Genomic DNA, 115343 nt, shown 5'->3' on the forward strand with positions numbered 1-115343 from the left:
CAACGTCAACCCGGGCAGGCTGAAAGCACCCACGGTGATGTTGGCTGGTGTGGTGGCGGCCGGGATGTTCAACGACGGCAACGTCAACCCGGGCAGGCTGAAGGCACCCACGGTGATGTTGGCTGGTGTGGTGGCGGCCGGGATGGTCAGCGACGGCAGCGTTATCGCCGGCAGACTGAAGGCGGGAACCGATATCCCCGGTATTTGCAGCGGCGGCAGAGTCAGATCAGGTGTCGTAATACTGAACTGCAGGCTGCCCTGCCCCACGCCCCGGTAGAAGACGCCATTGTTCATGTCACCCGTGTTGAACAGCCCATTATTCATGTGGCCAATATTGAAGACACCAGTGTTGATATTTCCGGCGTTGAGGAAACCCGTGTTAGCATTTCCCGTGTTGAACGTGCCGGTGTTGGACGACCCCGGATTGAAGTCGCCCATGTTATAACTGCCGGTGTTCAGGCTGCCTGTGTTCGCGTTGCCGACGTCCAACATACCGGTGTTAAACGAGCCCGCATTGAAGAAGCCCGTGTTCCCGTGTCCAGAATTCCAGCCACCGGTGTTGAAATTACCCGAGTTTCCGATGCCAAAGTTTCCATTGCCGGAGTTGAAGAAGCCGACGTTTCCGCTGCCCGAGTTGAACAATCCGAAATTCCCGGTGCCCGAGTTGAGCCCGCCGATTCCGATCTGGTTGTTGCCGGTAAGACCGATGCCGATGTTGTTGTTGCCAGTGTTGCCAAAGCCGAAGTTGCCCAAGCCGGTGTTGGCAAACCCGGTGTTGAGATTGCCAAGGTTTCCCACGCCGACATTGTTGCTGCCGAGGTTCCCGAAGCCGATGTTGTTATTACCCAGGCTTGCTGAGCCGATATTGGAGTTACCGAAATTTCCGGACCCGAAATTGTAGTTGCCAAGGTTGGCGTTGCCGATGTTGGCAAGGCCGTTGTTGGCGTTGCCGACGTTGCCACCGCCGACGTTGGCTATGCCCAGGTTGATGGCGGTGGGTCCGCCCGCAAGCGCCGGTATGCCTGCGGCTGCGGTCATGGCGGCCGCAGGCGCGCCGCTGGCCAACCAAGCCGGCAAGCCAGCCAGGTTCTGCAGCGGTTTACTGAACGGGGACAGCGCCGAGGCGATCGCCGATGCCCCGGCATGGTAGGCAGACATCGCCGACACATCGGCAGCCCACATTTGCTCGTACGTGGCTTCAATGGCAGCGATCGCCGGAGCGTTCTGTCCAAACAGGTTCGACATCACCAGCGACACCAGGTCGGCACGGTTGGCCGCCACCAGCATCGGCTGCACCACCGCCGTCTTGACCGCTTCAAACTCGGCTATCATCGCCGCAGCCTGAGCGGCCGTCTGCTCGGCCTGGACCGCCGCCGCGGCGAGCCACGCCGCATAGGGGGCTGCCGCTGCCGCCATCGCCGACGACGACGCGCCCTGCCACGCCCCGCCCACGAGTCCGGATGTCACTGAGCCGAAAGAGGCTGCGGCCGAGGCCAATTCCATGGCCAACCCGTCCCAGGCCGTCGCGGCCGCCGCCATCGGTTCCGGCCCTGCCCCGGCGAATATCAGCGCTGAATTGATCTCCGGCGGCAGCACAGAAAAATTCATCGTCCAACCTTCCCTGCATGCCCCGCGTGATCAGCGGTAAACCGTGGCCGGTGAGTGGCTCTTGGCCCACAAGCTAGACGCTGAACCGTCGTGGCCACATAAATATCGCGCACAAATGTCCACGACTCATAGGTTTCGTAAATTTGATTTACAAAGGGCGCTCTCGGGTCATGCGGACCGCAAGCGGCGGCCGAACGCAGGGGCTATGGCAGCACGGTGTGCATCAACATCACGTTGTATGCCGACCACAAAGACAGGTTAAAGTAGACATCTTTGCCCGTCGACCAGGGATGCATCATCGGCGCGTAGATGCCGCCGGGCATCTGCCATGACGACACCAGCATTTGCTCTGCGCTCCACGGTCCTTGCGGAGCCGGCGCGGTCCTTGCCACCACGTCGTTCATACCGTTGGTGTAGAGCGCCAGGTATTGCTTGAGGTAGGTGTTGTATTGGACGGACATTTCGCCCACCGGGCCCGGAATAACGGGTGTTGCCGCGTCCGGCTTGTTTGGAACCCAGGAGTTCGAGTCGCCGTTCCAGTACTGGTACTTGGTGAGGTCGGGCACAAAGCGCTGCGGAACTCGTGCCAGATATGCCGAACCGCCTCGCCCGGGCGGGGTCCCGAACGAGTAGAGGTAACCGTCGTTGGACTTGAGGTACGCCCCCATCTGGAAGTTCTCATTTCCCGGAACGAACCTGGCTTTTCCGCCGCTGTCCGGTCCGGACGCGCGGATGGTGCCCGGGAAGACCCCCCAGGTCTGACCATTGTCCTTGGACACCGCGATGCCCGAGTAGTTCGTCGTCCATTCCCCATCACGGCCCCAATTCCTGATGGACATGAAGTTGACGTATTGGGTTTTGCCGACGGCGATGCCCGCGGTCGGAATGATCCCCGTCTCGTCGCGCGCCCATTTGATGCTGTTGATGAGCTGTTTGGAGAAGCCCGGTTGGCGTACCGGTGAGCCGGAATATCTGTTGGAAGCGTCACCGGATGTCACATGAACTCCGTTGCCCAGGTCGCGGTCTTGGCTGCGGAACAGCGTGTTGTATCGCCATTGATGGCCATCGACAGCGCAGTAGCCGAATGTGTCGCCGAAGATCATGAGCACCTGACGGTTGGCGGGATCGCCGTTATCCCAAGGAATTCCGAGGTCGGTCCCGGAGATGCCGAAGCGTTCCAGGGTCTTGTTGGGGCTGTCCGGTCCGGTCACCCACTCGGCGAGGGATGTGGTAGCCCCGGCGAGCGTGGCACCAGGATCCGGCGCCGCCGCCGGAGCAGGGTCGGGTGCTGGAGCTGGGGCTGGGTTCGGAGTTAGCTGAGTGGCATTCGGGGGTTGTGGGCCCGTGGCTGGCGGATTGGGTGCCGGACTGGGCCCAGGATTGGCCCTGGGGACTAGCGCTTGCTGTTGTAGCGGCGCGGCATTTCTAGCACCCGGGTTGAGCAATGCGGATATCAGTGGACCCAGCTTGGGTAGCGGTGCACGCTCGTTGGCACCGCGAGGCTTGCGTCCGGTCGGTATCGGACCGTGTCCAGGTCGTACCGGGCCGAGCGCCGTGGCCCCGGGGTCGGTCACAATGGCGCTCGGTGGCGGCGGAGCGTTCGCGGCGTCTCCGCTGCACGGCGCCGCCATCGCTGGTGGCGCCAGGCCTATTGGAACCATGAGTCCAACAGCGGCCGCCCACGCCAGCGATACCGACACGATTCGAGGAATCGGCGACATGTCACACCTTCCCGGGCTGGACGTTGCAATTGACGTCCGCAGTTCGCTGATGTGACGATAGTGATCTCTGGGACTCTTGTGATCAGTGATCCACTGATAGGTATGCCTCCGTGACCGTGTCGCAACCCATCTGTTCATCTCCGACCTGCGCTGCTGCACTCGGACTCGGCACGGGTACATCCAAGGCCCATCGGGGCCGCGGATACCACGACCACCGGTGCCGAACATCGACGATCCGATCAATTTGCGTCCACTGTCGCCCGGACAGGTCAAGAAGGTGTGGCTCTGGCAATCGCTACCCGGTCCCTGGATCGGGTCCGCACGGAATACCGTGTACCTGACCGGATTTGAGTTCCTCGAGCCTTAGCACGGACCGCTCGGAATACCACGGGTAGGCGTGGTTTCCTGCGTGGGCATGATCTGTGGATCAGGAACCCGATACGGGATTCCACGGTTTATCGTGCCCAGCGCCGCGTTGGGCACGCACTGCGGCACCGTTGATAGCGCGTGCAGCCCGGGATAATCCAGGTTGGGCCATGATGAGTTGGGCGGGACAGCGAAGTTGAACGTTGACGTCATGTCGCCGGTCACACTGTGAACCGCCCCGGTGAGTCCGGAGACTCTCTGATCTGAGACCTCAGCCGGCGGCTGGTCTCTGGCGTTGAGCGTAGTAGGCAGCCTCGAGTTCGACCGGCGGGACGTCGCCGCAGTACTGGTAGAGGCGGCGATGGTTGAACCAGTCGACCCAGCGCGCGGTGGCCAACTCGACATCCTCGATGGACCGCCAGGGCTTGCCGGGTTTGATCAGCTCGGTCTTGTATAGGCCGTTGATCGTCTCGGCTAGTGCATTGTCATAGGAGCTTCCGACCGCTCCGACCGACGGTTGGATGCCTGCCTCGGCGAGCCGCTCGCTGAACCGGATCGATGTGTACTGAGATCCCCTATCCGTATGGTGGATAACGTCTTTCAGGTCGAGTACGCCTTCTTGTTGGCGGGTCCAGATGGCTTGCTCGATCGCGTCGAGGACCATGGAGGTGGCCATCGTGGAAGCGACCCGCCAGCCCAGGATCCTGCGAGCGTAGGCGTCGGTGACAAAGGCCACGTAGGCGAACCCTGCCCAGGTCGACACATAGGTGAGGTCTGCTACCCACAGCCGGTTAGGTGCTGGTGGTCCGAAGCGGCGCTGGACGAGATCGGCGGGACGGGCTGTGGCCGGATCAGCGATCGTGGTCCTGCGGGCTTTGCCGCGGGTGGTCCCGGACAGGCCGAGTTTGGTCATCAGCCGTTCGACGGTGCATCTGGCCACCTCGATGCCCTCACGGTTCAGGGTTAGCCACACTTTGCGGGCACCGTAAACACCGTAGTTGGCGGCGTGGACGCGGCTGATGTGCTCCTTGAGTTCGCCATCGCGCAGCTCGCGGCGGCTGGGCTCCCGGTTGATGTGGTCGTAGTAGGTCGATGGGGTGATCGGCACACCCAGCTCGGTCAGCTGTGTGCAGATCGACTCGACACCCCACCGCAAACCATCGGGGCCCTCGCGGTGGCCCTGATGATCGGCGATGAACCGGGTAATTAGCGTGCTGGCCGGTCGAGCTCGGCCGCGAAGAAAGCCGACGCGGTCTTTAAAATCGCGTTCGCCCTTCGCAATTCGGCGTTGTCCCGCCGCAAGCGCTTCAGCTCAGCGGATTCTTCGGTCGTGGTCCCGGGCCGTGCGCCGGCATCGACCTGCGCCTGGCGTACCCACTTACGCACCGTCTCCGCGCAGCCAACACCAAGTAGACGGGCGACCTCACTGATCGCTGCCCACTCCGAATCGTGCTGACCGCGGATCTCTGCGACCATCCGCACCGCCCGCTCACGCAGCTCCGGCGGGTACCTCCTCGATGAACCACCTGACATGACCCCATCCTTTCCAAGAACTGGAGTCTCCGGACATGCCGGGGCGGTTCACTGCGCCGCCAAGCCGTGAGGTTGGGAACTGGCACCCCGAACCGAGTTTCGAGCAATCTCAGCTGTGAGGTGTGGTCAAACGTGTCGTGAACCATCTGCGGGCCACGGCTGTACGGCGAAATGACGAAGCAGGGAACGCGAAAGCCCAAACCGATCGGCCCGCGTATTCCGCCGGAGCCCGGCACCTGATCGATGTCAGGCACCGTGACATATTCGCCGGGAGTCCCGGCCGGCGCGGTAGCAGGAACAACGTGGTCGAAAAAGCCGCCGTTTTCGTCGTAGCTGACGATCAGCGCCGTCTTTTCCCACACCGCAGGATTGGCAAGCAATATTCTTAAGATGTTGACGATTGCGAAAGCCCCGGCCGCGGCTGGAACCGCAGGATGTTCGGATTCGAGAACATTGGGAATCACCCAGGAGACCCGCGGCAGTCTATTGGCTAAGACGTCGGCCGCGAAGCTCGCGGGATAGCTTGGTGCCACGCCAAAGCGGACAAGATCTGACCTGGGATCGGCTGACTGTTTGAAAGACGTCACAAGCGAGCCGTAAGTAAGAACCGAGGAGATGGGCCCGAGTGTCTTGTTGCGATACACCTTCCAGCTGACGCCGGCATCGCTAAGGTTCTGCGGCATGATGCGCCAACCGAATCTCCGCACCGGTTGGAAAGTGGGACTCTGCAGCTCCGGCCCACCATTTTGGCCGTCGGGGTCGATGGTGGCGCTCAGCCAATAAAGGCGGTTGGGCAGGGTGGGACCCAATACCGAGCAAAAGTAGCGGTCGCAGACGGTGAACGCGTCGGCCAACAGATAGTGGATCGGAATGTCTTGGCGCGTGTAGTAGCCCATCACCGTGGGAGTGTGGGCCGCCGAGCGAGTCTTGGCCTGCGCTGGTAGCCAGTTGTCGTTGACGCCACCATTCCACGACTCATGCATCGCCACCCAGCTATGGTCAGGGTCGTTGACACACGCGCCGTCGAGGAACGGGCCTCGGGTGGTGTCGAAGCGGTAGGGCATCGTAACGCCGGTGGCGTCAAGAGCCTGCGTCATCGGGTTCCAACCCTTTTGTTGGAAGAGCGGCGATACCGTGTTGAATCCATCGGTGCCGGAGAGTGTTCCGAAGTAGTGATCGAATGAGCGGTTCTCCTGCATAAAGAACACAAAGTGTTCGATGTCGGTCAAATGGCCGGAGCAGGGCCCCGCGCCGTAGGCCTTTTCAATCACCGGACCGGCGAAAGACATCAACGCGCCGGCGCCGCCCGCAGCGACCTTAGCTAGGAATTCTCGCCGCGAAACTCCGCCGATGTGGCTTTGGCTCACCGCTGTGTTCCCCTGTCGAACCTCCAGCCGCATTTCAGCTCAAGGTAGAGGACTCCGACGAACGATCACGACGCGCCAACCGGCGTGTCGCGCGCGAACTTGCGGATTTCGGCCGCAAACTTGAACCGCTATGCGGTGTCTTGGGTGTCGCCGCACCGGGTGCTTACGGCCATGGCGCCCAATGTTGCTAGCATGCTGGCTGCTGCCCGTTGCCAGGTGAATATTTCGGCGCGGCGGCGCGCGCAGCGGCGCCGGTGGCGTTCGGGCCGGCTGACGATTGTGCGGACTGCGTGTGCGATGGCCTCTGGGCGGTTGTCGGCGCAGGCGCCGCTGTCTGCGGTGATGATCTCGGTCAGCGCCGAGGTGCGGGACACCACGGCCGGTGTGCCACACGCCAGCGATTCGAGTGCGGCTAGCCCAAATGTCTCGTGTGGCCCAGGTGCCAATGCGACATCGGCCGATGCCAGCAGGCCAGCGACGGCATGCCGATCCGAGATGAAACCGGTGAAGTCGATCGGCAACCCGGTTGCCTTGCGTTCCAGCCTGGCGCGCAGCGGACCCTCGCCAGCGATGACCAGTCGAGCGTCGACGCCGGCGTCACACAATGCGGCGAGTGCGTCGATGCTGCGGTCAGCGTGCTTTTCCACCGACAGCCGGCCGCAGTGGACCAGCAGGATCTGCGTCGGGGTGGCCCAGTGCTGCCGAACCCGGGCACAGCGCCGCCGCGGGTGGAAGGTCTTCAGGTCTACGCCCAGTGGGACGGTGACGGTATTTGTCGCTCCGATGCGGTCGAATTCTTCGCGCGCGAACCCGGTAGTACACACGACAGTGTCGTAGTTGGCGGCGGTTCGCGCGTTGGCGAAGTCTGCGAACTTCTGCGCGGCTCGACGCGGAAGCAATTGGCCCGCAAAGCGATCAAGACGCTCGTGGGAGATCATCACCGTCGTAACGCCGTGTTCGCGGCCCCACCGGCCCAGTGACCTCAGGGTGAGCCGGTCGGAGACCTCCAGGGCGTCTGGTCGCAGTGTTTCCAATACAGTCCGCACGGCTCCTGGCATAACCGCGCGATAACCACCGGTATATGGAATATGCTTGGCGGGCAAGGTAATTCGAACAACACCCGTGCGTAGGAGGTGTCGTTCGGTGCGCGCCCCCGGGACGATCAAAAACACCTCGTGTCCGCTGGCGCAGTATTCCGCGCCCAGCCGGTCCACCGCGGTGCGGAGTCCGCCCGAGCGAGGTCCATAGAAGTTGGCGACCTGAACAACACGCATACCGTGAGCAGAACCGGCCGTCGTGTGCGGTCAACGACATAGCATCGACGGTTCCCTGAACGGACCATGAACTCCTGCGGAGCGGGCACCTGCCTGCGCTCCGCGCCAGCCGACAGACACAACCAGAACTTGTGAGCGCACAAGGTCAAACCCGCTACTGGAAATTCGAGCAACGGCGGAGCATGGGAGTTGACCGATCGAGGGGAGAACAGGACAACGATTGCCATGCTGGAGACCGCTGGATTATGGGGCAAGCGCGCCGACATGATTGTGCGTGGATGCTTGCCTTATAACGCTGAGCCACCGCCGGCCGTGTTGGCTGGCAGCGACATCACCCCGATCAATGCGTTCTACGTCCGCAATCACGGCCCGGTCCCCGACATCGCGCCGCAGCATTGGCGGCTGACGGTCGGCGGGCTGGTGGACAACCCGCTTACCGTGACCTATGAACGGCTGACCACCGAGTTCGACCAACACTGTGTGGTGGCGACGCTGGCGTGCGCCGGCAATCGGCGTGCGGAGCTGTTACGGGTGCGACAGATCCCAGGTAAGGAACCCTGGGCGCACGGTGCGATCTCGACCGCTCAGTGGTGTGGTGTCCGTCTGGCAGACATCCTGCAGGCCGCCGATGTGCATATCGACGAGGGGCTACACGTGGCCTTCGATGCTCCGGATGTAGCTGAGGAGGCTCGCCCCATCCAGCCCTATGGCAGCTCGATCCCGCTGAGCAAAGCGCTGTCGCCGGAAGTTCTGCTGGCCTGGCAGATGAACTCCGAACCGCTGCCGCGTGCCCACGGTGGTCCGGTTCGCGTGGTGGTACCCGGATTCATCGGGGCCCGCAGCGTCAAGTGGGTCACCGCCATCACCGTGCAGCCGGGTGCTTCGCAGAATTACTTTCAGGCTCTGGATTACCGCATCCTTCCGGCGGATGCGGACGCCGACATCGTCGGGCCGGGCGAAGGGATTTCGCTTTCGTCGCTGGCGCTCAACTGCGACATCCTCGACCCCACCGATGGCGACGACGTACCGGCAGGGGCGCTGACCATTCGTGGCTATGGGATGGCCGGCGATGGCCGCAGTGTCGAACGAGTTGATGTCTCTGTCGACGACGGGCTCACCTGGCAGCAGGCCGACCTACACGCCGCGCCCAGCCAGTGGTCATGGCGGCCGTGGTCGCTGACGGTCGACGTGGAGCCGGGGCCGTTGGGTATCACCGCACGTGCCTGGGACGATACCGGGGCGCTGCAGCCCGAATCGGCTGTGTCCCTGTGGAATCCGCGCGGATACGGCAACAACGCTTGGGCCCGCGTCGCATTGCGCGTGAGTTAGCCGGGTACTCGGTCATCAACCGGTTGCGGGGCCCTCCGAAGACCACTGGAAAGCACTGCCGATCTGATGGTTAGGGTGGTTGAATTAGCCGACTCGGTCGGCGGTGACGCCCCGAGGTCAGGTGAGGCGAAGGTGATGCCAGTTGACGGAACTAGCCGGCGACACGATACCCGACCGGTGGCTCTGCTGAGGCCGACGCGGTGACCGCCATTGGACGACTTATCCATCGCTACGCGATATGGATCGTCGGCGTCTGGGCGCTCGCGGCCATCATCGGGAATAACTTTGCCCCGCCACTCGAGCAGGTCATCACCGCCGAGGATCAGCCGTTCTCGCCGGCTGGCACCGCCACTTCGCGTGCCGTGGAACGGTCAGCGGCGGCCTTCTCCCAAGCGCCCGGCGACAACATCGGATATCTCGTGCTGGAGCGAAACGGAGTCCTCAACGACCAGGACCGGGCTTACTACGATGCGCTGGTCGTGGCCCTACGCCGTGATTCCCGCCACGTCATCGAGGTGGTGGACTGGTGGGGAACCCCGGCCATCGCGGAGGTCGCCCGCAGCGACGACCATCACGCGGTGACAGCTGCCCTGCGCTTTGGGGGCATGGTCGGAACGTCGCAAGCCGGGGAGTCGATAACCGCCGCGCGCAGCATCGTTACCCAACTGCATCCCCCCGACGGTTTGCACGTATTCGTCACCGGTCCTGGCGCCACCATCGTGGACGAGTTCGCGGCAATCGACAGACAGACCCAGCTCATTACGGCAACGACAATCGTGGTGTTACTGATCCTCTTGTTGATCGTCTACCGATCCGCGATCACCGCGACGGTGCCGTTGTTGTCGGTCGTCGTTTCCCTAGCCGTGGCCAAGCCGATCGTTTCCGTCCTTGTCGACCGCGATTTCATCGGGATATCCCTGTTTTCCCTCGGACTTAGCGTTGCGGTGGTTGTCGGCGCGGGAACCGGCTTCGCGATGTTCCTGATCGGGCGTTACCACGAACGACGAAGGCAACATATTGCCCCGGCGGCGGCGCTGGCAGACGCGTACCGCGGGGTGGCGCCGGCGATCGCGGGTGCGACGTTCATCGTGGTCACATCGCTGGGCGCTGTGGGATGGCTGAGCCTGGCACGGATCGGTATGTTCGCAACAACCGGAATCCTTTGCTCGATTGGCGTTCTCGCAGTGGGCCTGGCCGCACTGACGTTGACGCCAGCTCTCGTCGCGCTGGCCAGCCGTGCCAACCTCCTCAAACCGCCACAACACAAGCGCATACAGCGCCAATTTCGGCGACTCGGCACACATGTGGCGCGCTGGCCGGCGCCGATATTGGTAGCCAGCGGTGTGTTCGTACTCATCATGATGATCGCGCTGCCTAGGGTGCCGATCGGCTGGGACGAAGCCGCGGCAACCCCGTCCGCGGCGGAATCCAATCGCGGTTACCGGGCGGCCGATCGCCACTTTGCCCCGAACCAACTGCTGCCCACCCAGGTGATGATCGAGACCGACCACGACATCCGCAATCCCGCCGGTCTGACCGCGATCGAACGAATCACTGCCGCGATCATGGCTATTGGCGGTGTGCGCATGGTGCAGTCGGCTAGTCATCCCAACGGAATGGTGTCCAAGCAGGCTGCCTTGACAGCATCGGCGGGGAATCTCGGTGATCAGCTCGACGAATTTTCCGATCAGCTCACATCCAGGCAGGCAACGTTCACCAATCTCGAAGCTGCGGTCCGCGACGTGGTGTCAGCCCTCGATCTGGTTCAGGCTGGCATACGACAGGATGGCTATGGACTTGGCCAGGTCAGTCTGGCCGTCCGGCTGATGCAACAGGCGATAACCAAACTTCAGGGCAGCGCCGGTGACGTCTTCGACATATTCGACCCGTTGCGTCGTTTCGTCGCGGCGATACCCGAGTGCTGGGCCAACCCCGTGTGTTCGGTCGCCCAAGAGGTGGTGCAGTGGGCAAACATCGTCACCGAGAGCTGTGCGAAGCTGGCCGATGCGGCAGGGCAGCTCGCGCGGGGGATCGCTGATGTCGCCTCGGCGACATCGGGTGTGTCCGGGCTACCGAATGCCCTGGACAGCATTGGAGGTCAGCTGGCGCAGGTACGAGAATCGGCCGCAGGCGTTCAAGAGTTACTTAACAATGTCGGCGCAGCACCATTGCGAGAGCTTCCCGACTATTTACGCGAACTTGCCGCCGTCTCCCAGAGTGCGCCGGGCGTGGATCTCTACGCCGCTCGGCGAATTCTGACCGACCCGAATATGCGCGCGGTCTTGGACTATTTTGTCTCACCAAACGGCCATGCAACGCGTTTACTTGTCTACGGCGACGGGAGCGAGTGGGGTGACGATGGCGCCCAACGCGCTCGCGCGATCGTGACTGCGGTGGCCGAGGAAACCGACGAGGGCACGCTGCGACCCACCGCTGTTGAGCTGACCGGCGTTGGACCGGCTACCCGTGACCTGCAGGATCTGGTGGGCAGTGACCTGACCTTGCTGGCGGTCATCACACTCGCCGTTATCTTCGCGATAGCCGCACTGCTGCTGCGCAGTCCGCTTGCCGGGCTTGTGGTCGTCGGCACAATCGCGACATCGTATATCTGTGCGCTTGGCGCCAGCGTAGTGATTTGGAAACACATACTTGGCGATAACTTGCACTGGTCGGTATTGCCGATTGCGTTTGTTTTGCTGATATCGGTGGGTTCGGCCTACAACCTGCTCTTCGCGCTGCGCATCCGCGAAGAAAGTCCTGCCGGGCCACGAACCAGTGTCATCCGAGCGTTCGCGGCGACCGGAATGGTAGTCACGGCCGCTGGAATCGTGTTTGGCACAACGATGTTCGCGCTGGCCGCGAGTACCTCGCTGAGCGTGGCACAGATCGGCGTTACCGTCGGCATGGGGTTATTGCTGGACGCCCTTGTGATACGAGGCTTTGTCCTGCCGGCCCTGATGGTTTTGCTGGGCCGCTGGCTGTGGTGGCCGCGCCGATCGGTTAGCAACCGGCAGGTACCCGAGCCGTCGCCGGCCTAAATTGAACCGATTCACGCGTGCATACGTATCCGAGAGTGTGACGAGCCGAAGCGCAGCAGCCAGCTAGGAGCTTCGCTGTCGGCCGAAGGCTGGGTTGATGCCTGGGCCACCGCAACCCGCTGCATTTGCGCACCGGACAGCACCTTGGCTGTGCACCAGGGCGACGACCCGTGCGCGACCGGTCGCCGAGATGGGATACCCGAGCCCGATCCCTGGCCGGTTCGGCCAGGCACTCCGGACCCTCCTGGTGTGGGAATGTGTCCAGAGGGCATTATTGGTCCGTGAGCGCATTCAACATCTGTCGATTCGTTGGTGCCCCAATGGTCACGACGTGGGCACTGCTGTTCGCGCCCGTACCCGCCGCGTCTGCCGACCCACCCGACCCGACGGTATCGGCTGGCGCGTGTCCCGATGTTGAGGTGGTTTTCGCCCGCGGGACCGGCGAGCCACCCGGCGTGGGTGGGATCGGAGAGGACTTCGTCGACGCGCTGCGTTCCAAGATTGGCGAGAAGTCTATGGGCGTTTATGGGGTCGACTACCCGGCGACCACGGATTTCCCGACAGCGATGGCCGGTATTTACGACGCGGGCACCCATGTCGAACAGACGGCGGCGAACTGTTCCCAAAGCAAGCTGGTGCTCGGCGGATTTTCCCAAGGTGCGGCCGTGATGGGCTTTGTTACCGCGGCGGCGATTCCGGATGGGGCGCCGTTGGACGCGCCCAGGCCGATGCCGCCCGAAGTCGCCGACCACGTGGCCGCCGTCACACTCTTCGGAATGCCCTCGGTTGCGTTCATGCACTCGATCGGCGCGCCGCCGATCGTCATCGGTCCGCTATATGCAGAAAAGACCATCCAGCTGTGCGCCCCGGGCGACCCCGTCTGTTCTAGCGGAGGCAATTGGGCGGCGCATAACGGGTACGCCGACGACGGCATGGTCGAGCAGGCCGCAGTTTTTGCCGCCGGTCGGCTCGGTTAAGGCAGTGTCAGCCACTCGCCACTCAGCCCGACACCGATCGGACGTCGTGACCGGCGGGACCGAGAACTGCTCGATCCGCAACAACGCCGCGACGTGGATTGTGTCCCATGGTGAGCTGTGACTTGGAGTGCGGGTGGTGAGCTGCAGGCCCGGTGTCGACCGAAACGGGGCGACGTCCGCGACTTCCTGTACAACCTGATGCTCTGGGATTTGGGCTGCGGATGCGCGGCGGGGGTTCGCTCTGGTGTCGTCGGTGTTCCGCCGCGCTACGTCAAGCCATGCTGGCCATCCCGGCCGAGTACCAGCCCACCGGCGCCGCCGGCACCCGCCGTGCCCCCGGCTTTTCCGGCATTGCCGCCGTTGCCGCCGTTGCCGATCACCACGGCGTTGCCGCCGGCCCCACCCTTGCCGCTGGTGGCGCCATCCCCGCCGGCGCCACCGTCACCGCCGTTGCCGTACAGCCCGGCCTTGCCGCCGGCGCCGCCGTTCCCGCCGGCGCCGGTATCGCTGGCGCCGCCGGCGCCGCCGGCGCCGCCGAAGCCGCTGCGAAGGCCGGTGATTTGGCCGGCCCCACCGGTGCCGCCATCACCGCCAGTGCCATTGAGGCTGTAGCCCCCGTTGCCGCCGGCCCCGCCGGAGCCGTAGAACAATCCCGAGCTGCCGCCGGCGCCGCCGGCACCGGCCTTGCCTGACAGGCTGGAGCCGCCGCTGCCGCCCGCACCGCCCGAGGCATTGAGGGTGAGAGAGCCGGCGTCGCCGCCGGCCCCACCACCACCGCCGGCCACGCCCCCATGGCCGCCCGCCCCGCCGGTGCCGCCGGCCCCGTACAGCCCGCCGGACCCGCCGGCCCCGCCGGCCCCGCCAGCGCCGGCGGAGCCGCCCGTGCCGCCGGCGCCACCGGTTCCCCCGTGGGCGTACAGCCCGCCGGCTCCGCCGGCCCCGCCGGCGCCGCCGATGGTGGTACCGGTCCCGCCGGCGCCGCCGGCGCCGCCGTTGGTGAACAGCCCGCCGGTGCCGCCGGCCCCACCGGCGCCGCCGGTGCTAGCGCCGGTGGTGGTGGCGCCGCCGCCGCTCCCACCGGTTCCGGCGGGGCCGATGAGCAATCCGGCGTTCCCGCCCGCCCCGCCGGCTCCGCCGGTGGTGTTTCCGGCCCCGCCGGCACCACCGATACCGCCGGAGCCGATCAAGAAGGCGGATCCGCCGGCGCCGCCGGCGCCACCGGCACCCGCCGTTCCGACACCCCCGGCACCGCCGGTGCCGCCGGTGCCAAACAGGATCCCGCCGGCCCCGCCGTTGCCGCCGCCCTCGCCGTTGGTGCCGGCCGCGCCGGCCCCGCCGTTGCCGCCGTTGCCGAACAACCAGCCACCGGCGCCGCCGTCGTCGCCGGTTCCCGGCGTCCCGTTGTCGCCGTTGCCGATCAGTGGGCGCCCGGTCAATGCCTCGGTGGGTTCGTTGATGAAATCGAGAATGTCCTGCTGCAGGTTGTGCCATGGCGAGGTGCTCTCGGGAGCGTTGTATCCGTCCGCGCCCAGCAGCAACCCGCCGAAGCCGCCGAAGCCGGACTTGCCGGCGAGCGCGCCGATGCCGCCGTTGCCGCCGTTGCCGATCAGCACGGCGTCGCCACCGGCCCCGCCGACACCACCGGTGCCGCCGCCCTCGCCGCCGTTGCCGCCGTTGCCGCCGTTGCCGATCAATCCGGGCGTGCCGCCCGCCCCGCCGGCCCCGCCGGCGGCGGTGCCAGCGGGCCCCCCGGAGCCGCCGGCCCCGCCGGAGCCACCGGAGCCGTTGAGCATGCCGGCGTTGCCGCCGGCCCCACCCTGCCCGCCGGCGGCGAAGCCGAACCCGCCGGTGCCACCGGCGCCACCGGAGCCGAAGAGCAGGCCGGCGTTACCGCCGGCCCCGCCGGCGCCGCCCTTACCACCGCCGAAGACATCGCCGCCGGCTCCACCGGTCCCGCCGGTGCCACCGGCGGCGCCCAGGGAAAGCGTGCCGGCGTTGCCGCCGTTACCGGCCGCGCCGCCGGTGATCAGTCCCGACCCGCCCGTCCCACCGTCCCCGCCGGCGCCGAACAGGCCGCCGGCCCCACCGGCCCCGCCGGCCCCACCGGTGCCGAGCGTTCCGTGATCACCGAATCCGCCCACCCCGCCCATGCCGCCGGCACCAAACAACCCGCCGGCCCCACCGGCGCCGCCCGCCCCGCCCGTGTGGCCTTGCCCGCCGGCGCCACCGACTCCGCCGTTGCTAAACAGCCCGCCGGCGCCACCGGCGCCGCCCGCCCCACCGGCAGTGCTGAAGCTGAACCCGCCGGCACCGCCGACCCCGGCGGCGCCGGCGAGCATACCGGCGTTGCCGCCGGTTCCGCCGGCACCGCCGATGCCGCCGACAAGAGCTGTCGCAGCCCCGCCGGCGCCACCGGCGCCGCCGGCCCCAAACAGCATGGCGGACCCGCCAGCGCCACCGGCCCCGCCGATCCCGTTGTTGGCGGTGGCGGTTCCGCCGGCACCGCCGGCCCCGCCGTTGCCGAACAGCCCGGCGGCCCCACCAGGGCCACCAGCCCCGCCGTTGGCGCCCTTTGCACCGGATCCGCCGGCCCCGCCGTTGCCGATCAACCAGCCGGCATCCCCGCCGTTGGCCCCGGTGCCGGGAGCACCGTTAGCCCCGTTAGCGATCAGCGGACGGCCGGTAGCGGCCAGGACGGGCGCGTTGATCGAGTTGAGCAGCGGCGTCACGGCGGCGGCCTCGGCGGCCGCATAGGCGCCCCCCCCGGTGGTCAGCGCCTGCACGAACCGACCATGAAACGCCGCCGCCTCGGCGCTCGCCGCCTGATAGGCCCGGCCGTGCGCGCCGAACAACGCAGCGATTGCCGCCGAGATCTCATCGGCACCGGCGGCCAGCAGGCTCGTCGTGTTGGCCGCCGCGGCCGCATTGGCCCCAGCGATCGTCGAGCCGAGATTGGCTAGATCCGTCGCCGCCGCCGCGATAGTCTCCGGCACCGCGATCACAAACGACATCTGAAAACCTCCCACGACCGCTGACCACCAGGTAATGCCGACGACCCGGGAAGCCTCGGCGCCGGGTGAATCGGCGTAAGTCAGCGTATGGGCGGGAGGGCAACCCAGCCGGTGTTTCCGCACGACTCATACCCGCTGTCAAATCACCTGACAATCACTCGGTGGTCACACGCTGCGTGCTTCACATTGGTAGCTTGGGCACGTCGGTAACCGTCACAGCTGTCACACGGGTCCCTGTGGGGTTGGTCGGCCACCGGCGACAACGTTTCCTGCGTGCCTTGATCTGTCGCCGTTGGGCAGGCATCGCCGCGTATTGACGGATTCGTCATCGAACTCCCGGCCAAGACCACTTAGGTCTGATGGCCTGGTTCTCGTCCTCAAGCCGCGTTAGCACCACTTCGGGACGCCACGCCGTTCAGCCCGTTCTCCTCGAATAGCAGCCTGCCGGTGCCAGCGGCGTCTGGGCACCCCAGGCTTTCGCGCCGCTGTCACCCGTTGCGAAGGCCCCCGCAATGGCACGGTTACCGACATGTGATGCCGAGGGGCTGCGCCGGGGCTAGATTCGCGTGCAATGCGTGCTTAAACTTTTTGGCGGGGTTGGGGATTTCTGAACCGATCAGTCCCGGGTGGGCGGCTATGGAGCGACTAAGCGGACTCGATGCTTTCTTCCTCTATATGGAGACACCGTCGCAGCCGCTGAACGTGTGCTGCGTCTTGGAGCTGGACACCTCGACGATGCCGGGCGGCTACACGTACGGCCGGTTTCATGCCGCGTTGGAGAAGTATGTCAAGGCGGCGCCCGAATTTCGGATGAAGCTCGCCGATACCCAGCTGAACCTGGATCACCCCGTGTGGGTGGACGACGACAATTTTCAGATCCGGCACCACCTGCGCCGGGTCGCTATGCCCGCGCCCGGAGGGCGTCGCGAGCTGGCCGAGATCTGTGGGTACATCGCCGGATTGCCGCTGGACCGTGACCGCCCGCTGTGGGAGATGTGGGTCATCGAAGGCGGTGCCCGTAGCGACACCGTGGCGGTGATGCTCAAGGTCCACCACGCCGTGGTCGACGGTGTCGCCGGTGCGAACCTGCTGTCCCACCTGTGCAGCCTGCAGCCCGATGCGCCGGCACCGCAACCTGTCCGGGGCACCGGTGGCGGCAATGTGTTGCAGATAGCTGCGAGTGGGCTGGTGGGGTTCGCGTCGCGGCCAGTGCGGCTGGCGACGGTGGTACCGGCGACAGTGCTCACGTTGGTGCGCACGTTGCTGCGTGCCCGTGAGGGCCGTACCATGGCCGCCCCGTTTTCGGCCCCACCGACTCCGTTCAACGGCCCCCTCGGTCGGCTGCGCAACATCGCGTATACACAGCTCGACATGCGCGACGTCAAGCGTGTCAAGGACCGGTTTGGGGTGACCATCAACGATGTGGTGGTGGCGTTGTGTGCCGGAGCGCTACGGCGCTTCCTACTCGAGCACGGCGTGCTGCCCGAGGCCCCGTTGGTGGCCACCGTGCCGGTTTCGGTACACGACAAGTCGGACCGACCCGGGCGCAACCAGGCCACCTGGATGTTCTGTCGGGTACCGAGCCAGATCAGCGACCCCGCCCAGCGCATCCGCACCATCGCCGCCGGAAACACCGTCGCTAAAGACCACGCCGCGGCCATTGGCCCCACCCTGCTGCACGACTGGATTCAGTTCGGCGGCTCGACGATGTTCGGAGCGGCCATGCGGATCTTGCCGCACATTTCGATAACGCATAGCCCCGCCTACAATCTGATCCTGTCGAATGTGCCCGGACCCCAGGCCCAGTTGTACTTTCTGGGTTGCCGAATGGACTCGATGTTTCCCCTCGGCCCCCTCCTTGGCAACGCGGGCCTCAACATCACCGTCATGTCCCTCAACGGGGAACTGGGTGTCGGCATTGTCTCCTGCCCCGACCTGCTGCCGGACCTGTGGGGCGTGGCAGACGGGTTTCCCGAGGCGCTCAAAGAGCTGCTGGAGTGCAGTGATGACCAGCCGGAAGGCAGCAACCACCAGGACTCCTGAGTCGTATGTTCAGAACCGGTAGTCGGTGCCGGTGCCCAGAACTTCGATGGCTGCGTTGATGTTCGGGATCACTGTGGCGCCGTATCGGCTGACGATCTGCCCAAGCGCGCGAGCAAGGTGCGGACCCACGGCCTCGGCGATGAGGGCGTCCTCGGCGATGACGATGCCGTTCACCATGTGGGCAGCGAGCAGCCGGCCGTCGTGGGCGACCTCGTAACGCCAGTCACCGATCTGGATTCGCTCGGGATTAGACCGAAAAAAGCCACGTCGTACGGGGGTATGAATCACTCCCGGAAGTCCGGCGAACACTTTGACCACCAACGCGACACCGCCAGGACCGACGAGCGCGGCCGCGACGGCGCGGCTCACTCGCTCGGTATCGAAATCAGACATCAGCTGTCCATCGGCAGGACGAATGACGGTGTGATCGTTTCCCCGCTGCCGGTGCGGCGCACGGCGGTTCCCGCGGTGTAGAACTCCACCGTGTGCACTCCCCACGCGTAGTTCGAGATGGCGAAGTGCACGCCCACCACGCCGGTTGCGCCGTCTCGCTCGGCCTCGCTCTGCATGCGTGACATTGCCAGCTCACGCGCTTGGTAGTTGCCTTGCGTCCACTGTGGCATCTCCATGTTGCGGCCGATCTGGCGAAGCGTTTGCATGAATCCCTGCACGGCGATGTGGAATACGCAATTGCCCATCACGAACGCCACCGGCGCAAACCCCGATCGCAGCAGCGTCACCATGTCCTGGCCGGATAGATGACTGGAGAATGCTTGGCCGTTGGGACGCCGAAATGCTCCGGGCTTGGCGGTGTATCGCACTGCGGTACCGACCGCCATGAACTCAAGGTGTTCCCCGCCCTCCCCATGGTGGCGCCAGTTGAGCCGGACACCGACGATCCCGTCCGCTTTGAGGGCATCGGCTTCGGCCTGCATGCGCGCCATCGCATTCCAGCGCGCCCGGTATGTCGCCTCGGTGAGGACACCCAGTTCCTGTTGCTGCCTCATGCCGCTGAATTGGAAGCCGACGTGATAGACCGAGACACCCATGACCAGGCAATCCCCTGTAACCGTAGAGACTTGTTTGTAGGGATTTGATCTTGATAGGAGCCGGGCGCCGTGGCGGGTCTGGTGGGCAGGGCTGCTGCTCCTGCCCGTGCCGCTGTGCGGGAAGGGGCCGTAGAGGCTCCGGGGTCAAGGGCGGGCCGTAGGCCCGTCGCGTAGCGATCGCGGTAGCGACCCTTGAGGCCGGAGGGGCGGCCCCGTAGCCTGCCGCGGCGCTCGGCGGGCAGGACAGCGGCGGCGAAGCCGTCTCCTTCTGGGTTCATGCCGCCCGTTTCTGGGCGTGCTGTTCACCGGCTGGTTGCTCACTCCGTTGTTGACCACAGGCGCGTTCGTAGTCGACGGGGCTGAGCATGCCGTTCGTGGAATGCCGACGTTCAACGTTATACTCGTCGATCCAGGCGGCGACCGCGTGACGTGCCTCTTCACGTGTGTGGAAGTGGTTGTTGCGCAACAATTCCCATTCCAGAGTCGAGTTGAACGATTCCGCGGCCGCGTTGTCGAGAGCCGACCCGGTACGCCCCATCGATTGGGTGACGCGAGCGGATCGGCAAGCGCTGGCGAACAGTTCGCCGGTGTATTCACCGCCCTGGTCGGTGTGGAAAATGACCCCGGCCACCGACCCGCCGCGCACCGCAATGGCCATACACAGCGCCGCCCGCGCCAGCGCGGCGTCATGGTGCACCCCCATGGCGAACCCGGGCACCCGCCGCGAATGCAGGTCAATTACTGAGGCGAGGTGCAGTTTGCCCTCATCGGTGGGGATTTCGGTCAGATCGCCCACCCAGGCGAGGTTGGGGTGGTCGCGCGGGGAAAAGTCTCGGCCCAGCAGATCGGGGGCCTTACGCGCGGATTTGTCCGGTTTCGTGGTGCCGTGCCGGCGGCGTTTGCGCCGCGCTACCAGACCCTGCTCGCGCATCAGCGCCGCGACGGTGTTCACCGACACCCGCCACCCCATATCCCGTAGGTCAGCGGTAATCCGCGGTGATCCGTAGGTCCGCTTGTGCTTGGCGAACAGATACCCGATGGTGGCCGCCAACGCTTTTCGCCGTGCACGCCGTGGTGAACCATCGCTATGGCACCACTTGTAAAACCATGCCTGCGACACGCCCAGCGCGCGGCACGACACCGCGTGCGGGATACCGTGTTCTACCCTCTGAGTGGCGATTACAGCGGCCAGGCCTACCGATGCATCGCTTCCTTGACCCAGAGGGCGACCGAGCGCTTGAGAACATCGCGCTCCATCGCCAGCTCCGCATTCTCCGCACGCAACCGCTTGAGTTCCTCGCGTTCGCTCTCGCAAAGCCGCCCGTCACCACCGTCTCGGGCGCGCTCATCCTGCCTGACCCAGCTACCCAGGGTGCCGTCACTGATCCCGAGCTCACGAGCAACCTGCGCGATCGGTTTGCCGGTCTCCCGAACGATCCGGACGGCGCCTTCCTTGAACTGGGCATCGAACTTCCGCCGTGCCTCCATCGCCTAACCTCCTCATGGCGATGTCTCCACGATAAGAGGGGAAGCCCAGACCAGCTCGATGGGCTCAAACCCGGCCCCGTGCAGCAATGCGAACTCGTTGATCGACAAGTCGGACGTGAATGACTTCTCAGCGTGCGACAGCCGTTCGCTGGCTACTGGATCGAGCGAGCTTGATTGCATCGTTGTGCGTCCTTCCTGTGGTGTGTGTCAGCGTACGACGCGCAAACCATGCAGCGTCTGCCATCAGCGTCCCCAGGGCATCGGCGGCGTCTTGACGCCGGCAACGCTGTTGTCTGGCAGTCGCGCCGGGGAGTCGACGCTACCGGTCGGCACCGCGCCGGCCGCGCATGAGTGAGGTGGCAGCGCGTAACGCGCCGCGTAGTGCGTAGACGGCAGTCACCGCCGCCAACAGGATCAACAGGACAAAGGTCGGCAACCAGTTGGCCCGGCCGTGATTGACATTCCACCAGATGATCGTGAACAACAGCACGCAGACAAGTAGCACGATGTCTCGCCAATTGCCCCGGTAGGACATCGCCGCCTTGCGCAGTGCGTGACTCTTATCGGCTGCATCGATCAGGTCGTCAATGCGGGCATCGATTGTGCGCTGTAGGTTGGCGCGCCTTTTGGTGGCATCCGCCGGGAGCCGATCGAGCAGGTCCATATCCTGCCTGATCAGCGCTCGAAAGTCGGGGCCTTTGAATTGCCCGGCCGCAATGGCAAGCATGGCGCCACCAAAAATGGGCGCACTGTTCAGTGCGATTTGTCCCAGCCCCGGCACATCCACTCCTTCTTCGGCTGATCATCAATGTCGGCCCGTTGAGGATCGCCGAACTTCGGCTGGGGATCAACCGCCACACCGCGGACATCCCAACCACCGTCCATCAGTGCGGCCCGAGGGGACAGGCGGCGTTCTTAGCCGTCGGGGGCAGCGGGTCTGTGAACAGCGTGTGATGGTGAGTTTCGTCGGTGGTGGCGTGGTCGATGATCCAGCCCAGTGCCGAACCCGAGCCGAGCAGGCAAATGCTCGGCCCCAATTCGTGCGGCGCGCCGCCGCGGATCTTGATGGGGGCGTGCGCAGGCCGTCGGGTAGCGGGTGGGCGCCACCAGCGGGTAGCACGAACGAAACCCTTGATGCCCCAAACCGTTTAAGCGTCACTGCAGGGTACAGGTACCGAGCGGGACCCGCTGCCCGGCCTAGTTGCTTATCGGAGGTGGTTGCGGCTGGAAGGGTTCATACCACCACCAATCGGCACGCTCGCCGGTGGGCCCAGGCCACGGCGCCACCGCCGGCGGCGGCTTCGTCGACGCCCGCGCCAACGATCCCGCGCTCAAAGGTCGGCCCGCGCTGTCGGCGACCGTGAGATCGTCTGCCGGTCCGGTAATGGTGATCAGGCCCCGATGGTGTGCCCGATGATGATACGGGCACACCAACACCAGGTTGGCCAACTCGGTGGCCCCACCGTCCTGCCAATGTCGGATGTGATGGGCGTGCAAACCCCGGGTGGCCCCACAACCGGGAACCACACACGTGCGGTCGCGATGCTCAAGCGCCCGACGCAACCGACGATTGATCTGACGAGTCGCACGACCGCAGCCAATGACCTGACCGTCACGTTCAAACCAAGCCTCAAAGGTGGCATCACAGAGCAGATATCGGCGTTCCGACTCACTGAGCAGCGGACCCACATGCAGGCCAGCGGCACGCTCCTTGACGTCTAGATGCACCACCACGGTAGTGTGCTGCCCATGCGGCCGACGAGCCACCTCGGCGTCCCAGCCGGCCTCAACCAGACGCAGAAACGCCTCAACATTGCCCGGCAACGGGGGCCGCTGATCCGACACACCGTCGCTGTTGTCGTGATCACGCTTGTACTCGGCGATCAACGCATCCAGATGAGACTGCAACGCCGCATCAAACTTCGCCGCCTCCACGTGCGGAAGCCTAATCCGCCAACAACTGAACTGCTCATCGCTGCTCTTAGAGATCGACGGCCGCGGATCCGGCCGAAAATCCGGTTCGGGTTCGGGTCGCGGTTCCAACTTGAGCGCGGTCCGCAACTGATTCACCGTGGCAACCCCGGCCAACTCCGCATAATGCGCATCCGAACCCTCACCCGCCCGCCCCGCGATCACCCCAACCTGATCCAACGACAACCGCCCCTCCCGCATACCCCGGGCGCAGCGCGGAAACTCCGGCAACCGCCGCGCCACCGTGGCGATCGTGTGCGCATTTGCCGACGAGCAGCCCATCTTCCAGGCCACCAACCCCGCCACCGACCGCGCCCCCGTCACACCCCACAACCCGTCGCGATCCAGCTCAGCCACGATCTCCACAATGCGCCCATCAATCGCATTGCGCTGACCGGCCAACTCCGCCAACTCCTCAAACAACACCTCCACACGCTCGGCAGGACTGACTACCGCTGCGCCAGACGTCGCGGTCGAAGACATGAGTTCATCATCGCAGCAGGGTCTGACAACTCCGGCCAACCCCAATCCACGCCCGGGGCCGTGCCGTCATCACCCCGCAAAGAGATGCTCGGCTCCGCCGGTACGGGCACCCCACGATCCAACACCGCCTGCTCAGCCGCCGACCACTCAACAACCACAACCGTCAATGCAGCCAACCCGGCCCCACCACGGCCCCAACTACGGCGCTCGATCCAGCGTGATCCAACAACACCAAAACCACACGATCCGCACCGCACTCGCCCCCCGAAACGGTCCTCACGATGCCCACGATGGCCACTGAACTACCCCAGGCTTTGTTCCTAGTCGGTGCGAGGGCCGGGGTTGGCTGGCTCGCGGGGTGTGAGGTGCCGGTGAGGGCGGCCTCGTACTCGGCCTGGACTCTGGTAGCCGAGGGCTTCGTGCAGGCATTCCTGGTTGTACCAGCCAGCCATTCGGCGGTTGCCAGTTTGACGTCGTCGATGCACCGCCAGGGTCTGCCGCGGTTGATCAACTCGGACTTGGAGGCGACGTTGACCGCGAGGGCGTTGTCATAACAGTCGCCACGAGACCCGACCGAAGGGGCGATCCCGAGCTCAGCCAGTCGGTCGGTATAGGTCAGCGATAGTTACTGCGATCCGGGGTCGGAATGATGCACCAACTCAGAAAGATCTGAATTCGATTGCCAAACAGCATGATTGAATACTTGTACGGGCAGATCTTCGGTGCGCATCGTCGCCGAGACGGCCCAAACGACGATCTTTCGGGTGCACACGTCGGTGACGAACGCGGTGTAGCAGAACCCCTGCCAGGTCCGCACGAAGGTGATGTCGGCGACCCACAACCGGTTGGGCTTACTGCCTTGAATTGCCGGTTTACCAGATCAGCCGGCCGTGGTCGGCTACGTCGGTGACGGTGGTGAACACGGCCGTTGCACGCCGCACAGCCCGGCCTTGCGCATCAACGGGCGGGTTTGTTCTCTGCCGAGGTGTCAACCCTTGCGTTTCATGGCCTGGTGCATCTTGTTAATCCCGTAGACCGAGTAGTTGTCGCGGTGCGCCGTGCGCAGGCGAACTTGAGACTATGACTGTGTTTTCCGGCCAGTCGGGATGCGCCTGGCATGGCCGGCGGTAGGAGATCCAATCGTGCATTGTTTTCGTGCAGCCATCCAATACCCCCCTGGGTACTATGGCGGTGCCACTTCAACGAGATAGAGGGTGCATGTGATTGGTGATCAAGACAGCATCGCCGCGGTTCTCAACAGGTTACGCCGTGCTCAGGGACAGCTTGCCGGGGTGATTTCGATGATCGAGCAGGGCCGCGACTGCCGGGACGTGGTCACCCAGCTCGCCGCGGTATCGCGCGCACTCGACCGCGCCGGATTCAAGATCGTTGCGGCAGGGTTGAAGGAATGCGTGTCCGGGGCCACGGCCAGCGGCGCGGCACCGCTGAGTGCAGCTGAGCTAGAAAAGCTGTTCCTGGCGCTCGCTTGAATGGGCCCGAAGCCATCAATAACCAAGGCCGCCGTCCGTGTATACCCATAGGGGTATATTGGACGCCATGTCGGACCAGCCACGTCATCACCAGGTCCTCGACGACCTGCTGCCCCAACACCGCGCTCTACGTCACCAGATTCCCCAGGTGTACCAGCGATTTGTAGCCCTGGGCGACGCCGCGCTTACCGACGGCGCTCTCAGCCGCAAGGTCAAGGAGCTTGTGGCGCTGGCGATCGCGGTTGTGCAGGGGTGCGATGGCTGCGTCGCATCACACGCCCAAGCCGCGGTACGGGCCGGCGCTACAGCGCAAGAAGCCGCTGAGGCCATCGGGGTCACCATCTTGATGCACGGTGGACCGGCCACCATCCACGGTGCTCGTGCCTACGCGGCATTTTGCGAATTCGCTGACACAACGCCGTCCTAGTCGTCGCGGCCACCGAGCGGACCGCGCTGACCCGGGCTGAAACGTTCCGAGGCGGACTGGCGAAACGCATGGTAGGTCACGCGGAAATGCGGGGCGTGTTGGCGCGATGGCGATAGCCTTTGCCGAGGGTTCAATGGTGACCGGGCGCCCGCCGGGTTTCCATGAGGCGGGAGGTCCCTGATGTCCTATCTCGTCGTGGTGCCGGAGTTGGTCGCAGCGGCGGCAACAGATTTGGCGAACATCGGTTCGTCGATTAGTGCAGCCAACGCGGCCGCGGCGGCACCGACCACGGCACTGGTCGCAGCCGGCGGCGACGAGGTATCGGCGGCCATAGCCGCGTTGTTCGGAGCGCATGCTCGGGCATATCAAGCGTTGAGTGCCCAGGCGGCGATGTTTCATGAACAGTTTGTCCGGGCCCTCGCCGCCGGCGGTAACTCCTACGCCGTCGCTGAGGCGGCAACCGCGCAATCGGTTCAGCAAGATCTGCTCAACCTGATCAATGCGCCCACCCAGGCGCTGTTGGGGCGTCCGCTGATCGGCAACGGCGCCAACGGGCTGCCGGGTACGGGCCAGAACGGCGGCGACGGCGGGATTCTGTACGGCAACGGCGGCAACGGTGGGTCCGGCGGGGTCAACCAGGCCGGTGGCAATGGCGGGAATGCTGGGCTGTGGGGCAATGGCGGATCCGGCGGAGCCGGCGGGAACGCCACCACTGCCGGCCGCAACGGCTTCAACGGGGGCGCCGGGGGAAGCGGCGGTTTGCTGTGGGGCAATGGCGGTGCCGGCGGGGCCGGTGGGAACGGCGGTCCGGCTCCGCTCGTGGGCGGGGTGGGCACCACCGGTGGCGCCGGCGGGAACGGCGGCGGCGCCGGGTTGTTCTACGGTTTCGGCGGCGCCGGTGGGAACGGCGGGATGGGCGGGGTGGCACCGAGCACCGGCCCCTCGATGGGCATCCTCCCGGCCGGCGGTGTCGGCGGGCCTGGTGGCTCCGGCGGGGCGAGCGCGCTTGCCTTCGGCTCCGGCGGCGTCGGCGGTGCCGGTGGCTTGGGCGGGCCGACCGATGGCACCGTCCAGGGGGTGGGCGGCTTCGGCGGTCAGGGCGGCAACGGCGGGCAGAGCGGCTTGTTGTTTGGCAACGCGGGAGCCGGCGGGGCAGGCGCTGCCGGCGGAGCCGGCACCGGCGACACCGAGAGCTTCGGCGGCCACGGCGGGGCCGGCGGTGATGGCGGCGCTGTTGGCTTGATCGGTAACGGTGGGGGCGGCGGTAACGGCGGGGCCGGCGGCACCGGATCTCCCGGCGCTGTGGTGGGTGGTAACGGCGGCGTCGGTGGTCTGGGTGGCGCCGGCAGTCCCGGGGGTCTGTTGTACGGCACCGGGGGGGCCGGCGGCAATGGCGGACCGGGTGGTGACGGTGGTACTGGCGCGACGGTGGGCTTTGCCGGCTCCGGCGGTTTCGGCGGTGCGGGGGGCATCGCCCAGCTGTTTGGCACGGGTGGCATGGGTGGTAGCGGCGGTGGTATAGGCGCTGGCACCACGACCGTGGTGCCGCCCGACGTCGCCCCGGTGGGTGGCACAGGCGGCAATGGCGGTCGCGCCGGGCTGCTGTTGGGTGTGGGTGGCATGGGCGGTAATGGCGGTGCCACCAGCGTCGGCGGGACGCTCTACGCCGCCGGTGGAAACGGCGGCGACGGCGGGTTGGTGTGGGGCAACGGTGGCACCGGCGGGAGCGGTGGCGCCGGCGGGGCGGGCAGCGTCGGCAACGGCGGTGCGGGTGGCAACGCGGCACTGCTGTTCGGCAACGGCGGGGCGGGCGGGGCCGGCGGCGCCGGCGGCATCGGTGCCGGCGGAGCCGGCGGCTTCGGCGCGGTTCTGTTTGGCAACGGCGGGGCTGGCGGGAGCGGTGCCCCCGGTGGCATCGGCGCCGGTGGCAATGGCGGAAACGCGCTGCTGGTCGGCAACGGCGGCAACGGTGGGGCAGGTACCGGTGGGGCTGCTGGCGGTGCCGGTGGCTCGGGCGGGTTGCTATTCGGCCAAAATGGGATGCCCGGGCCGTGAGCGCCCCAACCCAGGCCAACCCCCTATGGGCAATCTGCACATCAATTGGCCAGGTCGACAGCAGACCGCACACATCTACGAGATTGGTTCCCGATCCGTGGGTGGGGCCGGGAAAAGCGGCTGTAAGAGTTGGCTAGGTTCAGTAGGGTGGCGGCGTGCATGAGGTGGCTGCTCGTGAGCAACGTTCGGACGGGCCGATGAGGCTGGATGCGCAGGGCCGACTGCAGCGTTACGAGGAGGCGTTCGCTGACTACGATGCACCGTTTGCGTTCGTAGATCTCGACGCGATGTGGGGCAATGCCGATCAACTGCTTGCGCGCGCCGGCGACAAGCCGATCCGGGTGGCGTCGAAGTCGCTGCGTTGCCGACCACTGCAACGCGAAATCCTTGATGCCAGTGAGCGATTCGACGGGCTATTGACGTTCACGCTTACCGAGACGCTGTGGCTTGCCGGCCAAGGTTTCTCGAACCTGTTGTTGGCCTACCCGCCGACCGACCGGGCGGCATTGCGTGCGCTTGGCGAGCTGACGGCCAAGGACGCGGACGGGGCGCCGATCGTGATGGTGGACAGCGTGGAGCACCTTGACCTGATCGAGCGCACGACCGACAAGCCGGTACGGCTGTGTCTGGATTTCGATGCCGGCTATTGGCGCGCCGGCGGGCGGATAAAAATTGGTTCCAAGCGCTCGCCGCTGCACACCCCGGAGCAGGCTCGCGCACTCGCGGTGGAGATCGCGCGGCGGCCGACGCTAACGTTGGCGGCGTTGATGTGCTACGAGGCCCACATTGCGGGCCTCGGTGACAACGTCGCCGGCAAGCGGGTGCACAACGCGATCATCCGTCGGATGCAGCGCATGTCGTTCGAAGAGCTGCGCGAGCGTCGTGCCCGGGCCGTCGAGCTGGTGCGCGAGGTCGCCGACATCAAGATCGTCAACGCCGGTGGCACCGGCGACTTGCAGCTGGTTGCGCAGGAGCCGTTGATTACCGAAGCGACCGCCGGCTCGGGTTTTTACGCGCCGACACTGTTCGACTCGTATTCGACGTTCACGCTGCAGCCCGCGGCGATGTTCGCGCTGCCGGTATGCCGTCGTCCCGGTGCAAAGACCGTGACCGCGCTCGGGGGTGGCTATTTAGCCAGCGGGGTCGGGGCGAAGGACCGCATGCCGACTCCCTACCTGCCGGTCGGGCTGAAGCTCAATGCGCTGGAGGGAACGGGCGAAGTTCAGACACCGCTATCCGGTGATGCAGCCCGACGGCTGAAGCTTGGCGACAAGGTCTACTTCCGCCACACCAAGGCCGGTGAGCTGTGTGAGCGGTTCGACCATCTGCATCTAGTCCGTGGCGCTGAAGTAGTCGACACCGTCCCCACCTACCGGGGTGAAGGGCGCACCTTCCTCTAATGCTGAAATGGACGAGGCCCACCCGGCTCACCCGGCAGATGCGGGGCGGCCCGGTGGCCCAATTCAAGGCGCGCGAAGAGGAGCTGCCATGACACCGATCACCGCCCTGCCGACCGAGTTGGCGGCCATGCGCGAGGTAGTCGAGACGCTCGCACCCATTGAGCGTGCCGCGGGCGAGCCGGGTGAGCACAAGGCGGCCGAGTGGATCGTCGAGCGCCTGCGCACGGCGGGTGCGCGGGACGCGCGCATCGAGGAGGAGCAGTACCTCGACGGCTACCCGAGGCTGCACCTCAAGCTGTCGGTGATCGGGGTGGCGGCCGGCGTCGCGGGCCTGCTCAGCAGACGTTTGCGCATCCCCGCCGCGCTGGCCGGGGTGGGTGCGGGGCTGGCAATCGCCGACGATTGCGCCAACGGGCCGCGCATTGTGCGCAAACGAACGGAGACGCCCCGGACGACATGGAACGCGGTAGCCGAGGCCGGTGATCCTGCTGGTCAGCTAACAGTTGTTGTGTGCGCTCACCACGACGCCGCGCACAGCGGCAAGTTTTTCGAGGCTCATATTGAGGAGGTAATGGTCGAGCTGTTTCCCGGGATTGTGGAGCGCATCGACACGCAGCTGCCGAACTGGTGGGGGCCGATCCTCGCGCCCGCACTCGCCGGTGTCGGCGCCCTGCGCGGCAGCCGGCCGATGATGATCGCCGGAACGGTGGGTAGCGCCCTGGCCGCCGCTTTGTTCGCCGACATCGCGCGCAGTCCGGTCGTCCCCGGTGCCAACGACAATCTCTCCGCGGTTGCACTGCTGGTCGCGCTGGCCGAGCGGCTGCGCGAGCGGCCGGTGAAGGGCGTGCGAGTATTGCTCGTGTCCCTGGGGGCCGAGGAAACGTTGCAGGGCGGGATCTACGGGTTCCTGGCGCGACACAAACCCGAGCTGGACCGCGACCGCACATACTTCCTGAACTTCGACACCATCGGCTCACCCGAGCTCATCATGCTCGAGGGCGAGGGCCCGACGGTCATGGAGGACTACTTCTATCGGCCATTCCGGGATCTGGTCATCCGGGCGGCCGAGCGCGCCGACGCGCCGCTGCGGCGCGGCATCCGGTCGCGCAACAGTACCGACGCGGTGTTGATGAGCCGCGCTGGCTACCCGACCGCGTGCTTTGTGTCGATCAACCGGCACAAGTCGGTGGCCAATTACCACCTGATGTCCGATACACCTGAGAATCTCTGCTATGAGACGGTGTCCCACGCCGTCACCGTCGCCGAATCCGTGATCAGGGAGCTGGCCCGATGAGCCCGATATGGAGTAATTGGCCTGGTGAGCAAGTCTGCGCGCCGTCGGCGATCGTACGGCCGACCTCGGAGGCTGAGCTGGCCGACGTGATCGCGCAGGCGGCGAAAAGAGGCGAGCGGGTACGCGCGGTTGGCAGCGGGCATTCGTTTACCGACATCGCCTGCACGGACGGGGTCATGATCGACATGACCGGCCTGCAGCGGGTCCTCGACGTGGACCAGCCGACTGGCCTGGTGACGGTCGAGGGGGGCGCAAAGCTACGCGCGCTGGGACCCCAATTGGCGCAACGACGGCTCGGCCTGGAGAACCAGGGTGACGTGGATCCCCAATCCATCACCGGCGCGACCGCGACCGCGACGCACGGAACCGGGGTGCGTTTCCAGAATCTGTCGGCGCGGATCGTTTCGCTGCGGCTGGTCACCGCGGGCGGGGAAGTGCTCAGTCTGTCCGAAGGTGACGATTACCTGGCGGCACGGGTTTCCCTCGGCGCGCTAGGAGTGATCTCACAGGTCACCCTGCAGACGGTTCCGCTATTCACGTTGCATCGCCATGATCAGCGACGCTCGCTGGCGCAGACGCTGGAGCGCCTCGACGAGTTCGTGGACGGTAATGACCATTTCGAGTTTTTCGTATTCCCTTACGCAGATAAGGCGTTGACGCGCACCATGCATCGCAGTGACGAGCAGCCCAAACCCACGCCCGGGTGGCAGCGCATGGTCGGCGAGAACTTCGAGAACGGGGGATTGAGCCTGATCTGCCAGACCGGCCGTCGTTTTCCTAGCGTGGCGCCGCGACTGAACCGCCTGATGACGAACATGATGTCGTCCTCCACCGTGCAAGACCGCGCCTACAAGGTCTTTGCGACCCAACGCAAGGTCAGGTTCACCGAGATGGAGTACGCGATCCCGCGTGAAAACGGGCACGAGGCGCTCCAGCGTGTCATCGACCTTGTGCGCCGTCGCAGCTTGCCGATCATGTTTCCGATTGAGGTGCGATTCTCCGCCCCCGACGATTCCTTCCTGTCGACCGCATATGGGCGCGACACTTGCTACATCGCGGTTCATCAATACGCCGGTATGGAGTTCGAAAGCTACTTCCGCGCCGTCGAGGAGATCATGGACGACTACGCCGGTCGGCCACACTGGGGTAAACGTCACTATCAGACCGCCGCCACGCTTCGTGAGCGCTATCCGCAGTGGGATCGGTTCGCCGCGGTTCGCGATCGCCTCGATCCGGACCGGGTGTTTCTCAACGACTACACCCGGCGCGTTCTCGGTCCCTGACAACGAATCAACGAACCCTCGTGGTGTTCGGCCGATATCGACACGGTCACAACCGCGTACCGATATCAGCGGTGGTATGGCGTAACGGGCACGATGCACAAATTATGGCAGTATGCGCGTTGGGAGCCACCGTCGCGAACCAAGCGTGCGCGTTCACGGATTCGTCCGCCTGAGTTGGCGGATATCGGTTGGGTTCAACAGGAGGTAGCCAACCCATGACGGCGAATCGAGGGCCCGCTGCAATCTCGAGCGGCTCGAATTCTGGCCGCGTTCTCGACACCGCCCGGGGTATCCTCATCGCTCTTCGGCGGTGCCCCGCAGAGACCGCGTTCGACGAGTTGCACAACGCCGCTCAACGGCACAGATTGCCGGTCTTCGAAATAGCTTGGGCACTAGTGCATTTGGCGGTCGAGGGAAGCACGCCATGCCGGAGCTTCGTCGATGCCCAGTCGGCGGCTCGGCGGGAGTGGGGTCAGCTTTTTGCGCATGCGGCGGCGTAATGCCAGCTTGGCGGTGGTGTGGGGAAGCACCGCCGCCAGCTAAACGGATCGGCTTCGAATCCAGGAGCCCAATCAGCGAGTCCAGTCCGGCGAGTCCGCGGCGGCGCGCAACGCGGCGATTATGCGCTGCTCTTTTTCCAGAAATCGTGCGGTGGGCGCCGGCACCGAGATCGCGATCACGTTGTCGCCCAGGGCACGTCGTGCGATCGCAGCCGCGGATATCCCTGGGGTGTGCTCGTTGCGGTCGAAAGCGATACCGGTGCGCCGGATCTCGGCGATCTCGCGCCGTAGACCTTCGGCCACCATGGGATCCAGACGGCAGAGCGCGGCCTCGGCGTCGGCGTCGTCGAGAGCAGCCAGCGCCGCTTTTCCATTCGCGGTTCCGTTCAACGGGAAGCGGAGCCCGACGGCTGAGACCGCACGCAGCCGGTAAGACGATTCGATCTGGTCGACAAACCACATTCGCTGGCCGCGCAGTACCGACAGGTCGACCGTTTCGCCGTCGGTCGCGCGGGCAACTCGCTCGACGGTCGGCCGGAACGCCGCGGCTATGTGGGCTCCGGTGACACTTCCGAATCCCAGCAAACGCTCGCCCAGTGCGAAGCGGCCGTGCGAATCGACACTGACCAGCCCCACCTCGACCAGGCCGACCAGCAAGCGTCGAGTCGTCGATTTGGCCAGCCCCAGCCGCTCCCAGAGATCGACTAGGCGCAGGTGTCCCGGTTCGGCAGCTATTTCGTCCAGCGCGGCGACGGCGCGACGGAGCACCTGGATGCCTTCGTCGCGATTCGTTGTCGACTTTCCTTCCGTAGGCGGCACAACTGCAATATAGTGAACCGAAATACGGATCACAATGATTCGAAATACGGACCAGGAGTTTTGCGATGAGGGCGCTACCGGCCGGGCGGCACTTCTTCCGGGGCAGTGACGGGTACGAGGCGGCCCGCCGCGGCACCGTGTGGCATCGGCGCGTACCGGATCGCTACCCTGAGGTGATCGTTCAGGCTGTCAGTGCTGACGACATTGTCAGCGCCATCCGCTACGCCACGGTCAATGGCCATAAGGTGAGCGTCGTGTCCGGTGGGCACAGTTTTGCCGCCAGCCATCTGCGCGATGGCGCTGTGCTGCTCGACGTGAGCCGGATAGACCACGCCTCCATCGACGCCGATAAGGGCCGCGCGGTCGTCGGTCCAGGGAAGGGCGGCAGCGTGCTCATGGCCGAACTGGAGGCGCAGGGCCTGTTCTTCCCGGGTGGCCACTGCAGGGGAGTCTGTCTCGGAGGTTATCTGCTGCAGGGCGGATACGGCTGGAACAGCCGGATCTACGGCCCGGCGTGCGAGAGCGTGATTGGCCTGGACGTCATCACCGCCGACGGCGCGCAGATCCATTGCGACGCAGACAATCACGCCGATCTGTACTGGGCCGCCCGCGGCGCCGGTCCGGGCTTCTTTGGCGTCGTCACCTCGTTTTACCTGAAGCTGTATCCGAGGCCGGCCGCCTGTGGCACCAGCGTCTATGTCTACCCGTTCGACCTTGCCGACGAGGTCTTTACCTGGGCCCGCGCGGTCAGCGCCGAAGTCGACCCTCGGGTCGAGCTGCAAGCCCTTGCCTCCCGCGGTGAACCGAGCATGGGCATCGACGTCCCCGTCATCTCCCTTGCCTCGCCCGCGTTCGCTGACTCGCCCGAAGAGGCCGAACAGGCCCTCGCCCTGTTCGGCACCTGCCCGGTTGTCGAGCAGGCACTGGTCAAAGTCCCTTATATGCCAACCGATTTGCCTGCCTGGTATGACGTCGCGATGACCCACTACCTGTCAGACCATCACTACGCGGTGGACAATATGTGGACGTCGGCGTCCGCTGAGGACCTGCTGCCGGGTATCCGCTCAATCCTGGACACGCTGCCCCCGCATCCGGCGCACTTCCTCTGGCTGAACTGGGGTCCATGCCCTCCCCGTCAAGACATGGCCTATAGCATCGAAGCCGACATCTACTTGGCGCTCTACGGCTCCTGGAAGGATCCGGCCGACGAGGCGAAGTACGCCGACTGGGCGCGGTCCCACATGGCCGCGATGTCGCATCTGGCGGTCGGCATCCAGCTCGCCGACGAGAACCTCGGTGCGCGTCCGGCGCGCTTCGCCAGCGACGCGGCCATGGCCAAGCTCGACCGGGTGCGCGCCGAATACGACCCCGACGGTTTGTTCAACAGTTGGATGGGACGAATCTGATGGCCAGCGATCTGTACCTGGGCTACCGCAACGACGACGCGGACACGCCGTTCGGCAAGTTCTTCAAACCCGAGATGGCCCCGCTGCCACAGCATGTCGTGGTGGCGTTGCAGCATGGCCCCCAGGCCGGGATGGCGTTGTTGGCGTTCGACGACGTGGCCAGTGTCGCCAACAACGGATACCAGCAGACCGAGAACGGCTACGGGATTCTCGACGACGGCAGCATGCAGGTATCCGTGCGCACCGACATGCCCGGGGTCACTCCCGCGATGTGGGCATGGTGGTTCGGCTGGCACGGCAGCGACACCCGCCGCTACAAGCTGTGGCACCCGCGGGCCCATCTATCGGCGCGGTGGAAGGACGGCGACCAGGACAGCGGGGCCGGCCGTCGGGGCGCGCAGCGTTACGTCGGCCGCTGGTCGATGATCAGCGAGTACATCGGCTCGACGAAACTGGGTGCCGCAATACAATTCGTCGAGCCGGCGGCCATGGGTCTGCCCGACGACAGCGACGATGCGGTGTCGATCTGTGCGCGGTTGGGCTCTGCTGACGCCCCGGTGGATGCGGGCTGGTTCGTCCATCAGGTCCGATCGACGCCGGGCGGGTCCGAGATGCGGTCACGGTTTTGGATGGGCGGAGGGCACATCGCGGTGCGCAAGGCACCCGAGGTCGCGTCCAAGGCGGTGCGTCCCATCGCGTCGAAGCTAATCGGCGTCTCGGAATCGACCGCGCGTAATCTGCTGGTGCACTGCGCGCAGGAGATGAACCACCTGGCGGGGTTCTTGGCGGACCTGTGGGAAAGCTTCGGTGACGAGTGAGGTTTCAGCTTTGCTCGGCAAACGCTGGCGCCACGTATTTTTCGACCAGCCGGCGTTCGGCTTCGTCGTTCTCAGCTGGCCAATACATCAGTGAGAGCACCACGCGTACCACCCATTTCGCGCCTTGCGGATCACCGCCGGCTATGCCGGTGAGCTCGGTAGCAAAGTCCGCAAGCAACGGTGACTCGGTGAGCCAGGCCAATTCACCGGCGCCACCGTGGATCGAGCCGAACATGAGCTTGCCCAGCGGGTCGGATCGGATTCGCTGAAGCGATAACAGGATCGCCGCGACGACTCGCTCCCGCCCCCGCAGAGTTTCGACATCCGAGCGCACGCCGTCGGCGATCCGGGCCGCGGCCCGGGTCAGAACGACATTCCGGATCTGGGCCTTGCCGCCGGCAAGGCGGTAGATGGTCGCTCGGGAGCAGTGGACCTCGCGGGCTAATTTGTCGATGTCGAGTGCGTTGAGCCCGTGGCGCGTAATGAGGTCGGTTGCGGCGGCGTAGATCCGTTCGGCAGCGATCGTGCGGCGGTTGCCGCCCACGATCCAATCGTTACCCGGCACTGGTCAGGCGCATTTCCATCGAGAGGCGAAGAGCGATTCTTCTCATAGTGAGACACAAACCTTACTTATTCTCATCGTAGTTGCAGGTCCGCCTCCCGCGGTGAGACGTTCGCCGAAAGGCTCCCCGGGCGCAGTTCTCGACTTGCAGCGACGCGTTGACCAGGCGGTATCCGCCGATCACGCTGAACTAATGACAATTGCCAAGGATGCCAACACGTTCTTTGGTGCCGAATCCGTGCAGGACCCCTACCCGCTGTATGAGCGCATGCGCGCCGCAGGCTCGGTCCACCGGATCGCTAACTCGGACTTCTATGCCGTGTGCGGTTGGGACGCTGTCAATGAGGCCATCGGTCGTCCGGAGGACTTCTCCTCGAATTTGACCGCCACGATGACCTATACGGCCGAGGGCACCGTTAAACCGTTCGAGATGGACCCACTCGGCGGACCCACACACGTGTTGGCCACCGCCGACGATCCTGCCCACGCCGTGCACCGCAAGCTCGTGCTGCGTCACTTGGCGGCCAAGCGGATCCGCGTTATGGAGCAGTTCACCGTACAGGCTGCCGACCGGCTGTGGGTCGACGGCATGCAGGATGGGTGCATCGAATGGATGGGCGCCATGGCCAATCGCCTACCGATGATGGTCGTAGCTGAGCTCATCGGCCTGCCCGACCCCGACATCGCCCAGCTGGTGAAGTGGGGATACGCGGCCACTCAGCTACTCGAAGGGTTGGTCGAAAACGATCAGCTCGTCGCCGCGGGTGTGGCGTTGATGGAGCTCAGCGGTTACATCTTCGAGCAGTTTGACCGTGCCGCGGCCGATCCGCGGGACAATCTGCTCGGTGAGCTTGCCACCGCCTGCGCATCGGGGGAGCTGGACACTCTCACCGCCCAGGTCATGATGGTCACCTTGTTCGCCGCCGGCGGCGAGTCCACGGCGGCGCTGCTGGGCAGCGCGGTATGGATACTGGCGACACGTCCCGATATCCAGCAACAGGTGCGCGCGAACCCCGAGCTGCTGGGAGCGTTTATCGAAGAGACGCTGCGTTACGAGCCGCCATTTCGCGGCCACTACCGCCACGTGCGAAACGCCACCACCTTGGACGGCACGGAACTGCCCGCGGATTCGCACCTGCTGCTGTTGTGGGGCGCGGCCAACCGCGATCCAGCCCAGTTCGAGGCACCCGGCGAGTTCCGTCTTGACCGTGCAGGAGGCAAAGGCCACATCAGTTTCGGAAAAGGGGCCCACTTCTGTGTCGGCGCTGCACTGGCACGCTTGGAGGCTCGAATCGTCTTGCGTCTGCTGCTCGATCGCACCTCGGTAATTGAGGCAGCCGATGTCGGCGGGTGGTTGCCCAGTATCCTGGTGCGCCGCATCGAGCGGCTAGAGCTAGCTGTACAATAGGCGATCGACGAATCCTATTGCAGCACAACGGATATCAGCAACAGCAGGTGCCAACCGCGGCGATCGGATGCGTGAGAATAGTGAAAGTGGTTGTCGCGGTCAGGATTTCTGCGATCAACCCTACCCGCATGACGCCGGCGGGTGGCCCCCGCCGGCCACGATAAATGCTTCGACCGCCGTGGCCCGCTCGTAACCTTCGACCTCCACCCGCCACTCGTAGATTCCTGGTTCCAAGGGAATTCCCGCAGGAATGTTGAGGGTGAGCGGCATGCGAACCGAGGTGCCGTGGATTGCGCCAGGAGCGCGGCCCGCCTCGGCGGCGGCTTCAAAGAGGATCCGCTGCGGCCCGTGTGGTCCCGGCACGACCACCGGATCGCCGTCGGCGGTGAGCAACTGGCATTTCAGCTGGTGCTGCTTATTGGTCTCATCCCAGTCGATGTCAAGGAACAGTACCAAAGCGAATGGGGGGGTCGGTGTTTGGCATTGCCGCCAGCCCAGCCCGAGCGCATGGACCTTCCCGGACTGGGCATCAGCCTGCGCCGCGTCCGACAGGAACAGACTGACCCTCATGTCGCCGCCGCTGCGATCGAACTCCCGGGTTCCGATTCCACCCCTGTCCTTCCCCAATGTGCAACTAGCCGAAGGTCGGTCAATACCGCACCCACTTAGACTGACTCCATCCCGTCGGCAGGATAATACGTGGCGACCGGTAGATCTATGTTGTGCTATCTGGGCGGTGGCAGCTGGCGCGGACCGTCGGGGGAACGCAGTTCATGCGGACCCTCCCGTTGGGTCAGCTCCCCGGTCGACCCAACTGATAGGCTCGCCAGGTCTCGCGGAGGCACCTGCGCTAACGGCGGGTGATCATCGTTGGTAGCCAGCCGGCTACGGCGCGCAGAGTCCGACGATGCGATCGGGTTGCTTTCGGCAGGGGCAGCCGGGGAGTGGGATTCCAGCGGGGGCTGGTCGTTGGGGTCGGAACCTTCGGCATTGACCGTCACCTTGTGGGTGCGCTTGAACGAAAACGCGATCTCCTCGACCTCTTCGAACACCTGACGCGCGGTGCGCAACGGCGCAGTGGTGTTGTCGAGCATTCGTGCGACAAACGGCGGCACCAGTGGGCGAATCCACCGAGCCGCAGCCTTGGTGGCGTCTGGGATCGACGGGATCACTGGGGTTGCACGCTTCTCGCGTGGTTCAACCGCACCCTCCGGTTGGACCTGCGCCGGCAGGTTTTTCGCGATAGCGGGGCGGTGATGGGCTGCCCCAGCAGGCAATTGGGCGACCGTCCGGCTGGCAGCTTCGGTTTCGGCGGCGATGGGCAGATACACCTCGTCCTCCACTGGCTGCAAGGTTCGCTCCGACGAAGCGCGCACTGGACCTTCGAGCGCTTCGACGACTCGGCGGCGTTGCTGTTCGCGGTCGATTTCGGCCTGGGCCTCGATGGCGAGGCGGGTCTGGGTGAGTTGGTGCTCGGCCCACATGATTTCGGCGGCCCGGCGAACCTCCGCCCGCTTGATCGCGATCGCGGTGTCCGCCTCCAACTCGGCGCGCTCCCGTTCCGCTCGCGCGGCCGCGTGGCGATCGTGCGTTGTGTCACCGCGCCATAGCCGGAGAATCAGCGGCAACAGGTACAGCAGCGCGAAGAAAGCGATCGCCAGCATTCGCGCCGTCAAGGCGCCGGCGCTGGCCAATCTCAGATCGTTCATGGCGACCCAGCGCGAGCCCAAACCACGACCCGCATCCGCGACCACGGCCTGGCGCACCTCGGCAAGAGCCTGCTCGTCGTGTGCCATTTTGGCGTCCAAGGCAGGTGCTTGGCGATCACGAGCCGCCAGCGCGTTGTCCAGCTCACGCTGCGCGTCGGCGAGAAGCTGGTTCGCCGTTCGTGTTTCGGGCCCTCGGCCGGGAACGCCGGTGATCCGGGTCTGCGGGCAGGCCGGAGTTGGGTGGTATTCGCAGCGTGCGACGACCAGCGCATCGTCCAGTCGTCCGCGCGCCCGCTCGACCGCGCTGTCCAGCGCAGTGCGCGCATTGCGGGCCTGTTGCAGGGAGGCCGACGCTTGCACGGCCGCCGGCGTCGCGTCGGCGCTGTGCATAGCTTGTTCATCGAGACGGCGGTCGATGGCACCGGAAAACATGACCAGCGCAGCGAGTTCGCCGACGACGAAACCGACGGCGACCGCGACGGACGCGCGTCCCGTAACGCCGGCCCGACCGCGAGCTGGGCCACTGGCCGTACCGCGGGTCACCGCGCCGACCAGCAGGCCGAGCACCAGGGCGAGCGAGGCAGCCCCGATGGGGGACGAGATCGGCCCCTGGGCCGCCTCGCTCACCGCGAGGCTCGCGAGGAGTCCGGCCAGCGCGGCGCCCACGGCCACAATCACGCCGGCCACGGCGTGCGTGGACCGCTCGTGACGCTCGCCGAGTTCGCGCCAGTGTCCGCCGCCGAGCCAGGTAAGCAGCCCCTCGATTCCGGACACGGCCGAGCGCTGCTCAGCATATTCGTGGGCGCACATGAGACTGAAAACACCTCCTGCTGGTCAAGCCTGGCAGGCCCCCGCCCGACACACCGAATCGAAGCGGCCGCTTGTGGTGTTGTTCACAACTGCGCGAGAGATGACGCAGATCACGTCGCGGCTGCCCAGCCGAATCCTCAGCGAGTTCAATGTCAAAATTACCGCGGCGCGAGCGGATCAGCGGCCATTATGGCAGGTGACGTGAGACGGTATACACCTATGCAAAATCACGACTACGTTACCTACGAAGAGTTCGGCCGCAGATTCTTCGAGGTAGCAGTTACCCCGGACCGCGTCGCCGCCGCGTTTGCCGACATTGCGGGCAGCGAGTTCGCAATGGAACCGATCTCCCAGGGCCCCGGCGGGATCGCCAAGGTTAGCGCGAACGTCAAGATCCGAGAGCCCCGGGTGACGCGAAAGCTGGGTGACCTGATCACGTTTGTCATCCATATCCCGCTGTCGATCGATCTCCTTCTTGACCTGCGCCTCGACAAGCAGCGGTTTATGGTCGCCGGCGACATCGCGCTGCGCGCCACCGCACGCGCCGCCGAGCCGCTGCTACTGATTGTCGACGTCGCCAAACCGCGGCCCTCTGATATCACGGTCAACGTGTCGTCGAAGTCGATCCGCGGTGAGGTGTTGCGCATCCTCGCAGGCGTTGACGGTGAGATTCGGCGATTTATCGCCCAGTACGTCTCTGCCGAGATCGACTCGCCCAAATCCCAAGCCGCTCAAGTCATCAATGTGGCCGAACAATTGGACTCCACCTGGAGCGGCCCGTAGCCAGCTCTGGATGCAGTCTGGCTGCCGGCCACCGAAAGCTCACCAACAGCTCATCGGTGAGGTCGTCGCAGCGCGCACCGCCTCGGCCAAGGTGGCTGCCCTGCGATCGGTGAAGATGTCCTCGAGCAGCATCGGCTGACCGTCGGGGCCGGTGAGCGGCACCCGCCAGTTCGGGTACTCGTCGGTGGTGCCAGGCTGGTTTTGCGTCCGGCGGTCGCCGACCGCATCGGTCAACGCCACTGCCAACAGCCGCGAGGGCGTTCGGCCCAGGTAGCGGTAGAGAGCCAGGACGGCCTCCTCCGAGTCGGGCTCGGCACCGTCCGCCAGCAGTCCGACCCGGCGCAGCTCGGCCATCCAGGCTGCCCGGTCGGCCCGGGCGGATTCGAGTTCCGCCTCCACGGGGTTGGTTAACAACCCAAGGGACTCGCGCAGCCGTACCTGGTCGCCGGCCAGGTAGCCGGCGGTCGGCGGCAGATCATGGGTGGTCACCGACGACAAGCAGTACTCCCGCCAGCGTTCGGCCGGCAATGGTGTTCCAGCCGGCCCGCAATCTCGATCCTGCTCAAACCAGAGAATTGAGGTGCCCAGCAGGCCCCGCAATAGTAGATAGTCGCGTACCCACGGCTCGACGGTGCCGAGATCCTCACCGACGACAACCGCCCCGGCCCGGTGGGCTTCCAGGGCGACGATGCCGATCATCGCGTCGTGGTCGTAGCGCACATAGGTGCCTTGGGTGGGCGGTGCGCCGTCGGGGATCCACCACAACCGGAACAGCCCGATGATGTGGTCGATGCGTACCGCACCGGCGTGCCGCAACGCGGCCTGGATCAGCGCGCGAAACGGTCGGTACTCCTGCTCAGCGAGCCGGTCCGGCCGCCACGGTGGCTGCGACCAGTCCTGGCCGAGTTGGTTGAACTCATCCGGCGGCGCACCTGCGGTCACACCTTGGGCCAGCACGTCCTGCAGAGCCCAGGCGTCGGCCCCGTTGGGGTGCACGCCAACGGCGAGGTCTGCCATGATGCCCAGCGACATGCCGGCCCGGAGCGCCTGCGACTGCGCACTGGCGAGCTGCTCGTCCAGCTGCCACTGCAGCCAGCGGTGGAAATCGACGGCATCGGCGTGTTTGTCGACGAAATCGGCGACACCTGAGGCATCGGGATGCCGCAGCGATTTCGGCCATCGATGCCAATCATCGCCGTACGTCTCGGCCAGCGCGCACCAGGTGGCGAAGTCGTCGAGGGCGCGGCCCTCGCGGGTACGGAAGGCGGCGTAGGCCAGCTCGCGACCCGCCGACCGCGGCACCCGGTGCACGAGCTTGAGTGCTGCGCGTTTGGCCGCCCAGGCGCTGTCGCGGTCAATGGTGTCGAGCTGGTCGGCGTGCTGTTGCACGTTGGTGCGCAACCGTTGCACCCGGCCACGCTTGGGCAGATCGACGAGTTCCGGAATGGCCTCCACCCGAAGGTAGAGAGGGTTGACGAAGCGTCGCGATGTCGGCAGGTAGGGCGATGGTTCGATTGGCTTCGAGCGCCCAGCGGGCCCGGGAAGCGTAGCCGCATGCAGGGGATTGACCAGCACATAGCCGGCACCGTGCGCAGACGCCGACCACAGCGCGAGATTCGCCAAATCGGTGAGATCCCCGATGCCCCATGACTGCCGGGACCGCACGCTGTAGAGCTGGACGGCCAGGCCCCAGGCACGACGGCCTGCCAGCTTGTCCGGCAGCCCCAACCAATCCGGCGTCACGACAACAGCGGCGCTGGCCTGCGAGTCGCCCGAACGCAGATTCACCCGGTGGTAGCCGAGGGGCAGGTCGGCGGGCAACACGAAGCTGGCCTCGCCGATCCAGCGTCCGTCAAGATCGAATGGCGGGGTGAAATTGTCGACCTGCACCACCTCGGCACGTGTCGTGCCGTCCTCGAGCTGCAACCACACGTCGGCCGGAGCGCCATCGGTCACATGCACCCTGAACTGCGTCTGCTCTCCGGCGCGCATGACGATGGTCGCCGGCAATGGACGCGCCCAGTAGGACCGCAGCTGCGCGGCCAGGGCGTCATTGCGTTGCTGTTCGGTCTGGGCGGGAACGCCGAGGGCGGCAAGAGCAGCCACCAATGTAGCCTCGGAGACCAGCACCTGCCGGCCAGTCCAGTCCGTGTACTCGGTGGCAATGCCGAATCGTCGGGCAAGTTCGACCAGCGAAGGCGCGAGCTCGGTCATGTCGCCCATCTTGCGTCCGGCACCCGTGTGCGGGCGAGCGCAGGAATCTGAGCCTTCCGTCAGCACAGCACGGTTGGCTACCGAACACCACTACGTTGCAGGTCAACGAGGTAGACTGCCGAGCGGACAGTTCCACAGGCGGACTCGGTCATTCGCCGCTACCATGCCCAGTGAAGACACGACGAATCCTTGGGGGATCCGCGCAGTGGCAAATACCCAGGTCAATGTCCAGGTGTTCTGAGCAGACCGGAAGGTGATCTAGCGTGGCTGAAGAGAGCCGCGGGCAGCGGGGGTCGGGGTATGGCCTTGGGTTGTCCACGCGGACCCAGGTAACCGGTTATCAGTTCCTGGCGCGTCGAACCGCAATGGCGTTGACACGCTGGCGTGTGCGTATGGAGATTGAGCCGGGTCGGCGGCAGACGTTGGCGGTGGTGGCGTCGGTGTCGGCGGCGTTGGTGATCTGTCTGGGGGCGCTGTTGTGGTCGTTCATCAGCCCGTCCGGCCAGTTGAATGAGTCGCCGATCATCGCAGACCGCGATTCCGGTGCGCTCTATGTCCGTGTCGGTGACAGGTTGTACCCGGCGCTGAATTTGGCATCGGCACGGCTGATCACCGGGCGGCCGGACAACCCGCACCTGGTTCGGTCAAGCCAGATTGCCACCATGCCGCGCGGTCCGCTGGTGGGTATCCCGGGTGCGCCGTCATCGTTCTCGCCAAAGAGTCCACCCGCGTCGTCTTGGCTGGTCTGCGACACGGTAGCGACCTCGTCAAGCATCGGGTCGCTGCAAGGCGTGACGGTGACGGTCATCGACGGGACCCCGGACCTTACCGGTCACCGGCAGATTTTGAGTGGATCGGACGCGGTAGTGCTGCGCTACGGCGGAGATGCGTGGGTCATCCGGGAGGGGCGCCGGTCACGAATCGAGCCGACGAATCGAGCGGTGTTGTTGCCGCTGGGGTTGACGCCGGAGCAGGTTAGCCAGGCGCGTCCGATGAGCCGGGCATTGTTCGACGCTTTGCCGGTCGGGCCCGAACTGTTGGTGCCGGAAGTGCCGAATGCGGGTGGTCCTGCGACGTTCCCGGGCGCTCCCGGACCGATCGGGACGGTAATCGTCACACCGCAAATCAGTGGACCACAACAGTATTCGTTGGTCCTGGGCGATGGAGTGCAAACGCTCCCGCCGTTGGTGGCCCAGATCCTGCAGAACGCCGATAGTGCGGGCAACACCAAGCCGTTGACCGTGGAACCCTCAACGCTGGCCAAGATGCCGGTGGTGAATCGGTTGGATCTCTCTGCGTATCCGGACAATCCCCTGGAAGTGGTGGACATTCGCGAGCATCCGTCGACCTGTTGGTGGTGGGAGCGGACGGCCGGTGAAAACCGGGCCCGTGTGCGGGTCGTGTCCGGGCCTACCATTCCGGTCGCGGCGACCGAGATGAACAAGGTGGTGTCGTTGGTGAAGGCCGACACGAGTGGCCGGCAAGCCGATCAGGTCTACTTCGGCCCCGACCATGCGAACTTCGTGGCCGTCACCGGCAACAACCCGGGGGCCCAAACGTCCGAATCGCTATGGTGGGTGACCGATGCGGGCGCGCGGTTCGGGGTGGAGGACAGCAAAGAAGCGCGTGACGCGTTGGGGTTGACCCTGACGCCGAGCCTGGCGCCGTGGGTGGCGCTGCGGCTGCTGCCACAGGGCCCCACGCTGTCACGAGCGGACGCCTTGGTGGAGCACGACACGCTCCCAATGGACATGACCCCGGCAGAGTTGGTGGTACCGAAATGAAGCGTGGTTTTGCCCGCCCGACACCGGAAAAGCCTCCGGTCATCAAGCCCGAGAATATTGTCTTACCGACACCGCTGAGCATTCCGCCGCCGGAGGGCAAGCCCTGGTGGCTGATTGTGGTTGGCGTCGTGGTGGTGGGCCTGCTGGGCGGCATGGTCGCCATGGTTTTCGCCAGCGGATCACACGTGTTCGGCGGCATCGGCTCGATCTTCCCGCTCTTCATGATGGTCGGGATCATGATGATGATGTTCCGCGGCATGGGCGGCGGCCAACAGCAAATGAGCCGGCCGAAATTGGACGCGATGCGCGCTCAGTTCATGTTGATGCTGGACATGCTGCGCGAGACGGCCCAAGAGTCGGCCGACAGCATGGACGCCAACTATCGGTGGTTCCACCCGGCGCCCAACACGTTGGCGGCCGCCGTGGGGTCACCCCGGATGTGGGAGCGCAAGCCCGACGGTAAGGACCTGAACTTCGGGGTTGTCCGCGTCGGCGTGGGAATGACGCGTCCCGAAGTGACCTGGGGTGAGCCGCAGAATATGCCGACCGACATCGAGCTGGAGCCGGTGACAGGTAAGGCGCTGCAGGAATTCGGGCGCTACCAAAGCGTCGTGTACAACCTGCCGAAAATGGTTTCGCTGCTGGTCGAACCCTGGTATGCGCTGGTCGGGGAACGCGAGCAGGTTCTGGGTTTGATGCGGGCGATCATCTGCCAGCTGGCGTTCTCCCACGGGCCTGACCATGTCCAGATGATCGTTGTCAGTTCCGATCTAGACCAATGGGACTGGGTGAAGTGGCTACCGCATTTCGGTGACTCGCGGCGGCACGACGCGGCGGGTAATGCGCGGATGGTCTACACCTCGGTTCGTGAGTTTGCCGCGGAGCAAGCCGAATTATTCGCGGGCCGTGGTTCTTTCACGCCTCGACACGCGAGTTCGTCGGCGCAGACCCCGACCCCGCACACCGTGATCATCGCCGACGTCGACGATCCGCAATGGGAGTACGTGATCAGCGCCGAGGGTGTCGACGGGGTGACGTTCTTCGACCTGACCGGCTCTTCGATGTGGACTGACATCCCGGAGCGGAAGCTGCAGTTCGACAAGACCGGCGTGATCGAGGCGCTGCCCCGCGACCGCGACACCTGGATGGTGATCGACGACAAGGCTTGGTTCTTCGCTCTCACCGACCAAGTCAGCATCGCCGAGGCAGAAGAGTTCGCGCAGAAGCTGGCGCAGTGGCGGCTGGCTGAGGCCTATGAAGAGATCGGCCAGCGGGTTGCCCACATTGGTGCCCGAGACATCTTGTCCTACTACGGGATTGACGATCCTGGCAACATCGACTTCGACTCGCTGTGGGCTAGCCGGACCGACACCATGGGACGGTCGCGATTGCGGGCGCCGTTCGGTAATCGCTCCGACAACGGCGAGCTGCTGTTCTTGGATATGAAATCGCTCGACGAAGGCGGCGACGGCCCGCACGGGGTCATGTCCGGGACGACCGGTTCCGGTAAGTCGACGTTGGTGCGAACCGTGATCGAATCGCTGATGCTCAGCCATCCGCCGGAGGAGTTGCAGTTCGTTTTGGCAGACCTCAAAGGTGGCTCGGCGGTCAAGCCGTTCGCGGGAGTGCCACACGTGTCGCGGATCATCACCGACCTCGAAGAAGACCAGGCGCTCATGGAGCGCTTTCTGGATGCGCTGTGGGGCGAGATCGCCCGCCGCAAAGCAATATGCGACAGCGCCGGTGTCGACGACGCCAAAGAGTACAACTCGGTGCGAGCCAGGATGCGTGCGCGCGGTCAGGACATGGCGCCGCTGCCGATGCTCGTGGTGGTCATCGACGAGTTCTACGAATGGTTCCGCATCATGCCGACGGCGGTCGACGTCCTCGACTCGATCGGCCGGCAGGGCCGCGCCTACTGGATTCACCTGATGATGGCGTCTCAGACCATCGAGAGCCGAGCCGAAAAGCTCATGGAGAACATGGGTTACCGCTTGGTGCTGAAAGCGCGTACCGCGGGAGCGGCGCAGGCGGCCGGGGTGCCCAACGCGGTGAATCTGCCCGCACAGGCCGGTCTGGGCTACTTCCGCAAGAGCCTCGAGGACATCATCCGATTCCAGGCGGAATTCCTGTGGCGGGACTACTTCCAACCCGGCGTCAGCATCGACGGCGAGGAAGCGCCTGCCTTAGTACACAGCATCGACTACATTCGCCCGCAATTGTTTACCAACTCGTTCACACCGCTGGAAGTTAGCGTGGGGGGTCCCGATATCGAGCCGGTAGTTGCCCAGCCCAACGGTGAGGTGCTCGAGTCGGACGACATTGAAGGCGGCGAGGACGAGGACGAAGAGGGGGTGCGCACCCCGAAGGTTGGGACGGTGATCATTGATCAGCTGCGCAAGATCAAGTTCGAGCCGTACCGGCTCTGGCAACCGCCACTAACCCAACCCGTCGCCATCGACGACTTGGTCAACCGGTTCCTCGGCCGCCCGTGGCACAAGGAGTACGGTTCGGCGTGCAATCTCGTGTTCCCGATCGGGATAATCGATCGCCCCTATAAGCATGACCAGCCACCGTGGACGGTTGACACCTCCGGGCCCGGTGCCAACGTGCTAATCCTGGGCGCCGGCGGTTCGGGCAAGACCACTGCGCTGCAGACACTCATCTGCTCAGCGGCACTGACTCACACCCCGCAGCAGGTTCAGTTCTACTGCCTGGCCTACAGCAGCACCGCGTTGACCACGGTCTCCCGCATCCCCCACGTGGGCGAGGTTGCCGGTCCCACCGATCCCTACGGTGTGCGCCGGACGGTGGCCGAGTTGCTGGCGCTGGTGCGCGAGCGCAAACGCAGCTTCCTGGAATGCGGAATCGCGTCGATGGAGATGTTCCGGCGCCGCAAGTTCGGCGGAGAGGCCGGGCCGGTACCCGACGACGGCTTCGGTGACGTCTACCTGGTGATCGATAACTACCGGGCCCTGGCCGAAGAAAACGAGGTGCTGATCGAGCAGGTGAACGTGATCATCAACCAGGGCCCCTCGTTCGGGGTGCACGTGGTGGTCACTGCCGACCGCGAATCGGAGCTGCGGCCGCCGGTGCGCAGCGGCTTCGGATCCCGTATCGAGCTGCGCTTGGCGGCGGTTGAGGACGCCAAGCTGGTGCGTTCTCGATTCGCCAAGGACGTTCCGGTCAAGCCGGGGCGCGGCATGGTTGCGGTCAACTACGTCCGCCTGGATAGCGACCCGCAGGCCGGCCTGCACACCCTGGTGGCTCGACCGGCGTTGGGCAGCACACCCGACAATGTCTTCGAGTGCGACAGCGTGGTCGCGGCGGTGAGCCGGCTCACCAGCGCCCAGGCTCCACCGGTGCGCCGGTTGCCGGCGCGGTTCGGCGTGGAACAGGTGCGGGAGCTGGCCTCGCGGGACACCCGCCAAGGCGTTGGCGCTGGCGGAATCGCCTGGGCGATATCGGAATTGGATCTGGCGCCGGTTTATCTGAATTTCGCCGAGAATTCGCACCTGATGGTGACTGGTCGACGCGAATGTGGCCGCACCACCACGCTGGCCACCATCATGTCCGAAATCGGGCGGCTCTACGCGCCGGGCGCCAGCAGCGCACCGCCTCCCGCCCCCGGGCGGCCCTCTGCGCAGGTATGGCTGGTCGACCCGCGCCGTCAGCTGCTGACCGCGCTCGGTTCGGACTATGTGGAGCGGTTCGCCTACAACCTCGACGGGGTGGTGGCGATGATGGGTGAACTTGCGGCGGCGTTGGCCGGTCGTGAGCCGCCACCGGGCCTGTCCGCCGAAGAGTTGTTGTCGCGGTCGTGGTGGAGCGGCCCAGAAATCTTCCTGATCGTCGACGACATCCAGCAGCTGCCGCCGGGCTTCGATTCACCGTTGCACAAGGCTGTTCCGTTTGTGAACAGGGCCGCCGATGTCGGCTTGCATGTGATCGTCACGCGCACCTTCGGTGGCTGGTCGTCAGCCGGCAGCGACCCGATGTTGCGGGCCCTGCATCAGGCCAATGCGCCACTGCTGGTGATGGACGCCGATCCCGACGAGGGCTTCATTCGCGGCAAGATGAAGGGCGGCCCGCTGCCCCGCGGTCGAGGCCTGTTGATGGCAGAAGACACCGGTGTGTTCGTCCAAGTGGCAGCCACCGAGGTGCGTCGGTAGTTCGGCCAAACCGATCAGCTCCAGCGCAGCGGCAAGTTCTTAAGCGCGAAGGACTTGGACGGGAACCGTATTTCGGGCGCGTAGTCCGGCGCGAGCTCGAAGTCGGGAATTTGATTCAGCCACTCGCCGACCAGCAGGGTGAGCTCTAGACGGGCTAGATGCGAACCCAGGCAACGGTGTGGACCGCCGCCAAATCCCCAGTGTCGGTGCACCTTTCCATCCATCACCAACTCGTCAGTGGACATCGCGTCGCTGCCGTCGCGGTTGACTGCGGCCATGCATAACCGCACTGGTGACCCCGCAGGCAGTGTCATGCCGCCGACGGTGACGAGCTCGGTGGTAACTCGCGGCGCCACCGGCGCCGATGGCTCCAGCCGGACGATCTCTTCGATGAAAACCCTGATCTGCTTGGGATTGTCGCGCAGCATGGCGCGCAGCTGTGGTCTGCGGGCGAGCTCGAGCAGCGAAAAGCCTACCGCTGCCGTCACGGTGTCCAGTCCCGCCAGTATCAGGAGGTGGCTCAAGCCCAAAACCTCGATCTCGCTCAACGGGTCCTCGCCGATCTGCACTTGCGACAAGACGTCCGGCCCTGGGTTTCGCCGGCGTTCGGCGACCATGGCCGTGAGATACTCGAGCAGCTCGCGCGCCGCAGCGACATCGGCTTCGGTCGGGTGAGGTCGATCCGACATGGCGATGACGGCGTCTTTCCAGCCGATCAGACGGTCACGGTCTTCGAGCGGCAGGCCGTACAGGACGAGAAACAACTGAAACGGAAACAGATTCGCGAGATCGGCCATCGCCTCGCACTCGCCCCGGCCTGCGATGGCGTCGATCATAGCGACAGTGTGACGGCGCAGCGACGGTAGCGCCTTGCTCAAAGCGGCCGGGCTGAAGTATGGCTGCAGGATCCTGCGGTATCGGGTGTGCTCGGGCGGGTCGAACGCGAGCGGAACCACCGGCAGCGGATTTCCCGGAGGTTGCAGCGCTTTCCGCGACGAGAAAACCTTCGGATTCCGCAGCGCCGCGAGCACATCTTCGCGGCGCGTCAGGTAGTACCAGCCGTTCATGAACACCACGGGCCCCGCGTCGCGGAGGGTCTTCCAGCCGACACCCCGGTCAACGGCCATCGGTAACGTCGAATATTCGAGCCGCGGTAGATAAAACGAGCCGGCGTGGTCCTCGCCGGGGGTGGTCATGCGCTCAAGTCTTTCGTGTCTCCGTTCTTGTCGCAGGTCGCAGACGTAGCCAAGCGGTGCCGACCTAGCCACTATCGCACGTGGGCGTGCACCCACCATTGTGGTGTCGAGCGCATCTGGGGGCTCAGCGGCTAATCTTCGAAGCGAACTGTCCGGTCCAAGCTGGCGTGTGCTTTGGGCGGTAAAGGGAGGAAATCCCGTGAAAGTCCGTCTCGATCCATCGAGATGCGTGGGTCATGCGCAGTGCTATGCCGTCGATCCGGACCTGTTCCCGATCGACGACTCGGGCAACTCGATCCTGGCAGAGCACGAGGTGCGGCCCGCGGACATGCAGCTGACCAGAGACGGTGTGGCCGCTTGCCCCGAAATGGCGCTCATCCTCGAGGAGGACGACGCGGACTGACGATTCCGGGTCATACCACAAAATTAACGCTGGCCAAACGATCGTTTACGAGGAATGAATATTTGGCGTCATCGGCGCTGGAGGCCGGTATTGCAATCTAATGTGTTTTCTATGCAACAGTTGCGCAGCGACGCCGTTATCGACTAGCGGTGCTATATTCGGCGCCTTTTCGATGCCGAGCGCGCGTCTCGTTGGCCACGTTTGGTGGCAATGCTCATCAGGGCTCATCCGGATCGCCAACGCGATCGTGTGTGGAGAGGGAGGACTGGTTGGACTTCGGGGCGTTACCGCCGGAGATCAATTCGGGCCGTATGTATTGCGGTCCGGGGTCGGGGCCGATGCTGGCTGCGGCCGCGGCCTGGGACGGGGTGGCCGTGGAGTTGGGGTTGGCTGCGACCGGTTATGCGTCGGTGATAGCCGAGCTGACCGGTGCGCCGTGGGTGGGTGCGGCGTCGTTGTCGATGGTGGCGGCGGCCACGCCGTATGTGGCCTGGCTGAGCCAAGCCGCGGCGCGGGCCGAGCAGGCGGGGATGCAGGCCGCGGCGGCCGCGGCGGCTTATGAGGCCGCTTTTGTGATGACGGTGCCGCCGCCGGTGATTACGGCGAATCGGGTTTTGGTGATGACGCTGATTGCGACCAATTTTTTCGGTCAGAACTCGGCGGCGATCGCGGTCGCTGAGGCGCAGTACGCCGAAATGTGGGCGCAAGACGCCGTTGCTATGTATGGCTATGCGGCTGCGTCGGCGAGCGCGTCGCGGTTGATTCCGTTCGCGGCGCCGCCGAAGACCACCAACTCCGCTGGGGTGGTCGCACAGGTGGCTGCGGTCGCGGCGATGCCTGGACTGCTGCAACGACTTTCGTCGGCTGCATCGGTCAGCTGGCCGAATCCCAATGATTGGTGGCTCGTGCGGTTGCTGGGCTCGATTACCCCCACCGAAAGGACGACGATCGTTCGTTTGCTCGGTCAGTCGTACTTCGCGACGGGCATGGCGCAGTTCTTCGCCTCGATCGCACAGCAGCTGACCTTCGGCCCAGGGGGCACAACGGCTGGCTCCGGCGGAGCCTGGTACCCAACGCCGCAATTCGCCGGCCTGGGTGCAAGCCGGGCGGTGTCGGCGAGTTTGGCGCGGGCCAACAAGATTGGGGCTCTGTCGGTTCCGCCGAGCTGGGTCAAAACGACTGCACTGACCGAAAGCCCGGTCGCCCACGCGGTGAGCGCCAACCCTACCGTCGGTTCGTCACACGGACCGCATGGCCTGCTCCGCGGACTGCCGCTAGGGTCGCGGATCACTCGGCGTAGCGGCACCTTTGCCCACCGATATGGGTTCCGTCACAGTGTGGTTGCCCGCCCGCCATCGGCCGGATAACGCCATGACCTCAGCTCGGCAGAAATGACAATGCTCCCAAAGGCGTGAGCACCCGAAGACAACTAAGCAGGAGATCGCATGTCGTTTGTGACTACCCAACCAGAAGCACTGGCGGCGGCGGCCGGCAGTCTGCAGGGAATCGGCTCCGCATTGAACGCCCAGAATGCGGCTGCGGCGACTCCCACGACGGGGGTGGTCCCGGCGGCCGCCGATGAAGTGTCGGCGCTGACGGCGGCTCAGTTCGCGGCACACGCCCAGATCTATCAGGCCGTCAGCGCCCAGGCCGCGGCGATTCACGAGATGTTCGTCAACACTCTACAGATGAGCTCAGGGTCGTATGCTGCTACCGAGGCCGCCAACGCGGCCGCGGCCGGCTAGAGGAGTCACTGCGATGGATTTTGGGGCGTTGCCGCCGGAGGTCAATTCGGTGCGGATGTATGCCGGTCCTGGCTCGGCGCCAATGGTCGCTGCGGCGTCGGCCTGGAACGGGTTGGCCGCGGAGCTGAGTTCGGCGGCCACCGGTTATGAGACGGTGATCACTCAGCTCAGCAGTGAGGGGTGGCTAGGTCCGGCGTCAGCGGCGATGGCCGAGGCAGTTGCGCCGTATGTGGCGTGGATGAGTGCCGCTGCGGCGCAAGCCGAGCAGGCGGCCACACAGGCCAGGGCCGCCGCGGCCGCTTTTGAGGCGGCGTTTGCCGCGACGGTGCCTCCGCCGTTGATCGCGGCCAACCGGGCTTCGCTGATGCAGCTGATCTCGACGAATGTCTTTGGTCAGAACACCTCGGCGATCGCGGCCGCCGAAGCTCAGTACGGCGAGATGTGGGCCCAAGACTCCGCGGCGATGTATGCCTACGCGGGCAGTTCGGCGAGCGCCTCGGCGGTCACGCCGTTTAGCACGCCGCCGCAGATTGCCAACCCGACCGCTCAGGGTACGCAGGCCGCGGCCGTGGCCACCGCCGCCGGCACCGCGGCCGGCACCGCCCAGTCGACGCTGACGGAGATGATCACCGGGCTACCCAACGCGCTGCAAAGCCTCACCTCACCCCTGTTGCAGTCGTCTAACGGTCCGCTGTCGTGGCTGTGGCAGATCTTGTTCGGCACGCCCAATTTCCCCACCTCAATTTCGGCACTGCTGACCGACCTGCAGCCCTACGCGAGCTTCTTCTATAACACCGAGGGCCTGCCGTACTTCAGCATCGGCATGGGCAACAACTTCATTCAGTCGGCCAAGACCCTGGGATTGATCGGCTCGGCGGCACCGGCTGCGGTCGCGGCTGCTGGGGATGCCGCCAAGGGTTTGCCTGGACTGGGCGGGATGCTCGGTGGCGGGCCGGTGGCGGCGGGTCTGGGCAATGCGGCTTCGGTTGGCAAGCTGTCGGTGCCGCCGGTGTGGAGTGGACCGTTGCCCGGGTCGGTGACTCCGGGGGCTGCTCCGCTACCGGTGAGTACGGTCAGTGCCGCCCCGGAGGCGGCGCCCGGAAGCCTGTTGGGCGGCCTGCCGCTAGCTGGTGCGGGCGGGGCCGGCGCGGGTCCACGCTACGGATTCCGTCCCACCGTCATGGCTCGCCCACCCTTCGCCGGATAGTCGCTGCCGCAACGTGTTAACGCGCCGGCCTCGGCTGGTGTGGTCCGCTGCGGGTGGCAATTGGTCGGCGCCGAGATCTCGGTGGGTTATTTGCGGTGGGATTTTTTCCCGAAGCCGGGTTCGGCACCGGATTTCCTGACGGTCCCGCGACTCAACGGCACCGCGCCGTCAGCAAGTTCCGGTGGTGTTGATCGCGGTATCCATGCAGGTGGTGATGGCGCGGCGAGACTGGTCGCGTGCGCTGAAGCACAGGGTACTTGGCGGTTGTGGCTCCCGGGATGTAGCTGGCCGCCCAACGTCCCGCAGCGTCGGGGTCAGCGGCGGAGCAGCACGGCGATTTAGCCTCACAACCGAGCAGCTAGCCCGCGTTTCCCAGCGGCTCAATCCCCGTCGAGCCATTGAAAGGCACCCCAGATGTCGTTTGCGACTCCGCAACCGGAGAAAGGGTTCGGAATGGACTTCGGGGCGTTACCGCCGGAGATCAATTCGGGCCGTATGTATTGCGGTCCGGGGTCGGGGCCGATGCTGGCTGCGGCCGCGGCCTGGGACGGGGTGGCCGTGGAGTTGGGGTTGGCTGCGACCGGTTATGCGTCGGTGATAGCCGAGCTGACCGGTGCGCCGTGGGTGGGTGCGGCGTCGTTGTCGATGGTGGCGGCGGCCACGCCGTATGTGGCCTGGCTGAGCCAAGCCGCGGCGCGGGCCGAGCAGGCGGGGATGCAGGCCGCGGCGGCCGCGGCGGCTTATGAGGCCGCTTTTGTGATGACGGTGCCGCCGCCGGTGATTACGGCGAATCGGGTTTTGGTGATGACGCTGATTGCGACCAATTTTTTCGGTCAGAACTCGGCGGCGATCGCGGTCGCTGAGGCGCAGTACGCCGAAATGTGGGCGCAAGACGCCGTTGCTATGTATGGCTATGCGGCTGCGTCGGCGAGCGCGTCGCGGTTGATTCCGTTCGCGGCGCCGCCGAAGACCACCAACTCCGCTGGGGTGGTCGCACAGGCGGTTGCGTCGGTCAGCTGGCCGAATCCCAATGATTGGTGGCTCGTGCGGTTGCTGGGCTCGATTACCCCCACGGAAAGGACGACGATCGTTCGTTTGCTCGGTCAGTCGTACTTGGCGACGGGCATGGCGCGGTTTCTTACCTCGATCGCACAGCAGCTGACCTTCGGCCCAGGGGGCACAACGGCTGGCTCCGGCGGAGCCTGGTACCCAACGCCACAATTCGCCGGCCTGGGTGCAAGCCGGGCGGTGTCGGCGAGTTTGGCGCGGGCGGAGCCGGTCGGGAGGTTGTCGGTGCCGCCAAGTTGGGCCGTCGCGGCTCCGGCCTTCGCGGAGAAGCCTGAGGCGGGCACGCCGATGTCCGTCATCGGCGAAGCGTCCAGCTGCGGTCAGGGAGGCCTGCTTCGAGGCATACCGCTGGCGAGAGCGGGGCGGCGTAGCGGCGCCTTCGCTCACCGATACGGGTTCCGCCACAGCGTGATTACCCGGTCTCCGTCGGCGGGATAGCTTTGATCCGGTCTGCGCGGCCGCCGGAAATGCTGCAGATAGCGATCGACCGCGCCGGTCGGTAAACGCCCACACGGCACTATCAATGCGCACGGCGGGCGTTGATGCCAAATTGACCGTCCCGACGGGGCTTTATCTGCGGCAAGATTTCATCCCCAGCCCGGTCGGTGGGCCGATAAATACGCTGGTCAGCGCGACTCTTCCGGCTGAATTCGATGCTCTGGGCGCCCGCTCGACGCCGAGTATCTCGAGTGGGCCGCAAACCCGGTCAAACGCTGTTACTGTGGCGTTACCACAGGTGAATTTGCGGTGCCAACTGGTGAACACTTGCGAACGGGTGGCATCGAAATCAACTTGTTGCGTTGCAGTGATCTACTCTCTTGCAGAGAGCCGTTGCTGGGATTAATTGGGAGAGGAAGACAGCATGTCGTTCGTGACCACACAGCCGGAAGCCCTGGCAGCTGCGGCGGCGAACCTACAGGGTATTGGCACGACAATGAACGCCCAGAACGCGGCCGCGGCTGCTCCAACCACCGGAGTAGTGCCCGCAGCCGCCGATGAAGTATCAGCGCTGACCGCGGCTCAGTTTGCTGCGCACGCGCAGATGTACCAAACGGTCAGCGCCCAGGCCGCGGCCATTCACGAAATGTTCGTGAACACGCTGGTGGCCAGTTCTGGCTCATACGCGGCCACCGAGGCGGCCAACGCAGCCGCTGCCGGCTGAACGGGCTCGCACGAACCTGCTGAAGGAGAGGGGGAACATCCGGAGTTCTCGGGTCAGGGGTTGCGCCAGCGCCCAGCCGATTCAGCTATCGGCGTCCATAACAGCAGACGATCTAGGCATTCAGTACTAAGGAGACAGGCAACATGGCCTCACGTTTTATGACGGATCCGCATGCGATGCGGGACATGGCGGGCCGTTTTGAGGTGCACGCCCAGACGGTGGAGGACGAGGCTCGCCGGATGTGGGCGTCCGCGCAAAACATTTCCGGTGCGGGCTGGAGCGGTCAGGCCGAGGCGACCTCGCTAGACACCATGACCCAGATGAATCAGGCGTTTCGCAACATCGTGAACATGCTGCACGGGGTGCGTGACGGGCTGGTTCGCGACGCCAACAACTACGAACAGCAAGAGCAGGCCTCCCAGCAGATCCTGAGCAGCTAGCGCCGAAAGCCACAGCTGCGTACGCTTTCTCACATTAGGAGAACACCAATATGACGATTAATTACCAGTTCGGGGACGTTGACGCTCATGGCGCCATGATTCGCGCTCAGGCGGCGTCGCTTGAGGCCGAGCATCAGGCCATCGTTCGTGATGTGTTGGCCGCGGGTGACTTTTGGGGCGGCGCCGGTTCGGTGGCTTGCCAGGAGTTCATTACCCAGTTGGGCCGTAACTTCCAGGTGATCTACGAGCAGGCCAACGCCCACGGGCAGAAGGTGCAGGCTGCCGGCAACAACATGGCGCAAACCGACAGCGCCGTCGGCTCCAGCTGGGCCTAAAACTGAACTTCAGTCGCGGCAGCACACCAACCAGCCGGTGTGCTGCTGTGTCCTGCAGTTAACTAGCACTCGACCGCTGAGGTAGCGATGGATCAACAGAGTACCCGCACCGACATCACCGTCAACGTCGACGGCTTCTGGATGCTTCAGGCGCTACTGGATATCCGCCACGTTGCGCCTGAGTTACGTTGCCGGCCGTACGTCTCCACGGATTCCAATGACTGGCTAAACGAGCACCCGGGGATGGCGGTCATGCGCGAGCAGGGCATCGTCGTCAACGACGCGGTCAACGAACAGGTCGCTGCCCGGATGAAGGTGCTTGCCGCACCTGATCTTGAAGTCGTCGCCCTGCTGTCACGCGGCAAGTTGCTGTACGGGGTCATAGACGACGAGAACCAGCCGCCGGGTTCGCGTGACATCCCTGACAATGAGTTCCGGGTGGTGTTGGCCCGGCGAGGCCAGCACTGGGTGTCGGCGGTACGGGTTGGCAATGACATCACCGTCGATGACGTGACGGTCTCGGATAGCGCCTCGATCGCCGCACTGGTAATGGACGGTCTGGAGTCGATTCACCACGCCGACCCAGCCGCGATCAACGCGGTCAACGTGCCAATGGAGGAGATGCTAGAGGCAACGAAGTCGTGGCAGGAATCGGGGTTTAACGTATTCTCCGGCGGAGATCTGCGCCGAATGGGCATCAGTGCCGCGACGGTGGCCGCGCTGGGGCAGGCGTTGTCGGATCCCGCGGCCGAGGTCGCGGTGTATGCGCGACAGTACCGAGACGACGCCAAGGGCCCCAGCGCCTCGGTGTTGTCGCTGAAAGACGGCTCCGGTGGACGCATCGCGCTGTATCAGCAGGCGCGAACGGCAGGTTCCGGCGAGGCGTGGCTGGCTATCTGCCCGGCTACCCCGCAGTTGGTGCAAGTAGGAGTGAAGACCGTTTTGGATACACTGCCCTACGGCGAGTGGAAAACACACAGCAGAGTATGACGCCAGGGCGTGAAACCCGAAGTACAACAACAAATTTAAGCATCAGATACAACCCAGATACGTACAGGGCAAATTGCTCTAGAATCGACTGCAATACTGCAAGGCAAGGTCAACCACAACGATTTGGTCGCGAGGCAAGGCAAATGAAATCGGAGTTAGTCGAGCCGCAGCTCCCGGTGGGCTACCGCGCCTCGGTGCCTACACCGACGGAGCTCCCCGCGCCACTGAAGCCACGGTGTAACACGTTTGCCATGGCAGGGGGTACAGGACGATGACCGCAGTAGCTGACGCACCTCAGGCTGACATTGAGGGTGTGGCATCGCCCCAGGCTGTCGTCGTGGGCGTCATGGCCGGCGAAGGCGTCCAGATCGGCGTCCTGCTGGATGCCAACGCCCCAGTTTCGGTGATGACCGACCCGCTGCTGAAAGTGGTTAATAGTCGGCTCAGAGAGCTCGGTGAGGCTCCACTGGAAGCCACTGGGCGCGGCCGATGGGCGCTGTGTCTGGTGGACGGCGCGCCGTTGCGTGCTACCCAGTCGCTGACCGAACAAGACGTCTATGACGGCGACCGGCTGTGGATTCGGTTCATCGCAGACACCGAACGTCGCTCCCAAGTCATCGAACATATCTCCACCGCAGTCGCCTCGGATCTCAGCAAGCGGTTCGCCAGGATCGACCCGATCGTTGCTGTGCAGGTCGGGGCGTCGATGGTGGCGACCGGGGTTGTTCTTGCCACCGGGGTGCTCGGCTGGTGGCGCTGGCATCACAACACCTGGTTGACCACCATCTACACCGCGGTGATTGGTGTGCTGGTGCTGGCGGTCGCCATGTTGCTGTTGATGCGTGCCAAGACGGACGCGGATCGACGCGTCGCCGACATCATGCTGATGAGCGCGATCATGCCCGTGACGGTGGCGGCGGCAGCGGCCCCGCCCGGCCCGGTGGGCTCCCCGCAGGCCGTGTTGGGCTTCGGAGTGCTGACCGTCGCTGCGGCCCTGGCCCTGCGGTTCACCGGTCGCCGCCTGGGGATTTACACCACAATCGTCATCATCGGTGCGCTGACAATGCTTGCAGCCTTGGCGCGGATGGTCGCGGCCACAAGCGCCGTGACGCTGTTGTCGTCCTTGTTGTTGATTTGCGTAGTGGCCTACCACGCGGCGCCGGCACTGTCTCGGCGGCTGGCCGGCATCCGACTGCCGGTGTTCCCGTCCGCCACCAGCCGGTGGGTCTTCGAGGCTCGGCCCGACCTACCGACCACCGTGGTGGTGTCCGGTGGCAGCGCACCGGTCTTGGAAGGGCCGTCATCGGTGCGTGATGTGCTGCTGCAAGCTGAGCGCGCTCGGTCGTTCTTGAGCGGCCTGCTAACGGGACTTGGCGTGATGGTGGTGGTGTGCATGACATCGTTGTGCGACCCGCACACCGGGCAACGTTGGCTGCCGCTGATACTGGCCGGATTTACCTCGGGCTTCCTGCTGTTGCGGGGCCGCTCCTACGTCGACCGTTGGCAGTCGATTACCCTGGCCGGAACTGCGGTGATCATCGCTGCTGCGGTGTGTGTGCGGTACGCGCTGGAATTGTCCTCGCCGTTGGCTGTGTCCATTGTCGCCGCGATCCTGGTGCTGCTGCCGGCGGCGGGCATGGCAGCTGCTGCACATGTGCCCCACACCATCTACAGTCCGCTATTCCGCAAGTTTGTGGAATGGATTGAATACCTCTGCCTGATGCCGATCTTCCCGCTGGCGTTGTGGTTGATGAACGTCTATGCAGCGATTCGGTACCGGTAGCAGCAGGTCGTGGTGTGGTCGCGCGGGTACCGCGACCATTGCCGCAGTCTTGCTAGCTTCGGGCGCGCTGACCGGCCTTCCGCCAGCGTATGCAATTTCGCCTCCGACGATCGATCCGGGCGCGCTGCCACCCGACGGGCCGCCCGGACCGCTGGCGCCCATGAAGCAGAACGCCTACTGCACCGAGGTCGGGGTCTTGCCCGGCACCGACTTTCAGCTGCAGCCAAAATATATGGAGATGCTGAACCTGAACGAGGCTTGGCAGTTCGGCCGCGGCGACGGTGTGAAGGTCGCTGTCATCGACACGGGTGTGACTCCACATCCCCGGTTGCCGCGTCTGATCCCTGGCGGCGACTACGTGATGGCCGGTGGCGACGGTCTGTCGGACTGCGACGCCCACGGCACCCTGGTGGCGTCGATGATCGCGGCGGTTCCGGCGAACGGGGCGGTACCGCTGCCGTCGGTACCGCGCAGGCCGGTCACCATTCCCACGACCGAAACGCCGCCGCCGCCACAAACGGTGACCCTTTCACCGGTACCGCCACAGACCGTGACCGTGATTCCGGCTCCACCTCCCGAGGAAGGAGTTCCGCCGGGCGCACCGGTGCCAGGACCGGAGCCGCCGCCGGCTCCTGGTCCACAGCCGCCGGCCGTGGACCGCGGTGGCGGCACGGTGACAGTACCCAGCTACTCCGGGGGCCGGCGGATAGCCCCGATCGACAACCCGCGTAATCCGCACCCGAGTGCGCCATCGCCAGCGCTGGGACCACCGCCGGACGCGTTCAGTGGGATCGCCCCCGGTGTCGAGATAATCTCCATCCGCCAGTCAAGCCAGGCCTTCGGCCTTAAGGACCCTTACACTGGGGACGAAGACCCGCAGACGGCGCAAAAGATCGACAACGTCGAGACAATGGCGCGCGCGATCGTGCATGCTGCCAACATGGGTGCTTCGGTGATCAATATCTCCGATGTGATGTGCATGAGTGCTCGTAATGTCATCGACCAGCGTGCACTGGGTGCCGCGGTGCACTACGCCGCGGTCGACAAGGACGCGGTCATCGTGGCTGCAGCGGGCGACGGCAGCAAGAAGGACTGTAAGCAGAACCCGATTTTTGATCCCTTGCAGCCCGACGATCCACGCGCTTGGAACGCGGTCACCACGGTGGTGACACCCTCGTGGTTCCACGACTACGTCCTGACGGTCGGAGCGGTTGACGCCAACGGTCAACCGCTCAGCAAAATGAGTATCGCGGGACCCTGGGTCTCCATTTCGGCGCCGGGAACCGACGTCGTCGGACTCTCGCCCCGTGACGACGGCCTGATCAATGCGATTGACGGCCCGGATAATTCGTTGCTGGTTCCGGCTGGCACCAGTTTTTCCGCCGCGATCGTGTCCGGGGTGGCTGCGCTGGTACGTGCTAAGTTCCCCGAATTGTCGGCGTACCAAATCATCAATCGGCTGATTCATACCGCCCGGCCACCCGCTCGCGGCGTCGACAACCAGGTCGGCTACGGTGTGGTCGACCCAGTGGCAGCACTGACTTGGGATGTGCCCAAAGGCCCGGCCGAGCCGCCCAAGCAGCTGTCAGCGCCGTTGGTGGTGCCGCAGCCGCCCGCCCCCCGCGATATGGTGCCGATATGGGTGGCCGCCGGGGGATTGGCCGGGGCACTATTGATAGGCGGTGCGGTGTTCGGTACCGCGACCTTGATGCGGCGATCACGGAAGCAGCAATGAAGGCTCAGCGCAGCTTCGGGTTGGCGTTGTCGTGGCCGCGGGTGACCGCGGTGTTTCTGGTGGATGTCCTGATCTTGGCGGTGGCCAGTCATTGCCCGGATTCCTGGCAGGCCGATCATCATGTGGCGTGGTGGGTCGGCGTCGGCGTGGCGGCCGTAGTGACGTTACTGTCGGTGGTCAGTTACCACGGCATCACGGTGATTTCGGGTTTGGCGACGTGGGTGCGGGATTGGTCGGCGGATCCGGGCACGACACTGGGTGCGGGGTGCACTCCGGCAATCGACCACCAGCGCCGTTTTGGGCGTGACACGGTAGGGGTGCGTGAGTATAACGGCCGGCTGGTCTCGGTGATCGAGGTCACCTGCGGTGAGAGCGGCCCGTCGGGTCGGCATTGGCACCGGAAATCGCCGGTACCCATGTTGCCGGTGGTCGCGGTCGCCGATGGTTTGCGCCAGTTCGACATTCACCTCGATGGCATCGACATCGTGTCGGTGCTGGTGCGGGGCGGGGTTGATGCTGCTAAAGCTTCGGCCTCGCTGCAGGAGTGGGAGCCGCAGGGCTGGAAATCCGAAGAACGAGCCGGTGATCGCACTGTCGCCGATCGGCGCCGCACCTGGTTGGTGTTACGGATGAATCCGCAGCGAAATGTGGCTGCGGTGGCGTGTCGTGACTCGTTGGCGTCGACGCTGGTGGCAGCCACCGAGCGGTTGGTCCAGGATCTGGATGGGCAAAGTTGTGCGGCCCGGCCGGTGACGGCCGATGAGCTGACCGAGGTCGACAGCGCCGTGTTGGCTGACTTGGAACCGACATGGAGTCGCCCCGGTTGGCGTCACCTCAAGCATTTCAATGGTTATGCGACCAGTTTTTGGGTTACGCCGTCAGACATCACGTCGGAGACCTTGGATGAGCTGTGTCTGCCAGATAGCCCCGAAGTCGGGACGACCGTGGTCACGGTGCGTCTGACCACTCGGGTCGGGTCGCCCGCGCTATCGGCATGGGTGCGTTATCACAGCGACACGCGCCTGCCCAAGGAGGTAGCGGCCGGACTCAACCGGCTCACCGGTCGCCAGTTGGCCGCGGTGCGTGCCAGCCTGCCGGCCCCGACGCACCGTCCACTCCTGGTCATCCCCAGTCGGAACCTGCGTGACCACGACGAGCTCGTGCTGCCGGTGGGCCAGGAACTCGAGCACGCGACAAGCTCGTTTGTGGGGCAATGACACGCCCGCAGGCCGCCGCCGAAGATGCCCGCAACGCCATGGTCGCCGGTCTGCTGGCATCGGGGATCTCCGTCAATGGACTGCAGCCCAGCCATAACCCGCAGGTGGCCGCCCAAATGTTCACCACGGCGACCAGGCTGGATCCCAAGATGTGTGATGCCTGGCTGGCTCGGCTGCTGGCCGGCGACCAGAGCATCGAAGTGCTCGCCGGCGCATGGGCTGCGGTGCGGACTTTCGGCTGGGAAACCCGCCGCCTCGGCGTGACGGATCTGCAGTTCCGCCCCGAGGTGTCCGACGGGCTATTCCTGCGACTGGCGATTACCAGCGTAGATTCGCTGGCCTGCGCTTACGCGGCGGTCCTCGCCGAGGCCAAGCGTTACCAGGAGGCGGCAGAGCTGCTCGACGCCACCGATCCTCGCCATCCGTTCGACGCCGAGCTGGTGAGTTACGTGCGGGGCGTGCTGTACTTCCGCACCAAACGCTGGCCTGACGTTCTTGCGCAGTTCCCCGAGGCAACGCAGTGGCGTCACCCCGAGCTAAAGGCCGCGGGGGCGGCGATGGCCACCACGGCGCTGGCGTCGCTCGGGGTGTTCGAAGAGGCCTTTCGGCGCGCTCAGGAAGCAATCGAAGGTGACCGGGTGCCGGGCGCGGCTAACATCGCCTTGTACACCCAAGGCATGTGCCTGCGGCACGTCGGCCGTGAGGAGGAAGCTGTCGAACTCCTGCGCCGCGTGTATTCGCGCGATGCGAAGTTCACCCCGGCCCGCGAGGCGCTGGATAACCCCAACTTTCGGCTGATTCTCACCGACCCGGAAACGATTGAGGCGCGCACAGATCCGTGGGATCCGGACAGTGCGCCAACCCGCGCTCAGACCGAGGCCGCCCGCCATGCCGAGATGGCCGCGAAGTACTTGGCCGAAGGGGATGCCGAGCTCAACGCGATGCTCGGCATGGAGCAGGCCAAGAAGGAGATCAAGCTCATCAAGTCGACCACGAAGGTGAATTTAGCGCGTGCCAAGATGGGGCTTCCGGTCCCGGTTACGTCGCGCCACACCTTGTTGCTCGGGCCGCCCGGTACCGGGAAGACTTCGGTCGCAAGGGCTTTCACCAAGCAGTTGTGCGGGTTGACGGTGCTGCGCAAGCCGCTGGTGGTGGAGACCAGCCGCACCAAGCTGTTGGGCCGGTACATGGCCGACGCCGAGAAGAACACCGAGGAGATGCTCGAAGGGGCGTTGGGCGGTGCGGTCTTCTTTGACGAGATGCACACTCTGCATGAGAAGGGCTACTCCCAGGGCGACCCGTACGGTAACGCGATCATCAACACGCTGCTGTTGTACATGGAAAACCACCGTGACGAGCTGGTGGTGTTTGGTGCGGGTTACGCCAAAGCGATGGAGAAAATGCTCGAGGTGAATCAGGGTCTGCGCCGGCGCTTTTCGACGGTGATCGAGTTCTTCAGCTACACCCCGCAAGAGCTGATCGCACTGACCCAGCTGATGGGTCGGGAGAACGAAGACGTGATCACTGAGGAAGAGTCTCAAGTGTTGTTGCCGTCGTATACCAAGTTCTACATGGAGCAGAGCTACTCCGAGGACGGCGACCTGATCCGCGGGATCGATCTGTTGGGCAATGCCGGCTTTGTGCGCAACGTGGTGGAGAAGGCCCGCGACCACCGTAGTTTCCGTTTGGACGATGAGGATCTCGACGCCGTACTGGCCAGCGATCTCACCGAATTCAGCGAGGATCAGCTGCGCCGATTCAAAGAGTTGACTCGCGAGGACCTGGCCGAAGGGCTGCGCGCTGCGGTCGCGGAGAAGAAGACGAAGTAGGCCTGTAACATCCAGGTAATTTCCCACACCGACCGCGGCAATGTGACCGGTGCGGCGGGAGTCATCGCTGTAGTCCAGTCCGAATTTGTCGGACGCTATTCGTGTGAATATGTTTGGCGCACTTGCGATATAAATGCACACCGGCGGTTGGGTACTAGGGGTAGTAGTGCCGTCCATCGAGTCTGCCGAGGCAGTGCTGTGCACCGGTCGCTAGCTCCCAAAGATGGGATCATGTAACGGATTCCGAATACATGCCGCTAAGTCGGCAGTTGGGCAGCTGGGGCGCCGCCGGCTATAGCAATGCCAATGTCGGCAAATAGATCTCACGCATGGCCCACGCCAACAGCGAGGTGATGGTGATCATTCTTTACGTTGCGATTACCTCGCCGGAACGTGATACGAGCAATACTCGCCAACCATGATCGCCACATATTTGGAGCGCGAAAGTCTTCACGTCCCTGCTGTACCCAGAAGGCTCTGGGTCCAGCGGCCGCCAAAAACCGACTCGCCGCCGTCCCTGACAACTCAGCGGCGAGAGGTGAACACGGGTGATCTCTCATTTCGGGCCGCTGCCGTTCGTGTGCGGCAAGGGGCCGCGAGTGTGAGTCCGGTGAGCTACGCGATTAGGGATTAAGCGAAATGGATTTCGGGTTGTTACCGCCGGAGATCAACTCAGGCAGGATGTATACGGGGCCGGGGCCGGGGCCCATGCTGGCCGCCGCGACAGCCTGGGACGGGCTGGCTGTTGAGCTGCACGCAACAGCGGCGGGCTACGCCTCGGAGCTATCGGCTTTGACCGGGGCATGGAGCGGTCCTTCGTCGACGTCCATGGCATCTGCAGCCGCACCCTATGTGGCATGGATGAGCGCCACCGCAGTGCATGCCGAGCTGGCGGCCGCGCAAGCCAGGTTGGCGGTAGCTGCCTATGAAGCTGCGTTCGCTGCCACCGTGCCTCCGCCGGTGATCGCCGCTAATCGTGCCCAACTGATGGTGTTGATCGCGACGAACATCTTCGGGCAGAACACGCCGGCGATCATGATGACTGAGGCCCAATACATGGAAATGTGGGCGCAGGATGCCGCCGCGATGTACGGCTACGCCGGCTCGTCAGCGACCGCCTCGCGAATGACAGCGTTCACTGAGCCGCCGCAAACCACTAACCATAGTCAGTTGGGGGCCCAGTCCTCGGCCGTCGCACAAACTGTCGCCACCGCGGCCGGCGGCAACCTGCAATCGGCATTCCCGCAGCTGCTCTCCGCGGTTCCCCGCGCCCTGCAAGGCCTGGCATTGCCGACCGCATCACAGTCGGCATCGGCGACGCCGCAGTGGGTTACCGACCTGGGGAACCTGTCCACCTTCCTGGGCGGGGCGGTCACCGGCCCGTACACCTTTCCCGGGGTACTGCCTCCCTCCGGGGTGCCATACCTGTTAGGCATTCAGAGCGTCTTGGTAACCCAAAACGGGCAGGGGGTAAGCGCCTTGCTTGGCAAGATCGGGGGGAAACCAATCACCGGAGCGTTGGCTCCGCTGGCCGAATTTGCCTTGCATACACCAATTTTGGGTTCGGAGGGCTTGGGTGGTGGATCGGTTTCCGCGGGTATTGGCCGGGCAGGCTTGGTCGGAAAGCTATCGGTGCCTCAGGGCTGGACGGTGGCCGCCCCGGAGATCCCATCGCCGGCGGCGGCGTTGCAGGCGACGCGCCTGGCCGCCGCGCCGATGGCGGCCACCGACGGCGCGGGTGCGTTGCTCGGTGGCATGGCGCTGTCGGGCTTGGCTGGCCGCGCTGCCGCCGGTTCTACCGGCCACCCCATCGGCAGCGCCGCTGCACCCGCCGTCGGTGCCGCTGCCGCTGCCGTCGAGGACCTGGCCACCGAAGCCAACATCTTCGTGATACCGGCCATGGACGACTAGCGCCATGTCACGGGAGAGAAGGTTGTCGACACTTTTGCGACCAGCCCCGGTTCGGTATGTGGCCACCGGGGCTGCCAATGGGGTTACGGCCCGTTAAGGAGGGATGCGGTAATGGATTTCGGGGTGTTACCACCGGAGATCAATTCCGGGCGCATGTATGCCGGTCCCGGGTCGGGTCCGATGCTGGCCGCGGCAGCGGCCTGGGACGGGCTGGCCACCGAATTACAGTCCACGGCGGCCGACTATGGCTCGGTGATCTCGGTTCTGACCGGCGTGTGGTCGGGACAGTCGTCGGGGACCATGGCGGCTGCGGCCGCACCGTATGTGGCGTGGATGTCGGCCACGGCGGCGCTCGCTCGGGAAGCGGCCGCCCAGGCCAGCGCGGCAGCGGCGGCCTACGAGGCAGCGTTTGCAGCCACGGTGCCGCCGCCGGTCGTCGCGGCCAACCGCGCCGAGCTGGCGGTGTTGGCGGCGACCAACATTTTCGGTCAGAACACCGGTGCGATCGCGGCCGCCGAAGCCCGCTATGCGGAAATGTGGGCGCAAGACGCAGCCGCGATGTATGGCTATGCCGGCTCGTCGTCGGTGGCGACCCAGGTGACGCCATTTGCTGCACCGCCGCCGACCACCAACGCGGCCGGACTGGCCACCCAAGGCGTTGCGGTTGCCCAGGCTGTCGGCGCGTCGCCCGGCAACGCGCGCTCACTGGTGTCCGAGGTGCTGGAATTCCTGGCAACGGCCGGGACGAACTACAACAAGACGGTGGCCAGCCTGATGAACGCGGTCACCGGGGTGCCGTACGCATCTTCGGTGTATAACAGCATGCTCGGGCTTGGCTTCGCTGAGTCAAAAATGGTCCTGCCGGCTAACGACACCGTAATATCGACCATCTTCGGCATGGTGCAGTTCCAGAAGTTCTTCAATCCGGTGACGCCCTTCAATCCCGATTTGATCCCGAAATCTGCTCTAGGGGCCGGGCTTGGCCTGCGGTCTGCGATCTCGAGTGGTCTGGGCTCGACCGCGCCAGCGATATCGGCGGGTGCGAGCCAGGCCGGCTCGGTCGGGGGGATGTCGGTGCCGCCGAGCTGGGCAGCGGCCACCCCGGCGATCCGGACGGTTGCCGCTGTGTTCTCGAGCACCGGACTTCAGGCTGTCCCGGCGGCCGCAATTAGCGAGGGCAGTCTGCTCAGCCAGATGGCCCTGGCGAGTGTGGCCGGAGGGGCCCTTGGCGGCGCCGCTGCACGCGCCACTGGTGGTTTCCTCGGCGGAGGCCGAGTCACCGCGGTCAAGAAATCTCTCAAGGACAGCGACTCACCGGACAAGCTGCGGCGGGTGGTCGCGCACATGATGGAGAAGCCCGAATCGGTGCAGCACTGGCACACCGACGAGGACGGGCTCGATGATCTACTCGCGGAATTGAAGAAGAAACCGGGCATCCACGCCGTGCACATGGCCGGCGGCAACAAGGCCGAAATTGCACCGACGATATCAGAATCGGGCTAGGGCAGGGTTAGGGCGTGTCTTCCAATTGATAGGCCCCGAGGCAGACACGAGTCGCCACACCGCACCATTGCTTGAGTTGGTTGATGCCCTTGAGATCGGAACCCGAATCCCACAGCAGGAGAATTAGTTTCGTCCCCAGACCGGCGGCTACGGCTGCCCGTTCTGCCCAGGCAAACCGATCAATCCGCCCTTGCCGCCTTGGCCCCCGGGTGCGGGTGGGACACCATCTCCGCCGTCGCCACCGGTACCGATCAGCAGGGCGGCGTTACCACCGTCACCGCCGGCACCGCCAGTGCCCGCACTGCCGCCGGTTCCGCCGGCCCCACCGGTACCGCCACTTCCCCCGGGTCCGCCGTTGCCGATCCCCAGGCCGCTTGACCCGCCTTGGCCACCATCGCCGCCGTTGCCGCCGTCGTTGCCCGACCCGCCGACGCCGCCGGCCCCGCCGATGCCGCCGGCCCCGCCGCTACCGAACAGTAGGCCTCCGCTGCCGCCCGCGCCACCGTCGCTGCCGTCACCTCCGGCTTCCTGAATGATGTTGCCTACTCCGGTCCCACCGGTCGCCCCATTCCCTCCGGCCCCGCCGTTGCCGATCAGAATGGCGGCGCCACCCTGGCCGGCGCTGCCTTCGAAGCCGGTACCTCCGCCGCTGCCGGCGTTACCACCGTTGCCGCCATTGCCGTATAGCACCCCACCTTGGCCGCCGTCACCCCCTGATGCACCAAATTGAATGCTGAGGCTGCCGGCCCCAACGTCACCACCGTTGCCACCGTCACCGCCGTGACCAAACAACCCAAAACCCTGGACACTAATCGGTCCGAAGTTAACGGCACCTACCCAGCCGCCACCGCCAGCAGAGCCGCCAAAGCCCGCAAATCCGTTGGTGCCTGCGTCACCGCCCTGACCCCCGTTGCCGCCGGACGCGCCGCTGCCGAACAACCACCCGCCGTTGCCGCCGTCGCCGCCTGAGCCACCGACCCCGCCGCTCCCGCCGAAGATGGTAGTACCCAGCGCAGACCCGGCCGCTCCATTCCCGCCGTTGCCACCGGCCCCGCCGTTGCCGACTAGGCCCGCGTCACCGCCGTTACCGGCTATCCCGGCCGAACCGCCGGAAGCGCCGTTCATGACGCCCGTTTGAGTGGAGTCGGTGCCGCCGCCGGCGCCGCTGTCCCCACCTTGCCCCCCGTTGCCGATCAGCCACCCGCCCTGGGCGCCGTTGCCCCCGTTGCCTCCTAATCCGCCGCTGCCGGCCGAATCTCCGGCTGTGTCATTAGTGCCTTGTCCTCCCATGCCACCGACCGAGCCGTTGCCGCCGTTGCCGAACAACAGTCCACCGCGACCACCCGAACCCCCGTTTCCGCCGGCGCCCCCATCGAAGCCTGCCGACGCACCCCCGGGCGCTGTGGCGTTGCCCCCGTTTCCGCCGGCCCCACCATGTCCACCGTGACCATAGATCCATCCACCGGCGCCGCCGTTGCCGCCGGACCCGCCCGCATTCCCGGGTTGACCGGCTGCGCCGTTGGCACCCGCCCCGCCCTGGCCGCCATTGCCGCCGCTACCCCATAGCCCAGCCGACCCGCCGTTGCCGCCATTCTGGCCCGTCCCGCCGGACCCGCCGTTGCCACCGTTGCCGTATAGCCATCCGCCATCGCCACCGTTTTGCCCGGTTCCTGCGACCCCGTTGGCACCGTTGCCGATAAGCGGACGCCCGGTCAGCGTCTGCACGGGTGAATTGATGGCATCGAGGGCGGTTTGGCCCACGATTTGCAATGGTGACGAGTTGGCTGCCTCGGCGCTGGCGTACTGGGCCGCCCCCGCGCTCATGAGCTGGACGAACTGCTCATGGAATGCGACCGCGTGGGCACTGAGCTCCTGGTATGCCTGCCCGTGCGTTGCGAACAGCGCCGCAATCGCAGCCGACACGTCGTCAGCGCCCGCAGGCAGTAACGCCGTTATCGGGACCAACGCTTCGGCGTTGGCCCGGCTAATCGCCGAACCAATGGTTGCTAGGTCCTTTGCCGCTGCATCGACAAACGCCGGCGCCACGATCATCTGCGACGTCCACACCTCCTGGCCGTTGTCGTCGCATGGGGAATCCATACGACCGCCAAAGGAATTTTGGAACCGACGCCAACGTTACAGTTTTGCGGACCCGCTATGGGGTGCATTCACCAGATTCACTGGCAACGATGTGAACCCCGTGTCACCCCAAGCGGGGTCAATCCACTGATTACTCTCTAGCCCAAACTATTTCGCGCTGACGCTGGTTTTAGTGATCTGGTGGGGGCAATAGACATGCGCGGAGATCGCAGCGAACTTGCAACAACCGTCCATCGAAAACCCGGGATTGCGGGTCCGCAGCTCGTTGACGACCTGAAGACCCGATTCGCCGCTTTCGACTAACGCGCATACGGCCTTGCCCGATGCTATGGCTTGATCCGGGTGGCTGTAGGTAATGCCTGCCCGCTCTAGCGAGGCAAGAAAGACCGCGTCGTCACCGCTGGGCCCCGCGTGGGCCGGAACCGCCAAGCCGATCATCAACGGAATGCTGAGTAGCGTTGACACAGCTCTCATAGACAACGATTCTCCCGGAATTGCGCTTCTCTTGCGGCGCAACCGGTTACCGCGTTATTCCAATACGTTACGGCTGCGCTAACTTCCCGTCTCAGGGTGTTCGGGTTGCGCTGGACCTGAAGGTCGTCTGCTGACCGGCGTTGTCTGCTCGCTGGCTAACAGCCGATCTTGATAGCCTCCGGGGCATCGGATGAGTCAAGCCGTTGGGTTGACGCGCGTCGCTACGAGTGTCACGATTACCCTTGCAAGCACCTCGCTAGGTGAGGCGTCTGCGCGGATATAGGCCACTGACCTCGAACGTCGAAAGACGCCCAGGGTCAGGACAGCTCTTCCCGGCTTAAGGGTTGAGCCCAAGTGGCTTCCGGCTGGACCGGCCGGATACGCCGTGTGGTGCCAAAGCTCTGACGAGAGGGGTGCCGAGTTCGGTGGTCTGCTGGGCTGTCATCCCTTTGTGCTGTGCATCGGCATCCCCGTGTGCCCTGGCCGTGAGGAGGTGAGAGCGAAATGAGTCCCGGCGATAGTCCGTATCCGAGATCGACGACCGTTTCGTTCCGATCCGACCCCGGCGCCGTTTTCGCACTCTGAATCGGCCTTCCTGTTCGAAATCCGTTATTTCGCAAGCTCGTTACTTCGCGGCCATGTGTGATTGACGTTCACGGGAAGTAGCCACGACAGAAGCGGTCATAGGCCTCCGGGTTCGGTCGTCTGTCAGGAGAAGACCCATGGCGTTTGTTCTTGTCTGTCCAGATGCGCTGGCCATCGCGGCCGGTCAGTTGCGCCATGTTGGATCGGTGATAGCCGCGCGGAATGCGGTCGCGGCACCGGCAACTGCCGAATTGGCCCCGGCGGCCGCTGACGAAGTATCAGCTTTGACTGCAACACAATTCAACTTCCATGCCGCCATGTACCAAGCGGTCGGCGCCCAGGCGATCGCCATGAATGAGGCGTTCGTCGCGATGTTGGGCGCCAGCGCGGATTCTTACGCGGCTACCGAAGCCGCCAACATCATTGCTGTGAGCTAACGAGGAGATCAACGATGACTGCCGCACTTGACTTCGCCACGTTACCGCCCGAAATCAACTCGGCGCGTATGTATTCCGGCGCGGGCTCGGCCCCGATGCTGGCCGCAGCGTCAGCCTGGCACGGCTTGTCCGCAGAACTGCGCGCCAGCGCACTGTCATACAGCTCGGTGCTTTCGACGCTGACCGGTGAAGAATGGCACGGTCCGGCGTCGGCATCGATGACAGCCGCGGCCGCCCCCTACGTGGCCTGGATGAGCGTCACCGCCGTCCGGGCCGAGCAGGCCGGGGCACAGGCGGAGGCTGCCGCTGCAGCGTACGAAGCCGCGTTCGCAGCAACGGTGCCCCCGCCGGTCATCGAGGCCAACCGCGCCCAGCTCATGGCGCTGATCGCCACCAATGTGCTAGGCCAAAACGCCCCCGCGATCGCGGCCACCGAGGCCCAGTACGCCGAAATGTGGTCCCAGGACGCGATGGCCATGTACGGCTACGCCGGCGCCTCGGCAGCCGCTACCCAGCTGACCCCGTTCACCGAGCCGGTGCAGACTACCAACGCGTCCGGCCTGGCGGCCCAGTCGGCTGCGATTGCCCACGCCACCGGCGCCTCGGCTGGTGCTCAGCAAACGACGCTGTCGCAGCTGATCGCCGCCATACCGTCTGTACTGCAAGGACTTTCGTCATCGACTGCAGCCACGTCCGCGTCGGGGCCGTCCGGATTGCTGGGCATTCTCGGGTCTGGATCTTCCTGGCTCGACAAACTCTGGGCGTTACTGGACCCCAACTCCAATTTCTGGAACACGATAGCTTCGTCCGGACTGTTCTTGCCGAGTAACACGATTGCGCCCTTTTTGGGTCTACTCGGCGGCGTGGCAGCTGCGGATGCGGCCGGGGATGTGTTGGGAGAGGCCACCAGTGGCGGGCTCGGTGGCGCGCTGGTGGCGCCGCTTGGCTCAGCGGGCGGGCTAGGCGGCACTGTCGCGGCCGGCCTGGGCAACGCGGCCACCGTCGGAACCTTGTCGGTGCCGCCGAGCTGGACGGCGGCCGCACCACTAGCCAGCCCCTTGGGCTCCGCGTTGGGAGGCACACCGATGGTGGCACCGCCCCCAGCAGTGGCGGCCGGCATGCCCGGAATGCCTTTCGGCACCATGGGCGGTCAAGGCTTCGGGCGTGCCGTGCCCCAGTATGGCTTCCGCCCCAACTTCGTCGCACGACCGCCCGCCGCCGGGTGATCCCGTAGGGGGTGGGTTCCCTGGAAAGCGCCAGGGTCACGATGGCGCAGCCGAATAGCCGACAGTGCTTTTCTCTGCGAATACCGGAGTTGGTCGCGCGAAGTCATTTCCGTTTAGCGCGTTCACCAGCGCAGGCGGGCCAGGCTCAATAAGCGGAAATTTCTCGGGCGAAGCACCCGTGCAGCAGCGCAAATAGATGGGATCGGCAGGACGTAGACATTGGGATATCTGGTGAAGTTCATAAGAGCTTGACCAGTTGGTGGGCAGAACTACGCGAGCGTGATTAGCATGGCGGCCATCGAGGGGACCGGAGGTCAGGGATGTTGGATTTCGGGGCGCTACCACCGGAGATTAATTCGGGGCGAATGTACGCGGGTCCGGGATCCGGACCGTTGCTGGCCGCCGCAGCGGCCTGGGACGCGCTAGCCGCCGAGTTGTACTCCGCGGCGGCGTCCTATGGCTCGACGATTGAGGGCCTCACCGTAGCACCGTGGATGGGTCCCTCCTCGATCACGATGGCCGCCGCGGTCGCTCCATATGTGGCGTGGATTAGCGTCACCGCCGGCCAGGCCGAACAGGCAGGGGCCCAGGCCAAGATCGCTGCGGGCGTTTATGAGACGGCATTTGCGGCAACGGTGCCGCCACCGGTAATCGAGGCCAACCGCGCTTTGTTAATGTCGCTGGTCGCCACGAACATCTTCGGGCAGAACACACCGGCGATCGCGGCCACCGAGGCCCACTACGCGGAGATGTGGGCGCAAGATGCGGCCGCGATGTATGGCTATGCCGGCTCGTCGGCCACTGCGTCGCAGTTGGCGCCGTTCAGCGAGCCGCCGCAAACGACCAATCCGTCGGCAACGGCCGCTCAATCAGCCGTCGTCGCCCAGGCCGCCGGCGCCGCGGCCAGCTCTGACATCACAGCGCAGCTGTCCCAGTTGATCAGCCTGCTACCCAGCACCTTGCAAAGCCTGGCGACAACAGCGACCGCGACGTCGGCCAGCGCTGGTTGGGACACCGTCCTGCAAAGCATCACCACTATCTTGGCGAACCTCACTGGGCCGTACAGCATCATCGGGCTGGGCGCTATACCTGGCGGCTGGTGGCTGACGTTCGGCCAGATCCTCGGCCTAGCCCAAAACGCCCCAGGTGTGGCCGCCCTACTGGGCCCGAAAGCCGCCGCCGGCGCGTTGTCGCCATTGGCGCCGCTACGGGGCGGGTATATCGCAGATATCACGCCTCTCGGTGGTGGGGCCACAGGGGGCATCGCCCGTGCGATCTACGTCGGGTCGCTCTCGGTCCCGCAGGGCTGGGCCGAGGCCGCACCGGTGATGAGGGCGGTCGCATCGGTATTGCCGGGCACCGGCGCCGCCCCCGCCCTGGCCGCCGAGGCACCAGGTGCCTTGTTCGGCGAGATGGCCCTGTCGAGTCTGGCCGGACGCGCGCTGGCAGGAACCGCGGTGCGCTCTGGTGCCGGAGCTGCTCGCGTCGCAGGCGGTTCCGTCACCGAAGACGTCGCCAGCACGACCACCATCATCGTCATACCCGCGGACTGACAGGACTTTCGAGATGGCACTTGAACTGGGCGTTAGCCCCCACCGGAGGGGGGAGAAGGACGGTGTCATCGCCACTGTGGCCGGTGGCTGGCGGCCAGCCAGTTAGCGGCCGGTTGAGGAAAGGTGTGGCAATGGATTTCGGATTGCAGCCACCGGAGATCACCTCCGGGGAGATGTACCTAGGTCCGGGCGCCGGTCCGATGTTGGCTGCGGCAGTGGCCTGGGATGGGTTGGCGGCCGAATTGCAGTCCATGGCGGCCTCCTACGCCTCGATCGTCGAGGGCATGGCGAGTGAGTCATGGTTGGGTCCGTCGTCGGCCGGTATGGCCGCTGCGGCCGCACCATATGTGACCTGGATGTCGGGTACCTCGGCACAGGCCAAGGCGGCCGCTGACCAGGCCAGAGCCGCGGTGGTCGCCTACGAAACCGCGTTCGCGGCGGTGGTGCCACCGCCGCAGATTGCGGCCAACCGCAGCCAGCTCATATCGCTGGTGGCGACCAACATTTTCGGACAAAACACCGCCGCGATCGCAGCCACCGAAGCCGAATACGGCGAAATGTGGGCCCAGGACACCATGGCGATGTTCGGCTATGCCAGCTCCTCGGCGACCGCCTCGCGGCTGACCCCGTTCACTGTACCGCCGCAGACCACCAACCCGTCCGGACTTGCCGGCCAGGCGGCCGCAACGGGGCAAGCGACCGCCCTAGCGAGCGGCACCAATGCGGTGACAACCGCGCTTTCGAGTGCAGCGGCGCAGTTTCCGTTCGACATCATCCCGACCCTGCTGCAGGGCCTGGCCACACTCAGCACCCAATACACCCAACTCATGGGCCAACTCATTAACGCCATCTTCGGGCCGACGGGCGCAACGACCTATCAGAACTTGTTTGTCACCGCAGCCAACGTCACCAAGTTCAGCACGTGGGCCAACGACGCCATGAGCGCGCCCAACCTGGGAATGACGGAGTTCAAGGTGTTCTGGCAACCCCCGCCGGCGCCCGAGATCCCCAAATCGTCGTTGGGTGCCGGACTTGGCCTGCGGTCAGGGCTTAGCGCGGGCCTGGCCCACGCCGCATCGGCGGGTCTGGGTCAGGCGAACCTGGTGGGAGACCTGTCGGTACCGCCCAGTTGGGCCTCAGCTACCCCGGCGGTCAGGCTAGTTGCCAACACATTGCCGGCCACCAGCCTGGCTGCGGCCCCCGCGACACAGATCCCAGCAAACCTGCTCGGTCAGATGGCTCTGGGGAGCATGACCGGAGGTGCCCTCGGTGCCGCCGCCCCCGCCATCTACACGGGCAGTGGCGCCCGGGCCCGCGCCAATGGGGGAACGCCCAGCGCTGAGCCGGTCAAGCTGGAGGCTGTCATCGCGCAGCTACAAAAGCAACCGGACGCAGTGCGACACTGGAATGTCGATAAGGCCGATCTTGATGGCCTGCTGGATCGATTGTCGAAACAGCCCGGCATCCACGCGGTACACGTGTCGAACGGCGACAAACCCAAGGTTGCCTTGCCCGATACTCAGTTGGGTTCACACTCAACGTGATTCGAAATCCACACTGATACTGGAGGTGATTACCGGCTGAAGCAAAGCGCATTGGAAATCCAGGCTTAGACCATTGCCATGTGGCCGTGAGATTCGTCACGTCTTGACATCCGCGTCCGGCGGGTCACCTTCGACCGCGGTCAATGTCATTGGTAGGTAAGGGCTTTGCTGTACTGATGGCCGAATTTTGACTCGAAAAGTATGTCGGGCCCTCGCAGCAGATCTGCCGCAGGACGCGATGCAATTACAACGCACGATGGGACAATGCAGACCTATGAGAATGCTAGTAGCGCTCCTGCTGAGCGCCGCCACCATGATCGGCCTAGCCGCACCCGGGAAAGCCGATCCAACAGGCGACGATGCCGCCTTCCTTGCCGCGTTGGACCAGGCCGGCATCACCTACGCTGACCCAGGCCACGCCATAACGGCCGCCAAGGCGATGTGTGGGCTGTGTGCTAACGGCGTAACAGGTCTACAGCTGGTCGCGGACCTGCGGGACTACAATCCCGGGCTGACCATGGACAGCGCGGCCAAGTTCGCTGCCATCGCATCAGGCGCGTACTGCCCCGAACACCTGGAACATCACCCGAGTTAGCGGGGCGCATTTCCTGATCACCGCGGTGGTGCGCGGTGGTGTGGTGCGTCCGAGGGGGTTGCGATGCACCCGGTTCGCCTAGGCTCAAACTGCTGTTAACCTGCGCGTGGTTGGCTGCCGTGGCCGTCTTGCGATCGGGAAGGACTCGGCGTCATGCAAACGCTGACTGTCGCCGATTTCGCTCTCCGGCTGGCCGTTGGAGTGGGTTGCGGGGCCATTATCGGGCTCGAGCGCCAGTGGCGGGCGCGGATGGCTGGGTTGCGCACCAACGCTCTGGTGGCGACCGGTGCTACCTTGTTCGTGCTGTACGCGGTCGCCACCGAGGACAGCAGCCCCACCCGAGTGGCGTCCTACGTGGTTTCTGGAATTGGATTCCTGGGCGGCGGGGTCATCCTGCGGGAGGGGTTCAACGTCCGCGGTCTGAACACGGCTGCCACGCTTTGGTGCTCGGCCGCGGTCGGAGTGCTGGCCGCCTCCGGGCATCTGGTGTTCACCCTGATTGGCACCGGAACCATCGTCGCTGTCCATCTCCTGGGGCGCCCACTTGGCCGGCTGGTCGACCGCGACAACGCCGTCGAAGACGAAGGGCTGCAGCCCTACCAGGTACGGGTGATTTGTCGGCCCAAAGCAGAGACCTATGTACGTGCCCATATCGTGCAGCGCACCAGCAGCAACGACATCACGCTGCGGGGTATACGCACGGGGCCGGCCGGAGACGACAACATCACGTTGACGGCCCACCTATTGATGGTTGGCCATACCCCGGCCAAGCTAGAGCGGTTGGTGGCGGAACTGTCGCTGCAGCCGGGCGTTTACGCTGTGCACTGGTATGCCGGTGAGCACGCGCAGGCCGAATGACCCACGACACTAGGGGCGGGGCTGTACTCGCGGCGCGGCCGCAGCCAGCAAGTCTGCCCGACTGCCGTTCAGCGGCGGGTAGATCCGCCGGGTATTGATTGACTGCTTGGTGGTCTTGGCCGGTGCGCCCTGCGATACCACTTTGCGTTCCCATCCCTCGGTGTACACCGCGCCCGCCGATCCTAGATCGAGAACCGTGACATACCAAGGGATCCGAAGAGCCAGCAACGGTTGGTCGAACAGATCGTTGATGACGTTGCAGCCGGCATAGCGGCCCATCGGGCGCCCATGCTGACACGACATGACCGACAGGTGCTCGTCATCCATCCGGGCCGCGGCCACATCGCCAGCAGCAAACATCGCAGGCACCCCGATCACCCGCAGGTAGTCGTCGACTTGCAGGCGTCCCAGCCGATCACGGGCTACCGGCAGCTGCTCGGTCAGGCGGCTGGCCCGCATGCCGGCGCACCACACCACGGTGGCCGCTGCCAGCCGTTCCCCCGATGACAGCGTTACACCGCCCGGGCTGACGGCGGCAACGCTCACGCCGGTTCTGGTCTCGACGCCGTTGTCCAACAGCGCCTGTTCGATCACCGGCCGCGCCGATAAACCCATATCGGAGCCGACGAAGGGGTTGTGGTCGATGAGTACCACGCGGGGGGTGACACCATCACCACGGGCGAACAACGCGTGCAGTCGGCCCGGCAACTCGCAGGCCGTCTCGATACCGGTCAGCCCGGCACCGACGACCACGACGGTTGCCGCCGCCGATGTCAGCGGCCCGCCGGCCAGTCCTTGCAGATGCTGCTGTAGCCTGACCGCGCCGTCGTACGTGTCGACATCAAAACCGAACTCTGCCAGTCCTGGCAACGCGGGTTTGACCACGTGACTGCCCGACGCGAGGACCAGTCGGTCATAGCTATATGAGGCACCGGTCGACGTGATGACGCGGCGGCCGTCGGCGTCGATCGCGGTCACCTCGGCGGTGACATGCGCAACGCCGGCAGGGCCGAGCACGTCGCCGAGCGGGATGCGGCAGGCGCTCAGATCAGCCTCATAGTTGCGAACCCGGATATCATGAAACGGTTTGTTGCTCACCACCATGACGTCGACCGTGCCCGCTGGGACGGCGAGCTCGTCGAGTCGTCGGGCCGCACCGAGCGCCGCCCACAGGCCCGCGAACCCGGAGCCGATCACCACCACCCGGGTCAACGGCTAAACACCTGACGACTCTGGGGTAACGCCGCCGCCGCGTGGCGACCGGGCAGGAACATTCACACGTGCCAACCTCCTTCGAGCCCGGGCCATCCGATAACACCGTTAGCCGTCGCGAGCTTACAGAAGGTGCAGGCATCGGGATTGAGTGCATCATGGGATACCGGTGAATACCGTCAGCCGGGGCAGCCAGGGTAGGGGACACCCCCCGCTCGGGCTGCCAGCGGAGTATCGAGCGGATCGCCATCGGCGTAGCGGATACCGGGTCAGAGCAGCGTACGCTGGCACATTCGGCTTCGGCTCGCTGGTTAGCGATTGTTAGTTGCACGCCCAGTTGACGATCCGCCCGCCTTCGAGTCGGTTCACGGCGTCGTCTTCTGCCGCGCGGCGCGTGAGTCCGGTTCCGCCTTGGTATTTCGAGCCGTTGTAGGCGACCGCGCCGCACCTGGTGAAGCGACTAACCACTTTGCAAGTCTTGTCACCGCACTTTTCTAGTGCGACTTGCTCTGCTCGCGCCGGTGTGCGCTGGTGCCACGCTTTGCCCGACGCGCCGCTGGGGGCATAGGCAATCGCCCCGTAATGGATAATCGGAGGGATAGGCAACCCGGCAATTTCCGACATCATGACTTCCGACATCGAACCGTTGGCGAGATGGGCGTCCACCGTCGGAACCAGCAGGATGCCCAGCCCGAGAGCAGCCCCTAGGCCGGCGGCTGCCATCGCGGTTCGGCGTCGGAGGTTTGTGATCATGTCCTGCCCCCTTTCTGCGGTCGGTAATCCAGCGGTTTGAAAGGGTTGAGCCGACTTACGCGCAGTGGATGCGTCGAAGGGTCAATGAGGCTGGGTACTGAGACGGCCACGGTTGGAAGCCCGGCGCCCTGGCCGATGATCGATCAGGTCATCGCTGTATGGAGGCTGCCCACCCACGGTGCTCGGTTCGGTCCGGGATTCTGGCGCTTGTGTGTCATGTGCCCAAGTGTGCGATAAATATACCTGACCCGGGTAGGGCATAAAGTCTCTAACAGCGCCGACTGGATAGGGAACAACGGCCTTCGGGCAAGCGGCTTCACTGTCAAGTCGTCACCTGTCACGCATGCGAGTCGTAGCCTGTCTGATGTGGATGCCGTCGCCGGATTCTTCTCAGCGCTGCCCGAGGAAATGCGGGACCCGGTACTGTTCGCCATTCCATGTTTTCTATTGCTGCTGATTCTCGAATGGACGGCGGCCCGCAAGCTGGAAAGCATCGAGACCGCTGCTACCGGGCAGCCACGGCCCGCCTCGGGCGCTTACCTCACCCGCGACTCGGTGGCCAGCATCTCGATGGGGCTGGTTTCGATAGCCACCACCGCCGGCTGGAAGTCCCTTGCCCTGCTCGGTTATGCCGCAATCTATGCCTACCTTGCCCCCTGGCAGCTGTCCGCCCACCGGTGGTACACCTGGGTGATCGCGATCGTTGGTGTCGATCTGCTGTACTACTCCTATCACCGCATCGCCCACCGAGTTCGGCTGATCTGGGCTACCCACCAGGCGCATCACTCCAGCGAATACTTCAACTTCGCCACCGCGCTGCGCCAGAAGTGGAACAACAGCGGCGAGATTCTCATGTGGGTTCCGCTGCCACTGATGGGGCTTCCCCCTTGGATGGTGTTCTGCAGTTGGTCGCTGAACTTGATCTACCAGTTCTGGGTGCACACCGAGCGGATCGACAGGCTGCCGCGGTGGTTCGAATTCGTCTTCAATACCCCGTCGCACCACCGGGTCCACCACGGAATGGACCCAGTGTATCTGGACAAGAACTATGGCGGCATCCTCATCATCTGGGACCGCCTGTTCGGTAGCTTTCAGCCGGAGCTATTCCGACCGCATTATGGCCTGACCAAGCGGGTCGACACGTTCAACATCTGGAAGCTGCAGACCCGCGAGTACGTGGCGATCGTGCGTGACTGGCGGTCGGCAACACGTCTGCGGGATCGGCTGGGCTACGTCTTCGGACCGCCGGGCTGGGAACCGCGCACCATCGATAAATCCAATGCCGCCGCCTCCCTGGTCACGTCTCGGTAACGTCGCGACCCGACATTGCGAAAGTATTACCGTCGGGTTTTGGTACGCCTTAGCCGTAACCGGCGGCGGGCGATGCGCTTGGCCCCGACGGATGGGAGTTCAAGGTGGTCCGCCTGGTACCACGCGCATTCGCAGCGACGGTCGCCCTATTGGCGGCCGGGTTTTCGCCGGCGACCGCCAGTGCCGATCCGGTCTTGGTGTTCCCCGGCATGGAAATCCGTCAGGACAACCACGTCTGCACCCTGGGCTACGTCGACCCAGCTCTGAAAATCGCGTTTACCGCGGGGCATTGTCGGGGCGGGGGAGCGGTCACCAGCCGGGACTACAAGGTTATCGGCCATCTCAGGGCCTTCCGGGACAACACACCCAGCGGCTCCACCGTGGCCACGCACGAGTTGATCGCCGACTACGAGGCGATTGTGCTGGCTGACGACGTCACGGCAAGCAACATTTTGCCGAGCGGGCGTGCACTGGAATCCAGACCGGGTGTGGTTGTTCACCCGGGCCAAGCGGTCTGCCATTTCGGCGTCAGCACAGGCGAAACCTGTGGGACCGTCGAAAGCGTCAACAACGGCTGGTTCACCATGTCCCACGGCGTGCTCAGTGAGAAGGGGGATTCGGGGGGCCCGGTCTACCTGGCCCCCGATGGCGGCCCCGCGCAGATCGTCGGGATCTTCAACAGCGTCTGGGGCGGCTTTCCCGCGGCGGTGTCCTGGCGGTCGACGTCCGAGCAGGTTCACGCGGATCTCGGCGTGACGCCCCTTGCTTAGCAAGCACCCCGTTAGCGGCCACCAGGTTGATCGCCGTGTGTTTGCTAGAGCGGTGATCTCGGTTGTGTCAGACTTGCCGCGTGGGCAAACGCCGGGATGCGAGGGAACAGATCGAGGCGAAAATTGTCGAACTCGGCCGTCGCCAGCTGCTGGATCACGGCGCGGCCGGGTTGTCGCTTCGGGCAATTGCCCGCAACCTGGGCATGGTGTCCTCGGCCGTATACCGCTATGTGTCCAGTCGTGATGAGCTGTTGACTTTGCTGCTCGTCGACGCCTACTCCGACCTGGCCGATACCGTGGACCGAGCCCGCGACGACACCGTCGCCGACTCGTGGAGTGACGACGTCATCGCAATCGCTCGAGCGGTGCGCGGTTGGGCAGTCACTAACCCCGCCCGCTGGGCCTTGCTATACGGTAGCCCGGTTCCTGGTTATCACGCGCCGCCTGACCGTACCGCGGGCGTCGCCACCCGCGTGGTCGGAGCGTTCTTCGACGCGATCGCCGCGGGAATCGCCACCGGAGACATCAGGTTAACCGATGACGTTGCGCCGCAGCCGATGTCATCGGACTTCGAAAAGATCCGGCAGGAGTTTGGCTTTCCCGGCGACGATCGTGTCGTCACAAAGTGCTTTCTGCTCTGGGCGGGCGTGGTGGGCGCGATCAGCCTGGAGGTATTCGGTCAGTACGGGGCCGACATGCTAACCGATCCAGGAGTGGTTTTCGATGCCCAGACACGGCTGCTGGTGGCCGTGCTGGCCGAGCATTGAAGCTACTGCAATCGGCGTGTCCAGCCGGAATTAGAACGTGTTCACTCAAGGCTACCAGTGCTGACACTTGCGGTGGTGGCAAATGCAATCTGAGCCCTTTCTGGCCCCTGGCAAGCTGGGCTGTCCTGCGAGACGCTCATCCTTCTCGTTCTGTCGCTGATACAGATCGCAGGGGTTACCCCCGGACCTAGAAGCCGCCGAAACGGCTCTCACCGGCTTGTTAGGCGTCCGGAAGCGGATTCGGATGCGCGATGTCCGCTCTGCGCACGACACCTGTAGCAGTCTGGGCAAGCCCGCGATGTCGTCGCGAGTATCTCGTTGAGCTATCTCGGAGAGATGCCCTTCGAGTTAGTATCGTCGGTTCGTGTAGAGAATATCTATAGTGACTTTTGCGGGACTGTGGGCCGGGTCTACACCAGGGGCTCGAAGCCGCATTGGCCGAAGCAAGCGGAGGTGCAAGTGCCGACATGAGCGGCGCCAATGAGCCGCGCCGGCGACGATGCAGTGGGGGTACCGCCCGCTTGCGGGGGACGAAGCGATGACGAGGAGCGGCGCCAATGAGCACCGACATACCCGCCACCGTTAGTGCGGAGACCGTGACGTCCTGGTCGGATGACGTCGATGTAACGGTGATTGGTTTCGGCATCGCCGGCGGTTGCGCGGCGGTCAGCGCGGCCGCCGCCGGCGCCCGGGTACTGGTGCTCGAACGTGCCGCCGCGGCGGGCGGCACCACCGCGCTTGCCGGGGGGCACTTCTACCTGGGGGGCGGAACCACGGTGCAGCTGGCGACCGGTCATCCCGATTCACCCGAGGAGATGTACAAGTACCTGGTCGCGGTCTCCCGAGAGCCCGATCACGACAAGATTCGCGCCTATTGCGACGGCAGCGTCGAGCATTTCAACTGGTTGGAGGGCCTGGGTTTTCAGTTCGAGCGTAGTTACTTTCCCGGCAAGGCCGTGATTCAACCCAACACCGAGGGCTTGATGTTCACCGGAAATGAGAAGGTGTGGCCATTCCTGGAGTTGGCGGTGCCGGCACCGCGCGGGCACAAGGTACCCGTGCCGGGCGACACCGGCGGTGCCGCCATGGTGATCGACCTGCTGCTCAAGCGAGCCGCAAGCCTGGGGATACAGATCCGCTACGAGACGGGCGCCACCGAGCTCATCGTGGACGGGACCGGCAAGGTAACCGGGGTGATGTGGAAGCGGTTCTCCGAAACCGGTGCAATCAAAGCGAAGTCGGTAATCATCGCGGCCGGCGGATTCGTGATGAACCCGGACATGGTGGCCAAATACACTCCGAAACTGGCCGAGAAGCCGTTCGTGCTGGGCAACACCTACGACGACGGGTTGGGCATCCGGCTGGGTGTATCAGCCGGCGGCGCCACCCAACACATGGACCAGATGTTCATCACGGCTCCGCCGTACCCGCCGTCGATCTTGCTCACCGGCATCATCGTCAACAAACTCGGACAGCGGTTCGTCGCCGAGGACTCCTACCATTCCAGGACCGCTGGGTTCATCATGGAACAGCCAGACAGCGCGGCGTATTTGATCGTCGACGAAGCCCACCTGGAGCACCCCAAGATGCCGCTAGTCCCGTTGATCGACGGCTGGGAAACGGTTGTGGAAATGGAAGCCGCGCTTGGCATTCCACCGGGCAACCTGGCGGCGACGCTGGACCGCTACAACGCCTACGCCGCGCGCGGCGCAGATCCCGATTTCCACAAGCAGCCGGAATTCCTTGCAGCACAAGACAACGGGCCGTGGGGGGCGTTCGACATGTCGCTGGGCAAGGCGATGTATGCCGGATTCACTCTGGGCGGGCTGGCCACGTCGGTGGACGGTCAAGTACTGCGCGACGACGGCGCGGTGGTGGCCGGCCTGTACGCGGTCGGGGCATGCGCGTCCAATATCGCCCAGGACGGCAAGGGATATGCCAGCGGGACCCAGCTGGGTGAGGGGTCGTTTTTCGGGCGTCGCGCCGGAGCGCATGCGGCGGCCGCGGTAGCCCAAGCGTGATAGTCACCTCACGTCGCGACTGTGAATCCTGGGACGCGACACGCCCTGAAAGCGTCGTGAGAGTCGCAGTCGCGCACACGGGTTACACCCGTACCGGTTCGTTTTCGACTGGGGCCAGCCGCCATTGGCCGCCACCGAGTAGTTCGAGCTGGTTTTCGTGCAGCCGCTCGAGGGCGGGGCGATGGCTGACGCTGACCACGATGCAGTCCGGCAGCTCGCTGCGCAGCAATTGGTAGAGCGCAAACTCCAGCCCGGTGTCCAGCGCCGAGGTACTTTCGTCGAGGAAGACCGCCTTGGGTTTGGTGAGCAGGATGCGAGCAAAGGCAACACGTTGCTGCTCACCGGGGGAGAGCACCTTGGCCCAGTCGCGTTCCTCGTCCAGCCGGTCACACAGTGGGGCCAGCGCCACCTTGGTCAGCGTGTCCCGCAGGGTGGCGTCGGGGATGGCGGCCGCAGAGTTGGGGTAGCACACCACGTCACGCAGCGTCCCCAGCGGCACATACGGCAACTGCGACAAGAACATCGTCTCGTTCTCGCCGCCCGGCCGGTGCAGGGTCCCCGATGCGTAGGGCCACAGTTCCGCCAGACTGCGCAGCAGCGTGGTCTTGCCGGCCCCAGAACGCCCGGTGATCACCAGCGAGCCTCCGCGGTCCAGCCGCACATCGAGCGGGTCGATCAACCGATCGCCGGCAGGCGTACGCACCTCGATGTCGTTGAGCTCGACGGACTCGTCGTCGCTCGGTCGGGTCAGGACCGCGGGCAGGGCGCGGCCTTTCTCGTTGGCGTCGACCAGCCCATGCAATCGGATGATTGCTGCGCGGAAGGACGCAAACGCGTCGTAGTTGTTGCGGAAGAACGACAACGAGTCGTGAATGTTGCCGAAGGAAGTCGCCGTCTGCCCGACATCGCCGAAGTCGATCTGCCCGGCGAATAATCGAGGCGCCTGGATGACCCACGGCAACGGAACAATTGTCTGGCTCACCGACAGATTCCATCCATTGAATGCGATGCTGCGCCGAACGTAGCGACGGTAATTGTCGATCACCGGCGTGAACCGCCGCTGTAGCTGGGTACCTTCCACCCGCTCGCCGCGGTAGAAACCCACCGCCTCGGCGGCGTCGCGTAGCCGAACCAGCGCGTAACGGAAAGCGGCATTGAGCTTTTCATTGCGGAAGCTGAGCCAGATCAGGGGCCGCCCGATGATGAACGAGATGACCGTGGCCACGAACACATAGACCAGCACGGTCCAGAACATTGCGCGCGGGATGGACACGCCGAAGATATTCAGGGTGCCCGAGAGATTCCACAGGATCGCTGTGAAAGAAATCACCGAAATGATCGACTGCACGGCCCCGAAAAGCAGCGTGCTGGCCGTCCCGTTGGAGGGAGCATTCGGAGTGCCGCCTGCCCCGGCGGTGAAGATATCGACGTCTTGCTGAATGCGCTGGTCGGGGTTGTCGATCGTTTCGTCGATGAACAGGTCTCGGTAGTAGGCCCTGCCGTCGAGCCAGTCTTGTGTGAGGTGGTGGGTTAGCCAGACCCTCCAGGCGATGATGAAGCGCTGCGTCAAGTAGATGTCGGCCATGACCCGGGTCACGTGCAGCACGGCCATCACGCTGAAAACCCCGATCGACATCCAAAATCCTCGCACACCTGAGCGTTTGACCGTGCCATCGCCAGAGGCGATGCCCTCGAAGGCCTTCTGCAAGGCCGTGTACATGTCGTTGCCTTGGTAGCTGAATAGCACATTCAGGCGCACTGCCAGCACTACCGAAAGCAACAACACGCCGAGCATCAGCCACACGCGAACGCTGTTGGGGCCAACGAAGTATGCGCGGGTGATCCGCCAGAACTGCCGGCCCCAGGGCGTCAAATACCTGAGCAGAACCAATATCGCGAGCACACAGATGGCACTGATCGTCCAGGCTTTGCCGACCCAATACACGGAATCCGGGAATGCTCTAGACCAATCGATGGACGGCTTAAACAATTTCGGGCCCAAGGTCGACGTCTCCTCACAAACAGAAATCCTTCGGGCGAAGGTACCCGAAGGTTGTCGATAGGCTGCCGATATGAGCACCGACACCGCCCCGGCCCAGACCATGCATGCTGGCCGGCTTATCGCGCGCCGACTTAAAGCCAGTGGTATCGACACGGTCTTCACGTTGTCGGGCGGCCACCTGTTTTCCATCTACGACGGCTGCCGTGAGGAGGGCATCCGCCTGATCGACACCCGCCACGAACAAACCGCCGCCTTTGCCGCCGAAGGCTGGTCGAAGGTGACCAGGGTGCCGGGCGTGGCCGCGCTCACCGCGGGGCCGGGGATCACCAACGGGATGAGCGCGATGGCGGCGGCCCAGCAGAACCAGTCACCACTGGTGGTGCTCGGCGGCCGGGCGCCGGCGCTGCGCTGGGGTATGGGTTCCCTGCAGGAGATCGATCACGTGCCGTTTGTGGCGCCGGTGGCCCGCTTCGCCGCTACAGCGCAGTCAGCCGAGAACGCGGGCCTGCTGGTCGATCAGGCGTTGCAGGCGGCGGTGAGTGCGCCGTCGGGTGTGGCATTCGTCGACTTCCCGATGGATCACGCGTTCTCCATGTCCTCAGACAATGGCCGCCCCGGCGCGCTCACCGAGCTACCGGCCGGTCCCACCCCAGCCGGCGACGCCCTGGACCGGGCGGTGGGCCTGCTTTCGACGGCCCAGCGTCCGGTCATCATGGCAGGTACCAACGTCTGGTGGGGCCATGCGGAGGCGGCATTGCTGCGTCTTGTCGAGGAACGGCACATTCCGGTGCTGATGAACGGGATGGCGCGCGGCGTGGTGCCCGCCGATCACCGGTTGGCCTTCTCACGGGCGCGGTCAAAAGCGCTGGGGGAGGCTGATGTCGCGCTGATCGTCGGTGTGCCGATGGATTTCCGTCTGGGCTTCGGTGGGGTATTCGGGTCGACAACGCAGCTCATCGTGGCAGACCGCGTCGAACCCGCACGCGAACATCCGCGACCAGTCGCGGCGGGGCTCTATGGGGATCTGACCGCCACCCTTTCGGCGCTGGCCGGATCTGGCGGCACCGACCACCAGGGCTGGATCGAGGAGCTCGCGACGGCCGAGACCATGGCGCGTGATCTCGAGAAGGCCGAGCTGGTCGATGACCGGATCCCATTGCATCCGATGCGGGTGTACGCCGAGCTGGCCGCGCTGCTGGAGCGGGATGCTCTAGTCGTTATCGATGCGGGCGATTTCGGGTCGTACGCCGGCCGGATGATCGACAGCTATCTGCCAGGCTGTTGGCTGGACAGCGGTCCGTTTGGCTGCCTGGGGTCGGGTCCCGGCTACGCCCTGGCTGCCAAACTGGCGCGGCCGCAGCGCCAGGTCGTGCTCTTGCAGGGCGACGGCGCGTTCGGGTTCAGCGGCATGGAATGGGACACGCTGGTTCGGCACAACGTGGCGGTCGTGTCAGTGATCGGCAACAACGGCATCTGGGGTTTGGAGAAGCACCCGATGGAAGCGTTGTACGGCTATTCGGTGGTGGCCGAACTGCGCCCGGGAACCCGCTACGACGAGGTGGTGCGCGCACTGGGCGGCCACGGCGAGCTGGTGTCGGTGCCCGCTGAACTTCGGCCGGCGCTGGAACGGGCCTTTGCCAGTGGCCTGCCCGCTGTGGTCAACGTGCTCACCGACCCAAGCGTGGCTTATCCACGCCGATCCAACCTGGCTTGACGTCCAGCCGGGCCGTGAACGTGCACGGTTGTACACGAATTGCGGCCTGTCGGTGTACAGACACGCACCCTCGCGGCCGGCCGGCATTCGCGTACCGTTGGTTTGTGCCCAAGACCACCCGCGCTCAACCCGGCCGGCTGAGCAGCCGATTCTGGCGATTGCTCGGCGCCAGCACCGAAAAGAACCGGAGCCGCTCCCTGGCGGATGTAACCGCTTCGGCAGAATACGACAAGGAAGCTGCCGATCTGTCCGACGAGAAGCTGCGTAAGGCGGCAGGCCTGCTCAACCTCGACGACCTCGCGGAGTCCGCCGATATCCCGCAGTTTCTCGCGATTGCCCGGGAAGCCGCCGAGCGGAGGACCGGGCTGCGACCATTTGATGTGCAGTTGCTTGGCGCGTTGCGCATGCTCGCCGGAGACGTGATCGAGATGGCCACCGGTGAGGGCAAAACCCTTGCCGGGGCGATCGCGGCCGCCGGTTATGCGCTGGCCGGCCGGCACGTGCACGTCGTGACGATTAACGATTACCTGGCCCGCCGCGATGCGGAGTGGATGGGCCCGCTGCTGGACGCGATGGGCCTGACGGTCGGCTGGATCACCGCGGACTCGACCCCTGACGAGCGCCGGACCGCATATGACCGTGATGTCACCTATGCCTCGGTCAACGAGATTGGCTTCGATGTACTGCGCGATCAGTTGGTGACTGATGTCAATGACCTGGTATCGCCCAATCCAGACGTGGCTCTCATCGACGAAGCCGACTCCGTGCTGGTCGACGAGGCGCTGGTGCCCCTGGTGCTGGCCGGAACCACACATCGTGAGACGCCGCGGCTGGAGATCATCCGGCTGGTCGCTGAGCTTGTTGGCGACAAGGACGCCGACGAGTACTTTGCCACCGATTCCGATAACCGCAATGTCCACTTGACCGAGCACGGGGCACGCAAAGTCGAGAAAGCGCTCGGTGGCATCGACCTGTACTCCGAGGAGCACGTCGGCACCACACTGACTGAGGTCAATGTCGCGCTGCACGCGCATGTGCTCCTGCAACGCGACGTGCACTACATCGTCCGCGACGACGCGGTGCACCTGATCAACGCGTCGCGTGGCCGTATCGCGCAACTGCAGCGCTGGCCGGACGGGTTGCAAGCTGCGGTCGAGGCCAAGGAAGGTATCGAGACCACGGAAACTGGGGAAGTGCTCGACACCATCACGGTGCAGGCCCTGATCAACCGGTATGCGACTGTGTGCGGAATGACGGGAACCGCGCTGGCCGCCGGTGAGCAGCTACGGCAGTTCTACCAGCTCGGTGTCTCACCGATACCACCGAACAAGCCAAACATCCGCGAGGACGAGGCCGACCGGGTCTACATCACCACTGCAGCCAAGAACGACGGGATCGTCGAGCACATCACCGAGGTGCACCAGAGGGGGCAGCCTGTGCTGGTCGGTACCCGCGACGTGGCCGAATCCGAGGAACTGCACGAACGCCTGGTGCGCCGCGGTGTGCCCGCCGTGGTGCTCAACGCGAAGAACGACGCCGAGGAGGCCCGGGTCATCGCCGAGGCCGGCAAATACGGCGCGGTCACGGTGTCAACTCAAATGGCCGGGCGCGGCACCGACATCAGGCTCGGCGGGTCCGACGAAGCTGACCACGACAGGGTCGCGGAATTGGGCGGCCTGCACGTGGTCGGCACTGGCCGTCACCACACCGAGCGGCTAGACAACCAGCTGCGCGGTCGGGCCGGGCGCCAGGGAGATCCCGGGTCGTCGGTGTTTTTCTCAAGCTGGGAAGACGATGTCGTTGCGGCCAACCTCGACCACAACAAGCTGCCGATGGCAACCGACGAAAATGGCCGGATTGTCAGCCCGAGGACGGGTAGTCTGCTCGACCATGCCCAGCGCGTTGCCGAGGGCCGGTTATTGGATGTGCACGCCAACACGTGGCGCTACAACCAGCTGATCGCCCAGCAGCGCGCCATCATCGTCGAACGGCGTAACACGTTGTTGCGCACCGTAACCGCGCGTGAGGAACTCGCCGAACTGGCGCCTAAGCGGTACGAGGAGCTGTCCGACAAAGTATCCGAGGAACGCCTCGAGACGATTTGTCGGCAGATCATGCTGTATCACCTCGACCGTGGCTGGGCCGATCACCTGGCGTATCTGGCCGACATCCGGGAGAGCATCCATCTACGCGCGCTGGGCCGGCAGAACCCACTCGACGAGTTTCACCGGATGGCTGTGGACGCGTTCGCGTCGCTGGCCGCCGACGCCATCGAGGCGGCTCAACAGACGTTCGAAACCGCGAACGTCCTTGACCACGAGCCGGGGCTGGACCTGTCCAAACCGGCCCGGCCGACGTCGACATGGACCTACATGGTCAATGACAACCCACTGTCCGGTGACACGCTTTCTGCCCTCAGTCTGCCCGGGGTGTTCCGCTGAGCTGCCCAGCGTAAGCGCCGAGCGTAACGCCACTGCGAAATTTCGGGCAGAAAATCGCAGTGGCGTTACGCTCGCGGCTAGGGGTGCCCCCACAGCCCGCCGTTTCGGCGCGCATCGTCGCCAGGCTAGATCCGATTGCCCGGCTCCTCAGCCCGCCGTTTCGGCGCGCATCGTCGCCAGGCTAAGGTCACGGCTCATGGAGCCGGTGCTCACGCAGAATCGGGTGCTGACTGTCCCCAACATGTTGAGCGTTATTCGCCTCGCGCTCATCCCAGCATTCGTCTACGTCGTGCTCAGCGCGCACGCCAATGGCTGGGGGGTAGCGATCCTGGTGTTCAGTGGCGTTTCGGACTGGGCTGATGGCAAGATTGCACGGCTACTAAACCAGTCATCGCGGCTGGGCGCGCTGCTGGACCCGGCCGTTGATCGCCTCTACATGGTCACTGTTCCTATCGTGTTTGGCCTGAGCGGCATCGTGCCGTGGTGGTTTGTCCTTACGTTGCTGACCCGCGATGCGCTGCTGGCTGGGACGCTGCCGCTGCTATGGAGCCGTGGACTGTCAGCGCTACCGGTGACCTACGTCGGTAAGGCAGCGACTTTCGGCTTCATGGTTGGCTTTCCGACCATTCTGTTGGGGCAATGCGATCCATTGTGGAGCCATGTGCTGCTGGCCTGTGGTTGGGCATTCTTGATCTGGGGTATGTATGCCTACTTGTGGGCCTTCGTGCTGTATGCAGTGCAGATGACGATGGTGGTGCGGCAGATGCCTAAGCTCAAGGGCAGGGCTCATCGGCCGGCGGCCCAGAACGCTGGTGAACGTGGCTGAGTCTGACCGGCTGCTCGGCGGCTACGACCCCAACGCCGGCTACAGCGCCCACGCAGGGGCGCAGCCACAACGCATCCCGGTTCCGTCGTTGCTGCGCGCGCTGCTATCAGAGCATCTGGATGCTGGATACGCGGCGGTTGCCGCCGAGCGCGAGCGTGCTGCGGCACCACGGTGTTGGCAAGCCCGCGCCGTCAGCTGGATGTGGCAGGCATTGGCCGCGACCCTAGTCGCCGCCGTGTTCGCTGCCGCGGTTGCGCAGGCGCGCTCGGTGGCACCCGGCGTGCGCGCCGCCCAACAGTTGCTCGTTGCGAGTGTGCGATCAACCCAGGCCGCCGCCACCACGTTGGCTCAACGGCGCAGCACACTCTCGGCGAAAGTCGACGACGTGCGGCGGATCGTACTCGCAGACGACGCCGAGGGACAGCGGCTGCTGGCCCGTCTCGACGTGCTTAGCCTGGCCGCGGCCAGCGCACCGGTTGTCGGGCCTGGTCTGACGGTGACCGTGACCGATCCCGGTGCGAGCCCTAATCTTTCCGACGTGTCCAAGCAGCGGGTTAGCGGTAGCCAGCAAATCATCCTCGACCGCGATTTGCAGCTCGTCGTCAACTCACTGTGGGAAAGTGGCGCCGAGGCCATCTCGATCGATGGCGTCCGGATCGGGCCGAACGTCACGATCCGGCAAGCCGGCGGAGCAATCTTGGTCGACAATAATCCCACGAGTAGTCCCTACACCATCTTGGCGGTCGGGCCGCCACATGCCATGCAGGACGTCTTCGATCGCAGCGCCGGGCTGTACCGCCTGCGGCTGCTGGAGACCTCCTACGGTGTCGGCGTCAGTGTGAACGTCGGCGACGGTCTGGCATTGCCTGCCGGTGCGACCCGGGATGTCAAGTTCGCCAAACAGATTGGGCCCTAGTGAGAGAAGTCCTGGTGAATAGGAAACCATGGGGAGCGATACGGCCTGGAGTCCGGCGCGCATGATCGGGATCGCGGCGCTCGCCGTTGGAATCGTGCTGGGTTTGGTTTTCCATCCCGGCGTGCCAGAGGTCATCCAGCCGTATCTGCCGATCGCGGTGGTCGCCGCGCTCGACGCGGTGTTCGGTGGCTTGCGCGCCTATCTCGAGCGGATCTTTGACCCGAAGGTCTTCGTGGTTTCGTTCGTGTTCAACGTTTTGGTGGCTGCCCTAATCGTCTATGTCGGTGACCAACTGGGCGTCGGCACACAGTTGTCCACCGCGATCATCGTCGTGCTGGGCATCCGCATCTTCGGCAACACCGCGGCCTTGCGGCGGCGGTTGTTCGGAGCGTGACGGAGATGAGATCACCGTGAGTGAGAATCGCCCAGAACCCGTGGCAGCCGAGACTTCCGCCGCCACAACTGCGCGTCACTCCCAAGCCGACGCGGGCGCTCACGACGCCGTGCGACGTGGTCGTCACGAACTACCAGCCGACCATCCGCGCTCCAAGGTCGGACCGCTGCGGCGGACAAGATTGACCGAAATACTGCGGGGTGGTCGCTCGCGTCTGGTGTTCGGGACGCTTGCGATCTTGTTGTGCTTGGTTCTGGGGGTTGCCATAGTCACTCAGGTCCGTCAGACCGACTCCGGTGATTCATTGGAAACAGCCCGTCCTGCAGACCTATTGGTGTTGTTGGATTCGTTGCGGCAACGTGAGGCCACGTTGAACGCCGAAGTGATCGACCTTCAGAACACGCTGAACGCGTTGCAGGCATCCGGCAACACCGATCAGGCAGCGTTAGAAAGCGCCCAGGCTAGATTGGCCGCGTTGTCCATCCTGGTCGGCGCCGTGGGTGCCACCGGGCCGGGCGTCATGATAACGATCGACGATCCGGGACCCGGAGTAGCGCCTGAGGTGATGATCGACGTGATCAACGAACTGCGTGCCGCTGGAGCCGAGGCGATCCAGATCAACGATGCACACCGGTCGGTACGGGTCGGGGTTGACACCTGGGTTGTCGGTGTGCCCGGCTCACTGACAGTCGACACCAAGGTCCTGTCCCCGCCGTATTCGATTCTGGCGATTGGTGATCCTCCAACGCTGGCCGCGGCGATGAACATTCCTGGTGGTGCACAGGACGGTGTCAAACGCGTCGGCGGGCGGATGGTTGTGCAGCAGGCCGACCGTGTGGACGTGACCGCCTTGCGGCAACCAAAACAGCACCAATACGCTCAGCCCGTCAAGTGAACTAGCCCAACTCCGAGCCGACCAGAATAGGATTACCGTGAGCGATATCCCGTCCGATCTGCACTACACCGCCGAACACGAGTGGATTCGCCGCAGTGGCGACGACACCGTCCGGGTGGGGATCACCGACTATGCACAGTCGGCGCTTGGCGACGTCGTTTTCGTTCAGTTACCCGCTATCGGCACCGCGGTCACCGCCGGCGAGACCTTCGGCGAAGTGGAATCGACGAAATCTGTGTCGGATCTCTATGCGCCCATTTCGGGTAAGGTGTCTGCGGTCAACAGCGATCTGGACGGCACTCCGCAATTGGTGAATTCCGACCCCTACGGAGCCGGCTGGCTGCTGGACATCCAGGTCGACAGCTCGGATGTCGCTGCCCTGGAGTCAGCTTTGACGACACTGCTCGACGCTGAGGCCTACCGCGGCACACTGACCGAGTGACGATTGCTAAGGTCCCTGCCAGCGTCACGTGGGAGGTCGCGGGTCTGCACGGATCCGGGCGGGGCAGGGCAATCGAGCCTGGGATCCGCTGGGGTGCGCACATCGCGGACCCGTGCGCGGTACGGTCGAGACAGCGGCACGAGAAAGTAGTAAGGGCGATAATAGGCGGTAAAGAGTAGCGGGAAGCCGGCCGAACGACTCGGTCAGACAACGCCACAGCGGCCAGTGAGGAGCAGCGGGTGACGGACATGAACCCGGATATTGAGAAGGACCAGACCTCCGATGAAGTCACGGTAGAGACGACCTCCGTCTTCCGCGCAGACTTCCTCAGCGAGCTGGACGCTCCTGCGCAAGCGGGTACGGAGAGCGCGGTCTCCGGGGTGGAAGGGCTCCCGCCGGGCTCGGCGTTGCTGGTAGTCAAACGAGGCCCCAACGCCGGGTCCCGGTTCCTACTCGACCAAGCCATCACGTCGGCTGGTCGGCATCCCGACAGCGACATATTTCTCGACGACGTGACCGTGAGCCGTCGCCATGCTGAATTCCGGTTGGAAAACAACGAATTCAATGTCGTCGATGTCGGGAGTCTCAACGGCACCTACGTCAACCGCGAGCCCGTGGATTCGGCGGTGCTGGCGAACGGCGACGAGGTCCAGATCGGCAAGTTCCGGTTGGTGTTCTTGACCGGACCCAAGCAAGGCGAGGATGACGGGAGTACCGGGGGCCCGTGAGCGCACCCGATAGCCCCGCGCTGGCCGGGATGTCGATCGGGGCGGTCCTCGACCTGCTACGACCGGATTTTCCTGATGTCACCATCTCCAAGATTCGATTCTTGGAGGCTGAGGGTCTGGTGACGCCCCGGCGGGCCTCATCGGGGTATCGGCGGTTCACCGCATACGACTGCGCACGGCTGCGATTCATTCTCACTGCCCAGAGGGACCATTACCTGCCGCTGAAGGTGATCAGGGCCCAGCTGGACGCCCAGCCCGACGGTGAGTTGCCACCATTCGGATCTCCTTACGTTCTACCGCGATTGGTGCCCGTAGCCGGCGACAGTGCTGGCGGCGTCGGGTCGGACACCGCGTCCGTGTCGCTCACGGGTATCCGGCTCAGTCGGGAAGACCTCCTGGAACGATCGGAAGTGGCCGACGAGCTACTGACGGCCCTGCTCAAAGCCGGTGTGATCACCACCGGGCCGGGCGGCTTCTTCGACGAACACGCCGTCGTGATCCTGCAATGCGCACGAGCGCTGGCCGAATACGGCGTCGAGCCGCGGCATCTACGCGCCTTCCGCTCCGCGGCCGACCGGCAGTCCGACCTGATTGCCCAGATTGCCGGCCCGCTCGTCAAGGCCGGCAAGGCCGGTGCCCGCGACCGGGCCGACGACTTGGCCCGTGAGGTGGCCGCGCTTGCCATAACTTTGCACACGTCGCTGATCAAGTCTGCGGTTCGCGACGTTCTTCACCGCTGAGGACTAGACTTCGTTCGACAGCTTGGTGTTCGACGTCACGGTAGAGACGTGGCGCCCACCGCGTCGTCGCACCGAGCGTGAGTCGGACACCGGTTGCATGTGCGGAGGGCAGACGCAGATGGGTGAAGTTCGTGTTGTCGGCATTCGCGTCGAGCAGCCGCAGAACCAGCCGGTGCTGTTATTGCGCGAGGCCAACGGTGATCGATACCTGCCGATCTGGATCGGCCAGTCGGAGGCTGCCGCTATCGCGCTGGAGCAGCAAGGCGTCGAGCCGCCACGTCCGCTGACCCATGATCTGATCAGGGATCTCATTGCTGCGCTGGGGCATTCGCTCAAAGAGGTGCGCATTGTAGACCTGCAGGAAGGAACTTTCTACGCTGATCTGATCTTCGACCGCAATATCAAGGTGTCCGCCCGTCCCTCGGACTCGGTGGCAATCGCATTGCGAGTGGGTGTTCCGATCTACGTCGAGGAGGCCGTACTAGCCCAGGCCGGTCTGCTGATTCCCGACGAAAGTGACGAGGAGGCCACCACCGCTGTTCGCGAGGACGAGGTGGAGAAATTCAAAGAGTTTCTCGACAGTGTGTCACCTGACGATTTCAAGGCCACCTAGCGCGGCGACGATGCGCGCCGGGACGGCGGGCTGAGGAGGCGCGCGATAAGGCCGAGCGCGGCGACGATGCGCGCCGGGACGGCGGGCTGAGGAGGCGCGCGATAAGGCCGAGCGCGGCGACGATGCGCGCCGGGACGGCGGGCTGAGGAGGCGCGCGATAAGGCCGAGCGCGGCGACGATGCGCGCCGGGACGGCGGGCTGAGGAGGCGCGCGATAAGGCCGAGCGCGGCGACGATGCGCGCCGCGACGGCGAGCATCCATTATTTGCCGGCCAGCAACGTCACGGCTGCGTCTCATCTCTGGCTGCAATTGTCGACACGCCTAGCGGTTAGTGCCTAATGCGCCCGGCGACCGCGATACTTTGATCACGACTTGATAGTTAACCGGGAGCATCGCGCCCATCGAACAGCGTATGCTCTCTAACACTCGGGCCCTAAGTAATGGCTGTCGGGGGAGCCAGTGACGCAGCTAGTGACAAGAGCGCGATCGGCGAGAGGAAGCACCTTGGGCGAGCAGCCACGTCAAGACCAGCTCGACTTTGCTGACCACACGGGCACTGCTGGTGATGGTAACGACGGCGCCGCTGCGGCCAGCGGACCCGTGCAGCCCGGCCTGTTCCCCGACGATTCCGTTCCTGACGAGTTGGTAGGTTATCGCGGACCGAGCGCCTGCCAGATCGCTGGGATCACCTACCGCCAGCTCGACTACTGGGCGCGCACATCGTTGGTTGTGCCGTCGATCCGTAGTGCGGCAGGATCCGGCAGCCAGCGGCTGTACTCGTTCAAGGACATCTTGGTTCTCAAGATCGTCAAACGGTTGCTCGACACCGGTATCTCGCTGCACAACATCCGGGTTGCAGTTGACCATCTGCGCCAGCGTGGCGTCCAGGATCTGGCCAACATCACCTTGTTCTCCGATGGGACCACCGTGTACGAGTGCACGTCGGCCGAGGAGGTCGTCGACCTCCTGCAGGGCGGCCAGGGTGTGTTCGGCATCGCCGTCTCGGGCGCGATGCGGGAGCTGACGGGTGTTATCGCCGACTTCCACGGTGAGCGCGCCGACGGCGGGGAGTCGATTGCTGCCCCCGAAGATGAACTGGCCTCCCGACGCAAGCATCGCGACCGCAAGATCGGCTAGCCGAGAGTTCCCCCGCGAACAGACACAGAATCGCACGCGGCAGGCTCCTCGGATGCGATTGTGTGTCTGCTCGGCAGTAGACTGGACAACGCATCGCTCTAGTGCGGGAGAGTTCTGTGGCTGCCAGCTACGGACGCCGAAGGAGCAATACCTCTCCGTCAACCTCTCAGGCACCCGGACCGCGCGAGACTACGATGCCTCTGGAAAGCGGTGGCGACCCCTGGCGGTCCTCACCCGCCGATGGGGAAAGGCGATTCACCTGACGGTGGACAGAGTCGCCGAATCTCTCAGGCGCCTGGCGTGCAGGTGAAGACAGAGGGAGAGGGCCGCTAGTCCTCTGCTTTGTCAGGAGTTCACCGTGTCCGACCATTCGACGTTCGCAGACCGGCACATCGGTCTGGACAGCCAGGCCGTCGCGACCATGCTCGCCGTGATCGGGGTGGATTCGCTCGATGACCTGGCAGTCAAGGCGGTCCCGGCGGGCATCCTAGACACACTCACCGACACCGGAGCCGCACCGGGTTTGGACAGTCTGCCACCGGCTGCCAGCGAAGCCGAGGCGCTGGCCGAGCTGCGAGCGCTGGCCGACGCTAACACCGTCGCCGTGTCGATGATCGGGCAAGGCTACTACGACACACACACCCCCCCGGTGCTGTTACGCAACATCATCGAGAACCCGGCCTGGTATACCGCCTACACGCCGTACCAGCCCGAGATTAGTCAGGGTCGGCTGGAAGCCTTGCTGAACTTCCAGACCCTGGTCACCGATCTGACCGGCCTCGAGATCGCGAACGCGTCGATGCTCGACGAGGGCACCGCGGCGGCCGAGGCCATGACTTTGATGCACCGCGCGGCCCGCGGGCCGGTGAAGAGGGTGGTCGTGGACGCCGACGTGTTCACCCAGACCGCGGCGGTGCTGGCCACCCGCGCCAAGCCGCTGGGTATCGAGATCGTCACGGCCGACCTGCGCGCCGGTCTGCCCGACGGCGAATTTTTCGGCGTCATCGCCCAGCTGCCCGGGGCCAGCGGCCGGATCACCGACTGGTCTGCCCTGGTGCAACAGGCCCACGACCGTGGCGCACTGGTGGCCGTCGGCGCCGACTTGTTGGCGCTGACGCTGATCGCGCCGCCCGGAGAGATCGGCGCTGACGTCGCCTTTGGCACCACACAACGGTTCGGAGTGCCGATGGGGTTTGGCGGCCCGCATGCCGGGTACCTTGCGGTGCACGCCAAGCATGCGCGTCAGCTGCCCGGCCGGCTGGTCGGTGTGTCCGTCGACAGTGACGGCACGCCGGCCTATCGGTTGGCGCTGCAGACTCGCGAGCAACACATCCGCCGCGACAAGGCCACCAGCAACATCTGCACCGCACAAGTGCTGTTGGCGGTGCTTGCCGCGATGTACGCGAGCTACCACGGCGCGGGCGGGCTGACCGCCATCGCACGCCGGGTGCATGCCCACGCCGAGGCTATCGCCGGTGCACTGGGCGATGCGTTGGTGCACGACAAGTACTTCGACACGGTGTTGGCCCGGGTGCCCGGTCGTGCCGACGAGGTGCTGGCCAGGGCCAAGGCCAACGGCATCAACCTGTGGCGTGTCGACGCCGACCATGTGTCGGTAGCTTGCGACGAAGCCACCACTGACGCCCACGTGGCGGTCGTTCTGGACGCGTTCGGTGTAGCGGCCGCCGCACCCGCCCATGCGGACATCGCAACGCGCACATCGGAGTTCCTGACGCATCCAGCGTTCACGCAATACCGCACCGAGACGTCGATGATGCGGTACTTGCGTGCGCTGGCGGATAAGGATATTGCCCTCGACCGCAGCATGATTCCGCTCGGCTCGTGCACGATGAAACTCAACGCCGCCGCCGAGATGGAGTCGATTACCTGGCCTGAATTCGGGCGTCAGCATCCATTTGCCCCGGCATCTGATACCGCTGGGCTGCGTCAACTTGTTGCCGACCTACAGAGTTGGCTGGTGCTGATCACCGGTTATGACGCGGTGTCGCTGCAACCTAACGCGGGCTCGCAAGGCGAGTATGCGGGCCTATTGGCGATCCACGAGTACCACGCCAGCCGGGGTGAACCGCATCGCGACATCTGCCTGATCCCGTCCAGCGCGCACGGCACCAATGCCGCGTCAGCCGCCTTGGCCGGCATGCGCGTGGTGGTGGTGGACTGCCACGACAACGGCGACGTCGACCTCGATGACCTGCGCGCTAAGGTCGGGGAGCATGCCGAGCGGTTGTCGGCGCTAATGATCACCTACCCGTCCACTCACGGCGTGTACGAACACGACATCGCCGAGATCTGCGCTGCCGTGCACGACGCGGGCGGCCAGGTATACGTCGACGGAGCCAACCTCAACGCCCTGGTCGGCCTGGCCCGGCCGGGCAAGTTCGGCGGTGACGTCAGTCACCTCAACCTACACAAGACATTCTGCATTCCGCACGGCGGCGGTGGCCCAGGCGTCGGCCCGGTGGCGGTGCGGGCGCACCTGGCACCGTTTCTGCCAGGTCACCCCTTCGCCCCCGAGCTGCCCAAGGGCTATCCGGTGTCGTCGGCACCATATGGGTCGGCTTCGATTCTTCCGATCACCTGGGCATACATCCGGATGATGGGGGCTGAGGGACTGCGGGCGGCATCGCTGACAGCGATCACGTCGGCTAACTACATTGCGCGCCGCCTTGACGAGTATTACCCGGTGCTGTACACCGGCGAGAACGGCATGGTCGCCCACGAGTGCATCCTGGACTTGCGCGGTATCACTAAGTTGACCGGTATCACCGTCGACGATGTCGCAAAACGGCTGGCAGACTATGGTTTTCACGCACCAACGATGAGTTTTCCGGTGGCCGGTACGCTCATGGTGGAGCCCACCGAGAGCGAGAGCCTGGCCGAAGTGGACGCCTTCTGCGAGGCCATGATCGGCATCCGCGCCGAGATCGACAAAGTCGGGGCCGGGGAGTGGCCTGTCGACGACAATCCGCTGCGCGGCGCACCGCACACCGCGCAGTGCCTGCTGGCGTCTGATTGGGACCACCCGTATACGCGGGAACAGGCCGCCTACCCGCTCGGCACCGCATTCCGACCCAAGGTTTGGCCCGCGGTACGTCGCATCGACGGCGCCTACGGGGATCGCAACCTGGTCTGCTCATGCCCGCCGGTAGAGGCTTTTGCCTAAACGCTCGTCGACCGGCCCCCGGTCGAGCTCGAGGCCCGGGTGCTACTGGGTGGGTAGCTGACGTGTCGGCTGCTATGGGTCGTTGTCGGGGTTGCGGAGTTTTCGGGGTGGCGGCAGGTGTTGGTGCGGGGTTGACCGTGGTCGGAGGTGGGGAGCTATTCGGTGTCGCCACCCGCGCTCCAACAATGCCAGCTGTTGCGGGGTGCTCAGCGACAGAGGTTCAGCCGAAGCGCTCAATGATCGCGGCGGCGATCCGGTCGGGGGCGTCCTCCTGGATGAAGTGTTTGGCGTTGGGCAGCTCCACCAGGACGTGGTCGGGAAATGTCGCACTCAGTCTGGGGATAATCGTTTTCGGCCTGAATGCGACATCCTTCATCCCCCAAATCAACAGGGTGGGCTTGGTACCCAGCGTGGCTGGCACCTCCCGGGCGAGCCGTGCCAGCAGGGGACGGGCGGCCAGGATCTGTTTGGGCATCTCGGCTACGCCTCGGCGTGCCGCGGCGTTGGGCTGCACCGCCCGGTAGTGCGCCATCACCGCGCTACTCGGCCGGTGCTCGGTTCCCGCGGGTATCAAGCGCTCGACAAAGAAGTTGCGCCGTAAGATCGCGTACTGCACTGGCGGGCTGGACATCACCCTGCTGAAGGCCTTCATCGCCAGCGTGTCCGCCGGCCAGAACCACGTGTTGCCCAACACGACGCCGCGGACCCGGTCGGCACGCTCGACAGCGACCGCCATGCTGATCGGGCCACCCCAGTCCTGACCCATGCTCAGGTAGCGATCCAGGCCCAGGTGATCGACGAATTCGCCGATCACCCGCGCGTGCTCGTCGATCTGGTACCCGAATCCCGAGGGACGCTCCGATAACCCGAAACCCAGATAATCCGGAGCCACACAACGGAAACGGTCCCGCAGTGCGACGATGATGTCCCGATACAGGAAACTCCACGTCGGGTTGCCGTGACACAACAGGATCGGCGGACCCGTGCCCTCGTCGACGTAGTGGATGCGTCCACGCGAGCTGTCGAACCAGCGCGACTCGAACGGGTACAGCTGCGGATCCGGCGTGAAATCGATGCTCATTACCCTCCTCCGATCGCGCTCATGATGGTATGCCCGAAGGGTGACATCACCGAGTGTCCGGGAGTGGCGTGACGGTGGCCGCTGGCTGCCGACGGCTGTCGGAAAGGTGTTCGTCCGGTCCGGGCCGGGCGACACGCCAACAATGCTCCTGCTGCATGGCTATCCGTCCAGTTCGTTCGACTTCCGGGCGGTGATTCCACACCTGACCGGCCAGGCTTGGGTAACGATGGATTTTCTGGGCTTTGGCTTGTCCGACAAGCCGCGCCCGCACCGGTACAGCCTGCTGGAGCAGGCCGACCTGGTGGAAACGGTGGTCGCCCACACCGTGACCGGCGCGGTCGTCGTGCTGGCCCACGACATGGGCACGTCGGTGACCACCGAGCTGCTAGCCCGTGATTTGGACGGCCGGTTGCCGTTCGATCTCCGACGTGCGGTGCTGAGCAACGGCAGTGTGATCTTGGAGCGGGCCAGCCTGCGTCCGATCCAGAAAGTACTGCGCAGCCCGCTTGGTCCGGTCGCTGCCCGGCTGGTCAGCCGCGGTGGCTTCACACGAGGGTTTGGCCGGATCTTCTCCCCAGCGCACCCGCTGTCGGCGCAGGAGGCCCAAGCCCAGTGGGAGTTGCTGTGCTACAACGACGGCAACCGGATCCCGCACCTGCTGATCAGCTACCTCGACGAGCGGATACGGCACGCGCAGCGTTGGCATGGCGCGGTCCGCGATTGGCCCAAACCGCTTGGGTTCGTGTGGGGACTCGACGATCCGGTGGCAACAACCAACGTGCTCAATGGACTACGGGAATTGCGCCCCAGCGCCGCCGTCGTGGAACTGCCAGGGCTGGGCCACTACCCGCAGGTCGAGGCTCCCAAAGCATATGCCGAGGCCGCGCTATCGCTGCTCGTCGACTAGCCGGCTATGGCTGTATCACGGGCAGATCGATGCGAGAGGCATGCATCCGGCTACGGTAGACGCGCACGGTCGGTGCGCAACCGGGAAGGATGGCGAAGTGGCTTGCGTCCGCGCCGGCGATGGCGATGCGGATGCGGTGCCCCGGTTGGAACAGATACGACGTCGGCAGCAGGTCGAATGTCAGCCGGGCAATCTCGCCCGGGACTAGGGGCCACGCGTCCCCGCTCGCGAACGTTCGGTAGGGGACCACCTGGCGGTACGGCGGCGGCCCGTCGCTGAGCCGGCGGTGGATGGCGCGTAGCTGGCCTTCGGTGATGTAGGCGACACGGCCGCGCGGATCGACGTCTTCCAGATAGACGAAGAAGGTGCCGTCGCTCGACGTCGACGTGATAAACAGCGTGACCACCACATGACCGGTCACCTCCAGGGGATGGTCGAGGGGTGCGGAGGTGTAGGTCAGCAGCTTGGCATCCTGGGCCTTGCGGTCCGGGTAGCAAACGTGTCCACCGATGCCCACTTGCGAGCGCCAGCGTGAGCGCTCGCCCGTTCCGGCCGTCTGATCCACCACGTATTCGTCTGCACCGCTGTCGCTATCGGGTGCGTCCGGGCGCAGCTGTCGGTCTGCGGACAGGTAGTAGCTCTGCGTGGTGGCGGGCGGCGGCCAGGTGTCGGCCGACTTCCAGCGGTTCTCGACCAAGGTGAAGTAGTGCACCGGCGGCTCGGAACCGATGCCCGTATCGGCCCCCTTGACGTGATGGTCGATGAACCTCAACAGTTCGCCGTCGTGATCGAAGTCGGGTCTGCTGAGCCCGCGCAGTGGGTCGACGCGCCAGCCGCCGGTGTGGTTCCATGGACCCAGGATCAAGTGGCTGCCCGGGGTGGAGATGGTCAGAAAACGCTTGATCGCGGCATGCGCATACCCGCCGTCGAACCAGCCGCTGTAGCTGTACATGGCCGCTCCCGACGCCTGCACGTCACGCCAATAATTGTGCGGGCTGATCAGGTTGATGCTGCCCGACTCGATCGGTGTACCGATCGGCTCCAGGCGGGCGTCAGGTTGGCCACGATAGGGATCCGACGCGGATACGTCGTCCCGAAAGGTCAATGACCCCGCGACCTGGTGAACGTCGTAGTTGCCGCGATGCGCGGCGATGGCCCCGTCCCGCAGCGAGCGATCATGGTCCTCCTGCACCGGCTGCATGCCGGTCACCGGGAGCTTCGCCCACCACCCGACCACTTCGTGCAGGGCGTTGCGGTCGAGCGCCTCGTTGTAGCGTCCCCAGGTGTCGGTGAACCAGGCGGCGTGGATGCCGCCGGGGAACGCGATGTCGGTGTAGACGTCGAACAGCGAGAAGCACGGGGCGATCACCCGCACCGCGGGATGCTGGTTGACCAGCAGTAACTCGGCCGACGTGCCGTCGTACGAATTTCCCAGCGCAGCGACCGTTCCGTTGCACCAAGGCTGGCGCACGATCCAGTCGACGATCTCGGCGCCGTCCCGGATCTCGTCGGAGGACCATTCGCACACGCGGGCGCCGAACGACGCGCCCGATCCGCGCACATCCACATCGACCCAGGCGTAGCCGCTGGCGACGAAACGTCTCCGACGACGCTTATCCGCGGCGATGTGCTGGAAGGGCTTGCCCCCGAGCAACATCCGCAACGGCCAGCGCAACTGCAGCGACCGGTAGTAGCGGGTCTGATGCAGGATCGCGGGCAGCCTTGCGGCACTCGTCAGGCCCGCGGGCAGGTAGAGGTCGATGGCGATGCGCACCCCGTCGCGCATCGTCACATAGCACGAGGAGTAGCGCATCCCACGATATCTCGGGTAGGCGGATCGTTGGTCCGGCGCGGAGTACCAGGCCGCATCCGAGCCGCCGCGTCTGGTCATCGGGTAGCCAGGCGATCAGCTCAAGAAGATGTTGACCGCGGTTGCCAGGTCGGGGGAGGCCGATGTCTCCAGGTTTTGGTAGCTGCCGCCGCTGAGCTGTGCGACGGCTTCCCAGGTTGCCCGATCGGGATCAGCACCGAAGTCGATGATGTTGACCGCGATCGGCTTGGCCGGGTCTGCGCTCTTGCGGATGAAATCCTGCAGGCCCGGCCCGTCGAGGGTTTGGTCGGTATGCGGCCCCGCGGTAATAACCAGCACAGAATTAGCTTGGCCAACATGGTAATTGGCTAGCATCTCCTGATAGATCAAGCGCAGAGTGGTGAACGACACCGCGCCACCGCCCGAGGAGTATTGCTTGCCCAACGCGGCCGTCAGGGCCGCGGGGCGGGGCTGGCCGTTGACCGGGTCGGCCAATGGCCCGGCCGGCACCTCTGTTCGGCCCTCGCGGCCGTCGAATGTCCACAGTCCGACGACCGAACTGGGCGGCATCGCCTTGATCCGGTTCTCAAGCGCCGCAACGACATTGCTAAGCCGGCTGTTGCCGCCTTCATCATTGGGCATCGATTGGTCGAGCATGATGGTCGCGGCCACTCCGGCCGACGCGGTGACCATGGTGTCCGCCAGGGTCGCGCGCATGGAGTCGTCACCCACCGACAAAGTCGAAGACAGCGCTGGGAAACTGGTGACGGGGCTGCTCGGCGGTTTGACGTCGCTGACTCGGAAACCAGCTTTGGCCAGTTTGGCCAGTTGCTCGGGCTTGTGCATATACCTGGCAAACGCGCTGGCCGCCGACGTCTGCTCCTGCGATAGCCATGCACCACTGAGCAGCACCGTCGGATAGTCAGCGACCGCAGCCGGCCCCGGCGGCAGCCAGGAACCCAAGGTGTTCTCGGCATCTGAAAGTGACTGGCCGCGCTGGAACAACTGTTGTTCGGTGGTGACCACCGCGTGCACGGGCGCCGTGGCGACATCGCCGGGCTTGAGCAGCGTGTCCATCGCCGCGGTCAAGGAGTCGTCGGCGAGCTTAGGTCGTGCGCCCATCAGGGTGCGCACCGCGCCGATACCCGCTGTTGCTGGCGCGCCAGCAGGTGCTGACGCGGCAGCCACCGCCTCGCCGGCCAAATACGCGGCATCGCCATTGCCACTGCTCGGCATTGCCAGCCGCAGTGATCCCCAGGCAGGCAAGTCCAAGCCGGACAACGAGTTCGGATTGGTTTGCAGGCCGGGCAACGCCGCCCAGTTCTGGTTGGCGAGGGCCTGCTGCAATTCGGGCCGCACGGCGAGCAACACCGGCGATATCACCAGTGAGCGGCTATCGCTGATGGCTTGGCTGCCCGCGGCCCCGGTAAGCCGCGCCGCCGAGATAGAGCTACTCGGAATCCACAATCCCGGCTGGCCGCCCAGTTCGGTCGGCCATTTGCCGATGAAACCATTGATGACGGCATCGGAGCCGGCCGAGGTGACAGCCACTGCCACACAACGGTCGCCGACCGGGCCCGCCGACGCGTTGTAGCTGTCGGCTGACTCCTTTACCTGATCGGCGATTGATGGGTCGGCTATAACAGCGACGGTGTCCTTGCCGCCCACGCAGCGGGCGGCAGCCGTATGCGAGCGGTTGGACAACGCGTCACCGAAGAAGCGCCACAAGATCACCCCGGCCACCATCACCACCACTGCGACAAGGGCCACGATCACGCCGATACTGACTCCCCGCCGCCCGTCCGCGCTACGGTGCCCGGCCTGCCAGTCGCCGGGCCCCCGATGTCCGAAGCGAAACAGCGGCGGCGGGGCGGCCGCTATGGGCTCGGTACCCGTTGGCTCCCAGTCGGGGCGGGGTGGAATGTCAGGGTAGTCTTCTGAGCCGCTAGCCGAGTAGCCGCCGACGGCGGAGTAGTGGCCCTCGCTGGATAACGGGCCGTCATCGGGCTGATCTACACCGGGATAGTCGTAGCTACCCGATGTGTCCTCCCAGTGCTGTTGTTCCGCCGCATGTCCGTCGGACAGTTCGTCAGCGGAATCCTCGGGGTCGGGCTTGCTGTGCCTACCCATACCGGCGTCTACGTCCTCTCCGTCGAAGGCCGGCGCCTGTCAAGCACGAGCTACGCACCGGCTCTGCCCGATGGGGCCGGCTCTCTCCCGCAAGCGGGCGGTGCCCCCACAGCGGCCCGCTAGCGGGCCGCATCGTCACCGGCCCTGTCCGATGGGGCCGGCTTCTCAGCGGCCCGCTAGCGGGCCGCATCGTCACCGGCCCTGTCCGATGGGGCCGGCTTCTCAGCGGCCCGCTAGCGGGCCGCATCGTCACCGGCCCGGGCCTTAAACTCCCGACGACGTCGGTGCAGGATCGGCTCGGTGTAGCCGTTAGGCTGCTGGGCCCCGGACAAGATCAGCTCCTGCGCGGCCAGGAAGGCGATACTGTCGTCGAAGTTGGGTGCCATCGGTCGGTATGCGACGTCGCCCGCGTTTTGTCGATCGACCAACGGCGCCATCCGCTCCAAGCTGGCCCGCACATCCGCGCTGGTGATCACACCGTGGCGCAGCCAGTTGGCCAACAATTGGCTGGAGATTCGCAGCGTGGCCCGGTCCTCCATGAGCGCGACGTCGTGGATGTCGGGCACCTTCGAGCAGCCGACACCTTGATCAACCCAGCGAACCACGTAGCCGAGGATGGATTGACAGTTGTTGTCGACCTCTTCGCGGATCTCGTCGGGAGCCCAGGCCAATTCCTTGGCCAGCGGAATGGTCAGCAATTGTTCGATGGTGGCGCGACGCTTCCCCGCCAGTCCTTGTTGCACCGCGGCGACGTCGACCTGGTGGTAGTGCAGCGCGTGCAGGGTGGCCGCAGTGGGAGAGGGAACCCAGGCGGTGCTGGCCCCGGCGCGCGGCTGGGCGATTTTTGTCTCGACCATGTCGGCCATCAGCTCGGTCATTGTCCACATGCCCTTGCCGACCTGGGCTCGGCCGCTGAACCCGGCGGCCAGGCCGGCATCGACGTTGTGGTCCTCGTAGGCCAAGATCCACGGCTGGCTCTTCATGGTGCCCTTGCGCACCATCGGGCCGGCCTCCATCGAGGTGTGGATTTCATCGCCGGTGCGGTCCAGGAACCCGGTGTTGATGAACACCACGCGGTCCGCGGCAGCTTTGATGCACGCCTTGAGGTTGACCGTGGTCCGGCGTTCCTCGTCCATGATGCCGATCTTCATGGTGTTTTGCGGCAACCCCAGCACATCTTCAACCCGGCTGAACAGTTCGCAGGTAAACGCCACCTCGGCCGGACCGTGCATCTTCGGCTTGACGATGTAGATGGAGCCGGTGCGGCTGTTGATCAGCGGCCCGTTGACGTCGCTGGCCTTTAGCCCGTGGATGGCGATCAGGCCGGTGAATAGGGCATCCATGATGCCTTCGAACACCTCGCTGCCGTCAGTGTCGACGATGGCGCCATTCGTCATCAAGTGACCGACGTTGCGGACGAACATGAGGCTGCGTCCGGGCAGCGTGAACTGGCCACCGCCGGGTGCGGTGTAGTTCCGGTCCCTATTGAGCACCCGCAGGAAAGCGGTGCCGTCCTTGTCTACCGCTGCTGCCAGGTCGCCCTTGTTCAGGCCGAGCCAGTTCCGATAACCCAGCACCTTGTCGGCGGCGTCCACGGCGGCCACCGAGTCCTCGAAGTCCATGATCGTGGTGATCGCGGATTCCAGGATCACGTCCTTGACGCCGGCCCGGTCGGTGGTGCCGACCTGCGACTCCGGATCGATCAGGATCTCGATGTGCAAACCGTGATTGATTAGCAGCACCGATGTCGGCGACTCGGCTGCGCCGGTGTAGCCGGCGAACTGGCCGGGGTTGGCCAGGCCGGTGGACTTATCCGGCAAGGCAACCACGAGCTGGCCATCCTGCACTGTGAAACCGGTGGCGTCGCCAAAGGAACCCGACGACAGCGGAACACTGTCGTCGAGGAACTTGCGGGCATACGCGATCACCTTGTCGCCACGAACCTTGTTGTACGTGGGGCCTTTTTCGGCGCCGTCGGTCTCGGGGATGACATCGGTGCCGTACAAGGCGTCGTAGAGGGAGCCCCAGCGAGCGTTGGCCGCGTTCAGAGCAAACCGCGCGTTGAGCACCGGCACCACCAGCTGGGGGCCGGCGGTCGTGGTGATCTCGGCGTCGACACCGGACGTGGTGATGGTGAAGTCATCAGGTTCGGGAAGCAGGTAGCCGATCTCGGTGAGGAACTGGCGGTAGGCATCCATATCGATGGGCTCGATCACCCGATGCCGGTGCCACTTGTCGATCTGCGCCTGCAGCTCGTCGCGGGTGTTCAACAGAGCTTGGTTCTGCGGGGTCAGATCGGCGACGACCTTGTCGACGCCCGCCCAGAAGCTGTCCGGGTCGATATCGGTGCCAGGCAGGGCTTCATTGTTCACGAAGTCGTAGAGCACCCGAGCGATGCGCAAGTTGCCCACCGACACGCGATCTGTCATTGCTTCCTCCCTTACTGGCAATTGCTCAGCCTACCGGCCGACAAGACGACTACTACATCCGGCGACCCGCAACCGCAGGTCACGTCAAGCTCTGTCAGCACCTCGGCACCCGGCATGCTCGCTGGCTGGCAACGCGACGCAGTGGCCGCAGCGATCATACGGGTGGGGCGGTCTGCCTACTACAATCCCGTTGGATCCGTTCTGGCCGGACAGCATCCCGCCGGGAGCGGCTCCGGCCACGTCGGTGCCGCTCATTGCGGCGGTGTGATTCCGAATCAGGCCAGACGCTTGATCCCCGGATAGGAGTCGAACCCACGGTCGAAGCTCATCAGCTGGGTAATGTCATGGTGAGCCATGACGGCGATGTGTAGTGCATCCCTGGCCGACAACGTTTGATAGCGCAACAGGGCATCCCTCGCGTGTTCGACATCGGTGCGCTCGATCGGCAGCACTTCGTCGACCACGCCGATAATTGCATCGAAAGCCGGCTGAATCGCCTCACGGCGTTTGATTGCCACATACCGGTGGCATATCTCCTGCAGCACCTCGGCGTCGGTGACTAGGCGTTCACCGCCCGACAGCGCCGACTCCAGCAGACGTTGCGCGTCCAGCTTATGCGGGTGCGGGGCACCCACCAGATACATGGGAATGTTGGAGTCAACGAGGATCACCGTGATCCTTCGCGCTCCGCACCGCGTCCGCGTTCGATCTCCTCGAGCATCTGCTCGACGTCGGCTGTCGGGAACTCATGGCGTGCGGCGGCACGGACAGATCGCAGCTTCATGTCTAGATCGCCGCGCGGTTCTCGCTCCCGCGCCTCCCGCAGCGTCCGGCGGACCCACTCGGACACTGTCGTGCGGTGCCGGCGTGCAATCTCTCGGAGTTCTTCCCACTCGTCGGGGTCCAGCAGAACCTGCAGGCGCTTACTCATAGCATGAGTGTATACAGCTCATACGGGTGTATGAATCCAGCTCGCCTGCGCGCGGGAGCTATCCCCCGGGGGACCCGTTCTGGCCGGCCAGCGTTCCGCCCGTACCGCCGCTGCCGCCCGGCCCGCCAGAGTCGCCGGGCCCGCCGTCGCCGCCGTCGCCGATCAACTGGGCGTTGCCGCCGTTACCGCCGGTGCCGGGGGTGCCGTCCCCGCTGACGCCGGCGGCGCCGCCATTGCCACCGTTGCCGATCAACCCGGCCGTGCCGCCGTTACCCCCGGTGCCGCCGGCGCCGGTGACGGGTACCGCGACTGAGGGAATCTGGGTTGGCCCACCGGAGCCGCCGGCGCCACCGTTGCCGACCAGCAGCGCGCCGTTGCCGCCGTTCCCGCCACTGCCACCGCCGGGGGCGAAGACGCCGGTACCCGCGGACCCGGCGCCTCCGGCGCCACCGTTGCCGATCAGCCCGACGGCGTTGCCGCCGTCGCCGCCGTGGCCTCGGAGAAAGCCGTCGGTTTGCACGCTGTTGCCGCCGTCGCCGCCGTTGCCGATCAGCGTCCCGCCGGTGCCGCCGTCGCCGCCGTTGCCATCGAAGAAGCTGAACCCGCCGTTACCGCCGTCGCCGAACATCCCGGCGTTACCGCCGGTACCACCGTCGCTGAAACCTTGCAGGGTGCTGCCTCCGGAACCGCCGTCGCCGTACAGCCACCCGCCGTTGCCGCCGTTGCCGCCGTTGCCGATGCCGGTGGGGGCGGCACCGACGGAGCCGCCGTCGCCCCCGTTGCCGATCAGCCGGGCGTCACCGCCCGCTCCGCCGTCGGCGGCTCCCGATGGGACATTGCCGCCGTTGCCGCCGTTGCCGTACAACAGTCCGCCGGTGCCGCCGGTGCCGCCGGCCCCGCCCGCGAAGCCGGCCTTGCCGAGCCCGCCGGCCCCGCCGGCCCCGCCATGGCCGAACAGCCCGACGGCGGCTCCACCGGGCCCGCCGATCCCACCGGTAGCGCCGACGGGTCCGGTACCGAGCCCGCCGGCACCGCCGTTGCCGCCGTCGCCGAAGAGCAGTCCGCCGACCCCGCCGGCACCACCGGCAAGGCCGGTCGCCCCGGGCCCGCCAATGCCACCGTTGCCGCCGTTGCCGATCAACCCTGCATCCCCACCGGCGCCGCCGGGCTGGCCGATCCCGCCGTTGCCGCCGTTGCCGCCGTTGCCGTACAGCAACCCGCCGGGCCCGCCGGGCTGTCCCGGCGCACCATTGGCGCCATCACCGATCAACGGGCGGCCGAACAACGCCTGAAACGGCCCGTTGAGCACGTCCAGCGCGGCGGCGTCCGCCGCCTCGGCACCGGCATAGGCCCCCGCGCCGGCGGTCATGGCATGCACAAACTGCTCGTGAAACAGCGCCGCCTGCGCACTCAATGCCTGATAGGCCTGGGCGTGCGCGCCAAACAAATCCGCAACAGCCGCCGACACCTCATCGGCTCCCGCGGCCAGCACCCCCATCGTGGGCACGGCCGCAGCCGCATTCGCCGCGCCGATCGCCGACCCGATGCCGGCCAAATCCGACGCCGCCGCCACCACCACTTCTGGGACCGCCACCACAAACGACATGACGCGCTCCTCACGGGACCGGGTGCGCAGTCCCAGCGGTTACAGCGTATTGACGTCCCGCCACCACGTCCGGCGTTCGGGCCAACTGGTCCGAAACGATAGTCAGCGGCAGCAGCCCCCGATCCCTGCGGCAGTCACCGATGCGTCCCGTCGCGCATGGTGCCAACCAGGTCCTCCACCACGTCCTCCAGCGCCACCATGCCCACGACAGAACCGTTGTCGGCGGTTACCAAGGCCAGATGGCTGTTGTTGCGCCGCATCCGCGACAGGGCGTCGGCCAGCGGCAACGATTGGGGAACCCGCGGCAGCGGGCGCACAACGGCCAGATCGATCACGGTTTGCGGATTGTCACCGAGGGTCAGCACGTCCTTGATGTGCAGATATCCGATGAACCTTCCACCGCGATCCACCACCGGAAAGCGGGAGTAGCCGGTTTGCGCCAAGGCCTGTTCGACCCCGCCGATGGTGGGCCCGGACCCTACCGCCGACACCTGCACTGCCCGAATGTTGACCAGCGGCACCGCGACATCGGCAACCAGGCGAGTTCGAATCCGAAGGGCTCGGGTTAGCCGCGTGTGCTCCTCGTGATCCAGCAGGCCTTCGGATAGCGATTCGGCGATCATCTCGGACAGTTCCGCAGTGGAGACGGCGATGTCGAGTTCATCCTTCGGCTGCACCCCAACCAGCCGCAGTATCGCGTTGGCGCAGTTGTTGTAGAACGCGATGAACGGCCGGGCGAGGCGCACGTAGACCAGGTACGGCGGGACCAGCAACATCGCTGTTCGCTCCGGACCAGCCAAAGCGATGTTCTTCGGCACCATCTCACCGAGCAGGACATGCAGCGCCACCACGATCGCCAACGCCACCGCCAACGACAAGGTGTGCAGCAGCGCCGGCGGTACACCGCTCAGCCCGAACGACAGCTGTAGCAGCTTGGCGACTGCCGGTTCGCCGACCCGGCCAAGCAGGATCGAGGACACCGTAACCCCCAGCTGTGCGCCGGTCAGCATCGCCGGGAGCTGTTCGCCCGCCCGGATCACGGTGACGGCAGTGGCCTTGCCCTGCTCGGCCAGCGCTTCGAGGCGGTCACGACGCGCCGAGATCAACGCGAATTCCGCGCCCACGAAGAACGCGTTGGCGCCGATCAGCAAAAGCGCCAGCAACACCGCGGACAGCACATCCATCAGCGGCCCCGCCCCGACCCGGGGTCGGCATGGCCGCCCATTTTGATCAACTCCAACAAGTCGATCCGGCGCCCGTCCATCTGGATCACGGTGGCTAACCACCGCATCGAGTCGTCGGGAAGTCCGTCCTGGTCCAAGGCAGTCAGCTCGACCGTTTCGCCGGCCACCGGGATGTGGCCGAGCTCTCGAAGCACCAACCCGCCGATCGTCTCGTACGGACCGTCGGGGGCTCGATAGCCGGTGGCGCTGGCCACCTCGTCGATGCGTAGCAGACCCGAGACCCGCCATCCGTTGCCGGCTGCCACCACATCCGGTGTCGCATCGTCGTGTTCGTCGCGGACGTCGCCCACGATCTCTTCGATCAAGTCCTCCAGGGTTACCATGCCCGCGGTGCCGCCGTACTCGTCCACAACCATGGCGGTCTGTAGCGCACTGGCGCGGACCTGCGCCATCACCGCATCGCCGTCGAGCGTCGAGGGCACCACCGCGACCGGCTCGGCGACCGTCGTTAGCAGCGTGTGCGCGCGATCGCCGGGCGGAACCTCGAACACCTGCTTGACGTGCACGATGCCGACGGTCGCATCGAGATCTCCCTCGACCACCGGGAAGCGCGAGAATCCCGATGCGGCCGCGGCCGCAACCAGGTCGGCGATGGTGTCATCGGTCTGCAGCGCCACGATCTTCGACCGTGGCGTCATCAGCTCCTCGGCCGTCAGGGCGCCGAACTGCAGCGAGCGGCGCATCAGCCACGCCGTGGCGTCATCGAGTGTGCCGCTGCGCGCGGAACTACGCACCAACGACACCAGCTCCTGCGGTGTGCGAGCTGAGCGCAGCTCCTCGGCCGGCTCGATGCCAAGTCGACGCACGATCCAGTTCGCCGCTCCGTTCGTGAGACGGATGGCCGGGGTGAGCAGCAGTGAGAACAGCACCTGGGCGACCACGACTGAGCGCGCGGTGCGCAGCGGGCGCGCCACCGCGAGATACTTGGGGACCAGCTCGCCGAAGACCATCGACAGCGATGTCACGATCACCAGGGCAAAAAACGTGATAAGACCGTCGGCCACCCGATCAGACATTCCGACTGCGACCAGCCCAGGATGCGGTAGCTCGGCCACCAGCGGTTCGGTCAGGTAGCCGGTAGCCAAGGTGGTGATCGAGATACCCAACTGAGCACCCGAAAGCTGGAACGACAGCCGGTGGTGTGCGCGCTGGATGAAGCGGTCCCGGCTGGTGCCGCCGCGGGCATTGGCCTCCACGGTGCTGCGGTCCAGCGCGGTCAGCGAGAATTCGGCCGCGACGAACACCCCCGTGCCTGCGGTGAGCGCCAAGATCGCCAGGATGGTAGCGACGGTGTCGGTGAGGTTCACGGGCGGCTCGGTCGTCGCGCTATATCGAGCCGAGCCAGTACCGGCCGCTCGCCTGGAAAACCGACGGTGTGGACGGGTGCCCGCGGCACGTCATCCCTTTCGCTCGCAACCGCGCAGCGCGATGCTGCGGGTTTGAAGTACATATCGTAGCGAGATAGCTCGTGGCACCAGCTTCACCAGCCGGCGGGCAGCGGATGGCCCTCGGCAAAGCCCGCTCCCGACTGCACGCCCACCACGGCCCGCTCATGCAGTTCCGCCAGGTTCGAGGCACCCACATAGGTGCAGGTGCTGCGCACGCCAGAAGTGATGTGGTCAATTAAGTCCTCCACACCTCCGCGGTCGGGGTCAAGGCCCATCCGCGACGTCGAGATGCCTTCCTCGAACAACGCCTTGCGAGCTCGGTCGAACGGGTTGTCCGCGCCGGCCCGGGCCACCACCGCCCGCTTGGATGCCATGCCGTAGCTCTCCTTGTACGGCTGATCGTCGCGGTCACGCATTAGGTCCCCGGGGGATTCGTAGGTGCCGGCGAACCACGACCCGATCATTACGTTCGAGGCACCGGCGGCCAGCGCCAGAGCCACGTCGCGTGGATGCCGGATCCCGCCGTCGGCCCAGACGTGGCCACCGAGCTGCCTTGCCGCAGAAGCGCATTCGAGCACAGCGGAGAACTGCGGGCGGCCGACACCGGTCATCATTCGGGTGGTGCACATGGCGCCGGGGCCGACACCGACCTTGACGACGTTCGCCCCGGCTTTCAGCAGATCCCGGGTGCCCTCCGCCGACACCACGTTTCCCGCCGCCAGCGGCAAACCCAACTCCAGTGCCGAGACCGCCTTGATCGCGTCCAAGGTCTTGACCTGGTGTCCGTGTGCGGTGTCGATGACCAGCATGTCGACGCCGGCTTCGGCGAGCGCTCGGGCCTTAGCGCCCACGTCGCCGTTGATGCCGACGGCCGCGCCGATCCGCAGCCGGCCCGCGCTATCGGTGGCCGGGGTGTAGATACCGGCGCGGATAGCCCCGGTGCGGCTTAGCACTCCCGCCAACGTGCCGTCGGCGTCGGTCAGCACCGCGACGTCGACCGGGGCGTGCTCCAGCAGGTCGAAGATCTTGCGTGGCTCGGTTCCCGCTGGAGCGGTCACATAGTCCGTCACGGCGATATCGCGCACCCGGGTGAAGCGATCCACGCCCAGGCAGGACGATTCGCGCACCAATCCGATCGGGCGACCCTCGAGGATGACCACCGCGACGCCATGTGCGCGCTTGTGGATGAGTGCCATGGCGTCGGACACCGAATCGTCGGGTGCCAGCGTCACTGGGGTGTCGAGCACCAGGTCCCGGCTTTTGACGAACTCCACCGTCTGCTGTACCGCCGGGATCGGCAGATCCTGCGGCAGGATTACGATGCCACCGCGGCGGGCGACCGTCTCGGCCATCCGCCGCCCGGCTACCGCGGTCATATTGGCGACCACTACCGGAATGGTGGTGCCCGAGCCGTCGGCGGTGGACAAATCGACGTCGAAGCGCGACGCGACCTCGGATCGGTTCGGAACGATGAACACGTCGTTGTATGTCAGGTCGTACCCGGGTGGGTGCCCGTCTAGAAATCTCATCACTTACCCCTTTACCCCCCCTTTAGTTCTAGCCCGCTACACCGGTACTTCGGTGCGGTCTGAACTCCATAGTGTGTGGAACTTGCCTGGTTCGTCGATCCGGCCGTAGGTGTGTGCGCCGAAGAAGTCGCGCTGGGCCTGGGTGAGTGCAGCGGGCAGCCGTGCGGTGCGCAGCGCGTCGTAATACGACAGGGCCGAAGAGAATCCCGGGGTGGGGATACCCAGTTGGGCCGCCGTCGACACCACACGCCGCCAACTGTCGATCGCCGATTCGACGGCGCCGCGGAAATACGGAGCCACAATCAGACTGGCCAGGTTCGGGCTGGCGTCAAAGGCTTCCTTGATGTGGTTGAGGAACTTCGCCCGGATGATGCAGCCGCCACGCCATATGGTGGCCAGGTCGCCCGGTGTGATGTCCCAGCCGAATTCGGCGCTGCCGGCCTGGATCTGGTTGAAGCCCTGAGCGTAGGCCACGATCTTGGAGGCGTACAACGCCTGGCGGATGTCTTCGGTGAACGTGTCGGGGTCGGCGGGCTTCTCGCCGAGCTTGCCCGAAGCCAGACCGCTGGCGGCCGAGCGTTGCGCCACTGATCCCGAGAGCGCGCGGGCAAACACCGCTTCGGCGATGCCGGTCACCGGCACACCCAGGTCCAGTGCGGACTTGACGGTCCAACGGCCGGTGCCTTTCTGCTCGGCCTGGTCCAAGATGACGTCGACGAGCGGTTTGCCGGTCTTGGCATCGGTTTGACGCAGCACCTCGGCGGTGATCTCGACCAGGTAGCTGTCCAGATCGCCGTTGTTCCACTCGGTGAATACATCGGCGATCGCGGGCGCGGTCAGAGCTAGCCCGTCGCGCAGCAGTTGGTAGGCCTCACCGATGAGCTGCATGTCGGAGTACTCGATGCCGTTGTGGACCATCTTGACGAAGTGCCCGGAGCCGTCTGGGCCAATGTGGGTGCAGCACGGCACGCCGTCGACATGCGCGGAGATCTCCTCGAGCAGCGGACCCAGCGATTGGTATGACTCGGCGGGTCCGCCGGGCATGATCGACGGCCCGTTCAACGCGCCCTCTTCGCCGCCGGAGATCCCGGCCCCGACGAAGTGCAAGCCCCGCCCGCGCATCGCTTTCTCGCGGCGCATGGTGTCGGTGTACAACGCATTTCCGCCGTCGATGATGATGTCGCCGTGTTCCATGGCGTCAGCAAGTTCGTTGATGACGGCGTCAGTGGCCTCTCCGGCCTTGACCATGATCAGCACCCGACGCGGTTTTTCCAGTGCGGCAAGAAATTCGGGGATCGTTTCACTGCGCACGAACGTGCCGTCCGAGCCATGCT

The 115343-nt window shown here is 65.2% G+C and carries 89 protein-coding genes, 6 pseudogenes and 3 riboswitches (2 of these 98 cut by a window edge); of the genes and pseudogenes, 58 read left to right on the forward strand and 37 right to left on the reverse strand.

Features of this window, described 5'->3' with window-relative positions:
• The 6 genes and pseudogenes from MCAN_RS09245 to MCAN_RS09270 form a co-directional block, all read right to left on the reverse strand.
• Nucleotides 1-1608, reverse strand: the 5' end (the start) of a protein-coding gene (locus tag MCAN_RS09245) for a PPE family protein (RefSeq protein WP_014000923.1). The gene continues 2319 nt to the left of window position 1, outside the view; 1608 of the gene's 3927 nt are visible here — the first part of the coding sequence; the start codon lies at nt 1606-1608; its stop codon lies beyond the left edge, outside the window.
• 203 nt (nt 1609-1811) lie between these two features.
• Nucleotides 1812-3509, reverse strand: a complete 1698-nt coding sequence (locus tag MCAN_RS09250) for a DUF4185 domain-containing protein (RefSeq protein WP_014000924.1) — start codon at nt 3507-3509, stop codon at nt 1812-1814.
• A gap of 183 nt (nt 3510-3692) precedes the next feature.
• Nucleotides 3693-3950, reverse strand: a pseudogene (locus tag MCAN_RS21355) (phospholipase); the annotation flags it as partial.
• 16 nt (nt 3951-3966) lie between these two features.
• Nucleotides 3967-5228 (reverse strand): IS3-like element IS6110/IS987 family transposase gene (locus MCAN_RS09255; RefSeq protein WP_145974172.1). Its coding sequence is split into 2 segments (ribosomal slippage): nt 3967-4940 and nt 4940-5228, totalling 1263 coding nucleotides; the frame shifts between segments, so codons are not numbered across the junction.
• Between the two features lie 53 nt (nt 5229-5281).
• Nucleotides 5282-6628: pseudogene (locus tag MCAN_RS09265) on the reverse strand (alkaline phosphatase family protein); the annotation flags it as partial.
• 95 nt (nt 6629-6723) lie between these two features.
• Nucleotides 6724-7869 carry a glycosyltransferase gene (locus MCAN_RS09270; protein WP_003899004.1) on the reverse strand — a complete coding sequence of 382 codons (1146 nt, stop codon included), beginning with the start codon at nt 7867-7869 and terminating at the stop codon, nt 6724-6726.
• A 225-nt stretch (nt 7870-8094) separates the two neighbouring features.
• On the opposite strand from MCAN_RS09270, the gene MCAN_RS09275 reads away from it, so the two are divergent.
• The 3 genes from MCAN_RS09275 (at nt 8095) to cut1 (ending at nt 13213) form a co-directional block, all read left to right on the forward strand.
• Nucleotides 8095-9198: a sulfite oxidase gene (locus MCAN_RS09275; protein WP_003911638.1), complete on the forward strand. Its 1104-nt coding sequence runs from the start codon at nt 8095-8097 to the stop codon at nt 9196-9198.
• A gap of 200 nt (nt 9199-9398) precedes the next feature.
• The gene (locus MCAN_RS09280) at nt 9399-12236 is read left to right on the forward strand and encodes an MMPL/RND family transporter (protein ID WP_014000927.1); all 2838 of its coding nucleotides are present in this window, start codon (nt 9399-9401) and stop codon (nt 12234-12236) included.
• A 320-nt stretch (nt 12237-12556) separates the two neighbouring features.
• On the forward strand, nt 12557-13213 hold the full coding sequence (gene cut1 / locus MCAN_RS09285) for a cutinase Cut1 (RefSeq protein WP_015288154.1): 657 nt from the start codon (nt 12557-12559) through the stop codon (nt 13211-13213).
• 266 nt (nt 13214-13479) lie between these two features.
• Here cut1 and MCAN_RS09290 read toward each other — a convergent pair whose 3' ends face one another.
• Nucleotides 13480-16224 (reverse strand): PE family protein, encoded by a 2745-nt coding sequence (locus MCAN_RS09290; protein ID WP_014000929.1) that lies wholly within the window; start codon nt 16222-16224, stop codon nt 13480-13482.
• Nucleotides 16225-16860: 636 nt separating this feature from the next.
• Here MCAN_RS09290 and MCAN_RS09295 point away from each other — a divergent pair.
• Nucleotides 16861-18267, forward strand: coding sequence for a WS/DGAT/MGAT family O-acyltransferase (locus MCAN_RS09295; RefSeq protein WP_041180080.1), 1407 nt, complete (start codon nt 16861-16863; stop codon nt 18265-18267).
• Nucleotides 18268-18276: 9 nt separating this feature from the next.
• On the opposite strand, the gene MCAN_RS09300 is transcribed toward MCAN_RS09295, so the two are convergent.
• The 7 genes and pseudogenes from MCAN_RS09300 to MCAN_RS09325 form a co-directional block, all read right to left on the reverse strand.
• Nucleotides 18277-18660, reverse strand: coding sequence for a DUF5073 family protein (locus tag MCAN_RS09300; RefSeq protein ID WP_014000931.1), 384 nt, complete (start codon nt 18658-18660; stop codon nt 18277-18279).
• Nucleotides 18660-19322: pseudogene (locus MCAN_RS09305) on the reverse strand (heavy metal-binding domain-containing protein); the annotation flags it as partial. The gene MCAN_RS09300 and the pseudogene MCAN_RS09305, both read right to left, overlap by 1 nt.
• A 268-nt stretch (nt 19323-19590) precedes the next feature.
• Entirely contained in the window at nt 19591-20538 is a 948-nt protein-coding gene (locus MCAN_RS09310; protein WP_230872274.1) for an IS3 family transposase, read from the reverse strand.
• On the reverse strand, nt 20511-20804 hold the full coding sequence (locus tag MCAN_RS23540; RefSeq protein WP_015287736.1) for a transposase: 294 nt from the start codon (nt 20802-20804) through the stop codon (nt 20511-20513). Before MCAN_RS23540 ends, MCAN_RS09310 begins: the two co-directional genes overlap by 28 nt.
• Before the next feature lie 48 nt (nt 20805-20852).
• Nucleotides 20853-20984 (reverse strand): annotated as a pseudogene (locus MCAN_RS22685) (heavy metal-binding domain-containing protein); the annotation flags it as partial.
• A 139-nt stretch (nt 20985-21123) separates the two neighbouring features.
• The gene (locus MCAN_RS09320) at nt 21124-21591 is read right to left on the reverse strand and encodes a hypothetical protein (protein ID WP_003899010.1); all 468 of its coding nucleotides are present in this window, start codon (nt 21589-21591) and stop codon (nt 21124-21126) included.
• 410 nt (nt 21592-22001) lie between these two features.
• A complete protein-coding gene (locus MCAN_RS09325; RefSeq protein WP_014000935.1) occupies nt 22002-23258 on the reverse strand; it encodes an HNH endonuclease signature motif containing protein in 1257 nt (418 codons plus the stop codon).
• A gap of 290 nt (nt 23259-23548) precedes the next feature.
• Here MCAN_RS09325 and MCAN_RS09330 point away from each other — a divergent pair, with 290 nt between their 5' ends.
• Nucleotides 23549-23812, forward strand: coding sequence for a hypothetical protein (locus MCAN_RS09330; RefSeq protein ID WP_145974173.1), 264 nt, complete (start codon nt 23549-23551; stop codon nt 23810-23812).
• A gap of 71 nt (nt 23813-23883) precedes the next feature.
• Here the strand turns inward: MCAN_RS09330 and MCAN_RS09335 are convergent, their stop codons facing one another.
• Complete coding sequence (locus MCAN_RS09335) at nt 23884-24123, reverse strand: DDE-type integrase/transposase/recombinase (protein WP_077365248.1); 240 nt, start codon at nt 24121-24123, stop codon at nt 23884-23886.
• A 355-nt stretch (nt 24124-24478) separates the two neighbouring features.
• Here MCAN_RS09335 and MCAN_RS09340 point away from each other — a divergent pair, with 355 nt between their 5' ends.
• The 7 genes from MCAN_RS09340 (at nt 24479) to MCAN_RS09370 (ending at nt 31707) form a co-directional block, all read left to right on the forward strand.
• On the forward strand, nt 24479-24748 hold the full coding sequence (locus tag MCAN_RS09340; protein WP_003899012.1) for a metal-sensitive transcriptional regulator: 270 nt from the start codon (nt 24479-24481) through the stop codon (nt 24746-24748).
• 67 nt (nt 24749-24815) lie between these two features.
• Nucleotides 24816-25175 carry a carboxymuconolactone decarboxylase family protein gene (locus MCAN_RS09345; RefSeq protein WP_003408743.1) on the forward strand — a complete coding sequence of 120 codons (360 nt, stop codon included), beginning with the start codon at nt 24816-24818 and terminating at the stop codon, nt 25173-25175.
• Between the two features lie 180 nt (nt 25176-25355).
• Nucleotides 25356-27230: a PE family protein gene (locus MCAN_RS09350; protein WP_003408745.1), complete on the forward strand. Its 1875-nt coding sequence runs from the start codon at nt 25356-25358 to the stop codon at nt 27228-27230.
• A 155-nt stretch (nt 27231-27385) separates the two neighbouring features.
• Nucleotides 27386-28630, forward strand: a complete 1245-nt coding sequence (locus tag MCAN_RS09355; protein ID WP_014000936.1) for an amino acid deaminase/aldolase — start codon at nt 27386-27388, stop codon at nt 28628-28630.
• Between the two features lie 88 nt (nt 28631-28718).
• Nucleotides 28719-29924: a M28 family metallopeptidase gene (locus MCAN_RS09360; protein ID WP_041180082.1), complete on the forward strand. Its 1206-nt coding sequence runs from the start codon at nt 28719-28721 to the stop codon at nt 29922-29924.
• Entirely contained in the window at nt 29921-31207 is a 1287-nt protein-coding gene (locus MCAN_RS09365; protein ID WP_014000938.1) for an L-gulono-1,4-lactone dehydrogenase, read from the forward strand. The genes MCAN_RS09360 and MCAN_RS09365 overlap by 4 nt, the downstream gene beginning before the upstream one ends.
• A 188-nt stretch (nt 31208-31395) precedes the next feature.
• Complete coding sequence (locus MCAN_RS09370; RefSeq protein WP_003408753.1) at nt 31396-31707, forward strand: ANTAR domain-containing protein; 312 nt, start codon at nt 31396-31398, stop codon at nt 31705-31707.
• Nucleotides 31708-31779: 72 nt separating this feature from the next.
• Here the strand turns inward: MCAN_RS09370 and MCAN_RS09375 are convergent, their stop codons facing one another.
• On the reverse strand, nt 31780-32526 hold the full coding sequence (locus tag MCAN_RS09375; protein ID WP_014000939.1) for an IclR family transcriptional regulator: 747 nt from the start codon (nt 32524-32526) through the stop codon (nt 31780-31782).
• A gap of 65 nt (nt 32527-32591) precedes the next feature.
• On the opposite strand from MCAN_RS09375, the gene MCAN_RS09380 reads away from it, so the two are divergent.
• Together MCAN_RS09380 and MCAN_RS09385 are read left to right on the forward strand one after the other, a co-directional pair.
• Nucleotides 32592-33932 (forward strand): FAD-binding oxidoreductase, encoded by a 1341-nt coding sequence (locus MCAN_RS09380; RefSeq protein ID WP_014000940.1) that lies wholly within the window; start codon nt 32592-32594, stop codon nt 33930-33932.
• Entirely contained in the window at nt 33932-34750 is an 819-nt protein-coding gene (locus MCAN_RS09385; RefSeq protein WP_014000941.1) for a DAPG hydrolase family protein, read from the forward strand. Before MCAN_RS09380 ends, MCAN_RS09385 begins: the two co-directional genes overlap by 1 nt.
• A gap of 4 nt (nt 34751-34754) precedes the next feature.
• Here MCAN_RS09385 and MCAN_RS09390 read toward each other — a convergent pair whose 3' ends face one another.
• Nucleotides 34755-35315, reverse strand: coding sequence for a TetR/AcrR family transcriptional regulator (locus MCAN_RS09390; RefSeq protein ID WP_014000942.1), 561 nt, complete (start codon nt 35313-35315; stop codon nt 34755-34757).
• A 190-nt stretch (nt 35316-35505) separates the two neighbouring features.
• Here MCAN_RS09390 and cyp144 point away from each other — a divergent pair, with 190 nt between their 5' ends.
• On the forward strand, nt 35506-36720 hold the full coding sequence (gene cyp144, locus MCAN_RS09395; protein WP_041179661.1) for a cytochrome P450 Cyp144: 1215 nt from the start codon (nt 35506-35508) through the stop codon (nt 36718-36720).
• Nucleotides 36721-36840: 120 nt separating this feature from the next.
• Here cyp144 and MCAN_RS09400 read toward each other — a convergent pair whose 3' ends face one another.
• Together MCAN_RS09400 and MCAN_RS09405 are read right to left on the reverse strand one after the other, a co-directional pair.
• The gene (locus MCAN_RS09400) at nt 36841-37290 is read right to left on the reverse strand and encodes a DUF6941 family protein (protein ID WP_003408775.1); all 450 of its coding nucleotides are present in this window, start codon (nt 37288-37290) and stop codon (nt 36841-36843) included.
• A gap of 155 nt (nt 37291-37445) precedes the next feature.
• Nucleotides 37446-39239, reverse strand: coding sequence for a DUF4407 domain-containing protein (locus MCAN_RS09405; protein WP_014000944.1), 1794 nt, complete (start codon nt 39237-39239; stop codon nt 37446-37448).
• 219 nt (nt 39240-39458) lie between these two features.
• On the opposite strand from MCAN_RS09405, the gene MCAN_RS09410 reads away from it, so the two are divergent.
• Nucleotides 39459-40022, forward strand: a complete 564-nt coding sequence (locus MCAN_RS09410; protein WP_003408792.1) for a hypothetical protein — start codon at nt 39459-39461, stop codon at nt 40020-40022.
• A 39-nt stretch (nt 40023-40061) separates the two neighbouring features.
• Here MCAN_RS09410 and malQ read toward each other — a convergent pair whose 3' ends face one another.
• Entirely contained in the window at nt 40062-42236 is a 2175-nt protein-coding gene (gene malQ, locus MCAN_RS09415; protein ID WP_003408795.1) for a 4-alpha-glucanotransferase, read from the reverse strand.
• Nucleotides 42237-42499: 263 nt separating this feature from the next.
• On the opposite strand from malQ, the gene eccB5 reads away from it, so the two are divergent.
• Together eccB5 and eccC5 are read left to right on the forward strand one after the other, a co-directional pair.
• Nucleotides 42500-44020, forward strand: a complete 1521-nt coding sequence (gene eccB5, locus MCAN_RS09420) for a type VII secretion system ESX-5 subunit EccB5 (protein ID WP_014000945.1) — start codon at nt 42500-42502, stop codon at nt 44018-44020.
• Entirely contained in the window at nt 44017-48192 is a 4176-nt protein-coding gene (gene eccC5 / locus MCAN_RS09425; RefSeq protein ID WP_015288165.1) for a type VII secretion system ESX-5 FtsK/SpoIIIE family ATPase EccC5, read from the forward strand. The genes eccB5 and eccC5 overlap by 4 nt, the downstream gene beginning before the upstream one ends.
• 14 nt (nt 48193-48206) lie before the next feature.
• On the opposite strand, the gene MCAN_RS09430 is transcribed toward eccC5, so the two are convergent.
• Nucleotides 48207-49388, reverse strand: a complete 1182-nt coding sequence (locus MCAN_RS09430; RefSeq protein WP_014000947.1) for a cytochrome P450 — start codon at nt 49386-49388, stop codon at nt 48207-48209.
• 199 nt (nt 49389-49587) lie between these two features.
• Here MCAN_RS09430 and MCAN_RS09435 point away from each other — a divergent pair, with 199 nt between their 5' ends.
• From MCAN_RS09435 to MCAN_RS09505, 15 genes are all read left to right on the forward strand, one after another.
• Nucleotides 49588-49791, forward strand: a complete 204-nt coding sequence (locus tag MCAN_RS09435; protein ID WP_014000948.1) for a ferredoxin — start codon at nt 49588-49590, stop codon at nt 49789-49791.
• 269 nt (nt 49792-50060) lie between these two features.
• The gene (locus MCAN_RS09440; protein ID WP_014000949.1) at nt 50061-51158 is read left to right on the forward strand and encodes a type VII secretion system ESX-5 target PPE25; all 1098 of its coding nucleotides are present in this window, start codon (nt 50061-50063) and stop codon (nt 51156-51158) included.
• A 78-nt stretch (nt 51159-51236) separates the two neighbouring features.
• Nucleotides 51237-51536, forward strand: a complete 300-nt coding sequence (locus MCAN_RS09445) for a type VII secretion system ESX-5 target PE18 (RefSeq protein ID WP_003408976.1) — start codon at nt 51237-51239, stop codon at nt 51534-51536.
• Nucleotides 51537-51549: 13 nt separating this feature from the next.
• Nucleotides 51550-52743, forward strand: a complete 1194-nt coding sequence (locus MCAN_RS09450) for a type VII secretion system ESX-5 target PPE26 (protein WP_014000950.1) — start codon at nt 51550-51552, stop codon at nt 52741-52743.
• A 453-nt stretch (nt 52744-53196) separates the two neighbouring features.
• A complete protein-coding gene (locus MCAN_RS09455) occupies nt 53197-54249 on the forward strand; it encodes a type VII secretion system ESX-5 target PPE27 (protein ID WP_014000951.1) in 1053 nt (350 codons plus the stop codon).
• 424 nt (nt 54250-54673) lie between these two features.
• Nucleotides 54674-54973 (forward strand): type VII secretion system ESX-5 target PE19, encoded by a 300-nt coding sequence (locus tag MCAN_RS09460; RefSeq protein ID WP_003408807.1) that lies wholly within the window; start codon nt 54674-54676, stop codon nt 54971-54973.
• A gap of 143 nt (nt 54974-55116) precedes the next feature.
• Entirely contained in the window at nt 55117-55413 is a 297-nt protein-coding gene (gene esxJ / locus MCAN_RS09465) for a type VII secretion system ESX-5 protein EsxJ (RefSeq protein WP_003408810.1), read from the forward strand.
• 50 nt (nt 55414-55463) lie between these two features.
• Entirely contained in the window at nt 55464-55748 is a 285-nt protein-coding gene (esxN, locus tag MCAN_RS09470; RefSeq protein ID WP_003408840.1) for an effector, read from the forward strand.
• A gap of 87 nt (nt 55749-55835) precedes the next feature.
• Entirely contained in the window at nt 55836-56738 is a 903-nt protein-coding gene (locus MCAN_RS09475; RefSeq protein WP_003408846.1) for an ESX secretion-associated protein EspG, read from the forward strand.
• Between the two features lie 271 nt (nt 56739-57009).
• Nucleotides 57010-58521: a type VII secretion system ESX-5 subunit EccD5 gene (gene eccD5 / locus MCAN_RS09480; protein ID WP_003900411.1), complete on the forward strand. Its 1512-nt coding sequence runs from the start codon at nt 57010-57012 to the stop codon at nt 58519-58521.
• Entirely contained in the window at nt 58499-60256 is a 1758-nt protein-coding gene (gene mycP5 / locus MCAN_RS09485; protein ID WP_014000952.1) for a type VII secretion system ESX-5 serine protease mycosin MycP5, read from the forward strand. The genes eccD5 and mycP5 overlap by 23 nt, the downstream gene beginning before the upstream one ends.
• A complete protein-coding gene (gene eccE5, locus MCAN_RS09490; RefSeq protein WP_003408859.1) occupies nt 60253-61473 on the forward strand; it encodes a type VII secretion system ESX-5 subunit EccE5 in 1221 nt (406 codons plus the stop codon). The genes mycP5 and eccE5 overlap by 4 nt, the downstream gene beginning before the upstream one ends.
• Nucleotides 61470-63302: a type VII secretion system ESX-5 AAA family ATPase EccA5 gene (gene eccA5, locus MCAN_RS09495; RefSeq protein WP_003408868.1), complete on the forward strand. Its 1833-nt coding sequence runs from the start codon at nt 61470-61472 to the stop codon at nt 63300-63302. Before eccE5 ends, eccA5 begins: the two co-directional genes overlap by 4 nt.
• Nucleotides 63303-63941: 639 nt before the next feature.
• A complete protein-coding gene (locus MCAN_RS09500; RefSeq protein ID WP_014000953.1) occupies nt 63942-65213 on the forward strand; it encodes a PPE family protein in 1272 nt (423 codons plus the stop codon).
• 111 nt (nt 65214-65324) lie between these two features.
• Nucleotides 65325-66716 (forward strand): PPE family protein, encoded by a 1392-nt coding sequence (locus tag MCAN_RS09505; RefSeq protein WP_014000954.1) that lies wholly within the window; start codon nt 65325-65327, stop codon nt 66714-66716.
• Nucleotides 66717-66863: 147 nt separating this feature from the next.
• Here the strand turns inward: MCAN_RS09505 and MCAN_RS09510 are convergent, their stop codons facing one another.
• Both MCAN_RS09510 and MCAN_RS09515 read right to left on the reverse strand, forming a co-directional pair.
• The gene (locus tag MCAN_RS09510) at nt 66864-68783 is read right to left on the reverse strand and encodes a PE family protein (protein ID WP_014000955.1); all 1920 of its coding nucleotides are present in this window, start codon (nt 68781-68783) and stop codon (nt 66864-66866) included.
• A 180-nt stretch (nt 68784-68963) separates the two neighbouring features.
• Complete coding sequence (locus MCAN_RS09515) at nt 68964-69290, reverse strand: DUF732 domain-containing protein (RefSeq protein WP_014000956.1); 327 nt, start codon at nt 69288-69290, stop codon at nt 68964-68966.
• A gap of 245 nt (nt 69291-69535) precedes the next feature.
• A riboswitch (M-box (ykoK) riboswitch) is annotated at nt 69536-69710 on the forward strand.
• Between the two features lie 302 nt (nt 69711-70012).
• Between MCAN_RS09515 and MCAN_RS09525 the strand changes: the two genes are divergently transcribed.
• The 6 genes from MCAN_RS09525 (at nt 70013) to MCAN_RS09550 (ending at nt 76088) form a co-directional block, all read left to right on the forward strand.
• A complete protein-coding gene (locus tag MCAN_RS09525; protein WP_003900412.1) occupies nt 70013-70312 on the forward strand; it encodes a PE family protein in 300 nt (99 codons plus the stop codon).
• A 14-nt stretch (nt 70313-70326) separates the two neighbouring features.
• Entirely contained in the window at nt 70327-71538 is a 1212-nt protein-coding gene (locus MCAN_RS09530; RefSeq protein WP_003409179.1) for a PPE family protein, read from the forward strand.
• Nucleotides 71539-71861: 323 nt separating this feature from the next.
• Nucleotides 71862-73091, forward strand: coding sequence for a PPE family protein (locus MCAN_RS09535; RefSeq protein WP_003901258.1), 1230 nt, complete (start codon nt 71862-71864; stop codon nt 73089-73091).
• A gap of 131 nt (nt 73092-73222) precedes the next feature.
• Entirely contained in the window at nt 73223-74635 is a 1413-nt protein-coding gene (locus tag MCAN_RS09540; protein WP_014000957.1) for a PPE family protein, read from the forward strand.
• 274 nt (nt 74636-74909) lie between these two features.
• The gene (locus tag MCAN_RS09545; protein WP_015288168.1) at nt 74910-75230 is read left to right on the forward strand and encodes a DUF732 domain-containing protein; all 321 of its coding nucleotides are present in this window, start codon (nt 74910-74912) and stop codon (nt 75228-75230) included.
• 153 nt (nt 75231-75383) lie between these two features.
• Nucleotides 75384-76088 carry an MgtC/SapB family protein gene (locus MCAN_RS09550; RefSeq protein WP_003899032.1) on the forward strand — a complete coding sequence of 235 codons (705 nt, stop codon included), beginning with the start codon at nt 75384-75386 and terminating at the stop codon, nt 76086-76088.
• A gap of 9 nt (nt 76089-76097) precedes the next feature.
• Here the strand turns inward: MCAN_RS09550 and MCAN_RS09555 are convergent, their stop codons facing one another.
• Entirely contained in the window at nt 76098-77300 is a 1203-nt protein-coding gene (locus tag MCAN_RS09555; protein WP_014000958.1) for an NAD(P)/FAD-dependent oxidoreductase, read from the reverse strand.
• 321 nt (nt 77301-77621) lie between these two features.
• Entirely contained in the window at nt 77622-78053 is a 432-nt protein-coding gene (locus MCAN_RS09560; protein ID WP_003409199.1) for a DUF4189 domain-containing protein, read from the reverse strand.
• Between the two features lie 366 nt (nt 78054-78419).
• On the opposite strand from MCAN_RS09560, the gene MCAN_RS09565 reads away from it, so the two are divergent.
• The 6 genes and pseudogenes from MCAN_RS09565 to MCAN_RS09580 all read left to right on the forward strand — a co-directional run bounded on the left by MCAN_RS09565 (nt 78420) and on the right by MCAN_RS09580 (nt 82922).
• A complete protein-coding gene (locus MCAN_RS09565) occupies nt 78420-79364 on the forward strand; it encodes a sterol desaturase family protein (RefSeq protein ID WP_003899033.1) in 945 nt (314 codons plus the stop codon).
• A gap of 104 nt (nt 79365-79468) precedes the next feature.
• Nucleotides 79469-80134 (forward strand): Rv1815 family serine proteinase, encoded by a 666-nt coding sequence (locus MCAN_RS09570; protein ID WP_014000959.1) that lies wholly within the window; start codon nt 79469-79471, stop codon nt 80132-80134.
• An 80-nt stretch (nt 80135-80214) separates the two neighbouring features.
• A complete protein-coding gene (locus tag MCAN_RS09575) occupies nt 80215-80901 on the forward strand; it encodes a TetR/AcrR family transcriptional regulator (protein ID WP_003899034.1) in 687 nt (228 codons plus the stop codon).
• A 138-nt stretch (nt 80902-81039) separates the two neighbouring features.
• Nucleotides 81040-81317: pseudogene (locus tag MCAN_RS23545) on the forward strand (VOC family protein); the annotation flags it as partial.
• 70 nt (nt 81318-81387) lie between these two features.
• Nucleotides 81388-81462 (forward strand): annotated as a pseudogene (locus tag MCAN_RS22400) (16S rRNA (guanine(966)-N(2))-methyltransferase RsmD); the annotation flags it as partial.
• On the forward strand, nt 81459-82922 hold the full coding sequence (locus MCAN_RS09580; RefSeq protein WP_014000960.1) for an FAD-binding protein: 1464 nt from the start codon (nt 81459-81461) through the stop codon (nt 82920-82922). The pseudogene MCAN_RS22400 and the gene MCAN_RS09580, both read left to right, overlap by 4 nt.
• An 82-nt stretch (nt 82923-83004) precedes the next feature.
• Here the strand turns inward: MCAN_RS09580 and bacA are convergent, their stop codons facing one another.
• Nucleotides 83005-84924, reverse strand: a complete 1920-nt coding sequence (gene bacA, locus MCAN_RS09585) for a vitamin B12 ABC transporter ATP-binding protein BacA (RefSeq protein ID WP_015288169.1) — start codon at nt 84922-84924, stop codon at nt 83005-83007.
• A 70-nt stretch (nt 84925-84994) separates the two neighbouring features.
• On the opposite strand from bacA, the gene MCAN_RS09590 reads away from it, so the two are divergent.
• From MCAN_RS09590 to gcvP, 12 genes are all read left to right on the forward strand, one after another.
• Nucleotides 84995-86638 carry an acetolactate synthase gene (locus MCAN_RS09590; RefSeq protein WP_014000962.1) on the forward strand — a complete coding sequence of 548 codons (1644 nt, stop codon included), beginning with the start codon at nt 84995-84997 and terminating at the stop codon, nt 86636-86638.
• A 104-nt stretch (nt 86639-86742) separates the two neighbouring features.
• Nucleotides 86743-89079 carry an accessory Sec system translocase SecA2 gene (gene secA2, locus MCAN_RS09595; RefSeq protein WP_041180083.1) on the forward strand — a complete coding sequence of 779 codons (2337 nt, stop codon included), beginning with the start codon at nt 86743-86745 and terminating at the stop codon, nt 89077-89079.
• A 196-nt stretch (nt 89080-89275) separates the two neighbouring features.
• A complete protein-coding gene (locus MCAN_RS09600) occupies nt 89276-89905 on the forward strand; it encodes a CDP-alcohol phosphatidyltransferase family protein (protein ID WP_003409227.1) in 630 nt (209 codons plus the stop codon).
• Nucleotides 89898-90821 (forward strand): DUF881 domain-containing protein, encoded by a 924-nt coding sequence (locus MCAN_RS09605; protein ID WP_003901262.1) that lies wholly within the window; start codon nt 89898-89900, stop codon nt 90819-90821. Before MCAN_RS09600 ends, MCAN_RS09605 begins: the two co-directional genes overlap by 8 nt.
• 28 nt (nt 90822-90849) lie before the next feature.
• Complete coding sequence (locus MCAN_RS09610) at nt 90850-91215, forward strand: small basic family protein (RefSeq protein ID WP_003899037.1); 366 nt, start codon at nt 90850-90852, stop codon at nt 91213-91215.
• A gap of 16 nt (nt 91216-91231) precedes the next feature.
• The gene (locus MCAN_RS09615) at nt 91232-92110 is read left to right on the forward strand and encodes a DUF881 domain-containing protein (protein WP_003899038.1); all 879 of its coding nucleotides are present in this window, start codon (nt 91232-91234) and stop codon (nt 92108-92110) included.
• Nucleotides 92111-92147: 37 nt separating this feature from the next.
• On the forward strand, nt 92148-92552 hold the full coding sequence (gene gcvH, locus MCAN_RS09620; RefSeq protein WP_014000964.1) for a glycine cleavage system protein GcvH: 405 nt from the start codon (nt 92148-92150) through the stop codon (nt 92550-92552).
• 239 nt (nt 92553-92791) lie between these two features.
• On the forward strand, nt 92792-93280 hold the full coding sequence (gene garA / locus MCAN_RS09625) for a glycogen accumulation regulator GarA (protein WP_003899041.1): 489 nt from the start codon (nt 92792-92794) through the stop codon (nt 93278-93280).
• Nucleotides 93277-94020 carry a transcriptional regulator FtsR gene (gene ftsR, locus MCAN_RS09630; RefSeq protein ID WP_003409239.1) on the forward strand — a complete coding sequence of 248 codons (744 nt, stop codon included), beginning with the start codon at nt 93277-93279 and terminating at the stop codon, nt 94018-94020. The genes garA and ftsR overlap by 4 nt, the downstream gene beginning before the upstream one ends.
• Nucleotides 94021-94138: 118 nt before the next feature.
• Nucleotides 94139-94633 carry a bifunctional nuclease family protein gene (locus MCAN_RS09635; RefSeq protein WP_003409242.1) on the forward strand — a complete coding sequence of 165 codons (495 nt, stop codon included), beginning with the start codon at nt 94139-94141 and terminating at the stop codon, nt 94631-94633.
• Between the two features lie 504 nt (nt 94634-95137).
• The gene (locus MCAN_RS09640) at nt 95138-95770 is read left to right on the forward strand and encodes a MerR family transcriptional regulator (protein WP_003911669.1); all 633 of its coding nucleotides are present in this window, start codon (nt 95138-95140) and stop codon (nt 95768-95770) included.
• A 94-nt stretch (nt 95771-95864) separates the two neighbouring features.
• Nucleotides 95865-95962: riboswitch (glycine riboswitch) on the forward strand.
• A riboswitch (glycine riboswitch) is annotated at nt 95963-96096 on the forward strand. It abuts the riboswitch before it with no gap.
• 32 nt (nt 96097-96128) lie between these two features.
• Entirely contained in the window at nt 96129-98954 is a 2826-nt protein-coding gene (gene gcvP / locus MCAN_RS09650) for an aminomethyl-transferring glycine dehydrogenase (protein WP_014000965.1), read from the forward strand.
• A gap of 220 nt (nt 98955-99174) precedes the next feature.
• On the opposite strand, the gene MCAN_RS09655 is transcribed toward gcvP, so the two are convergent.
• On the reverse strand, nt 99175-100035 hold the full coding sequence (locus MCAN_RS09655) for a haloalkane dehalogenase (RefSeq protein ID WP_003409254.1): 861 nt from the start codon (nt 100033-100035) through the stop codon (nt 99175-99177).
• A 40-nt stretch (nt 100036-100075) separates the two neighbouring features.
• Here MCAN_RS09655 and MCAN_RS09660 point away from each other — a divergent pair, with 40 nt between their 5' ends.
• Nucleotides 100076-100942: an alpha/beta fold hydrolase gene (locus MCAN_RS09660; RefSeq protein WP_014000966.1), complete on the forward strand. Its 867-nt coding sequence runs from the start codon at nt 100076-100078 to the stop codon at nt 100940-100942.
• 4 nt (nt 100943-100946) lie between these two features.
• On the opposite strand, the gene MCAN_RS09665 is transcribed toward MCAN_RS09660, so the two are convergent.
• The 10 genes from MCAN_RS09665 to gndA all read right to left on the reverse strand — a co-directional run.
• Nucleotides 100947-102833 (reverse strand): CocE/NonD family hydrolase, encoded by a 1887-nt coding sequence (locus MCAN_RS09665; protein WP_014000967.1) that lies wholly within the window; start codon nt 102831-102833, stop codon nt 100947-100949.
• Between the two features lie 15 nt (nt 102834-102848).
• Complete coding sequence (locus MCAN_RS09670; protein WP_014000968.1) at nt 102849-104882, reverse strand: substrate-binding domain-containing protein; 2034 nt, start codon at nt 104880-104882, stop codon at nt 102849-102851.
• A 233-nt stretch (nt 104883-105115) separates the two neighbouring features.
• Nucleotides 105116-107311 (reverse strand): malate synthase G, encoded by a 2196-nt coding sequence (locus tag MCAN_RS09675; RefSeq protein WP_014000969.1) that lies wholly within the window; start codon nt 107309-107311, stop codon nt 105116-105118.
• A gap of 275 nt (nt 107312-107586) precedes the next feature.
• Nucleotides 107587-107982, reverse strand: coding sequence for a type II toxin-antitoxin system VapC family toxin (locus tag MCAN_RS09680; RefSeq protein ID WP_014000970.1), 396 nt, complete (start codon nt 107980-107982; stop codon nt 107587-107589).
• Nucleotides 107979-108242, reverse strand: coding sequence for an antitoxin (locus MCAN_RS09685; protein WP_003409276.1), 264 nt, complete (start codon nt 108240-108242; stop codon nt 107979-107981). Before MCAN_RS09685 ends, MCAN_RS09680 begins: the two co-directional genes overlap by 4 nt.
• A 58-nt stretch (nt 108243-108300) precedes the next feature.
• Nucleotides 108301-109848: a PE family protein gene (locus tag MCAN_RS09690; RefSeq protein ID WP_014000971.1), complete on the reverse strand. Its 1548-nt coding sequence runs from the start codon at nt 109846-109848 to the stop codon at nt 108301-108303.
• 134 nt (nt 109849-109982) lie between these two features.
• A complete protein-coding gene (locus MCAN_RS09695; RefSeq protein WP_014000972.1) occupies nt 109983-111032 on the reverse strand; it encodes a hemolysin family protein in 1050 nt (349 codons plus the stop codon).
• Nucleotides 111032-112399 (reverse strand): hemolysin family protein, encoded by a 1368-nt coding sequence (locus tag MCAN_RS09700; RefSeq protein WP_014000973.1) that lies wholly within the window; start codon nt 112397-112399, stop codon nt 111032-111034. Before MCAN_RS09700 ends, MCAN_RS09695 begins: the two co-directional genes overlap by 1 nt.
• Before the next feature lie 173 nt (nt 112400-112572).
• Entirely contained in the window at nt 112573-114012 is a 1440-nt protein-coding gene (locus MCAN_RS09705) for a GuaB1 family IMP dehydrogenase-related protein (RefSeq protein WP_014000974.1), read from the reverse strand.
• Between the two features lie 33 nt (nt 114013-114045).
• Nucleotides 114046-115343, reverse strand: partial view of an NADP-dependent phosphogluconate dehydrogenase gene (gndA, locus tag MCAN_RS09710; RefSeq protein ID WP_014000975.1) — the 3' portion only. 154 nt of this gene lie beyond the right edge of the window; 1298 of the gene's 1452 nt are visible here — the last part of the coding sequence; the start codon falls outside the window, past its right edge — the gene reads right to left on this strand; the stop codon is at nt 114046-114048.

Origin of the sequence: Mycobacterium canetti CIPT 140010059 (genome assembly GCF_000253375.1) — a bacterium.
GTDB lineage: Bacteria > Actinomycetota > Actinomycetes > Mycobacteriales > Mycobacteriaceae > Mycobacterium > Mycobacterium tuberculosis.

Coding starts and splice junctions, on each gene's coding strand:
- MCAN_RS09250 (WP_014000924.1), bottom strand. CDS start 3,509: ATGTACCCGTGCCGAGTCCGAGTGCAGCAGCGCAGGTCGGAGATGAAC.
- MCAN_RS09270 (WP_003899004.1), bottom strand. CDS start 7,869: ATGCGTGTTGTTCAGGTCGCCAACTTCTATGGACCTCGCTCGGGCGGA.
- MCAN_RS09275 (WP_003911638.1), top strand. CDS start 8,095: ATGCTGGAGACCGCTGGATTATGGGGCAAGCGCGCCGACATGATTGTG.
- cut1 (WP_015288154.1), top strand. CDS start 12,557: ATGGTCACGACGTGGGCACTGCTGTTCGCGCCCGTACCCGCCGCGTCT.
- MCAN_RS09290 (WP_014000929.1), bottom strand. CDS start 16,224: ATGTCGTTTGTGATCGCGGTGCCGGAGACTATCGCGGCGGCGGCGACG.
- MCAN_RS09295 (WP_041180080.1), top strand. CDS start 16,861: ATGGAGCGACTAAGCGGACTCGATGCTTTCTTCCTCTATATGGAGACA.
- MCAN_RS09300 (WP_014000931.1), bottom strand. CDS start 18,660: ATGTCTGATTTCGATACCGAGCGAGTGAGCCGCGCCGTCGCGGCCGCG.
- MCAN_RS23540 (WP_015287736.1), bottom strand. CDS start 20,804: ATGGAGGCACGGCGGAAGTTCGATGCCCAGTTCAAGGAAGGCGCCGTC.
- MCAN_RS09325 (WP_014000935.1), bottom strand. CDS start 23,258: ATGTCTTCGACCGCGACGTCTGGCGCAGCGGTAGTCAGTCCTGCCGAG.
- MCAN_RS09330 (WP_145974173.1), top strand. CDS start 23,549: ATGGCCACTGAACTACCCCAGGCTTTGTTCCTAGTCGGTGCGAGGGCC.
- MCAN_RS09345 (WP_003408743.1), top strand. CDS start 24,816: ATGTCGGACCAGCCACGTCATCACCAGGTCCTCGACGACCTGCTGCCC.
- MCAN_RS09350 (WP_003408745.1), top strand. CDS start 25,356: ATGTCCTATCTCGTCGTGGTGCCGGAGTTGGTCGCAGCGGCGGCAACA.
- MCAN_RS09360 (WP_041180082.1), top strand. CDS start 28,719: ATGACACCGATCACCGCCCTGCCGACCGAGTTGGCGGCCATGCGCGAG.
- MCAN_RS09365 (WP_014000938.1), top strand. CDS start 29,921: ATGAGCCCGATATGGAGTAATTGGCCTGGTGAGCAAGTCTGCGCGCCG.
- MCAN_RS09380 (WP_014000940.1), top strand. CDS start 32,592: ATGAGGGCGCTACCGGCCGGGCGGCACTTCTTCCGGGGCAGTGACGGG.
- MCAN_RS09385 (WP_014000941.1), top strand. CDS start 33,932: ATGGCCAGCGATCTGTACCTGGGCTACCGCAACGACGACGCGGACACG.
- cyp144 (WP_041179661.1), top strand. CDS start 35,506: ATGACAATTGCCAAGGATGCCAACACGTTCTTTGGTGCCGAATCCGTG.
- MCAN_RS09400 (WP_003408775.1), bottom strand. CDS start 37,290: ATGAGGGTCAGTCTGTTCCTGTCGGACGCGGCGCAGGCTGATGCCCAG.
- MCAN_RS09405 (WP_014000944.1), bottom strand. CDS start 39,239: ATGTGCGCCCACGAATATGCTGAGCAGCGCTCGGCCGTGTCCGGAATC.
- MCAN_RS09410 (WP_003408792.1), top strand. CDS start 39,459: ATGCAAAATCACGACTACGTTACCTACGAAGAGTTCGGCCGCAGATTC.
- malQ (WP_003408795.1), bottom strand. CDS start 42,236: ATGACCGAGCTCGCGCCTTCGCTGGTCGAACTTGCCCGACGATTCGGC.
- eccC5 (WP_015288165.1), top strand. CDS start 44,017: ATGAAGCGTGGTTTTGCCCGCCCGACACCGGAAAAGCCTCCGGTCATC.
- MCAN_RS09430 (WP_014000947.1), bottom strand. CDS start 49,388: ATGACCACCCCCGGCGAGGACCACGCCGGCTCGTTTTATCTACCGCGG.
- MCAN_RS09445 (WP_003408976.1), top strand. CDS start 51,237: ATGTCGTTTGTGACTACCCAACCAGAAGCACTGGCGGCGGCGGCCGGC.
- MCAN_RS09450 (WP_014000950.1), top strand. CDS start 51,550: ATGGATTTTGGGGCGTTGCCGCCGGAGGTCAATTCGGTGCGGATGTAT.
- MCAN_RS09455 (WP_014000951.1), top strand. CDS start 53,197: ATGGACTTCGGGGCGTTACCGCCGGAGATCAATTCGGGCCGTATGTAT.
- MCAN_RS09460 (WP_003408807.1), top strand. CDS start 54,674: ATGTCGTTCGTGACCACACAGCCGGAAGCCCTGGCAGCTGCGGCGGCG.
- esxJ (WP_003408810.1), top strand. CDS start 55,117: ATGGCCTCACGTTTTATGACGGATCCGCATGCGATGCGGGACATGGCG.
- esxN (WP_003408840.1), top strand. CDS start 55,464: ATGACGATTAATTACCAGTTCGGGGACGTTGACGCTCATGGCGCCATG.
- MCAN_RS09475 (WP_003408846.1), top strand. CDS start 55,836: ATGGATCAACAGAGTACCCGCACCGACATCACCGTCAACGTCGACGGC.
- eccD5 (WP_003900411.1), top strand. CDS start 57,010: ATGACCGCAGTAGCTGACGCACCTCAGGCTGACATTGAGGGTGTGGCA.
- mycP5 (WP_014000952.1), top strand. CDS start 58,499: ATGCAGCGATTCGGTACCGGTAGCAGCAGGTCGTGGTGTGGTCGCGCG.
- eccE5 (WP_003408859.1), top strand. CDS start 60,253: ATGAAGGCTCAGCGCAGCTTCGGGTTGGCGTTGTCGTGGCCGCGGGTG.
- eccA5 (WP_003408868.1), top strand. CDS start 61,470: ATGACACGCCCGCAGGCCGCCGCCGAAGATGCCCGCAACGCCATGGTC.
- MCAN_RS09500 (WP_014000953.1), top strand. CDS start 63,942: ATGGATTTCGGGTTGTTACCGCCGGAGATCAACTCAGGCAGGATGTAT.
- MCAN_RS09505 (WP_014000954.1), top strand. CDS start 65,325: ATGGATTTCGGGGTGTTACCACCGGAGATCAATTCCGGGCGCATGTAT.
- MCAN_RS09515 (WP_014000956.1), bottom strand. CDS start 69,290: ATGAGAGCTGTGTCAACGCTACTCAGCATTCCGTTGATGATCGGCTTG.
- MCAN_RS09525 (WP_003900412.1), top strand. CDS start 70,013: ATGGCGTTTGTTCTTGTCTGTCCAGATGCGCTGGCCATCGCGGCCGGT.
- MCAN_RS09530 (WP_003409179.1), top strand. CDS start 70,327: ATGACTGCCGCACTTGACTTCGCCACGTTACCGCCCGAAATCAACTCG.
- MCAN_RS09540 (WP_014000957.1), top strand. CDS start 73,223: ATGGATTTCGGATTGCAGCCACCGGAGATCACCTCCGGGGAGATGTAC.
- MCAN_RS09545 (WP_015288168.1), top strand. CDS start 74,910: ATGAGAATGCTAGTAGCGCTCCTGCTGAGCGCCGCCACCATGATCGGC.
- MCAN_RS09550 (WP_003899032.1), top strand. CDS start 75,384: ATGCAAACGCTGACTGTCGCCGATTTCGCTCTCCGGCTGGCCGTTGGA.
- MCAN_RS09560 (WP_003409199.1), bottom strand. CDS start 78,053: ATGATCACAAACCTCCGACGCCGAACCGCGATGGCAGCCGCCGGCCTA.
- MCAN_RS09580 (WP_014000960.1), top strand. CDS start 81,459: ATGAGCACCGACATACCCGCCACCGTTAGTGCGGAGACCGTGACGTCC.
- MCAN_RS09590 (WP_014000962.1), top strand. CDS start 84,995: ATGAGCACCGACACCGCCCCGGCCCAGACCATGCATGCTGGCCGGCTT.
- MCAN_RS09600 (WP_003409227.1), top strand. CDS start 89,276: ATGGAGCCGGTGCTCACGCAGAATCGGGTGCTGACTGTCCCCAACATG.
- MCAN_RS09610 (WP_003899037.1), top strand. CDS start 90,850: ATGGGGAGCGATACGGCCTGGAGTCCGGCGCGCATGATCGGGATCGCG.
- MCAN_RS09635 (WP_003409242.1), top strand. CDS start 94,139: ATGGGTGAAGTTCGTGTTGTCGGCATTCGCGTCGAGCAGCCGCAGAAC.
- MCAN_RS09655 (WP_003409254.1), bottom strand. CDS start 100,035: ATGAGCATCGATTTCACGCCGGATCCGCAGCTGTACCCGTTCGAGTCG.
- MCAN_RS09665 (WP_014000967.1), bottom strand. CDS start 102,833: ATGACCAGACGCGGCGGCTCGGATGCGGCCTGGTACTCCGCGCCGGAC.
- MCAN_RS09670 (WP_014000968.1), bottom strand. CDS start 104,882: ATGGGTAGGCACAGCAAGCCCGACCCCGAGGATTCCGCTGACGAACTG.
- MCAN_RS09675 (WP_014000969.1), bottom strand. CDS start 107,311: ATGACAGATCGCGTGTCGGTGGGCAACTTGCGCATCGCTCGGGTGCTC.
- MCAN_RS09685 (WP_003409276.1), bottom strand. CDS start 108,242: ATGAGTAAGCGCCTGCAGGTTCTGCTGGACCCCGACGAGTGGGAAGAA.
- MCAN_RS09690 (WP_014000971.1), bottom strand. CDS start 109,848: ATGTCGTTTGTGGTGGCGGTCCCAGAAGTGGTGGTGGCGGCGGCGTCG.
- MCAN_RS09695 (WP_014000972.1), bottom strand. CDS start 111,032: ATGGATGTGCTGTCCGCGGTGTTGCTGGCGCTTTTGCTGATCGGCGCC.